Source organism: Corynebacterium ulcerans (assembly GCF_000767685.1).
In the GTDB taxonomy this organism is placed as follows: Bacteria; Actinomycetota; Actinomycetes; order Mycobacteriales; family Mycobacteriaceae; genus Corynebacterium; species Corynebacterium ulcerans.
Genome location: NZ_CP009622.1, coordinates 1 through 115343 on the forward strand (window position 1 = coordinate 1; position 115343 = coordinate 115343).

The 115343-nt window shown below is 53.0% G+C and carries 105 protein-coding genes, 4 tRNA genes, 2 pseudogenes and 2 CRISPR repeat arrays (1 of these 113 running past the window's edge); of the genes and pseudogenes, 42 read left to right on the top strand and 69 right to left on the bottom strand.

The window, feature by feature from the left end; all coding sequences use genetic code 11:
• Position 1: 1 nt before the first annotated feature.
• The 5 genes from dnaA (at position 2) to gyrB (ending at position 7642) form a co-directional block, all read left to right on the top strand.
• Entirely contained in the window at positions 2 to 1828 is a 1827-nt protein-coding gene (dnaA, locus tag CULFRC11_RS10935; protein WP_023634770.1) for a chromosomal replication initiator protein DnaA, read from the top strand.
• 587 nt (positions 1829 to 2415) lie between these two features.
• Positions 2416 to 3603 (top strand): DNA polymerase III subunit beta, encoded by a 1188-nt coding sequence (dnaN, locus tag CULFRC11_RS00010; RefSeq protein ID WP_038620236.1) that lies wholly within the window; start codon positions 2416 to 2418, stop codon positions 3601 to 3603.
• A 65-nt stretch (positions 3604 to 3668) separates the two neighbouring features.
• A complete protein-coding gene (recF, locus tag CULFRC11_RS00015; RefSeq protein WP_023634771.1) occupies positions 3669 to 4904 on the top strand; it encodes a DNA replication/repair protein RecF in 1236 nt (411 codons plus the stop codon).
• A complete protein-coding gene (locus tag CULFRC11_RS00020; protein ID WP_023634772.1) occupies positions 4885 to 5457 on the top strand; it encodes a DciA family protein in 573 nt (190 codons plus the stop codon). Before recF ends, CULFRC11_RS00020 begins: the two co-directional genes overlap by 20 nt.
• Positions 5458 to 5596: 139 nt before the next feature.
• Positions 5597 to 7642, top strand: a complete 2046-nt coding sequence (gene gyrB / locus CULFRC11_RS00025; RefSeq protein WP_023634773.1) for a DNA topoisomerase (ATP-hydrolyzing) subunit B — start codon at positions 5597 to 5599, stop codon at positions 7640 to 7642.
• Positions 7643 to 7725: 83 nt separating this feature from the next.
• On the opposite strand, the gene CULFRC11_RS00030 is transcribed toward gyrB, so the two are convergent.
• The 3 genes from CULFRC11_RS00030 to CULFRC11_RS00035 form a co-directional block, all read right to left on the bottom strand.
• Positions 7726 to 8160 carry a DUF6918 family protein gene (locus CULFRC11_RS00030; protein ID WP_023634774.1) on the bottom strand — a complete coding sequence of 145 codons (435 nt, stop codon included), beginning with the start codon at positions 8158 to 8160 and terminating at the stop codon, positions 7726 to 7728.
• A gap of 344 nt (positions 8161 to 8504) precedes the next feature.
• Positions 8505 to 8768 carry a hypothetical protein gene (locus tag CULFRC11_RS10940; protein ID WP_023634775.1) on the bottom strand — a complete coding sequence of 88 codons (264 nt, stop codon included), beginning with the start codon at positions 8766 to 8768 and terminating at the stop codon, positions 8505 to 8507.
• A complete protein-coding gene (locus CULFRC11_RS00035; RefSeq protein WP_023634776.1) occupies positions 8768 to 8977 on the bottom strand; it encodes a hypothetical protein in 210 nt (69 codons plus the stop codon). Before CULFRC11_RS00035 ends, CULFRC11_RS10940 begins: the two co-directional genes overlap by 1 nt.
• A gap of 167 nt (positions 8978 to 9144) precedes the next feature.
• Between CULFRC11_RS00035 and gyrA the strand changes: the two genes are divergently transcribed.
• The 10 genes from gyrA (at position 9145) to CULFRC11_RS00085 (ending at position 17602) form a co-directional block, all read left to right on the top strand.
• Positions 9145 to 11709: a DNA gyrase subunit A gene (gyrA, locus tag CULFRC11_RS00040; RefSeq protein ID WP_023634777.1), complete on the top strand. Its 2565-nt coding sequence runs from the start codon at positions 9145 to 9147 to the stop codon at positions 11707 to 11709.
• Positions 11709 to 12053, top strand: a complete 345-nt coding sequence (locus tag CULFRC11_RS00045) for a DUF3566 domain-containing protein (protein WP_014525073.1) — start codon at positions 11709 to 11711, stop codon at positions 12051 to 12053. Before gyrA ends, CULFRC11_RS00045 begins: the two co-directional genes overlap by 1 nt.
• A gap of 169 nt (positions 12054 to 12222) precedes the next feature.
• Positions 12223 to 12299 (top strand) — tRNA-Ile (locus CULFRC11_RS00050).
• Between the two features lie 8 nt (positions 12300 to 12307).
• Positions 12308 to 12380, top strand: a tRNA-Ala gene (locus tag CULFRC11_RS00055).
• Between the two features lie 101 nt (positions 12381 to 12481).
• Positions 12482 to 13261 (top strand): YwiC-like family protein, encoded by a 780-nt coding sequence (locus CULFRC11_RS00060; protein ID WP_023634778.1) that lies wholly within the window; start codon positions 12482 to 12484, stop codon positions 13259 to 13261.
• A 325-nt stretch (positions 13262 to 13586) separates the two neighbouring features.
• Complete coding sequence (locus CULFRC11_RS00065) at positions 13587 to 14114, top strand: YPDG domain-containing protein (RefSeq protein ID WP_031269807.1); 528 nt, start codon at positions 13587 to 13589, stop codon at positions 14112 to 14114.
• A gap of 218 nt (positions 14115 to 14332) precedes the next feature.
• Positions 14333 to 14405, top strand: a tRNA-Ala gene (locus CULFRC11_RS00070).
• Positions 14406 to 14747: 342 nt separating this feature from the next.
• Positions 14748 to 15749, top strand: coding sequence for a substrate-binding domain-containing protein (locus tag CULFRC11_RS00075; RefSeq protein WP_023634780.1), 1002 nt, complete (start codon positions 14748 to 14750; stop codon positions 15747 to 15749).
• A gap of 44 nt (positions 15750 to 15793) precedes the next feature.
• The gene (locus CULFRC11_RS00080) at positions 15794 to 16828 is read left to right on the top strand and encodes an ABC transporter permease (protein WP_080669053.1); all 1035 of its coding nucleotides are present in this window, start codon (positions 15794 to 15796) and stop codon (positions 16826 to 16828) included.
• Positions 16829 to 17602, top strand: a complete 774-nt coding sequence (locus CULFRC11_RS00085) for an ATP-binding cassette domain-containing protein (RefSeq protein ID WP_023634782.1) — start codon at positions 16829 to 16831, stop codon at positions 17600 to 17602.
• Between the two features lie 83 nt (positions 17603 to 17685).
• Here CULFRC11_RS00085 and CULFRC11_RS00090 read toward each other — a convergent pair whose 3' ends face one another.
• Positions 17686 to 18390 (bottom strand): hypothetical protein, encoded by a 705-nt coding sequence (locus CULFRC11_RS00090; protein WP_023634783.1) that lies wholly within the window; start codon positions 18388 to 18390, stop codon positions 17686 to 17688.
• A 76-nt stretch (positions 18391 to 18466) separates the two neighbouring features.
• On the opposite strand from CULFRC11_RS00090, the gene CULFRC11_RS00095 reads away from it, so the two are divergent.
• From CULFRC11_RS00095 to CULFRC11_RS00105, 3 genes are all read left to right on the top strand, one after another.
• The gene (locus tag CULFRC11_RS00095) at positions 18467 to 19003 is read left to right on the top strand and encodes a peptidylprolyl isomerase (RefSeq protein ID WP_023634784.1); all 537 of its coding nucleotides are present in this window, start codon (positions 18467 to 18469) and stop codon (positions 19001 to 19003) included.
• 83 nt (positions 19004 to 19086) lie between these two features.
• Complete coding sequence (locus tag CULFRC11_RS00100) at positions 19087 to 19827, top strand: rhomboid family intramembrane serine protease (RefSeq protein WP_023634785.1); 741 nt, start codon at positions 19087 to 19089, stop codon at positions 19825 to 19827.
• A gap of 1062 nt (positions 19828 to 20889) precedes the next feature.
• Entirely contained in the window at positions 20890 to 22806 is a 1917-nt protein-coding gene (locus tag CULFRC11_RS00105) for a DUF5979 domain-containing protein (RefSeq protein ID WP_230478229.1), read from the top strand.
• Positions 22807 to 22884: 78 nt separating this feature from the next.
• Here the strand turns inward: CULFRC11_RS00105 and CULFRC11_RS00110 are convergent, their stop codons facing one another.
• From CULFRC11_RS00110 to cas6e, 11 genes are all read right to left on the bottom strand, one after another.
• The gene (locus tag CULFRC11_RS00110; RefSeq protein ID WP_023634787.1) at positions 22885 to 23271 is read right to left on the bottom strand and encodes a hypothetical protein; all 387 of its coding nucleotides are present in this window, start codon (positions 23269 to 23271) and stop codon (positions 22885 to 22887) included.
• A gap of 146 nt (positions 23272 to 23417) precedes the next feature.
• Positions 23418 to 23729 carry a hypothetical protein gene (locus tag CULFRC11_RS00115; protein WP_023634788.1) on the bottom strand — a complete coding sequence of 104 codons (312 nt, stop codon included), beginning with the start codon at positions 23727 to 23729 and terminating at the stop codon, positions 23418 to 23420.
• 94 nt (positions 23730 to 23823) lie between these two features.
• Complete coding sequence (locus tag CULFRC11_RS00120; RefSeq protein ID WP_235424593.1) at positions 23824 to 24342, bottom strand: hypothetical protein; 519 nt, start codon at positions 24340 to 24342, stop codon at positions 23824 to 23826.
• Between the two features lie 228 nt (positions 24343 to 24570).
• Complete coding sequence (locus tag CULFRC11_RS11340; protein ID WP_235424594.1) at positions 24571 to 24810, bottom strand: hypothetical protein; 240 nt, start codon at positions 24808 to 24810, stop codon at positions 24571 to 24573.
• Between the two features lie 102 nt (positions 24811 to 24912).
• Positions 24913 to 25269 carry a zeta toxin family protein gene (locus tag CULFRC11_RS11345; RefSeq protein WP_230478231.1) on the bottom strand — a complete coding sequence of 119 codons (357 nt, stop codon included), beginning with the start codon at positions 25267 to 25269 and terminating at the stop codon, positions 24913 to 24915.
• Positions 25251 to 25472, bottom strand: a complete 222-nt coding sequence (locus tag CULFRC11_RS11255; protein WP_147285028.1) for a hypothetical protein — start codon at positions 25470 to 25472, stop codon at positions 25251 to 25253. The genes CULFRC11_RS11345 and CULFRC11_RS11255 overlap by 19 nt, the downstream gene beginning before the upstream one ends.
• 63 nt (positions 25473 to 25535) lie before the next feature.
• Complete coding sequence (locus tag CULFRC11_RS00130) at positions 25536 to 25757, bottom strand: antitoxin VbhA family protein (protein WP_230587519.1); 222 nt, start codon at positions 25755 to 25757, stop codon at positions 25536 to 25538.
• An 812-nt stretch (positions 25758 to 26569) separates the two neighbouring features.
• Positions 26570 to 26965: direct repeats of the CRISPR family, unit length 29 nt; unit sequence GGAACTACCTCCGCATACGCGGAGAAAAG.
• Positions 26966 to 26983: 18 nt separating this feature from the next.
• Complete coding sequence (gene cas2e, locus CULFRC11_RS00135; protein ID WP_038620244.1) at positions 26984 to 27355, bottom strand: type I-E CRISPR-associated endoribonuclease Cas2e; 372 nt, start codon at positions 27353 to 27355, stop codon at positions 26984 to 26986.
• Complete coding sequence (gene cas1e, locus CULFRC11_RS00140) at positions 27356 to 28309, bottom strand: type I-E CRISPR-associated endonuclease Cas1e (protein ID WP_023634792.1); 954 nt, start codon at positions 28307 to 28309, stop codon at positions 27356 to 27358.
• Positions 28306 to 30999 (bottom strand): CRISPR-associated helicase/endonuclease Cas3, encoded by a 2694-nt coding sequence (locus CULFRC11_RS00145; RefSeq protein ID WP_023634793.1) that lies wholly within the window; start codon positions 30997 to 30999, stop codon positions 28306 to 28308. The genes cas1e and CULFRC11_RS00145 overlap by 4 nt, the downstream gene beginning before the upstream one ends.
• A 20-nt stretch (positions 31000 to 31019) precedes the next feature.
• Complete coding sequence (gene cas6e, locus CULFRC11_RS00150; RefSeq protein ID WP_023634794.1) at positions 31020 to 31730, bottom strand: type I-E CRISPR-associated protein Cas6/Cse3/CasE; 711 nt, start codon at positions 31728 to 31730, stop codon at positions 31020 to 31022.
• Between the two features lie 214 nt (positions 31731 to 31944).
• Between cas6e and CULFRC11_RS00155 the strand changes: the two genes are divergently transcribed.
• The 4 genes from CULFRC11_RS00155 to cas5e are packed head-to-tail and all read left to right on the top strand — an operon-like array spanning position 31945 to position 35916.
• Positions 31945 to 33555, top strand: coding sequence for a type I-E CRISPR-associated protein Cse1/CasA (locus tag CULFRC11_RS00155; RefSeq protein ID WP_023634795.1), 1611 nt, complete (start codon positions 31945 to 31947; stop codon positions 33553 to 33555).
• Complete coding sequence (locus CULFRC11_RS00160; RefSeq protein ID WP_023634796.1) at positions 33552 to 34145, top strand: type I-E CRISPR-associated protein Cse2/CasB; 594 nt, start codon at positions 33552 to 33554, stop codon at positions 34143 to 34145. Before CULFRC11_RS00155 ends, CULFRC11_RS00160 begins: the two co-directional genes overlap by 4 nt.
• Positions 34145 to 35212 (top strand): type I-E CRISPR-associated protein Cas7/Cse4/CasC, encoded by a 1068-nt coding sequence (gene cas7e / locus CULFRC11_RS00165; protein WP_023634797.1) that lies wholly within the window; start codon positions 34145 to 34147, stop codon positions 35210 to 35212. Before CULFRC11_RS00160 ends, cas7e begins: the two co-directional genes overlap by 1 nt.
• An 11-nt stretch (positions 35213 to 35223) precedes the next feature.
• Positions 35224 to 35916: a type I-E CRISPR-associated protein Cas5/CasD gene (gene cas5e, locus CULFRC11_RS10945; RefSeq protein ID WP_023634798.1), complete on the top strand. Its 693-nt coding sequence runs from the start codon at positions 35224 to 35226 to the stop codon at positions 35914 to 35916.
• Between the two features lie 75 nt (positions 35917 to 35991).
• Here the strand turns inward: cas5e and CULFRC11_RS00175 are convergent, their stop codons facing one another.
• Entirely contained in the window at positions 35992 to 37026 is a 1035-nt protein-coding gene (locus CULFRC11_RS00175) for an IS1/IS1595 family N-terminal zinc-binding domain-containing protein (RefSeq protein WP_023634799.1), read from the bottom strand.
• Between the two features lie 414 nt (positions 37027 to 37440).
• Between CULFRC11_RS00175 and pld the strand changes: the two genes are divergently transcribed.
• Entirely contained in the window at positions 37441 to 38364 is a 924-nt protein-coding gene (gene pld / locus CULFRC11_RS00180) for a phospholipase D Pld (RefSeq protein ID WP_023634800.1), read from the top strand.
• A gap of 58 nt (positions 38365 to 38422) precedes the next feature.
• On the opposite strand, the gene CULFRC11_RS00185 is transcribed toward pld, so the two are convergent.
• Genes CULFRC11_RS00185 through CULFRC11_RS00195 form a run of 3 tightly spaced genes read right to left on the bottom strand, consistent with a single transcriptional unit; the run spans position 38423 to position 41318 of the window.
• Positions 38423 to 39256, bottom strand: a complete 834-nt coding sequence (locus CULFRC11_RS00185) for an ABC transporter ATP-binding protein (protein ID WP_023634801.1) — start codon at positions 39254 to 39256, stop codon at positions 38423 to 38425.
• 8 nt (positions 39257 to 39264) lie between these two features.
• Positions 39265 to 40251, bottom strand: coding sequence for a FecCD family ABC transporter permease (locus CULFRC11_RS00190; protein WP_023634802.1), 987 nt, complete (start codon positions 40249 to 40251; stop codon positions 39265 to 39267).
• Positions 40251 to 41318 (bottom strand): iron chelate uptake ABC transporter family permease subunit, encoded by a 1068-nt coding sequence (locus CULFRC11_RS00195; protein ID WP_023634803.1) that lies wholly within the window; start codon positions 41316 to 41318, stop codon positions 40251 to 40253. The genes CULFRC11_RS00190 and CULFRC11_RS00195 overlap by 1 nt, the downstream gene beginning before the upstream one ends.
• A 46-nt stretch (positions 41319 to 41364) precedes the next feature.
• Between CULFRC11_RS00195 and CULFRC11_RS00200 the strand changes: the two genes are divergently transcribed.
• Positions 41365 to 42417, top strand: a complete 1053-nt coding sequence (locus CULFRC11_RS00200) for an ABC transporter substrate-binding protein (RefSeq protein ID WP_014525101.1) — start codon at positions 41365 to 41367, stop codon at positions 42415 to 42417.
• Between the two features lie 178 nt (positions 42418 to 42595).
• Here CULFRC11_RS00200 and crgA read toward each other — a convergent pair whose 3' ends face one another.
• The 8 genes from crgA to CULFRC11_RS00240 all read right to left on the bottom strand — a co-directional run bounded on the left by crgA (position 42596) and on the right by CULFRC11_RS00240 (position 52342).
• On the bottom strand, positions 42596 to 42865 hold the full coding sequence (gene crgA / locus CULFRC11_RS00205) for a cell division protein CrgA (protein WP_013910453.1): 270 nt from the start codon (positions 42863 to 42865) through the stop codon (positions 42596 to 42598).
• 112 nt (positions 42866 to 42977) lie between these two features.
• Positions 42978 to 44972 (bottom strand): Stk1 family PASTA domain-containing Ser/Thr kinase, encoded by a 1995-nt coding sequence (pknB, locus tag CULFRC11_RS00210; protein WP_023634804.1) that lies wholly within the window; start codon positions 44970 to 44972, stop codon positions 42978 to 42980.
• Positions 44969 to 46489: a serine/threonine-protein kinase gene (locus CULFRC11_RS00215; RefSeq protein ID WP_013910455.1), complete on the bottom strand. Its 1521-nt coding sequence runs from the start codon at positions 46487 to 46489 to the stop codon at positions 44969 to 44971. The genes pknB and CULFRC11_RS00215 overlap by 4 nt, the downstream gene beginning before the upstream one ends.
• A 7-nt stretch (positions 46490 to 46496) precedes the next feature.
• Positions 46497 to 47957 (bottom strand): penicillin-binding transpeptidase domain-containing protein, encoded by a 1461-nt coding sequence (locus tag CULFRC11_RS00220; RefSeq protein WP_023634805.1) that lies wholly within the window; start codon positions 47955 to 47957, stop codon positions 46497 to 46499.
• Positions 47954 to 49327, bottom strand: coding sequence for an FtsW/RodA/SpoVE family cell cycle protein (locus CULFRC11_RS00225; protein WP_023634806.1), 1374 nt, complete (start codon positions 49325 to 49327; stop codon positions 47954 to 47956). Before CULFRC11_RS00225 ends, CULFRC11_RS00220 begins: the two co-directional genes overlap by 4 nt.
• On the bottom strand, positions 49328 to 50839 hold the full coding sequence (locus tag CULFRC11_RS00230; RefSeq protein ID WP_023634807.1) for a PP2C family protein-serine/threonine phosphatase: 1512 nt from the start codon (positions 50837 to 50839) through the stop codon (positions 49328 to 49330). It lies immediately after the preceding gene.
• The gene (locus CULFRC11_RS00235; protein WP_013910459.1) at positions 50839 to 51318 is read right to left on the bottom strand and encodes an FHA domain-containing protein FhaB/FipA; all 480 of its coding nucleotides are present in this window, start codon (positions 51316 to 51318) and stop codon (positions 50839 to 50841) included. Before CULFRC11_RS00235 ends, CULFRC11_RS00230 begins: the two co-directional genes overlap by 1 nt.
• Before the next feature lie 76 nt (positions 51319 to 51394).
• The gene (locus tag CULFRC11_RS00240; protein WP_023634808.1) at positions 51395 to 52342 is read right to left on the bottom strand and encodes an FHA domain-containing protein; all 948 of its coding nucleotides are present in this window, start codon (positions 52340 to 52342) and stop codon (positions 51395 to 51397) included.
• Positions 52343 to 52697: 355 nt separating this feature from the next.
• On the opposite strand from CULFRC11_RS00240, the gene CULFRC11_RS00245 reads away from it, so the two are divergent.
• A tRNA-Leu gene (locus CULFRC11_RS00245) sits at positions 52698 to 52781 on the top strand.
• 157 nt (positions 52782 to 52938) lie between these two features.
• Complete coding sequence (locus CULFRC11_RS00250) at positions 52939 to 53868, top strand: DUF6414 family protein (protein WP_023634809.1); 930 nt, start codon at positions 52939 to 52941, stop codon at positions 53866 to 53868.
• Positions 53869 to 54137: 269 nt separating this feature from the next.
• Here the strand turns inward: CULFRC11_RS00250 and CULFRC11_RS11260 are convergent, their stop codons facing one another.
• Positions 54138 to 54443, bottom strand: a complete 306-nt coding sequence (locus CULFRC11_RS11260; RefSeq protein WP_155245793.1) for a hypothetical protein — start codon at positions 54441 to 54443, stop codon at positions 54138 to 54140.
• Positions 54444 to 55277: 834 nt separating this feature from the next.
• On the opposite strand from CULFRC11_RS11260, the gene CULFRC11_RS00260 reads away from it, so the two are divergent.
• Positions 55278 to 55460 (top strand): hypothetical protein, encoded by a 183-nt coding sequence (locus CULFRC11_RS00260; RefSeq protein WP_196247638.1) that lies wholly within the window; start codon positions 55278 to 55280, stop codon positions 55458 to 55460.
• A 452-nt stretch (positions 55461 to 55912) separates the two neighbouring features.
• Here the strand turns inward: CULFRC11_RS00260 and CULFRC11_RS00265 are convergent, their stop codons facing one another.
• The 14 genes from CULFRC11_RS00265 to CULFRC11_RS00330 all read right to left on the bottom strand — a co-directional run bounded on the left by CULFRC11_RS00265 (position 55913) and on the right by CULFRC11_RS00330 (position 69560).
• Positions 55913 to 56623, bottom strand: coding sequence for a CPBP family intramembrane glutamic endopeptidase (locus CULFRC11_RS00265; RefSeq protein ID WP_023634811.1), 711 nt, complete (start codon positions 56621 to 56623; stop codon positions 55913 to 55915).
• Positions 56624 to 56650: 27 nt separating this feature from the next.
• Positions 56651 to 57469 carry a sulfurtransferase gene (locus CULFRC11_RS00270; protein ID WP_023634812.1) on the bottom strand — a complete coding sequence of 273 codons (819 nt, stop codon included), beginning with the start codon at positions 57467 to 57469 and terminating at the stop codon, positions 56651 to 56653.
• 93 nt (positions 57470 to 57562) lie between these two features.
• On the bottom strand, positions 57563 to 58093 hold the full coding sequence (locus CULFRC11_RS00275; protein WP_023634813.1) for a DUF2812 domain-containing protein: 531 nt from the start codon (positions 58091 to 58093) through the stop codon (positions 57563 to 57565).
• Positions 58090 to 58413 (bottom strand): PadR family transcriptional regulator, encoded by a 324-nt coding sequence (locus tag CULFRC11_RS00280; RefSeq protein WP_014525113.1) that lies wholly within the window; start codon positions 58411 to 58413, stop codon positions 58090 to 58092. The genes CULFRC11_RS00275 and CULFRC11_RS00280 overlap by 4 nt, the downstream gene beginning before the upstream one ends.
• A gap of 236 nt (positions 58414 to 58649) precedes the next feature.
• A complete protein-coding gene (locus CULFRC11_RS00285; RefSeq protein WP_038620249.1) occupies positions 58650 to 59648 on the bottom strand; it encodes an ABC transporter substrate-binding protein in 999 nt (332 codons plus the stop codon).
• Positions 59649 to 59657: 9 nt separating this feature from the next.
• A complete protein-coding gene (locus CULFRC11_RS00290) occupies positions 59658 to 60428 on the bottom strand; it encodes an ABC transporter ATP-binding protein (protein WP_023634815.1) in 771 nt (256 codons plus the stop codon).
• Positions 60425 to 61549 (bottom strand): FecCD family ABC transporter permease, encoded by a 1125-nt coding sequence (locus CULFRC11_RS00295; RefSeq protein ID WP_031269819.1) that lies wholly within the window; start codon positions 61547 to 61549, stop codon positions 60425 to 60427. The genes CULFRC11_RS00290 and CULFRC11_RS00295 overlap by 4 nt, the downstream gene beginning before the upstream one ends.
• Positions 61550 to 61632: 83 nt before the next feature.
• Positions 61633 to 63015, bottom strand: a complete 1383-nt coding sequence (locus CULFRC11_RS00300; RefSeq protein ID WP_023634817.1) for a magnesium transporter — start codon at positions 63013 to 63015, stop codon at positions 61633 to 61635.
• Between the two features lie 408 nt (positions 63016 to 63423).
• The gene (locus CULFRC11_RS00305; protein WP_023634818.1) at positions 63424 to 65022 is read right to left on the bottom strand and encodes an alpha-amylase family glycosyl hydrolase; all 1599 of its coding nucleotides are present in this window, start codon (positions 65020 to 65022) and stop codon (positions 63424 to 63426) included.
• Positions 65023 to 65069: 47 nt separating this feature from the next.
• On the bottom strand, positions 65070 to 66542 hold the full coding sequence (locus tag CULFRC11_RS00310; protein WP_023634819.1) for a lantibiotic immunity ABC transporter MutE/EpiE family permease subunit: 1473 nt from the start codon (positions 66540 to 66542) through the stop codon (positions 65070 to 65072).
• The gene (locus CULFRC11_RS00315; RefSeq protein WP_031269822.1) at positions 66542 to 67249 is read right to left on the bottom strand and encodes an ABC transporter ATP-binding protein; all 708 of its coding nucleotides are present in this window, start codon (positions 67247 to 67249) and stop codon (positions 66542 to 66544) included. The genes CULFRC11_RS00310 and CULFRC11_RS00315 overlap by 1 nt, the downstream gene beginning before the upstream one ends.
• Positions 67250 to 67356: 107 nt before the next feature.
• On the bottom strand, positions 67357 to 67737 hold the full coding sequence (locus CULFRC11_RS00320) for an SdpI family protein (RefSeq protein ID WP_023634821.1): 381 nt from the start codon (positions 67735 to 67737) through the stop codon (positions 67357 to 67359).
• A 57-nt stretch (positions 67738 to 67794) separates the two neighbouring features.
• On the bottom strand, positions 67795 to 68451 hold the full coding sequence (locus CULFRC11_RS00325) for a response regulator (protein ID WP_023634822.1): 657 nt from the start codon (positions 68449 to 68451) through the stop codon (positions 67795 to 67797).
• A complete protein-coding gene (locus CULFRC11_RS00330; protein WP_038620252.1) occupies positions 68448 to 69560 on the bottom strand; it encodes a sensor histidine kinase in 1113 nt (370 codons plus the stop codon). The genes CULFRC11_RS00325 and CULFRC11_RS00330 overlap by 4 nt, the downstream gene beginning before the upstream one ends.
• Before the next feature lie 212 nt (positions 69561 to 69772).
• Between CULFRC11_RS00330 and CULFRC11_RS10955 the strand changes: the two genes are divergently transcribed.
• Together CULFRC11_RS10955 and CULFRC11_RS11460 are read left to right on the top strand one after the other, a co-directional pair.
• Positions 69773 to 70063: a hypothetical protein gene (locus CULFRC11_RS10955; RefSeq protein ID WP_080669049.1), complete on the top strand. Its 291-nt coding sequence runs from the start codon at positions 69773 to 69775 to the stop codon at positions 70061 to 70063.
• 427 nt (positions 70064 to 70490) lie between these two features.
• The gene (locus CULFRC11_RS11460) at positions 70491 to 70742 is read left to right on the top strand and encodes an SdpI family protein (RefSeq protein WP_390073774.1); all 252 of its coding nucleotides are present in this window, start codon (positions 70491 to 70493) and stop codon (positions 70740 to 70742) included.
• 133 nt (positions 70743 to 70875) lie between these two features.
• On the opposite strand, the gene CULFRC11_RS00345 is transcribed toward CULFRC11_RS11460, so the two are convergent.
• From CULFRC11_RS00345 to CULFRC11_RS00360, 4 genes are all read right to left on the bottom strand, one after another.
• Positions 70876 to 72051 (bottom strand): MFS transporter, encoded by a 1176-nt coding sequence (locus CULFRC11_RS00345; RefSeq protein WP_230478241.1) that lies wholly within the window; start codon positions 72049 to 72051, stop codon positions 70876 to 70878.
• A 327-nt stretch (positions 72052 to 72378) separates the two neighbouring features.
• A complete protein-coding gene (locus CULFRC11_RS00350; RefSeq protein ID WP_023634826.1) occupies positions 72379 to 73023 on the bottom strand; it encodes an anti-sigma factor in 645 nt (214 codons plus the stop codon).
• On the bottom strand, positions 73020 to 73607 hold the full coding sequence (locus CULFRC11_RS00355) for a sigma-70 family RNA polymerase sigma factor (RefSeq protein ID WP_023634827.1): 588 nt from the start codon (positions 73605 to 73607) through the stop codon (positions 73020 to 73022). Before CULFRC11_RS00355 ends, CULFRC11_RS00350 begins: the two co-directional genes overlap by 4 nt.
• A gap of 59 nt (positions 73608 to 73666) precedes the next feature.
• Entirely contained in the window at positions 73667 to 74005 is a 339-nt protein-coding gene (locus CULFRC11_RS00360; protein WP_023634828.1) for a hypothetical protein, read from the bottom strand.
• Positions 74006 to 74352: 347 nt separating this feature from the next.
• Here CULFRC11_RS00360 and CULFRC11_RS00365 point away from each other — a divergent pair, with 347 nt between their 5' ends.
• Together CULFRC11_RS00365 and CULFRC11_RS00370 are read left to right on the top strand one after the other, a co-directional pair.
• Complete coding sequence (locus CULFRC11_RS00365) at positions 74353 to 75990, top strand: cytochrome c biogenesis protein DipZ (protein ID WP_023634829.1); 1638 nt, start codon at positions 74353 to 74355, stop codon at positions 75988 to 75990.
• A 137-nt stretch (positions 75991 to 76127) separates the two neighbouring features.
• Positions 76128 to 76754, top strand: a complete 627-nt coding sequence (locus CULFRC11_RS00370; protein ID WP_023634830.1) for a hypothetical protein — start codon at positions 76128 to 76130, stop codon at positions 76752 to 76754.
• 1 nt (position 76755) lies between these two features.
• On the opposite strand, the gene CULFRC11_RS00375 is transcribed toward CULFRC11_RS00370, so the two are convergent.
• From CULFRC11_RS00375 to CULFRC11_RS00395, 6 genes are all read right to left on the bottom strand, one after another.
• On the bottom strand, positions 76756 to 77415 hold the full coding sequence (locus tag CULFRC11_RS00375; protein ID WP_038620255.1) for an ABC transporter permease: 660 nt from the start codon (positions 77413 to 77415) through the stop codon (positions 76756 to 76758).
• Positions 77412 to 78050, bottom strand: coding sequence for an ABC transporter permease (locus tag CULFRC11_RS00380; RefSeq protein WP_023634832.1), 639 nt, complete (start codon positions 78048 to 78050; stop codon positions 77412 to 77414). The genes CULFRC11_RS00375 and CULFRC11_RS00380 overlap by 4 nt, the downstream gene beginning before the upstream one ends.
• Complete coding sequence (locus tag CULFRC11_RS00385) at positions 78047 to 78934, bottom strand: ABC transporter ATP-binding protein (RefSeq protein ID WP_023634833.1); 888 nt, start codon at positions 78932 to 78934, stop codon at positions 78047 to 78049. The genes CULFRC11_RS00380 and CULFRC11_RS00385 overlap by 4 nt, the downstream gene beginning before the upstream one ends.
• Positions 78935 to 79263: 329 nt before the next feature.
• Positions 79264 to 79833: a GNAT family N-acetyltransferase gene (locus tag CULFRC11_RS00390; protein ID WP_013910494.1), complete on the bottom strand. Its 570-nt coding sequence runs from the start codon at positions 79831 to 79833 to the stop codon at positions 79264 to 79266.
• Positions 79834 to 79987: 154 nt separating this feature from the next.
• The gene (locus CULFRC11_RS10965) at positions 79988 to 80155 is read right to left on the bottom strand and encodes an antitoxin (RefSeq protein WP_013240920.1); all 168 of its coding nucleotides are present in this window, start codon (positions 80153 to 80155) and stop codon (positions 79988 to 79990) included.
• A gap of 82 nt (positions 80156 to 80237) precedes the next feature.
• A complete protein-coding gene (locus CULFRC11_RS00395; protein ID WP_031269827.1) occupies positions 80238 to 81575 on the bottom strand; it encodes a M20/M25/M40 family metallo-hydrolase in 1338 nt (445 codons plus the stop codon).
• Between the two features lie 203 nt (positions 81576 to 81778).
• Between CULFRC11_RS00395 and bioB the strand changes: the two genes are divergently transcribed.
• Positions 81779 to 82774, top strand: coding sequence for a biotin synthase BioB (gene bioB, locus CULFRC11_RS00400; protein ID WP_023634836.1), 996 nt, complete (start codon positions 81779 to 81781; stop codon positions 82772 to 82774).
• A 5-nt stretch (positions 82775 to 82779) separates the two neighbouring features.
• Positions 82780 to 83034 (top strand): biotin synthase auxiliary protein BsaP, encoded by a 255-nt coding sequence (gene bsaP / locus CULFRC11_RS00405; RefSeq protein ID WP_013910497.1) that lies wholly within the window; start codon positions 82780 to 82782, stop codon positions 83032 to 83034.
• Positions 83035 to 83061: 27 nt separating this feature from the next.
• On the opposite strand, the pseudogene CULFRC11_RS11465 reads toward bsaP, so the two are convergent.
• Both CULFRC11_RS11465 and CULFRC11_RS00410 read right to left on the bottom strand, forming a co-directional pair.
• Positions 83062 to 83147 (bottom strand): annotated as a pseudogene (locus CULFRC11_RS11465) (MepB family protein); the annotation flags it as partial.
• A 340-nt stretch (positions 83148 to 83487) separates the two neighbouring features.
• Positions 83488 to 83868, bottom strand: coding sequence for a hypothetical protein (locus tag CULFRC11_RS00410; protein WP_023634837.1), 381 nt, complete (start codon positions 83866 to 83868; stop codon positions 83488 to 83490).
• Positions 83869 to 84484: 616 nt separating this feature from the next.
• Between CULFRC11_RS00410 and CULFRC11_RS00415 the strand changes: the two genes are divergently transcribed.
• Positions 84485 to 84997 (top strand): hypothetical protein, encoded by a 513-nt coding sequence (locus CULFRC11_RS00415; protein ID WP_144245009.1) that lies wholly within the window; start codon positions 84485 to 84487, stop codon positions 84995 to 84997.
• Between the two features lie 1282 nt (positions 84998 to 86279).
• Here the strand turns inward: CULFRC11_RS00415 and CULFRC11_RS00425 are convergent.
• On the bottom strand, positions 86280 to 86693 hold the full coding sequence (locus CULFRC11_RS00425) for a hypothetical protein (protein ID WP_023634841.1): 414 nt from the start codon (positions 86691 to 86693) through the stop codon (positions 86280 to 86282).
• A gap of 35 nt (positions 86694 to 86728) precedes the next feature.
• A pseudogene (locus CULFRC11_RS00430) lies at positions 86729 to 87079 on the bottom strand (MepB family protein); the annotation flags it as partial.
• 132 nt (positions 87080 to 87211) lie between these two features.
• Between CULFRC11_RS00430 and amn the strand changes: the two are divergent.
• The 4 genes from amn to CULFRC11_RS00450 all read left to right on the top strand — a co-directional run bounded on the left by amn (position 87212) and on the right by CULFRC11_RS00450 (position 95556).
• A complete protein-coding gene (amn, locus tag CULFRC11_RS00435; RefSeq protein WP_031269830.1) occupies positions 87212 to 88621 on the top strand; it encodes an AMP nucleosidase in 1410 nt (469 codons plus the stop codon).
• A 91-nt stretch (positions 88622 to 88712) separates the two neighbouring features.
• Entirely contained in the window at positions 88713 to 90122 is a 1410-nt protein-coding gene (locus CULFRC11_RS00440; protein ID WP_023634844.1) for a hypothetical protein, read from the top strand.
• Positions 90123 to 90848: 726 nt separating this feature from the next.
• A complete protein-coding gene (locus CULFRC11_RS00445) occupies positions 90849 to 94142 on the top strand; it encodes an alpha-amylase family glycosyl hydrolase (RefSeq protein ID WP_038620258.1) in 3294 nt (1097 codons plus the stop codon).
• 277 nt (positions 94143 to 94419) lie between these two features.
• Complete coding sequence (locus CULFRC11_RS00450) at positions 94420 to 95556, top strand: glycoside hydrolase family 25 protein (protein ID WP_013910503.1); 1137 nt, start codon at positions 94420 to 94422, stop codon at positions 95554 to 95556.
• A gap of 53 nt (positions 95557 to 95609) precedes the next feature.
• Here CULFRC11_RS00450 and CULFRC11_RS00455 read toward each other — a convergent pair whose 3' ends face one another.
• The 3 genes from CULFRC11_RS00455 to CULFRC11_RS00465 all read right to left on the bottom strand — a co-directional run bounded on the left by CULFRC11_RS00455 (position 95610) and on the right by CULFRC11_RS00465 (position 98406).
• Complete coding sequence (locus tag CULFRC11_RS00455) at positions 95610 to 96695, bottom strand: inositol-3-phosphate synthase (protein WP_023634847.1); 1086 nt, start codon at positions 96693 to 96695, stop codon at positions 95610 to 95612.
• A 231-nt stretch (positions 96696 to 96926) separates the two neighbouring features.
• The gene (locus CULFRC11_RS00460; RefSeq protein ID WP_023634848.1) at positions 96927 to 97682 is read right to left on the bottom strand and encodes a VIT1/CCC1 transporter family protein; all 756 of its coding nucleotides are present in this window, start codon (positions 97680 to 97682) and stop codon (positions 96927 to 96929) included.
• Positions 97683 to 97803: 121 nt separating this feature from the next.
• Positions 97804 to 98406, bottom strand: coding sequence for a TetR/AcrR family transcriptional regulator (locus tag CULFRC11_RS00465; RefSeq protein WP_023634849.1), 603 nt, complete (start codon positions 98404 to 98406; stop codon positions 97804 to 97806).
• A 106-nt stretch (positions 98407 to 98512) separates the two neighbouring features.
• On the opposite strand from CULFRC11_RS00465, the gene CULFRC11_RS00470 reads away from it, so the two are divergent.
• The gene (locus CULFRC11_RS00470; RefSeq protein WP_038620261.1) at positions 98513 to 100021 is read left to right on the top strand and encodes an MFS transporter; all 1509 of its coding nucleotides are present in this window, start codon (positions 98513 to 98515) and stop codon (positions 100019 to 100021) included.
• A gap of 345 nt (positions 100022 to 100366) precedes the next feature.
• On the opposite strand, the gene CULFRC11_RS00475 is transcribed toward CULFRC11_RS00470, so the two are convergent.
• The gene (locus CULFRC11_RS00475) at positions 100367 to 101641 is read right to left on the bottom strand and encodes a Fic family protein (protein ID WP_023634851.1); all 1275 of its coding nucleotides are present in this window, start codon (positions 101639 to 101641) and stop codon (positions 100367 to 100369) included.
• A 215-nt stretch (positions 101642 to 101856) separates the two neighbouring features.
• Here CULFRC11_RS00475 and CULFRC11_RS00480 point away from each other — a divergent pair, with 215 nt between their 5' ends.
• Positions 101857 to 102114 carry a hypothetical protein gene (locus CULFRC11_RS00480; protein ID WP_031269835.1) on the top strand — a complete coding sequence of 86 codons (258 nt, stop codon included), beginning with the start codon at positions 101857 to 101859 and terminating at the stop codon, positions 102112 to 102114.
• Here the strand turns inward: CULFRC11_RS00480 and CULFRC11_RS00485 are convergent.
• From CULFRC11_RS00485 to cas7g, 7 genes are all read right to left on the bottom strand, one after another.
• Positions 102111 to 102410, bottom strand: coding sequence for a hypothetical protein (locus CULFRC11_RS00485; protein WP_023634853.1), 300 nt, complete (start codon positions 102408 to 102410; stop codon positions 102111 to 102113). The genes CULFRC11_RS00480 and CULFRC11_RS00485 overlap by 4 nt on opposite strands.
• Before the next feature lie 297 nt (positions 102411 to 102707).
• Positions 102708 to 103249: direct repeats of the CRISPR family, unit length 36 nt; unit sequence ACCTCAATGAAAGGCTGCGACCGAAGCCGCAGCGAC.
• A 193-nt stretch (positions 103250 to 103442) separates the two neighbouring features.
• A complete protein-coding gene (gene cas2 / locus CULFRC11_RS00490; RefSeq protein WP_023634855.1) occupies positions 103443 to 103742 on the bottom strand; it encodes a CRISPR-associated endonuclease Cas2 in 300 nt (99 codons plus the stop codon).
• On the bottom strand, positions 103739 to 105340 hold the full coding sequence (locus tag CULFRC11_RS00495; protein ID WP_023634856.1) for a CRISPR-associated endonuclease Cas4/Cas1: 1602 nt from the start codon (positions 105338 to 105340) through the stop codon (positions 103739 to 103741). Before CULFRC11_RS00495 ends, cas2 begins: the two co-directional genes overlap by 4 nt.
• A 4-nt stretch (positions 105341 to 105344) precedes the next feature.
• The gene (locus CULFRC11_RS00500; protein ID WP_023634857.1) at positions 105345 to 106376 is read right to left on the bottom strand and encodes a CRISPR-associated protein; all 1032 of its coding nucleotides are present in this window, start codon (positions 106374 to 106376) and stop codon (positions 105345 to 105347) included.
• A gap of 4 nt (positions 106377 to 106380) precedes the next feature.
• The gene (gene cas3g / locus CULFRC11_RS00505) at positions 106381 to 109062 is read right to left on the bottom strand and encodes a type I-G CRISPR-associated helicase/endonuclease Cas3g (RefSeq protein ID WP_023634858.1); all 2682 of its coding nucleotides are present in this window, start codon (positions 109060 to 109062) and stop codon (positions 106381 to 106383) included.
• Positions 109055 to 110632, bottom strand: coding sequence for a type I-G CRISPR-associated protein Csb2 (gene csb2, locus CULFRC11_RS00510; protein ID WP_023634859.1), 1578 nt, complete (start codon positions 110630 to 110632; stop codon positions 109055 to 109057). Before csb2 ends, cas3g begins: the two co-directional genes overlap by 8 nt.
• A gap of 3 nt (positions 110633 to 110635) precedes the next feature.
• The gene (gene cas7g, locus CULFRC11_RS00515; RefSeq protein WP_023634860.1) at positions 110636 to 111841 is read right to left on the bottom strand and encodes a type I-G CRISPR-associated RAMP protein Csb1/Cas7g; all 1206 of its coding nucleotides are present in this window, start codon (positions 111839 to 111841) and stop codon (positions 110636 to 110638) included.
• A 383-nt stretch (positions 111842 to 112224) separates the two neighbouring features.
• Here cas7g and CULFRC11_RS11265 point away from each other — a divergent pair, with 383 nt between their 5' ends.
• The gene (locus tag CULFRC11_RS11265) at positions 112225 to 112476 is read left to right on the top strand and encodes a hypothetical protein (RefSeq protein WP_158407522.1); all 252 of its coding nucleotides are present in this window, start codon (positions 112225 to 112227) and stop codon (positions 112474 to 112476) included.
• Between the two features lie 100 nt (positions 112477 to 112576).
• On the opposite strand, the gene CULFRC11_RS00525 is transcribed toward CULFRC11_RS11265, so the two are convergent.
• Positions 112577 to 113998: an ATP-binding protein gene (locus CULFRC11_RS00525; RefSeq protein ID WP_031269837.1), complete on the bottom strand. Its 1422-nt coding sequence runs from the start codon at positions 113996 to 113998 to the stop codon at positions 112577 to 112579.
• Between the two features lie 86 nt (positions 113999 to 114084).
• Positions 114085 to 114891, bottom strand: coding sequence for an esterase/lipase family protein (locus CULFRC11_RS00530; RefSeq protein ID WP_013910519.1), 807 nt, complete (start codon positions 114889 to 114891; stop codon positions 114085 to 114087).
• 93 nt (positions 114892 to 114984) lie between these two features.
• On the opposite strand from CULFRC11_RS00530, the gene CULFRC11_RS00535 reads away from it, so the two are divergent.
• Positions 114985 to 115343, top strand: partial view of a nitroreductase family protein gene (locus tag CULFRC11_RS00535; protein WP_023634864.1) — the 5' portion only. Its footprint extends 229 nt past the window's final position; 359 of the gene's 588 nt are visible here — the first part of the coding sequence; it begins with the start codon at positions 114985 to 114987; the stop codon falls past the right edge of the window.

Here is a 115343-nt window from a genome sequence, read left to right on the forward strand (position 1 = left end):
TGTGTCGGAGACTCCATCGACATGGAACGAACGGTGGCAGGAAGTTACTAATGAGCTGCTGTCACAGTCTCAGGACCCAGAAAGTGGTATTTCCATTACTCGCCAGCAAAGTGCATACCTGCGATTGGTAAAGCCAGTCGCGTTTGTAGAGGGTATTGCAGTTTTAAGCGTCCCTCACGCCCGAGCGAAAAAAGAGATTGAAACTACGCTGGGCCCTGTTATCACTGAGGTATTGTCTCGTAGATTAGGAAGACAATATAGCCTTGCAGTGAGTGTTCATGCTTCAGAAGAAGAACCAGAAGACTCCTCGATTAGCTCTGATACCGCACCTGCATACCAGGAGCGACCTGCTGTTTCTGGGCATTACAGTGCAGGTTCCGCTAATGCGGCATTCCAGAATCAGCAAAGCGCGGCATACCGACAGTCACAGGACGCACAGCATCCTGTGACTTTTGGTTCTTCTTCATACGGAAATGAAAAATATCCAGAAACCGCCCCGAAACAGGGATTTTCCACTCCTCGCTATGGATTTAACGAACAAAATTTTAATGAGGTTCAACACGCCTCATCGGGGAGTTCTCATACTGCCCCCCAAAGTGGGTCTGCATTACTGCATGATCCACTCCAAACGCGTAGCTCTGAAGCACCCCTAAACCAGGATTATCCGGGAAATACTGGAGGATGGCGTACTGACCATATCCAGGAATCTACTCAGGCAGAGCAGATTCCTTCGGGCACACCACGTACTCGTGAGCAACCATCGTTTAACCCGGATCGTGCTTTAGCCCTTAATCCTCACTACACATTTGATTCTTATGTGGTCAGTGATTCCAACAAATTGCCGTGCTCAGCAGCGATCGCTGTGGCGGAAAAGCCTGCTCGCGCCTACAATCCGCTCTTTATTTGGGGAGACTCAGGCTTAGGCAAAACCCACCTCATGCATGCGGTGGGTAACTATGCTCAATACTTAAATCCGCGTCTTCGTATTAAGTATGTTTCTAGTGAGGAATTCACTAATGAATACATCAATTCGGTGAGGGATGACCGTCAGGAAGCGTTTAAGCGTAAATATCGTGAACTAGATATTTTGATGGTTGATGATATTCAGTTCCTCCAGGGCAAAGAGGGTACTCAGGAAGAGTTCTTCCATACATTTAATGCTTTGTACCAAGCTAATAAGCAGATTGTTTTGTCCTCAGATAGGCCACCAAAACAGCTGACTACCTTGGAAGATCGACTACGCACTCGATTCCAGGCGGGGCTTATTGCAGACATTTATCCGCCAGATTTAGAGACTCGTATCGCGATTTTGATGAAGAAAGCGGCGTCGGAACGCATCGTTGCAGATCGTGAAGCTATCGAGTTGATTGCGAGCCGTTTTAATACGTCGATCCGCGAGCTAGAGGGCGCTTTCATCCGTGTTTCTGCGTATGCCTCACTGATGTCTCCGGATAAGGGCAAGCACCGTATTGATCTGCGGATAGCCGAAAAAGCCCTTGAAGATATGATGCCGGAACAGGCCAATCAAGAAATTACGGCGACAACCATTCTCGCAGCTACTGCTGAGTATTTTGAGATGGATGTCAACGCCCTCAAAGGCAGTGGCAAGACACGTGCGGTGGCGCATGCACGTCAGCTGGCAATGTATCTTTGCCGCGAGCTAACAGATTTGTCACTTCCAAAAATCGGCGAACAATTTGGAGGTAAAGACCACACCACTGTGATGTATGCGGATCGAAAAATCCGTAAAGAGATCACCGAGAAAAAAGAAACGTACGACGAAATCCAACTGCTCACTCAGCAGATCAAGAGTTCATCTCGCGGATAAGACCGTCACCGGCTCTTAATTAAAGGCTGTCTCCCCGAATCACTGGGGAGACAGCCTTTATTTTATGAGTTCATCCAGGTCACAAAGGTTTTAAAAGTAGTCCACAGAGTTATACACAGCTGTGTAATTACAAGCATGTAATTTAGTGATACTCAACACATTTTTGAGGTTTTCGACGCCAGCAAAGGCCTGTGGATAACACCAGCTTTTATGTGTAAGAATTACCTCTGAACTGGGGATAAAATGTGAACAACCCACCACTCCAAAAAGTTATCCACAGCCCCCGCACGTTATCCACTGAAATTCCACAACCGCATTCACACCCGAAAAATCCGCCACAACCGTGGGGTTCACCCCTCATTTCACAGAATGCACAGGACTTACTGTTACTACCAACGATTTACTCTTAATGAAACTAAGTAGAAAGAGGGGCTGGGGAATAACAACTTTTGTGGCTCGGCCTGCGGTCTCATCGGATTCTTGAAATTACAAAAATCTGGGGCTGCGGAGTTTTGCAGTCGCGTCAACCCGGGTACGGTTAGGTCTTGTAATTCCAAGATTCACTCAAGCGAGGAGCCCTCATACGCATGGACGCACAAGCTGTCTCATTCCGGGTCGAGAAGGAAGACCTTTCAGGTGCAGTGAGCTGGGTTGCGCGTAACCTGCCAACAAAGCCCACTCAACCCGTACTGCGAGCCGTGGTCATCACAGCTGATGATGAAGGTCTGGAGTTTGCAGGGTTTGACTATGAGATATCTACAAAAGTGCGTATTTCCGCCGATGTAAGCCAACCAGGACGGATCGCTGTTGCTGGAAAGCTACTTTCAGACATCATCGGCACTTTGCCCGCAAAGCCAGTGGAAATTTTTGTAGAAGGTAGTCAGGCACTCGTTGTCTGTGGTTCCTCTCGCTTTGAGCTTCCACTCATCCCCTTGGACGAATATCCGATTTTGCCTAAGCTGCCTGCAGCAACAGGTGCCATCGACCCTAAACTTTTCGCAGACGCAGTGCTCCAAGTCGCAGCGGCGGCCGGCAAAGATGACACGCTGCCTATGCTCACCGGTATCCACATGGAAATCGACGGGGAAGACGTCACGCTGACTGCCACGGACAGGTTCCGTTTGGCTTTGCGACGTTTCCAATGGACACCCGCTGTCGCCGATGCCAAAGCAGATCTTTTGATCCCCGCGAAGAATCTCTCGGATAATGCACGTAGCCTTGATCTCAACTCAACCGACCCAGTTGAAATCGCTGTAGGCGCTGGTGAGAGCATTGGATCCGAAGGACTTTTTGGTATCCACATCGACAACCGACAGACCACAACGCGCATGCTCGATGCGGATTTCCCCAACGTGAATCCGCTTCTGCCTAAGGTTCATAAGTCGATGGCGAGCGTCGAGATCTCTGCATTAGCAGATGCCATCCGTCGCGTGGCCTTGGTCGCTGAAAGAAATGCCCAGATCAGGCTCCAATTTTCCAAGAACGAAGTGATTTTGTCTGCCGGTGGTTCGGATGCCGGGCATGCAGAAGAATCAGTTCCTTGCGCATACACCGGGGAAGATGATTTCCTGATCGCCTTTAACTCGGGTTACTTGCGTGATGGCCTAGGCGTAATCAAGACAAACCGTGTGGTCTTTGGTTTTACCGAGCCGTCTCGTCCTGCGATCATGATTCCTGAGCCGGAAGAGCTTCCGGAGGCTGATGCCTATGGCACGTTCCCCACACCCGACACTGACTTCACATACCTTTTGATGCCAGTTCGACTTCCAGGCTAAAAGCGAAAACTGCTGGTGAGAAACCCCTTTTTCTCACCAAAAGAAAGCAACCAGAGGTAACTACCGTGTACATTCGTGAGCTATCGCTCCGAGATTTTCGTTCGTGGGCAGACTGCCACGTGAATCTTGAACCGGGTGTCACGGTTTTTGTCGGACGCAATGGTTTTGGAAAAACCAACATCGTTGAGGCCATCGGCTACATTGCGCATTTAGGGTCTCATCGAGTCTCCCAAGATTCTCCGCTTGTCCGCCAGGGGAAGGAGTCTGCTCGGGTATCTGTTACCGCCGTTAACCAGGGGCGTGAGCTTACGGCTCATATGCTGATTAAACATAAAGGTGCCAACCAAGCTCAGATCAATCGGACCCGGCTGAAGTCTGCCAGAGAGCTTTTAGGAGTGGTTCGGACTGTCTTGTTTTCTCCAGAAGACCTGAGTTTAGTCCGCGGAGAACCAGGAGAACGCCGGCGCTATCTAGACCATATCGTCGCTACGAGAAAGCCTAGGCTAGCAGGGGTAAAAGCTGATTATGACAAGGTTTTAAAACAACGAAATTCGCTGTTGAAAACAGCTAGTGCATCGCTGCGTCGGGGTTATGGATCAGACGATGGGACTCTGAGCACTCTGGATGTCTGGGATACCCAACTTGCTCGACTTGGTAGCGAGCTTATTCATACTCGACTGAGCCTCGTCGCCGAGCTCGCTCCGCTCGTCCATTCCGCGTATGCCCGCATCGCTCCGGAATCGCGGCCCGCTCGAATTAGCTACGAATCTACCGTTCCCGTGCCAGCCGCTGTCGTTGATACCGAGGCGGCGTCGATAAGCATCCCCGATGTGGAAGTTCTGGAAGCCGCCATGCTTTCTCAGCTGGGGGTTCAGCGGAAAAAGGAGATTGATCGGGGACTATCCTTGGTGGGGCCACATCGCGACGACCTCGCCGTTTTGTTGGGGGACTATCCGGCTAAAGGATATGCGAGCCATGGGGAAACCTGGTCGATGGCATTAGCCCTGCGATTAGCGGAATTCCGTCTGCTCAGTGCGGACGGGTCGGAACCCATTTTGATCCTTGACGATGTGTTCGCGGAACTCGATTCCAAACGCAGACAAAAACTCGTGGGGATCACCGCAGAGGCAGAGCAAGTACTCATCACAGCGGCGGTAGGAGACGATCTACCAGATAACCTGGCAGAATCGGTGGTGCACCGGCACATGGTGACCATGACTGATACCCCAGAGGGCCGTATTTCTGAGTTGGACAAGGACAACGACACGGAAGGACCAAGCGATGAGCACTCAGCCTGCTGATGCAGGATCAGAGGATCCCGTAGCAGAGGCATTTGCTGCTATTCGCGCTGAAGCGCAGCGACGTACTGGGCGGATTCCAGATCTGTCTGCCCAGAACCCGCGTCCGGGATTCAAGCTTAACGACGCCCCCGCCACCCCTCGCAGACCAAAAACCCCGGGAAAACCGACTGGTCCGGACGGCCGCAGACTACGGCGTTCTTATGACGTCGAGCCTGTCGGTTCTGTGCTGAGCAAAGAAATCCAACGCCGAGGATGGCGTCACGGGATTGCTGGTGGTTGGGTGCATTCGCATTGGGATGAATTAGTAGGAGAAAAAATCGCTGCCCATACCAAAGTGGAAATGCTTAAAGAGAAATCTCTCTTTATATCGTGTAATTCCACTGCATGGGCCACAAATCTACGCATGATGCAGCGCACGATTTTGCAGGCTATTGCGGAAAAAGTAGGCCCTGATGTGGTAGCAGAGCTCAAGATTTTTGGTCCTAAGACGCCCAGCTGGCGCCATGGCCCCTTGCACATAAAAGGTCGCGGTCCGCGCGATACATACGGATAGGGTAGGGAGGACTACCTCAAAATCGTCTAATTCACCCCTATTTTGCCGTTATAAGCGTGTGAATACATTCCTTGTAGGGAGGTAGGCAGTGTAAGATGGAACGGTCTAAGCGTATTTAATAACAAGGAGTGCTCGTTCCGTGGCAACCGCTGAACATGAATATGGCGCCTCATCCATTACGATCCTCGAGGGTCTAGAGGCTGTACGTAAGCGCCCCGGTATGTACATCGGATCGACCGGTGAACGCGGCCTACACCATTTGGTGTGGGAGGTCGTGGATAACTCCGTCGATGAGGCGATGGCTGGTCACGCCACGCATGTCGACGTCACACTGCTGGAAGACGGCGGCGTTGAGGTCGTGGATAACGGCCGTGGCATCCCCGTCGATATGCACGCGTCCGGTGCTCCGACGGTGCAGGTCGTTATGACGCAGCTCCACGCGGGCGGCAAGTTCGACTCTGATTCCTATGCCGTCTCTGGTGGTCTTCACGGCGTGGGCATCTCTGTGGTCAACGCGCTGTCCACTCGCGTTGAAGCCGATATTAAACTTCATGGCAAGCACTGGTATCAGAACTTCTCTCACGCGGTTCCGGACGAGTTGGTCCAGGGTGGAAATGCGCGGGGAACCGGAACTACCATCCGGTTCTGGCCGGATGCTGAGATTTTTGAAACCACCACGTTTAAATTCGACATCATTGCACGCCGCTTGCAGGAAATGGCGTTCCTGAACAAGGGACTCACCCTTTCTCTGACCGATAAGCGCGTGAGCGATGAGGAACTTGAGCTGGAAGCAATCGCCGATGAGGGCGATACCGCAGAGAACGTTTCGCTGGAAAAAATAGATTCCGATGCTGATGGCAACATCGAGGCCCCTGCTGCACCGAAGAAACGCGAGAAGAAAAAGGTCTTTTATTACCCCGAGGGGCTCAAAGACTATGTTGCGCATCTGAATAAGTCTAAGCAGGTCATTCACCCGACCATCGTCGCCTTTGAAGCCAAAGGGGAGGACCACGAGGTTGAGGTGGCTATGCAGTGGAACAATGGTTATGCGCAAAGCGTGCATACTTTTGCTAACACCATCAACACCATTGAGGGCGGTACCCATGAAGAGGGCTTCCGCGCTGCACTCACAACGTTGATGAACCGCTATGCCCGTGAACACCGGTTGCTCAAAGAAAAAGAATCTAACCTTACCGGTGACGATTGCCGTGAGGGACTTTCTGCAGTTATTTCCGTCCGCGTGGGCGATCCTCAATTCGAGGGACAGACTAAGACAAAGCTCGGTAACACTGAGGTCAAGGGCTTTGTCCAGCGCATGGTTAATGAACATGTGGCGGATTGGCTAGATGCGAACCCCGCAGAAGCAAAGACCATCATTAATAAAGCTGTGTCGTCTGCCCATGCTCGTATGGCAGCACGCAAGGCCCGTGACCTGGTGCGTCGCAAGTCTGCAACAGATCTTGGTGGCCTTCCAGGCAAGCTAGCAGATTGCCGTTCTAAAGATCCCGTGAAGTCTGAACTTTATGTGGTGGAGGGCGATTCCGCAGGCGGTTCGGCTAAAGCAGGCCGAGACTCCCTTTACCAGGCAATTCTTCCTCTGCGCGGAAAAATCCTGAATGTGGAAAAGGCTCGACTGGATAAGGTGCTCAAGAACGCCGAGGTTCAAGCGATCATCACTGCTTTGGGCACCGGCATTCACGACGAGTTCGATATCAATAAACTGCGCTACCACAAGATTGTTCTTATGGCCGACGCTGACGTGGACGGCTCCCACATCGCTACGCTGCTGCTTACTCTCTTGTTCCGCTTCATGCCTCAGCTCATCGAGGAAGGCCACGTGTATCTGGCCCAACCACCTCTGTACAAGCTTAAGTGGGGTAAGGGTGACCCAGGCTTTGCGTATTCGGATGCCGAGCGCGACTCACTCTTGGAAGAGGGCTTAGCTCAGGGACGTAAGATCAACAAGGATGACGGAATCCAGCGTTACAAGGGTCTGGGCGAGATGAATGCCAGTGAGCTGTGGGAAACCACGCTTGATCCAGAGTTCCGTGTATTGCGTCGTGTGGACATCAATGACGCACAGCGTGCTGATGAAATTTTCTCTATCTTGATGGGTGATGACGTTGCTGCGCGTCGTAGCTTTATCACGCGTAGGGCAAAGGACGTTCGTTTCCTTGATATCTAGGCTCTTAACCTAAGGCTCAGGCCGCCACCGAGAAACTTTTCGGTGGCGGCCTGAGCCTTTATACAAGGCGTATCTGCCGGCTACTACATGTGGTTTTGCATGATGCGGCCGAGGTCTTCGACGTTAGGCTCGATGAAGCCTGCAGCCTTGCCACGAAGCGAGCTGTAGGCCTTTTTGAGAGCCGGAACATCAATTTTTTCTGCGTTACGGTCTGCCATAACGAGCAATTCGCTGGAGACTTCTTCCTTGCGTTCTGCTAGGAAGACGCCGAAATCAGCGTTTCCTGATTCTTCAAACTGAGTCCAATAAGGATCGAGAACCTCGATGACCTCAGGGAGGAGTCGGTTAGCAGCTTTGGTGACGATGTCGCCGTTGACCGTTTTTGCGGCTCCGATGGCGCCTTTCAAAGCCATACCAGAGATACCTTTTTGCTCAGCAACGGTTGTTTCGATGAAAGCGGAGAGTTCTGCCCCCACGGTGGCGTGCTTGGTTTCGAGGAGGGACTTCAGACTCGACATATATGTATTTGACCTTTCGCAATGATGGCATAGCCGGAAACATTTAGGTTATCGCTTGATTATATATAAAGCGACCTCCATTGTTGGCTACACCAGGTGTTGATGTGTCCAACGACAGAGGTCGCTTGTGTTGTCATTCTTCCGCCACAGGAAAAGCATGTTTTTGAACGCCTAAATCGTTCACTGCTCTTTACTGTAATCACAACAGTCACAAATGTTACATGATTCGGCTCTCCCGCGGCAATAAGAATGACACAACAATGGTGTAGGCCTTGGTGTCGAAAACTGTATTTCTGTACCGATTTGAACTAGGTACAGAGCGGAATATCGTGTGAACCCGAGGGTTAGGAGTTCAGGTCTTTTAGTACTTGGGAAAGAAAAATACCGAAGGAATCGTTCAGTCTGGTGAGTGGAGATACTCGAGGAACAAACGATCGGAGATATTCCGACTGCTGTGCGGGCGAAGAAAAAGGTGACGTACCTTCAAAAGAAGCTGTTGTCACTGCCGCTATTGCTGCTAGTGCGGCAAAGTCGCTGATTGTGGTGTTACAGGCGCTGCAGAAGTCGTCGGCAAGCATAAGTACCTGCTCTGAGGAAAAGCCTCGCATTATCGGTTTCCGCGTATTCGGCGCTCGGTAGCGGTGAAAGTGGGGAGGTGCGTGTGGGCTAGCTCGCGCACCTCGGAATCCGCGACTGTGCGAACTGCCGTGTTTACGATTGCGCGCACGGCCGCCTCGTGTTTGCTGGATCCCTGAATTTCTGCAAGAAGTGTGAGCGCTCGATCCTGTTCAGGGGTTAGTCGTAGAGTCATTGCCATGAGTAAATGGTATCAATCTGGTAGCAAAAATATGGTGAGATGTGCCGTAATTGCGCCTCAGTGGGGTGCTGAGCGGTTTTAGCGGATAGAATCGAAGAGTTAAGTTCTCAGCGACATATTCGGACTGCTTGTGTAAGCCGTTCGGACAACCCTAGAAAAGGTGACATATGAGCGACGATCTCTTAGGCGGCGAGGGATTCGACCGGATTCATCCGATTGACCTCAACGAGGAGATGGAGACCAGCTACATCGATTACGCGATGTCGGTCATCGTCGGACGTGCTTTGCCGGAGGTCCGTGACGGACTTAAGCCGGTGCACCGCCGTATCCTTTACGCGATGTATGACTCGGGTTACCGCCCAGAGCGTGGGTACGTAAAATCTGCCCGCCCGGTCTCAGACACCATGGGTCAATTCCACCCGCACGGCGATTCTGCTATTTATGACACGCTGGTTCGCCTTGCCCAGGACTGGAACATGCGTTATCCGCTTGTCGACGGCCAAGGTAACTTTGGCTCCCGCGGCAACGACGGCCCCGCCGCCATGCGTTACACGGAGTGTCGTCTTACTCCATTGGCCATGGAAATGGTCCGGGATATTCGCGAAAATACCGTCGATTTCTCCCCGAACTACGACGGCAAGACCCAAGAGCCAGATGTTCTTCCGTCTCGCGTTCCTAACCTTTTGATGAACGGCTCAAACGGCATCGCCGTGGGTATGGCAACCAACATCCCTCCTCACAACCTCAACGAGCTTGCCGACGCCATCTTCTGGCTCCTGGAAAACCCGGATGCAGACGAGGCTGCTGCCCTTGAGGCGTGCATGTCCTATGTGAAGGGCCCGGATTTCCCCACGGCAGGTCAAATCGTTGGTTCCCAAGGCATCAACGACGCCTACACAACTGGCCGCGGTTCTATCCGCATGCGGGGTGTGACCTCCATTGAGGAAGAAGGAAGCCGACAGATCATTGTGATCACGGAACTTCCGTACCAGGTGAACCCGGATAACATGATTTCTAACATCGCGGAGCAGGTACGTGATGGAAAACTGGCGGGTATCTCCAAGATTGAGGATGAGTCCTCCGATCGTGTGGGTATGCGCATCGTGGTCACGCTGAAACGCGATGCTGTGCCGCGCGTTGTGCTCAACAACCTGTACAAGCATTCCCAACTGCAGACTAACTTTGGTGCGAACATGCTCTCCATCGTCGATGGGGTACCGCGCACCTTGCGCCTGGATCAGATGCTGCGCTACTACGTTACGCATCAGATCGAAGTCATCGTTCGTCGCACGCAGCACCGCCTTGAGGAAGCCGAGAAGCGTGCTCATATTCTGCGTGGTTTGGTTAAAGCCCTGGATATGCTCGATGAGGTTATCGCTTTGATCCGCCGCTCTGCCACGGTGGACGTCGCTCGCAGCGGCTTGATTGATCTGCTCACCATCGACGAGATTCAAGCCGACGCTATTTTGGCTATGCAATTGCGTCGTCTGGCGGCCCTTGAACGTCAGAAGATCATTGATGAGCTGGCAGAAATCGAAATCGAAATTGCCGATTACAAGGACATTCTTGCTAAGCCGGAGCGTCAGCGCGCCATTGTTCGCGATGAGCTTAAAGAGATCGTGACCAAGTACGGCGATGAGCGTCGTACGCAAATCATTGCAGCCACCGGAGACGTCACAGAGGAAGACCTTATTGCGCGGGAAAACGTGGTCGTGACCATCACTTCTACCGGTTACGCTAAGCGCACCAAGGTTGATGCTTATAAGTCTCAGCGACGCGGCGGCAAGGGCGTGCGTGGTGCGGAACTCAAGCAAGACGACGTGGTCCGCCACTTCTTTGTCTGCTCCACCCACGACTGGATCTTGTTCTTTACTAACTTTGGTCGGGTCTACCGACTCAAAGCCTACGAGCTGCCAGAGGCATCCCGTACGGCCCGCGGCCAGCATGTGGCTAACCTGCTGGAGTTCCAGCCGGAGGAGCGTATCGCTCAGGTCATCCAGCTGCAGTCCTATGAAGATGCGCCATATCTGGTGCTCGCCACTGCCCAGGGACGCGTGAAGAAGTCGCGTCTGTCCGACTACGAGTCCAACCGCTCCGGCGGACTGATCGCCATCAACCTGGCGGAAGACGACAAACTCATTGGCGCTGCTCTATGCTCTAACGACGACGAGCTGCTTTTGGTGTCGGAGGAAGGCCAGTCGATTAGATTCAGTGCTGACGACGATCAGTTGCGTCCTATGGGACGTGCGACAGCCGGCGTGAAGGGCATGCGATTCCGTGGCGACGATCAGCTGCTCGCTATGACCGTAGTACGTTCGGACGCGTGCCTCCTCGTTGCAACGTCGGGTGGCTATGGAAAGCGCACCTCGCTGGAGGAATACTCCCAGCAGGGTCGTGGCGGTCTTGGCGTGGTTACCTTCAAGTACACGCCAAAGCGCGGCAAGCTCATTGCAGCCGTGGTTGTTGATGAAGACGATCAGATCTTTGCCATCACATCCGCGGGCGGGGTTATCCGCACCGAAGTCAACCAGATTCGCCCAAGCTCGCGAGCAACCATGGGTGTACGCTTGGTCAATCTGGAAGACGGCGTGGAATTGCTTGCTATCGACCGCAACGTTGAGGGCGAAGGCGAAGAAACCGCTGAAGCAGTTGCTACGGGAGCCATCGATGGTCCCGCCGATCGCGGCCGCCAGACCGAAGTGACCATTGAGCCCGAAGGAGAAGACCAGTAATGGCAACACGTCATGTTGTTATAACTCGAATTTCACCTGTATCGGCGTTTAAAACCGCCTTGTCCCTGTCTCTCATCGGTCTGGCCGCATGGGTCATTTGTGTGGCTCTTTTGTACCTTGGCATGCAGGTCGTAGGAGTCTGGGATAACGTCAACGAGGTTATCGGTGGCGTCGGTGGCAGCCAAATAGTTACGTTTGGTCTAGTTCTTAGCGTAGCGGCGTTGATGGGTGCTATTACCTCCATCATCGTTACCATCCTGGCGCCTCTCGGCGCGATCATCTACAACTCGATCGTGGACCTTTTCGGTGGTCTTGCCATCACATACCGTGAAGAAAACGATTAGCTAGTCGCTGTGACGTGAACGAGGCCTCTTGTTGGGATCCTGGAGAACGCAGGATTTTGGCAAGAGGCTGTTTTATAAAATCGGAGCGTGTGAAAGCCCTAAAAATAGGTTATAAGCAGGCGATTTGCTAACTTTCATGGTTTCTAGGTAAAGTTCTATCTCGTTCCCAGGGCCTATAGCTCAGTCGGTTAGAGCGCATCGCTGATAACGATGAGGTCGCAAGTTCGATTCTTGCTAGGCCCACCAGGAACAATGGGGCATTAGCTCAATTGGTAGAGCACCTGCTTTGCAAGCAGGAGGTCAGGAGTTCGATTCTCCTATGCTCCACAAACAAAGGATCCAAGCTTAAGGCTTGGGTCCTTTTTTGTTGCAATGATCCTAGACACAACCTGTTAATGCATCTTTGTGTTGTTATTAGGATGGGCTAAATGACTAGCGTTTCGTCCCCTCGGAAGCCTCGTCGCTCACCGGGATGGGTTCCTAATCAGCACGGGGCATGGTTTATGGTGACCGTCCCGGCCCTTATTGGGGTAGCCTTTGCCCCTGCGTGGATTGATATTCCGCTTCTGATGCTGTGGTGGTGCGGATACTTTGCGTTTTTTGCGGGAAGTGTATGGATGCGGGGGAGATACCGAAAGCGCCACCTACCGCCACTTGCTGTTTATGGCGCCATTACTGCGCTTGCGGGTTTCGTGGTCTTGTTCTGCAATTGGCGGCTAGTGGTGTGGATTCCCGCTTTTCTTCCCCTTGTAGGGATCGCCGTATATGAAACGTGGCGGCGCAGGCCGCGTTCACTTCTTTCTGGGCTATCCACCGTATGTGCGGCCTGCCTCATCTTGCCTGTTATCGCCTGGGCTGGTGGCGGCCTCACCGCTCGTGTGTGGGCTGTGTGTGGGGTTTTGCTGTTGTATTTTTCTGGCAGTATCCCGTACGTAAAAACTCTTATCCGGGAACGCGGCTCCCGCCCCTGGCTTATTGGCTCTGTGACTTTCCACCTGGCCTTCCTGATCGCTGCATGTGTGGCCGGTGGGTACCACCTGGTTCACGGTGCGGTGGCAGTGATAGCTGGAATTCTTCTGCTTCGCGCATGGATCATGCCCATCACTGGAGCACGTCGGGAACGCCCGTGGACACCGAAGCAGGTAGGGCTTCTCGATGCGCTCCTAGGGGCGTTGGTCGTTCTGGCCGCAGTACTTCCGCCTCGTTGATACGAAAAGGCCTGACGTCTCAAAAAGCTATTTTCGCTGTTAAAGGGTAATTTTTTCATATCTATACCGCTGTGTGCTGGGAGTTTTCTTGGCATGTGTGAACACTCCGGATTTAGTGTGTGGCATAGAACTCACTTTTTGAAAACAGGTGGTGATAAGGGTGATTTTTTGCCGAATCGTGCCCGAAATGAGATCGCCTATTGATAGAAAAATGATTATCCGTAAGGTGGGGCTCGTCCCAAACACGGGACGACAGGATTGAGCACTCGATCATGCCAACAACAGGCATCATCCTGAACCTTCAATGTGGATTAAGGAGAATTGTTTGTCTTCTAACAAGAACGTTGCTCTCCGCAACCTAGCAGTAGCTGCTGGTGCCACCGCCCTGGGTCTTGGTGCGGTATTTGGAACTGCTGGAGCAGCCATGGCTGCCGATGAGCCAGCAGCACCACCGGCAGTTAACGCAGAAAAGCCGGCCCCCACCATCGAGCAGGACATTCCTGTTGATGTGGAGGAACCAGACGTTCTGGATCTTGACGACGCTCCCGAGGTGGAAACACCAGACGCTGATGATCTAGACGACGTGCTGAAGTACGAGCCGACGACCGTGGCTGCAGGCCACACCGCCTACGCGGACATCAAGGGAGATGTTGATGATGACACCATCTTTGGTTACTCGCAGGAAGGCATTCCAGAAGGCTGGTTTGTCTCCGTGGATGAGGAAACAGGCAAGGTTAGTGTCAGCGCTAGCCCTGATGCGAAACCCGGTGACACATACACAGTAAAAGTCAAGATCATCGATCTTGACGGGAAGGTAACGTGGGCAGAAGCGCCCTTCACCGTGGGTGAGTAACGATGCGTACGCGACGATGCTAACCGCATGACTGAACTTATGTAGTAAAAGCAGTGAGGTTTTCCTCGTGAGAGCCTCACTGCTCTTTTTCTGTTGGCAAGTGTTGCGTTTATAGCCAAGCTAGCAGAGAGGGCCTTAAGTCAAAAATAATCTTGTTTACGCTGTATAAGGCCGTATTAGACGTAGTGGGGATCTAATTGCTACACTGATACCGCACCGGGGCATTAGCTCAATTGGTAGAGCACCTGCTTTGCAAGCAGGAGGTCAGGAGTTCGATTCTCCTATGCTCCACGGTATGAAGAAGGCCACCTCTAATTTTTAGAGGTGGCCTTCTTGCATGAATGGGGTGTTTTGGTGTGAGGTGGGCGTCGATACGCTTAAACGTAGAGACTAAGGATCGTTGTTTCTGTCTGACTGCTCGCAGTACCGTGCGCGCTTAAGAGGAACGATTACCTCACAAAGGCTGCAGATTTTGAGGCGAGGTCGCACATCTCACATGAACGGACATAGGGGCATGCCCCCGTTTGAGGGGTGATGCTTGTGCAGCTCAACGCCTCTGAATCGATAAACTAGCTGGTCAGTACAGTAGTGCTGGGCTTGACCCCCGGTCACATAGTGCGACACTATGCATAGGTGAAAAATCTCCGGTTCCCCCTACGTGCGGCGGTCGTTACGCTCGCCGCGTCCGTCGTGCTCAGCGCTTGCTCTGCAACAGGCGGTGCCCCGCGTTCCTCGAATGCTGCGGGCGGGCAAGCAGGCGGAGTAGACACGCCTCGTTATGTCGTCGCAATGGTGACGCACGGCGCCCCTGGCGATACTTTCTGGGATTTGGTGCGTAAGGGCGCAGAAGACGCAGCTAAAAAGAACAACATGGAGCTGCGCTACTCCTCGGATCCCGAGGCACCGAATCAATCTAATCTGATTCAAAACGCCATCGACTCCAAGGTCGACGGAATCGCGGTGACTATGCCCAACGCAGAGGCAATTGGACCAGCCGCAAAGAAAGCGGTGACCGCCAAGATCCCGACGGTGGCGCTCAACGCCGGAATGGACGCATACCAAAAATATGACATCTCTGCGTTCTTTGGGCAGGAAGAAAAAGTAGCCGGGACCTTAGCCGGTAAGCGTCTTGCCCAAGACGGTGCCAAACACGCGCTCTGCGTTATTCACGAGCAAGGTAATTCCTCGCAGGAGGCTCGCTGCGCGGGCCTTAAGGAGGGGCTTGCCAGTGCTGACATGGAAGTGCTTTATGTCAACGGTAAAGATATGACGAGCGTTCAATCCACTGTTCAAGCAAAGCTCGCACAGGACAAGAGCATTGACTGGGTGATGGGGCTTGTGGCCCCTGTGGCTCTCACCAGCGTTGATGCCGTAAAAAACTCTGGAAGCTCAGCCAAAATCTCAACCTTTGATACCAACGCGCAGCTCGTGACCGCCATCAAGGAAGGTACCGTGCAGTGGGCTGTGGATCAGCAGCCATATCTCCAGGGCTACATGGCCATTGATGCATTGTGGCTTGCACAGCGCAACGGATCCACCGTCGGAGGGAATCGACCGGTCTACACAGGACCGAGCTTTGTCGACGCCACCAACGTAGACAAGATCGCAGATTCCGCAAAGGCAGGCCTACGTTGATCACTCCTCCTACCTCAGAATCCGCAACAGCAGGTACCGCAGACATTGGAACTGCCACACAAGGCGATGATCGGTTGCGTCGGCGAACAGGTTTGTCCGCATTAATCCGGCGCCCAGAGTTTGCCAGCCTGCTAGGTGCGGTCGCCATATTCGTTCTGTTTTTGAGCGTGGCACCGTCGTTTCGCTCCATTGATGCGCTGACTACGGTCCTTTATGCGAGTTCTACTTTAGGAATCGTCGCGGTGGCCGTGGGGCTGCTCATGATCGGCAATGAATTTGATTTGTCCTCGGGCGTGGCCGTGACTACAGCGGCGTTAGCTGCGACGATGCTGAATTACAACTTGCATCTCAATAGCTGGGTCGGCGCATTTATGTCTTTGTTCATTGCATTAGCAATCGGTGCACTGAACGGGTATCTGGTGACTAAGACCGGAATTGACAGCTTCCTGATCACACTAGCGGCGTTTCTCATGCTGCAAGGACTTAACCTAGCCATCACTAAACTGGTGACCAGCCAAGTAGCGACCCCCAGCATCGCCGACATGGAAGGTTTCCCTTCGGCTCAAAAGGTCTTTGCAGGGACCGTACACATCGGTAGTGTCTCCGTGCGCGCAACCGTTTTTTGGTGGATATTCTTTGTAGCAGCGGGCTCATGGTTGCTATTTAAGACGCGATTTGGCAACTGGATTTTTGCAGTCGGTGGGGATGCCGATGCCGCCCGCGCTTCTGGTGTGCCCGTGGCACGCGTCAAAATCATCTTGTTCATGTTCGTTGGTTTTTCCGCCTGGTTTGTGGGCATGCACAACCTCTTCACCTTCGATTCCATTCAAGCCGGTCAAGGCGTAGGCAACGAGTTCTTGTACATCATCGCTGCGGTGATTGGCGGCTGCGCAATGACCGGCGGGCGCGGAACGATCATAGGCACCGCTATCGGTGCTCTTATCTTTGGAATGACAAACCAGGGAATCGTCTATGCCGGATGGAACCCCGATTGGTTTAAGTTCTTCCTCGGCGCCATGTTGCTTTTTGCCGTGCTCACCAACACTTCCTTTGCCACGCTCACCAAGGGGAGGAAATAAATGGATACGTCCACAACTCCGATCATTGAACTACGTGACATCACAAAAAGCTATGGCGCATTCGACGCCCTACGTGGCGTGAACCTAAGCGTCGCGCCGGGTGAGGTGACGTGTGTTCTAGGCGATAACGGCGCAGGAAAATCTACGCTCATCAAGATACTGTCGGGCTTGCATAAACAGACCTCAGGAGAGCTGCTTATCGACGACCAACCAGTAACCTTTAACAGCCCCCGCGAGGCGTTAGACCACGGGATTGCCACCGTTCACCAAAACCTAGCGGTGGTTGGTCAAATGTCGGTGTGGCGGAATTTTTTCCTAGGGCAAGAGCTCACAGGCTTTTTGGGACGGCTCCGTGAAGAGGAAATGCGCTCGATTGCTCAAGAACAGTTGAAGACCATGGGGATCGATCTGCCTGACATAGACGTGGACGTTGAGTCCTTGTCGGGTGGACAGCGCCAAGTGGTAGCCATTGCCCGTGCTGTGTATTTCGGTGCTCGCGTCATCATTCTTGATGAGCCCACTGCGGCTCTCGGAGTGAAGCAGTCTGGCATGGTGCTGCGCTTTGTGGCAGCCGCACGAGACAAGGGGATTGGCGTGGTTCTTATTACTCACAATCCTCACCATGCATACCTGGTGGGCGACCGCTTTACCATCCTCAACCTGGGCAATCAGATACTGAATGCGTCGAGGGATCAGGTAACTCTGGAGCAATTAACGCAGCAGATGGCTGGTGGTGGGGAACTAGAGGCGTTAAGCCACGAGCTATCCCGTTAGGGAGAAGATTGCGGGGTAAGGGAAGGGCGTCGATAAGCAAAAAATACCGCCTCATCCGGGTCTAGCGGAGAGGCGGTGTTGTTTTACTTGTCTTCCTGAGAATCCGTATGCTGCTTGAGCTGATCTTCTAGGGATCCGAGGAGTTCCTCGTCGCGTTCTGTGGCTCCTTCCTCTGGAGAAGCCACGTGCTCGTCCTCGCCATCAACAGGCGTGTGAGTGGAGTACACAAGGCGGGATTCTTCCGTATTCACAGAGTCTGCGCCGAAATCCTCTACGCGTGGTGGCTCAGTAGAGACGACGTCACGCTTGCTTAAGAAGTAATAGACGACGGCACCCACGGCAGCAAGAAGCGTGGTGAAGAGCGAGAAATTGAACAGGCGCTTACCAAAGCTGGGCTGCTTCTTGGGGGTTGCACTCTTCTTAGCGGATTGCGCAGCTTTCCGCGCAGCCTTCTGAGCCTTTTTAGACTGCTTGCTCAAAGACTTAGATGCTTTGGACGCTTTCTTATTGACTGTTTTCACCGTGTCGTCTTTGGCGGCTGCTGCGTCGGCGATCGCGGAATCAAGGCGCTTGCGGGCCTGAGCGGTGAGGCTGCTGACGCGCTCTTGTGACTGATCGTAGAGATCTGTGACGTTGGACTTTACTTCTTTGCGGACGTCATCATAAGAATCGGCAGCATTGAGTAGCGCATCATATGCCTCACGAGTCTTACGATCGCGGTAGTTTGCGTACTTGTCGTATGCCGCCTTGGTTACCAAAACGGCGCCGCGAATAGTGCTGCTATTCATAGGATGCTCCCATCAGAAACTGACAAAATGAGTTCGTTGTTACTTCCAGCGTAGCGAGGTTGACGCATTCGCGCTTATGATGGTGCGTATGACTTTGAAAACCGCTACCGCGATTTTGCACACCAACCGTGGTGATGTTGCAATCGAGCTCTTTGGCAACCATGCTCCAAAGACCGTCGAAAACTTTGTCACCTTGGCAGATGGCTCTGCAGACTACAAGACTGAGAACGCCTCCGGAAACGTTGAAGGACCGTTCTATGATGGTGCCGTTTTCCACCGCGTCATCGATGGCTTCATGATCCAAGGTGGTGACCCCACGGGCACCGGTCGTGGCGGCCCAGGCTACATGTTTGCAGATGAGTTCCACCCGGAGCTTCAGTTCGACCGCCCGTTCCTGCTCGCTATGGCCAATGCAGGTCCAGGCACCAACGGTTCCCAGTTCTTTATCACTGTGGTGCCCACCCCGCACCTCAACAACCACCACACCATTTTCGGTGAGGTCACTGACCCTGCATCGCAGAAGGTTGTTATGGACATTGCTCAGACTGCCACCGACCGCATGGATCGCCCTGTCGAGCCAGTTGTGATCGAGTCTGTAGAGATCACGGAGTAAAACGCTCCACATAGCCCCAAGTACCGCGGCCACCGTGCTTCGGATACTTGGGGTTTTCTTCTACTTTCAACGAAAATGGGGGAATGTCCGCCCAACGAACATTCCGTGCAGCGTATAACCAGGCTCCCGCCACAGTGATACTTAGCTTATCGACGCTCATCATTTTCCTCATCACCGCTGTCCAATCGCGGTCGATAACCGATAACCTCTACGACTCTTGGCTCGGCGATCACTGGATTCTCTACACTCCACAGATGCATGATCCACTAGGAATGTTGCGCGCAATCGGTTCAATGTTCCTGCATATTGGCCCTGCCCACCTTGCTATCAACCTCTTTTTACTTTTCTTTTTAGGCCGTGAGGTTGAGCAATTTACGGGGTCTGCTTTCTTTAGCGCCGCGTATTTTATTAGCGGGTTAGGCGCATCGCTAACAATCATGATTCTGGATCCTCTTTCGCCGACTGCGGGAGCTTCCGGTGCTATCTACGGGTTGATGGCGATCATGGTTGCTATAGCAATAACGCGCAAAACCGATATTCGTGCACCTCTCATTCTCGTTGCCGTGAACGTGGGATACTCATTGATCACCGACAACGTTTCCCTCTGGGGACACATCGGAGGCCTTATCGCTGGAGCTATAGTCGCACTTCCTCTCATGGCTGCACACCGCAGCCACCCTGTTGCCGGAGGATTTTTAGCTTATGCAACGCCGAGAACTCGTCGACATTCTCCACGGGGACAACTAATCACATGGCTTATAGTGGCCGCGATTGCTATGTGCGAGGTCATAGGAATCTGGGTAGCCGGCACTAGATTGTTGTAGTTCACAACTCAGGGGCAGTGTTGTGGAATCGTTGATGCGGTTCCGCAGCACTATTTTTATGCCTTGAGTTTTCTCTTCTGAGGGGCTGTGAGTGCCTGAATATGTTTGATTGCATTTGCATCTGTCTGCTTACGCGTGGACATTGAGACGCACGAGCTTATGTAAATCACAATCATGGGATTTAACCCTGTGCCGATCGAGTTATCCACTGAAATTTCACAGATTTTTGGAATAATTCGTTGTTCTCACAAGGATGTGAATTATCCACAAGAGTTATCCACATTGTGGATAATTACACGAGTGTTGTTCAATAGCAGTTTCTCTAATTTCTGAGTTTTTGCGGGGAACAACCTGGGCTTTTGCGGAAGCTTTCGAACAAAGCCCCAGGTGGGGAAGAAGTGCACAACTTTATCCACAGGGTGTGAAGAAACTCTGGGGATAATCCTCTAGGCGGGTTTTACACATTTTTATACACAGCCTGTGGATAACTTTGTGCACAGTTGTACACATGGGAGTGGAAAGGGGGCTGACACTTCTTTGTGGCTAGCGCTTGATGTGGATATTCGATCCCGCTACGGGAGGATAAAAATACAATCACCGATTGTGTCTGTTTGATTGGCGGGTAACGGTTCTTGTGACTAAAGGGTAAAAAGGCCGCCATGGGCTTATAGCTAAAGACTGGGCGGGTCGTGTTGGTGGGAGCGTAGGGAGTTTGGGGTCCGGAACGGTAGCGTGACGTCACACCTATAGATGGGATTGGTCACTTATTGGGGAGCTTTTTGCGGTGGAAACATGTTGCGAAAAAACCTTATTAGTGCCATAACCTTATATTTTGTGCCTAAAAGCTTTTGGAGGGACACTTACTGCACCTTGAAAGCCTTCTATTTAAAGGTTTTTTAAATGTTTAATTTTGCGTATCTTAAGGAAAGTGGAGCGGTTATCGCTTGATGTGTTGGCATTTATGCAGGTGTAACCCCTGTTAAGAAATTGGGCATCAATCCGGGTTTGCCGATCCTGAGATTTATATAAATTTTATCCAGGAAGTGAAGAACTATGGAAAATATGTCTTTCCCTGCGCGCTCTCAGCGAGCAGGGAAACTTCTATGCGTTGTAGCATGTGCGATCGCACTCGTCTCATCGCTGATGGTGCTTGCCACCGGACAGCCTCTAGCGCGTGCTGAAGCCGTGTGCAGTGGCGGGAATTGGTCCGACCTTGCATGGAAAGACGAGCATTCAAACCCTAGCCTGAGGGATAACACCTATCATGGGCCGGGTTCCCACGCTGAAGTGCAGTTTGAGTGGAAGGCAAAAGCTGACGCTAAGCAGGGAGACAAGATTACTTTTACGCTTCCTCCACAACTACAAGGCGTGGACACCGGATCAATTTTGTTGCAGGACAGCAAGAACGAACTTGTAGCGCGGGGAAGTTGGGACAGCGGGCGTAAATCTTTTGTGATTACGCTTGAACAGTTTGCCAATACTCACTTTAACGTGCAGGGAACAGCCTTTGTCTCGGTGAAATGGAACCGCGACGGGATTAATGGAGACCCTAAGAAATTTGATGGGTCGCTGAGTTTCAATGGGTGCGGTCACGGATCTCTTAACGGAAAATACGAGGAAGGATCGGAAGGTGATTCCCACGAGACCGTCAAGATTGGTGAATATCGGGGATATGATTCCGAGAATAAGGTGCATAAAGTCCAGTGGACAGTAGGACTAAGCGGAAAAACGGGAAACGGGCAGCGAGTCTTAGTCACCGATAATGCTCCCGCTGGATGGCACTTTGCATGCGACGGAAAATACAACGACGGATATGCTCCGGTGTATGTATCAAGCTTTATTAAAGGGGATTCTTCGGGGGAAAGAAGGCATCAGATTTTCAATGCGCAAAACCAGGACACCGGTGGTATACGAGAAGGACTGAGCGGTATTAAAAACCTTGAAAATTTTGTACAAGGGTATAGCTATAGACTCCGTTGTAGCTCTGATCGGGTTGAGGTTGAACTTCCCTACGGAATTTCCCCTGAGTCCAGCCCGCTCATCTCTTTGCTCACTATCTCAACCGAGAAGCCTGCTTTAGGTTCTACCGTCTATAACACTGCAGAAGTAAACGGTAAAAACATTAGCGGTAGCGTTACGTTCCCTAGTGCCGGTGGCCAGGGGAGGGGAAGTAAAGGCGGGTTTACAATTGAAAAAATTGTTTCCGGGGAGCATACCTCGAAGCACTTTTCCTTTGAGTGGTCGTGCACGTCGCAAGGCAAAGAAACAAAGAGCGGCACTATTAAGCTCGCAAACGGGGACGTGCATCATGAGAAACAACTGGATAAAGGCGCATCGTGCGTGATTAAAGAGGAAGACGCTGATGCAGCGTCTGAGAAGAAGCATTCTTTGAAGTGGTCTGTAGACGGTGAGGATAAAGAAGATGAGTCCGTAACTATATCCATCAGGCAGCCTGAAGAACAGGCAGTTCAAGTAGTCGCAACAAATATCTATTATCAGGAAGAACCGGAGATCCCTCCTGCACCTCCCACGACTACCTCGTCCTCTTCGCCGTCGACAACAACGTCAACGGAAACGACCACGAAGACCACAACGACAACCACCACTGCAACGAAGACGACCGAGCCTTCTGCAACGACAACTACGTCGACGCCGCCGTCATCGCCAAGAACTACAGAACCCACGCGGGCACCGCGTAATCCTTTATTGCCGATACCTATTCCCATCCCCATACCGCTTCCGCCTGCGCCGCCGGTGACCACAACGGTGACGCCGCATGCTCCTGCGCCTGTGCCGCCGCCCGCCACACCGTCGATAGCTTCCAATAAGCCTGCGGACGCTGCACCTAAACCGCCCGCGAAGCGCCTTCTAGCTCGTACCGGCGCTTCTGTCGCAGGTCTTGTTATTCCTGCACTGTTCTTGATGATCGGTGGCGTGGGATTGCTCATGATTATTCGCAGAAAACGAAACTCGGAATAATCCACCGAAAATAAAGGAAATCTAGCCCCTTGTACTTCTCTCAAGGGGGGGGCTAGCTTTTCGACGCACACTCGCCGGTTACGTTGTAGCGAGTTTTTGTGCCCTTTGGAAGCTAATCCCCAGCAATGTGCCGATGTCCCTATAAGACAAGCCCTTTTTGGATAGTTCTGCGGCGGCTTGTCGCATGAGCTGGGAGGCTTCTTCTTGGGCTTGTTTTGCCTTTTGATTAGCCTGCACCGCTTGGTTGGCTATATCCGCTATAGATTCGCCTTCACGGAACTCAATGTTCACGATGGCATTTTCCGGATCATCAGTAAGCTCAGGGAAAAGCTCCAATGCATCGCGGACCATATCTGGAATTTGATCCAGGCGACGGGTTTGAGTGAGTAAGCCTGGATCTTCTTTAAGCTGGATTACCCACCAGCCCTCACCTCGTTCCGTGAGCGCTGTAAAAGTGTTGGTCATTTTATTCCTATCTATTTGTTTTCTTGAGACCTAAAAATTTAGGTATAGCGTGGTTTTTTTATTTTATTGTACGCAATGTTTTCTTTATTTTTTGGCTGTTGAAAACTCATTGCCGATGAGTTGGCAGTGGACCGCGTGGTGTTTTCTTAGCTTTTTTCTTTTAGAAAGTGCGACACATCCACGTGAGGTGCCATATCGGCATATTTCAGCAGCATCTTATAGGTCAGATCCTGAACGTAATCGAGTGCTTCCAAGTCTTCATACTCATCATCGGTCAACCACAACTCCAGGAACTCCTGTTTAAGTGAGATGTCCAAGTATCCGTATTCCAGTAGTGCTTCAACATAGCCTGCATCAAGGGCTATATTGTCCTGATTCTCCGGCGAGACGCCTACCCCGTAGAAAACTTTTCCACCCGTTGCTCGTTTGATTCGTTTATAAATACTATCGGAAATCATTCCCCTTTCTGCCGTATTGAATGATCTCTTGGTGATTATTTACCGATCTCTCTTTGAGGGGTAACCTCACTCGGGGTCGGTTTCTATGTCCTGATTAATGCTTTCCCCATTTTTTCTTCTTCTTGCGCGTATCCGGGGCTTTACTACCAGGCCAATCCAAAAGGATAGGCGCGCTCAAAACAATAATAAGGAACAGGAGAATCCCGATTATCAGAACCCTTAGCTCTAAGGCGAGAACCCCGCCTTGTTCCCAACCATTCTCACGCAGTATGTATTCAGAGAGTATGTGAGAGACAAAGAAAATAGCCCCCGATACGATTAACGTCAGCGATGTTATCATCGCCCCTGCAATCGCGACTTCCATCCAGGAGGGCTGCCGTGCCCAGTGTTTGCCGGAGAACTTTCCTTCTATCTCCTTTATCTGCTTCTTGATGCTTTCCTCATCGTCTTTTCCCCACTCTCTTTCGAGAGCTTCGTCTAGGAATTTAAGGTGCTCCAGCCTTTTTCTTTGACGGTAGCTGGAAGAAAAAACTACGTTTTCTTTCGATAGGAAAGAAAAGATCACGTTCTCAGCTGTTAGGAAAGAAAAAATAAGCCTAAAAAACTCCGCCACGCCCCAGACCGTACGCATGGGGATAAGACATGTAAAATCTTTACACCCATCCAACCGGTACTGCTACCTCCGTATAGATGAAGAAACTAGCTGGTATGGCGTCATTGTTTTTTACTGCGTCGTGTAGTGCTGCTTGTGCCCCTGTGGTGACGTTGAGGAAGTTTTTGCCTTTGTAGTGTCCTGTTATAGGGACAACTGGTGAGGTTTGTGCCGCTAGTGGTGTTTGGTTTAGGTGTTCATTGCCAGTATGTGGTCGTACATTTCTTCGGCGTCCTTTTCCGTGATTTTCCCGAACATTTCCGCTGCCTGAATCTTGATCAGTAGATCGTCCGGAAAGGGAACGTCCTCGGTCACTGGGATCGCGGCGTAGTTTATTGTCGGTCCCTTCGGTTCGTTGTCGAGTGCTCGTTTCACGTCGTCCATCGTCGCTTCCCCTGCTGCGAACTGCTGGATGATGTTCTTTCTCATTAGTGGTTGTCCTTTCGATAAGGGCGGCTGGTTGGCGGTTGCCGTTTTCGTCTTGGCGGTTGTTGTCCCAGATTTCTGTTGCTGTGAACACCTTGGATGCGGTTAGTTCTTCGAATACCTGGCGGTTTCGTGTTTTGTCCGATCCTGGTACTTGTGCTCGCATGATTGCGGCTTCCGGGACGTAGCGCCCACCGTAGCCGACACCTCAGTATACTCTTGTGCTCCGCGTATGTAGCGTTCTTGCGCGGATTTAAGCGATACCTCTAGTGGGACGTCGACGTATACGCCAGTGAACTCGTCATAGCCGTGTGCTTTTGCCTTTTTTATGCGTCCAGTGACACTTCCGCTGGTTGTCATGGTGATGTCGAAGATGACGTTTTTGCCGTCAGCAAGCGCCATTTTTGTCACAACATCGGCGATGTCGCCGGATTCTGCGTGTATTAGTCCTGCGGCTTCCATGGGTGACATGCCTTCTGGGGTGTCGACCATGCCCATTTCTGCATCAGTTCTTTCACACCAGAACTACCTCCGGATACGCAGAGAAAAGGCTCTTCAGAAAATGTTGCTTTGCTAAAACCTGTTGAAGGAATATTTTTGCGTGCAGTAAGCGCTGCAGCGCGAACAACTTTTTCTGCTAAGACTTCATCACGGATACCATACAAATTTTCGAGACTTGCATCCCCAGGATAAGGCAGCTCATCCCAGCGACGTTTTCCAAATCACGATTAATCGAGGTCATGATTTATTGATGGGTAAGGTGGGTGGACTCCTGCAGCTTTCAAAAGCGATTCAAAAGATTCTTGTTCGCTAATTTCACCAAGATAATAAGCGGCAAGGATTTTTTCATCTTCTGGAGTTCTTGGTTGCCCTTCGATTTCTGCGCTTGCTAGATCATTGCGAATCTGTCGTAATTGGTCTTCGCTAATGCGTTCAGTGGGATTCATCATGTCCATCAGTGCTCGTTTCTGGTTGTTCAAATCCGTTTTGTTCAGAGTTCTTGGAAGCCGCCAATATAGCAGGAACTCCTTTGGTGCTTAAGGAAAAAGAAGATGTGAGGAAGGACTGAGACTTTCCCAAATCAAGGATCTTTTGCATGGTAGCCCCAGCACGGAACTACCTCCGCGTACGCGGAGAAAAGAATCACTATCAGAGCGAGCAGAGGCCGCTCCGGTCTCCTAAATACATAGGAATTAAGCCTTTTGTGTCATTTCTAATCCTTAGTTAGGCGCGTGTGCCGTCCTTTTCAAGATATTCATCTACGCATAGGCTGGGAAACAAGCAGTCGATAAACGCTCAAAACTAAAAGAATGTTGGATGGCATCTACCGAAATAGCGCTGACCAACATTCAAAACGGAGAAGGTTTACTTCTTTTTCTTGAGTGACAGAACAAAAAGCACGATTATGATCACAAGTAAGGTAGGGATCAGAAAAGCGATACTAAAGCTGCCAATTATAGTCAGAAATTCTACCATCTACCCTCCTAGGCTTAATCGTAATGCAAGCCCAGTTTCCTGGACCCGCACCTTGCACGTGCGCTCGTCCACAGACCCGTGAATTAGGGTCAAAATTCCTATTTACCTGAAAAGTATGGGTGGTACGGTACAGCGCGCAATTATGTCCCGAGGTCATGGCCTTGCTTTGGCCATTCTCCCGATATGTGACCTCAAATTTATCGACACAGGCATTCGTCAACTGCCCTCCCACATTATAAGCCATAGCGATGGAATTAACGTGCGTCCCCTTCCCGTTTACATATAGGGGACTACCTCCGCATACGCGGAGAAAAAGGGAAGCTGAAACCGAATTTGGCGATGTAGTCGGGAACTACCTCCGCATACGCGGAGAAAAGTCAAAATCGGCACCCGGGACCGCGCCATACTCGGAACTACCTCCGCATACGCGGAGAAAAGGTGGTTAGTTGGTGGGAAGTAAGTGGCTGAGGGGAACTACCTCCGCATACGCGGAGAAAAGCGTGGGTCGGTGGGGATACCCCCTTAACGCGCGGAACTACCTCCGCATACGCGGAGAAAAGCGCGGAGGTATAGATTAATGGCAGGGCTAAAAGGAACTACCTCCGCATACGCGGAGAAAAGGGTTGGACAGCCGAAGGACTCTCCCATCGGCTGGAACTACCTCCGCATACGCGGAGAAAAGACTAAATAACCTGCGCGTTTACTCACTCTCCGGGCAAAAATCCTCCAAAACTTCGTCTGGAATAATTGCATCGGCTTCATCCAGGGGGTCAGCAAAACGCACGTCTTCTATTAGACCACGAGCAGAGAGGAAAAGGCCATCAATATCAACGACGGGGCGCCGTTGTTTTCCTGTTGTGCGGATTCTGAACCCTTGCTCAGCATCATATTGCGGGTGAATCAGAGTAAGGGATCCTGCTAGGTCTATGGATTGGCATTTTTCCCAAAGGTTTTCCATAACGGCTCTGGATAGAACTCCTACATAAAGACCTGCGTCTACTTCTGAAAAGAAGCGACTGAGGTAGCCGTTGAGGTGGTTCGGAAGGTTATGTCCTTGGATGACCGCAAACATTTATTTACCACCATATTGTGTGTGCCCTGGGACTTCGTGGTTTCTTCCGCCGATGAGGCGGTCGTCGGTACGCTCGGGGAGATGCGGAGTGAGGATCTCCATCATAATGTGGATCATGTTTTTGAGGAGGTCCTGATTCACGATTTCGCTTCGCACGAGTCTTCTAAACTCGGAACCATCGTCATCGTTGTTAGCGCATTTGAAAGCAGCGGGGATTGTGAGAGTTGGTTTATAGAGGTCGGCGAGGTCAAAGAGGAGGGAACGGATATCTCCACGATGAATGATCCCTAGAGCTGGGTTAATTCCTAGCGCTGCGCATGCCGAGGCGGCGCATCCGTAAAGGATGGAATTTCCCAGTTTAAGGTTGGTGTTCACGGGATCAGTGGCGTTAGTATCGCGCTTAAAATTTTTGATCTTATGTTGAGCACTGAGCCTTTTGTATAGGTTTCTGATGGTCCGGCCTTCAATGCCACGCATAACTGCGATGGAGTCTGCTTCTATTTCTTCTATGCCCAGTTGTCGTTTGTATAGGATTCGAGCAGCTGTCCGTTGTTTGGCTTCGTTTGATGCAAGACGTGCTTGCGCGATGGCCCATCGTGCAGAGGACGTAAGTGGGGTGGACAAACTATATGCTTGAACACCACCGCCACCGGTAAATAAGACGGAGACACCTGCTCGCGCACAAGAGGTAGCGGCAGGCTGACTTATGCTAGTTCCTGGCCCCAGCATGAGCACCGCAAGTCCTCCTACAGGGAGTTGGATCCGAGCTTTGATCGGGAGATCTTTCAGCTCGGCAGGGGCTTTTTCGTCGCCACGGCTTACAGCGATAACCCCCGTTCTGTCTTGTCTGATTAGGCAATATTCGAGATACAGAAAAGATACTCTGTCTTCGAGCCTGATTTGTTCAGAAGCTGGGATAGTAGAAAATGCGAGGGCTTCATTGGAATAACTCACTTTTGTGGGCCTTTCAAACCGCTCTGGAGGTCATATTCGTCAGGCTGGATATGTACGGCTGAATAGCCGGAGAGCAGGGTTTTTGCCTCTGATAGCGGGATCTCCCTGCTGGTGATCGGGAGAAATTTCTTTGAGTGCGGTATCGAGATAGACGCACGGAGTGCTCTACGGAGAGACTCGCTGTCTTTAGCGGAAATTGCTATAAGCTTTTCCACGCTATCCGTCCACGCGCCAGGAATCGTCCCCGTAGGATCGCAAAGAATCGCCGAGATAGTCGGATAGTCGATGAGTCGAGTAGCTCTTTCTTCTAGATCCTTTGCAGAAGTGATCTGAAGAAAATCCTCTACTACGCAATCAGAGGCTAAAACCTGTCGTGGTTTCCCATGCTTTGCAAAATCAATACGTGACGTACCTGCTTGGCGCTGTTTGGTGACCCAAGAGGCAACCTCGTTGAGATAATCATCGGCGAGAGCCTCGCGTTCTTCAGCAGAGCCACAATCTTCCGGTAATGACACTTTTTGGAAGAGTTCTTGCAACCCAGGCGTGGTCGCATCAATAAAATCCTGAATATCAGCAGGGAACTCAATCCGGTCTCTTTGTTTGAGCCATGATTCCACCCTGTACAACTGCGAGCGTAGATAGGGGAGCGTCTGGCCTGTACTAGGCGAATCCACTACTGCAATGGTGAGCTTTTTCCCCACCATCCCTGGGACACGTACCTCCCTTTGTGGATCGAGACGTCGCCACAATCTTCCTGCGCGTTGAATAAGAGAGGGAGCCGGGCATAGCTCGGTTCGGAGCAGATCGAGGTCAATATCAAGGGATGCCTCGATTGCCTGTGTACCAATAACAAGGGTGGCGGTTGCTGTTCCTTTTTTGCCGATTGCTTGTTCTAACTTTGTTGCTGCTTCTTTGCGATGCCCCGCGGTCATACGAGAATGCAAGACAATCGGTGACTCATGGGCTAGAGCTTCTGCAATGGATTGTGCGCGACCAACCGTATTGCAGATAATGCCAATCCGTGCTTGTGGAAAAAGTTTCCTTTGCTCGATAACCCACTGCACGTGAGAATCCACAATCTCATTGTGTGCAATTTTGTCTATGCGGATTGGGATGGTGAAAGCCTCAGTGGGGATGTTCTCCTGGGTGGTTTCTGTGTTCTTACTAGGTGTAGACCAGTCTTCTAGAGAAGGAAAGACTCCTTTAAAGTGTGGGTCTTTTCCAGTGTAAGAGAGATGGAATTTTTCTCTTTGCCATGCAGGCATTGTTGCGGTGAGGAGAGTGACCGGAGTGTCGGTAGCAGACCACCATTCTAAAAGACCAGACATAAGTTCTGACTGGTACTGATCCATCGTATGAACTTCATCGACCACCACATGTGCGTTGGCGAGGGCTAACAAACGGAGGTGGTTAAACTTTGACGGAAGGGCACCCATCAATGCTTGATCGATGGTTCCAACGCAGACAGGGGCTAGGAGTCGAGGTGTGCCAGCGGAGCGAACAAACTCTGTGGGGTAGAGTCCGCCGTTATCTTTGTAATTAGCGTCGTCTGAAGAACCTTGTACTGGGACGATGGGATGGGCATAAAAATCTTCGGTGACGGCAAGTCCGTGAGCAAGCGAAGCGACGTTAGGCGTGCCGTCGAAAATTTTCCCAATACGCTCCATGATCGCGTTGGTTGTGGCTTGCGTGGGGAGAAAGAATAACAGCCTTTCTTTACGCTTAACATGGCGCAATAAAGCGGCTTCCGTTTTTCCTGCTCCCGTAGTCTCCATGACGTTGAAGAGACCATCACCGGCGTTGAGCGCTGCTTTCTGTGTAAAGCGTGGTTCATAATCGCCAAGAACTGCGCGTATTCCAGCTGCTTCTGATTCCCAAGGGTGATATGTTCCCACCGTGTTTTCTATGATCTCGCAACAGAATGCCTTTCTGTTAGCGATCCACTTTTCCGGTTGGTGGAAAAATAGCTCTTCCTTTTGCAGCGCTTGCAAACCATTATCTGCCATCTCTGATTGCGATGCGATTCGGTCCGCCAAAACTACTAAGCCGCTGATCAGAATCGCAGAAGCTGGGCTAATGTGCTTAATCTCGGGCTGTTTTTCCAGTCCGACAGCTTGGAGCAAGGAAGACACCAAGAGCTCATGCGTTGGGCTCCAGCCGTTGTCGTCGAAGATATCCTCTATATCTTCTAAATCATCCTCATCGCTGAGGAACCCCGGAGCGGAAAAATTGCCGTGGTGTCCGATAATGGCAAGCTGGGGCCATACATCTTTGACCTGTAAGAACTTAGTGATTTCCCAGCCCAGAATGGAAAGCGTTATGTTCTCATGCCGACGTTTTTCTTTAGTTTCTTCAAAAAGAGCAGAGGTACCGTTGCTGAGAGGGAAACCTGCTTTTTGAATAGCGTCGCGCAGCGTTATCCATTCCTCTTTTTTATTTCTTCTTTGGGCCTGAAAGTAGGGATTAGCTTTTCCTAGATCATGGATTCCAGCCACAAAACCAAGGATTTTTTCCACGTCTGGACCGAGCTCTGTAGAAAGTCGGTCCCGTAGTCCCTTCCGCAGCCAATGATTAAAAAGGCACGTGGCTGCGGTAGCGGTATCCAAAAGGTGCGCGAGAAGCGGATAAGGCTCCGACACATTATCAAACTTAGCCCACAAGACATGGTGGTTGGTGCCTGCGTTTGTCATTGTTTGCTCTTATCGCTTTTCTATATCGGACGGAAAGTGAGCATCCCACAGCCATAAGACTTTGCACGACCTATGCCGTGCATAAGTATCTTTTGCAGTTCCGCCGGATCTTTTACATGGGCGAATCCATCAATCGTGTCCACCTGAACTGTTCTATTACTAGTCTTTTCTCCGTGCCTGTTTGCCCCTAAGACCTGCCTGCCATGGCGAACGATGTCGATATTTTCTAAAGCAGGAGAGAGTTTTTCTTTCACCCATTGTCCGGCCGCTGTTTCAGTTGGGTCTGAGTCGAGTGCCTTTAATGACAAACACGTGGTCTCTGTTTTTCTCTTTGTGTTTTCTGTGGCATCGATGGTTTTGCGCCGTACTGCGTTAATGGAGAGCCTGAACTCTATGGGGGTTCCGGCTTCTGGAGACACCAGATCAACCTGACGAATTTTAATATGGTTATCAAGATTGTGATTAGAGGGCTCAATTGACGACTGCACGAAAAAATATGGTGGTTGTCCGGGCAGTGCCTCCAGTCGGAAGAGGATATTGGCATCAGCTCGAGCGTTGTCTGATTGATGTTCCGGGAAAAGGGCCATGACGGCTCTGTGTCGGAAGACTGGATCGTCTACGTCCCAGCGGGGCTTGTTTTCTGAATCTTTTGTAGCGGAATCGCCCAAAACGAGTGACTTATTGAGTGCGATATGTGCTGGGAAACTCGTCCAATAAATAGTGTTTGGCATGGTAGACCTCTTTCTGTATAGCATCGATGGGGAAGAAGCACCTTGGCCAATGATTCCTCGCGTTCTGCGGGGGTAGTTCCTGTTATATTTTCGGGTTTGGCTTTTCCTCGCGTTCTGCGGGGGTAGGGTGCTTCTTCTCCCTTGTTTCAACTTTATCAGACTGTTAAATTTTAGGTAATAAGTTTTAAGAAATTAAAGTTGAAGGAAGGGGACCATGAAAAGCAATGTTTTTAAAGACTTTCCATTCGTAAAAACTAATAAGGGGCCCATGACTGTGGAAGAGTTTTTTCATTCCAGTCATGAAGAATCTCTCCATTTAGATCTTTCCATTCCTGGATATGAATATGGGGCGATTTGGCGATTACTTGCCTCACTCACTGCGGTGATAGTGCAACGCGATCCTTCACTTCTAGAGAGGGGGGAAAGTGGCTCTGAACTGAGGATTGATCCAGAATTTATATCTCAAATACTTGATGATTTAGGATCAAAAATAAGTTTGACTGAGGGGAAAAATCTTTTTTTCCAACGCCCTCTTTTGGAGGGGGAAAACCCGAAGGATACCGCTCGGTATGTGGGACCGGGGAAAGATCCTGCTTGGAAATTATCGCCAACTGCCCCCAGTGAAAAATCCCAGATTTATTGGAACTTAGAGAAATTAAAGCCCGAATCCCTGGAAGCTGTAGACGCGATTGTTGCGTTGATGGTTTTCTCTATGTATTCGTTTACCGGAAACTCGAAATACGATGGCGCAAAGTGTCTCAACGGATCACCAGGTATCAGGTTCCTTGGCGGTGGAAACACGGCCACGGAATTCATCATTGAATCTAAAACGCCACTGCTATCTTTACTTAAATCCACTCCACTGGAATGGTGCGAACCAAGCGGATTGCCTGCTTGGCTAGATCGAACAGGCGCTGAATCTCGAAAACCCAATGGGGAAATGCATCCTTTATGGCGTGCAACGTGGAGTTCTAATACTGCAGCATGTTGTTGGGACGGAGAAACTCTAATCGGTGTGGGCATAGGCGGAATTCCTCCAGAATGGTATGCCCTTGAGATGGGAAGCAAACCCGAGGCTAGGAAAGAATGGTGGGATCAAAGAAATACCGAGGATCCTTTCTACTTCTATCAACCTGATAAGGGCGGAGCTTTAAAAGCAAAACGCCTTGATTTAAGCCGTGACCTCACAGAACTAGCTGTGGAGTGGGTTGCAGAAGACTTGTCCACAGCATTAGCTGAGAGAGTGCGCGGTCGCGCATTAAGAGTCGATTTTAAAGAAGACTCGTTATTGTTTATCAGGCACCAGATAGGTGGCAATGCTTCCTCTGCGATGATCCGTGAGTCGGTGGTTTCTCAAGCTCGAAAGCAGCAGTGGGTCTTTGACCCCACCGGAGCTCTGCAGAAACAAGTGCGGGGCAAGGCAGACTTTATTCTCTCACTGAGAAATATCGTGTTGAGTCCGTTTAGGCGAGAGAACAAGAGCGACCGCGATAGAGGGCGAAGAGTATTAGATAATTTGGCCAGCGAGAGGCCAAAGATGAACGAGACTTTTTGGCGGGAAATCGCACCGATATATGAGGAATTTATCCTTTATTTCACAGAACAAGTGTCTGGAGATGAGACAAGGAAAGAAGTTCGCGCTCAAGCGAAAAAGACTCTCAAGGAATTGGAAAAAGACGCCGTTAGGACTGCTCAAAAAGCATTCGATATGGTCCTTGAACCCTATCTGCTACAGAATCCCAGCCAGGCCTATGAAGTGCGTCGACGCATCCATTCTTATTTGGCAAGCAAGATTGCAGAGGCAAATGAAGGTGATCAGAAGTGACAACTAATAGACCTAAGCAACCATGGACGCCTTTGGTAGCCGAGTTTGCACAGAGAAAGAAGGATAAGGAGTTTCGGGCCAAACGATCGGCACTTCGTGCCGGATCTGGAATCTATACGGAGTTCCGTGCTTACTCGTATGTTCTGCCGTTTCTAGGGGAAAAAGCCTCAGAAGCGCAAAGGACCGCTTTGCTGCGTTGCATGGCAGCGTTGGCTGAGTATCCGGATATTGTTTCCAGCGGTGAAAAAGCTACAGCTTCATCGGTAGGTCAATGGGTGAACCGTGTTGCCTTTGACGGTAAACAAGGGCAGTCAGAACCCGACTCTATGGTGGCGTCTCGAATCAAATACCTGCATACGCAGGATCTGGAAGAAGCAATTTCTTCTTTGCGTCGCATCATGGCATTTGCCGACAGAAAAAACATGGCTATCAAGTTGAATCCCTACCAATTTGTCGAGCTTTTCTGGTATTGGGGAAATGGGTTTACAGACGCGTCGACAAAGCATCGACTTAGCGTTCTGCGCGATTTTTACAGCACCAAGCAAGAAGAAAACACTGATCCACAAATCTCTTCCGAAGGAGAAAAGTAATGTCTCGTCATCTCACTATTCACGTTGTTGCTTCTGTTCCTTACTCCAACCTCAACCGTGACGATTCTGGTACACCGAAGAATGTTCGTCGAGGCGGAGTGACATGTGCACTATTAAGCTCCCAGTCCATTAAAAAGGGAATTCGCACTAAGTACGAGGATGCGTCTTTGGACACCTCGGTGCGTTCAGGTCGTATCGCGGACGACGTGCTTGAAAGGGCGAAAGTACTTGCTCCGGAGGCAGACACTAAAGCGCTAGAAAAAGCAGTAAAGAAGATCATTGGTACTTTGACAAAGGTTGCCGAGGCTAATGAATCTGAAGGTGAATCGGATCGTTCGATTTGGTTAAGTGCCGAGGAACTAGAAGCCGCCGCTGTGAGCGTGGTTGAGCAAGCAGAGAAGAAAGACTTTATCGAGGACGGCCGGACAGGTTCGCTGGCTATCGCTGCCTTTGGCCGCATGTTCGCGGCTGCTCCGCAGAAGGGAACCGAGGCTGCTCTGAGCGTGTCACCTGCGGTAACTACCCACGGCGTGACGATTGCTACGGATTATTTCTCTACGGTCGATGATATTCGTGAACGAAACCGCGATACGGGAGCAACCTATCTTGGCGTGTCACAGTACACCACCGGCGTTTTCTATCGGACAGTGACAATTGATAAAGAACAATTGCGCGAAAGCTGGACTGGTTTGGATCGCGAAGACGCAAAAGAAAACCTTGCTGCGCTAGTAAACGCGATCATTTATGGACTTCCGCGCGGAAAACAACACTCAACGGCGCCTTTTGTCCAACCTGCTCTGATCTTGGCGGAAGAACAATCCTATCGCTGTGCTTATGATTTTGAGTCACCGGTACAAGCGGATACTCGTAAAGGCGGCTACCTCAAGCCGACCTTGGAAGAGCTGAAACGCCAGTATGACTCTGCCAGGGCTTTCGACGCAGATAACTTTGGGGAAACCCAGGTAGTTTCCGGAACCTACCCTGAGGTATCTGAATTCTTTGCTGGTGCTAAGTATGCTGACAAGAATGGTTTTATCGACGAAGTTGTTGCCTGGATTCAGCGTTAACTGGTGATCGTATGACAACTACCTCGGTATATCTACGATTAGCTGGACCATTGCAGTCATGGGCAGGGCCCGCTGTAACGGGAAACTTTGTACGAACGGGGCCGATCCCCACGCATTCTGCATTAGTTGGTCTCATCGCGGGTGCTTGTGGCTATCGACGTGACGAGTGGCCCGATTGGCTTAATCACCTTAGCTTTCGGGTTCGTGTGGATCATCCTGGAAAATTCGTGGAAGATTTCCAAACGGTGTCAGCCCATGAAGAGGAGATGCTGTTCCGTGAGCGTCTGATCTTGGCGACGGGAAAACGACCCAGCGCTAAGACAACGCGTTTAACTCCTGATGGGCGCGGAATGACAAGCATTATCCAGCGGACCTACCTGGCAGAAGCCGAATTTATCGTTGAAGTCGCATCGGATACGCATGGTGAGCTACTACGCGATGCGTTACGCGCGCCGAAGTTCAGCACTTATTTAGGACGTAAGGCTTTCGCGCCGGCATTCCCGTTCTATTTAGGAGCTACTACGGACGTCGATGTGCTTCATCGCATCCCTGCGTGTGATCTTTCTGGCGCTAAACGCGATACCGCGCGTGTTCAGATCCATCACTGCAGCGCTGAGCTGCACACCTCGGCGGAGCATATTAACGTACCTGCGGTGCAAGAGCGCTCGGATTGGTTAGAAAAGACCAAAGCGCTGTTTGCATAAGCTCCTAAGACGTGGCCTCTTACACTTCTGTGAAGAGGCCACGTCTCTGTATGTGCTGACAGGGCGAAATATCGATCATTCCCAGTGGTCGTGTTTGATAATGCGCTCGGGTATAAAAGGAGACTCAGTTTTACTATTCAGATACCACTCCACCATGCGTCGGGCATGTTCGTGGTTGATGCCGCGATGGGTGTGGAAGAGTTTTTTAATGTCTGCGCTGAGGTCGTCTCCCAGAAACGAAGTTTGGCAGGGCAAAGCTGCATCACTGAGAGGGATAGCGGATTCTGTGAGCTGAAAGAAGAGCTCTTCTTTTTTGATCAAAGTCCTATACATTAAGCGGATCGACCGCAATTCTTTATATGTCCACTGCCAGTTACAACTGTTTTCATTGTGATTAGCGTTGGGAGAATCGGTGCGGTGTTTCAGCAGTTCTTTCCAGGTAGTTTCCCACGTGTTGTAGCGATCAAGCCACAGTTGTGCCTGCTCGGAGGTGTAAACGTAACTAAGGGAGTCGGTCAGGTTTTTGATCTCTATCGCAGGCTGTGTGTGAGGTGTGTGTGAAATCTTCTGATCAACGCTTTCTTTGATACTGGATAAGCATCGACGCATCGGTATCCCCGGCCATAGAGATTGAATCGCCTGAGCCGTGGATTCATCTCCACTGATAACCGCAGCACTTGGCCGCGGAAAATAGGTATATACCTGCGCGCAAGTGGTTTTATCGTCTTTGCGTACCCACTGCCATCCCAGTACATGAGTGCTGTTATAGGCCACGACGAGACACCATGACTGAAAAAACGTGCCTTCATTCATTACTAAAATGCACGCTTTGTCTTCCATAGACGGCTGTGGGACAGGAACTTGCCAGCACCACGACATTAAACGGCGTTGGGTTCGTGAAACATCGCTTTTATCACGTGGTTTGCCCCCTAAGATCCACGATATAAACGCTTTCATCTGTCTTTGATGCAGCGTTCCGGACCGCATTGCTGTCGACGACGCTCCGCATCCTGTACATCGGTACCGGGTTTTCCCTGCGGATGTCTTGCCGTTCTTTTTGACAACACTGCCGCATATATCGCAGTGATGTCCGTATGGATGTGAGGCCATAATTTATAATTAGCAGCTTTAAATCTGCTACACATAGCCTAAAAACGGCAATATTGGACACACTTTTTGGCCTTTAAGGCTAAATCTTTGGTCAGTTTGACTCATTTTTACGCGTTTATTGTCTGCGCATAGTGCCTGATTGATAGCACTAACCTTTTGTCGCGCATCCTGGCTTCTGTTATTAGAAGTCAATTCTCTCCCGCTTTCTGTCAATTTACTAAAAATTATATGAGCCATAGTTACAGGCAATAACCATTGATTTTATTTTGGCTTAAGTTTCACAATGGAGGTATGGAGCAAGTTGTTCATACTGGTCAGAGGATATTTTTGAACATCTCTCCGTGAAAAATCTATCCGCAAACGATGGTGCGATGTCCTCTTGGTTGTCACGCACCGAATGTAGAGGGATGAACGATGAAGAAAAAAGTTGTTTTATTCTTATCTATAATTATGGGAATCTTATTTCCTGTAGGAAATGCGGTAGCAACGCCTGTTTCACATGACGCAGCTTCCACAGGAAACCGACCCGTTTATGCGATTGCTCACCGGGTACTTACTACCCAAGGCGTAGACGATGCAGTCGCAATTGGCGCGAATGCACTCGAAATTGACTTCACGGCATGGCGTGGCGGCTGGTGGGCGGACCATGATGGTATCCCCACCAGCGCGGGAGCTACCGCAGAGGCGATTTTTAAACATATCGCCGAAAAGCGGAATCAGGGAGCAAATATCACTTTTACCTGGCTCGATATTAAGAATCCTGACTACTGCACAGACCCTCATAGCGTGTGTTCCATTAACGCGCTGCGCGACTTAGCACGCAAATACCTTGAACCGGCAGGCGTTCGAGTGCTGTATGGGTTCTATAAGACGGTTGGTGGCCCAGGGTGGAAGACAATCACTTCTGACCTGCGCGATAACGAGGCGGTAGCGCTCAGTGGTCCGACGCGCGACGTGCTGAATGATTTTGCAAAAGCGGGAGATAAGATCCTGACCAAGCAAAAAATCGCCGACTATGGGTATTACGACATCAACCAAGGGTTTGGTGATTGCTATGGCGACGGAAACAAGACATGCGATCAACTGCGTAAATCCAGTGAAGCTCGCGACCAGGGAAAACTCGGTAAAACTTTTGGGTGGACAATCACTACGGGTCAGGATGATCGCGTCAATGACCTCCTAGGGAAAGCTCATGTAGACGGAATGATCTTTGGTTTTAAAGTGACCCACTTCTACCGCCATGCAGACACTGAAAACTCTTTCAAAGCCATCAAGACGTGGGTAGATAAGCACTCCGATACCCATCACTTGGCCACTGCCGCAGATAATCCGTGGTGAGTTTAGACACCACCAAGTAGGCATCGCATTCTAGGGTCTCCCGTAGCGTTGGGAGGCCCTAGTCCTGCATCATTGCGACGTTTGGCACTGGCAATTCGGTTGGGATGACGATGAGTTGGTCGTCGATAAGCGTGGTACGAACGGTGATGTTAAAGACCTCGGATATGAGCTCTGCGCTGATCACGTCTTTGGGGGATCCTGTGGCTACGACGCTTCCATTTTTCATAACAATCAGATGGTCGGCGTAGCGGACGGCTTGCTGGAGATCGTGGAGTACCGCGACGACAGTGCGATTGAGCTGGGTTGTCAGGGAACGCGCTAGCTCAAGGAGCTGGTACTGGTGGGCGATGTCTAGGAAGGTGGTGGGTTCGTCGAGAAGCACCGTAGGGGTGTTCTGGGCGAGAACCATGGCAAGCCACACGCGCTGGCGCTGACCGCCAGATAAATCGGTGACGCGCTTGTGTGCGAATTCTTTAACGCTGGCGGCACTGAGCGCGGCATCGACGGCCCGAGTGTCTTCCTTGGTCCACTGATGCAACCAATTGTGGTGGGGGAACCGCCCGCGGCGGACGAGCTCTTCTACGGTGATGTCGGCGGGGGTGATGGTGCTCTGGGGGAGAAGCGCGAGTTGCTTGGCTATCTCCTTGGTGTGCAGGTGGGTGAGGTCGTGCCCGTGGAGATAGATAGAGCCAGTATCTGGGGCAAGAATGCGGGCGCAGCTTTTAAGCAATGTTGATTTTCCGCATCCGTTAGGGCCGATGATTGCCGTGAACTTTCCGGCGGGGATATCGACGCTCAGGTCGGTGCTCACTACGTGTTTATCCCAGCTGAGGGTGACATTTTCTGTGTGAAGCGCGGAGCTAGTGGCTGCGGAAGTGTTGGGTGTATGCATGGGAATCCTTAGGTGCGTCGAGAAGCTGAGGCGATGAGCGTGAGTAGATAAATGCCGCCGATAACCACGGTGACTAGTCCCACGGGAAGCTGAACGGGGGAGAATGCCCGCTGGGCGATGATGTCTGCAACAAGGAGCAGCGTTGCTCCGGTGAGTGCAGAGACTAATAAAGGAGTGCGGGGGCTGGCAGTAATGCGTTGTGCGATATGTGGAGCGGCCAGCGCGATAAAAGAAATAGGCCCGGCGATGGCGGTCGTGATCGCGACGAGGAGGACTCCGACGACCAACAACACGAGCTTGCTGCGGTTGACCGGGAGCCCCAGTGCCGTGGCGGTATCGTCGCCGAGATTGAGGATGTCAATGCGCGATCCTAGGAGTAGAGCAAGTGTCACGATAACGGCCAGCGCTATGACAGCAGGGGTGGCCGCGGACCAACGGATTCCGTTGAGGGTTCCGGCGCCCCAACTGGCGGCGGACATTGCGGTGTTGAGGTCGCCACGGGTGATAAGCCAGCGGTTGAACGCCGAGAGCATTGCAGAAATGCCAAGGCCGACCAGGATGATGCGGAGGCCGTCGATACGCACGCGGACGGAGAACGCCATGACCGCGAGGGCCGTGGCTAAGCCGCCGACGAGAGCGCCGAAAGCGACAGAAGCGAAACCGGTCATGCCTGCCATCATGGTGAGAATGACCCCGGTGTAGGCGCCGGTATTAAAACCAATAATGTCGGGAGAACCCAGCGGATTTCGGGTTAAAGCCTGGAAGAGTGATCCCGCGATGCCTAGAGCGGCGCCGACAAGGAGGGCTGTGACGATTCGCGGGGCTCGCCAAGAAAAGACGATGGTATGAGCAAGGCCAGATTCATTGCCTTGGAAAACAGACCAGACTTTGGCGGTGGTGATGCCCGCGCCAGGCAGAGAAACAGCCACTGCTGCAGAGAGGACCAGCAGCAACACCAGAATGAGCACGGTATAGAGGGAACGGCGGTGGATCATCACATTTCCCCCTTCCTGCTTTGGGCATATGCAATAAGGAACGGCGCACCAATAAAGGACACAACCACTCCCGCGGGAAACTCACCGGGAACGATCAGGCGACCAACAATATCCGCTACAACAAGAACAAGCGGACCGAGAAGAAGGGACGTGGTGAGCACCCGGGGGAGGTCTGGTCCCACGATCCATCGCGCAACGTGGGGAACCATAAGTCCAAGGAAGATAATGACTCCGGCTGCGGCAGTAGCGCTGGCCGCGAGGATCACTACAGCGATAAAGGAAATAAAACGGATGCGTGCGGTGGATGCGCCGATGGATGTAGCCATGGCGTCGCCCAAAGCCAGCGCATTAAGCCCATGAGCGCACGTGAGAGTGAGGACAATACCGCACGCAAGACCAGCGCCAGCGATGCCTAAAGGTGTAAGCGTGCCGACGTCCACGCTTCCCACCATCCAGCTCTTCAACCGGTCAAAGGCCTGGGGATTAACCAGAGAGAGTCCCTCGCCGATTCCGGAAAGAATCGCACTCAGGGCAACACCGGCTAGAACCAACCGGACCGGGTCTGCCGTTGCTGAGCGATGAGTGCCCACCGAGTACACCACCGCCGCGGCGGCACACGCTCCCGCGAGAGCTAGCGCTAAGAACACCCACGAGGAAGACGCACCAAACAGAGCGATGCCTACCACGATGGCAAAAGCGGCACCCGAGTTAATGCCCAATGCTCCGGTGTCTGCCAGCGGATTGCGGGTGAGTGCTTGCGAGAGCGTTCCAGCCAGGCCAAGAGACATGCCGGCGACAATAGCAAGGAGGGTACGGGGAATTCTCCTATCCCACACAATCGTGGAAGACACATTAGTGGGATCCGGGTGGAGGATGGCGTTAATGATCTCGGGGAGAGGGATGAGCCTCGCGCCGACCATGACGCTTACGACGCTTACCGCTACGAGTAATACTGCAAGTAGCGCTGCTACGGCGATTAACGGTCGGCGCGTTCGTTGTGTGTTGCGTGGATGCTTCACAAAGAAACTGCGGTGCGGGTTAGAACTGGATGTGGCGGTCGAAACCATTGTTCTATGTTAACTACAACAATTAGTTTAGGCTAAACTGCTCATTGTGAAAGATACTCAATCTCTGAACCTATGGAGCCGTCGCATCGCTGTGATGTTGGCTCTTCTTGTCTCTATTTCCCTCGTTTTTGCACTGGCAGCCTGCTCATCTGAGGAAAAACAATCCAAGGACAGCGGGCAAGGAAGCTCTGACGTGGCCACCGGTGGCGCACACTTTTCCACGGCTGACGCGGAAACGGCAAAACTTGGTAGCGACGCAGCCCCAGGTGAATTCCCTCGTACTGTTAAGCACGCGCTGGGCGAGACCGAGATCAAGGAACAACCCAAACGCGTGGTCGTTCTAGACACTGGTGAGCTAGATAGCGTTCTTTCCTTGGGAATCACTCCTGTGGGAATGGTGACCACGAAGGGTGCAAACCCCGTCCCAAGCTATCTTGCGGACAAAGTAAAAGACGTGAAGAGCGTGGGCACGATCAATGAGATCAACGTAGAAGAGATCGCTGCTTTGCAGCCTGATCTGATCGTGGGCAGCAAGCTGCGCGCAGAGAAAATCTACTCCCAGCTTTCTGAGGTCGCACCGACCGTCTTCTCCATCCGTCCTGGCTTCCCATGGAAAGAAAACTTCCTCCTCGTCGGCGAGGCTCTAGGCAAAGAAAAAGAAGCAGAAGCAAAGCTGAACGAGTACGCCGCAAAGGTTGAGGGCATCAAGAACTCCGTTCCGGCGGATACTACGGTCTCTCTTGTTCGCTTCATGCCTAAGCGCATCCGCCTCTACGCCAACAAGTCTCTTATCGGCGTGATTCTCAAAGACGCAGGACTTGCTCGTCCAGAGAACCAGAACGTTGACGAGCTGGCTACTGAAATCTCCCCTGAGACCATTGACCAGGCAGAGGGAAGCGTGATCTTCTACAGCAGCTATGGCAAGACCGATGCGACTGGTCAAGACGCCATTGTTAATGGTGCTGCGTGGAAGAATCTCAGTGCAGTAAAGAATGGCCAGGCACACGAGGTCAACGATGACGTATGGTTCCTAGGTCTTGGGCCCACTGGTGCTATGCAGATCGTGGAAGATCTCAAAGAGCTGCTTCCCAAGAAGTAGAGTTTCTGGGTATTAATACCTGATCAATGAGAGCCACAGAGAAAAACTCTGTGGCTCTTCTCTTTTTCACCCATTATTGTGCCGCTGATTCAACGAGGTGTGAAAGAGGGCCGTGAAAAAGAGAAAAGGCATATCGCGTAATCGGTCACGCGATATGCCTAAAGACTAAGCGGGGAGACTAGCGCCAGCCCATAGTCATGAGTAGTCCCACGATAAACAGGCCAAAGCCGATGCCGTAGTTCCATGCGCCAAGAGACATCATGAAGGCAATGTCTTCACCTGCGAGGTAGTTGACAATAAGCCACAGCAGACCGGCCAAGATAAGGCCGAACATGATGGTTTTGTACCACACGGGGGTTCCAGTGGAGTTGATCTTCACCGGGGTGCGGTTGGCAGTAGAGCTCGACGCAAAAGGAGCGGAGCTCTGGGTGATCTTTGACTTTGGCATAATGCACCTTTGTATGTCTGTATATCGTTGATGCGGCCCACAGGCCACGTAATGGAACTAATCTATCAGCTTTGGGTGGACTTACCAGTCCCGCGCGTGGGTATCAGAGATACTAGCGCGGGTTGGTAAGAGCCGAGAGGCTGAATTCATAGAGATGAATTTCTATCGGGGCATCTTTGCGTAGCGGTGTGCCGGCAGTCGGCACCTGGGACGCGATCAAATTCTGATCAGACAAAGACACCGTAGGCACTCGTTCACCTTGCGTGAGCTTAGATGCAGTTCCTGTCCATCCTGCAGCGTTGAGTGCTCTCACAGCATCAGCGACGGTGAGACGAGTGATGTTGGGGACATTAAACATCTGGCCGTTGGACACCTTGACTGTGACCGTTGATCCTTTAGGTATCTCAGTGCCTTCGTCTGAGACACCAACAACGGTACCGGCTGGCTCGGGAGCGTCGACAGTGCGTACATCAGGAACAAATCCCAAGGATGTGAGGTTGCCTTCTGCCTGATCCCACTTCATACCCGTCACTACTGGGACGCGGACGTTTTGCACTCCGGTAGACACAGTGATGACCACTTTTGAGCCTCGGGAAACCTGTGAGCCCGCACTTGGTGTCTGCTCTATGATTTCCCCGTTGGGAACACTATCTGAGCTTTCCTCGCGCACAGTCGAATCCAGCTGAAGGCCGGCTTCTTCAAGAATCTTCGCGGCATCCGCGGTGTTCTTGCGTGCAAGATCAGGGACTTCCGTAACTTCCTTGCCAGAAGAGACGACTACCGTGACAGTGGTGTTCTTTTGCACTGAGGATCCGCTGGTGGGGTTTGTCCTAATGACTTTTCCTCGCGGAACATCTGGGTTTGCCTCTTCGATCACATTGACCTGTAGCCCAAGCTGTTCTAGCTGGCTCACAGCGTCTTGTTGAGAAGACTTTTCCAGCTTAGGAATGTTCACAAGAGATCTATTCTTGCTGCTATTGCTCACAAAATCATAGGCAAAAGCACCACCTACACCAAGAACTAGCACGGCAAGAACCGCGAGAACGGCCTTCATCGCCTTGCTCATGCCGGAGCGCTCTTCTTCCGCAGCATGAGCTGGGCCAGTAAAAGCAGAGTGCTCATATCCGTTGACCTCTGTGAGAGGCGCTGCGGATGCGGAACCCGGCTGATCAAGCTGAGTAACCGGGACGATGGTGGTGGGATTGGGTTCCTGGCTGATTAGACTCGCAGGCGAAACATAGTGGCGAGCAGCTTCTGTTACTGCATGGCGAGCCAAGCGCTCGAGATCCGCACCCATGTCCATAGCCGTTTGATAACGATCACCGGGGTGTTTTGCCATCGCCGTAAGGACGACAGCATCGACGTTTACCGCAGCAGTGGGGGTGAGATCAGAAACAAACTCGCTGGGTTTTGCCGGATCCTCTTGAACATGCTGATATGCGACGGCGAAAGGCGTTTCTCCTTCAAAAGGAGGGCGTCCCGTAAGCGTCTCATAAAGCACGCAGCCCAGTGCGTAGACATCGGAGCGGGCGTCGGCAAGCTTGCCACGGGCTTGCTCCGGGGACAGATACTGGGCGGTGCCGATCACTGCGGAGGTCTGGGTCATGGCGCTGGTGGCGTCGTCAAGCGCACGGGCGATGCCGAAGTCCATGATTTTTACAGTGCCCGTATTGGTGATCATCACGTTCGCGGGTTTAATGTCGCGGTGGATAATCCCAGAGTCATGGCTGAATTGCAGCGCCTGGCATACCGGAAGCAACGTTTGGGCGGCTTCCGTCGGAGAAAGCGGCCCGTCTTCCCTCACGATGTCGCGGAGAGTCCGGCCATGCACGCGTTCCATCACGATATAAGGCGTACTAATACCAGCGCGTTCGGTCTCACCAGTGTCATACACCGCAACGATTGCGGGGTGATTCAACTTGCCGGAGTTTTGGGCTTCTCGACGGAACCGTTCGCGGAAGTTTACATCGCGCGCAAGGTCCGCGCGCAGCATCTTTATCGCGACTTCGCGGCCAAGGAGGGTATCGGTGGCAGAGTACACCTCTGACATTCCACCCGTGCCGATGACCTCACCAAGCTCATAGCGGCCAGCAATCACATCGTTCATGGGGCACCTCCTTGTTCTGGGGCATTAAAACTGTTCAGTAGATCGGTGATGGGGTCGGAACCGTTTCCGCGCGTTGGAGTGGGAGCCGGATTGCGATGAGTAGAAGGAATTTGGGATCCCTCGTTGAGGTCTACAGTCGGCGCCGTCCGAGGGTTATCCGTAGACGGAAGCGGAACAACAGACTCCGAGGCATCAGGAAACTCCGATGGCTCGCTGGTCGGCGTAGGAGTCTCCTGCGGGCGCTGGATTGGCCGTGGTTCTTCCCGAATCGTAGGCGTTTCCGTTACCGTTGCGGTAATCGTCTCAGGGTTAACCGAACTACTGGGTTGGTCGCTTCCGCCCATCACATCACCAAAAAGACCCTGGCTAGCAGCCCATATGCCGGCTCCAAACAATGCTGCGAGGAGAACCCCCACAGCAAGGCCAGTGCCCACCCCGCTGGAACTCTTTTTATTTTCTTCCGGTGGGATCGTGGCTGGGGCCGCATTATAACCAGTGCGCGGTCCCGCTACCTGGCCGGCGGCAACAGTCTGTGGAACCTCCCCGGTCGCTGGGATGACAGTGGTGGGCTGTGCCGTTTGACCTAACGCGTGCGTTGACGCGGTAGGCGTGGGCTCAGGTGCTATCTGCTGAAGCTGTGCTGACTGCGGTTGTGGCGGCCGTTGCCCCATGCGGGTTGCGGATACTGCCAGTGCAAGCTCATTGCCATCGGCATATCGATGCGCTGGGTCTTTACGCAAAGCGATACCGATGAGTTCGCGCGCCGGGGCTGAAACCGTAGTGGGCAGAGCCGGTGGCGCCTGATTGATGTGGGCGATAGCCACTGAGACAGAAGAATCACCAGTGAAAGGACGCGCGCCAGCGAGCATTTCATACCCGACAACACCCAGGGAATATACATCAGAGGCTTCGGTGACGTCTTTGCCTTGGGCTTGTTCAGGCGAGACGTACTGCGCAGTTCCCACCACCATGCCCGTGCGGGTCAGGGGGACAGCCGCCGCGGCCTTAGCTATACCAAAATCGGTGATTTTTACTTGGCCATTCTGAGTAATCAGGAGGTTTCCGGGCTTAATATCCCGGTGAACCATGCCCATCCTATGGATGATGGACAAGCCATGAGCTGCCTGTTCAAGGACATCGAGGGCAAGGTGCTCGTCGAGGCTGCCTTTGCGCGCCAGCATGTCTGCGAGGGATTCACCACGCACATACTCCATGACGATGAAGCACAGCGTCCGGCCAGAGGGGTCGGTGAGTTCGCGGTAATCAAAAGTTTGTACAACGTTTTCTGAGAGGATGTTCTCGCTGGCTAGCGCCTCATTACGGAAGCGGGAGAGGAACTCGTTGTTGTCAGAAAACTCGGGGCGCAGAACTTTGACAGCCACCTCGCGCTGGTTACGGGTGTCGTCGGCAAGCCATACCGTAGACATGCCGCCGGTACCCACGACCCACTGGAGACGATAATCGTCGCCGATGAGGGCCTGGAGCGCGGGATCTGGAGAATTGTAATCTGTGCTCATGTTCGTCCTATCTCTGCGCACCACGCGCTGCTTGAGCCGCTGCGATCACTGCCCGGCCAATCGGGGCAGCCACTGAGCCACCAGTTGCTGCTTGACCAGCCGAACCACCATTTTTTACCACCACGGCCACGGCAACATCGGCGTTAACAGAGGGGCCAAAAGCGATATACCAGGCGTGTGGGTTGGAGTTTCGGGAATCCTCACCGTGTTCGGCAGTACCCGTCTTAGAGGCGATGTCCGCGCCTGTGTATCCCGCTGTATGACGCTCTGAAAGCCTCATGAGTTCGGTGAGCGTTGTGCTTACTTGAGGCGTTATCGCTTGATTGAGCTCGCGGGGTTTGGTCTCAGAAATCGTCTTCAAATCGTGGCCGACGATCTTGGATACCAGGTGTGGCTCCATACGCTTGCCTCCATTGGCCACTGTCGCAGCGACGACTGCATTTTGCAGAACAGACATCGCTACGTCTTTTTGTCCGATCGCGGACTGTCCACGAGCCGCGGCGGAGGAAATATCTCCAATCGTTCCGCGTGCCATACCGATGCCGAGGTCGTAGGAATCTCCGACGCCAAAAGCGTTGGCTGCTTCCTGCAGCTTCTCAGCTCCTGTATCGATGCCCATCTGGACAAAGGCCGTGTTACAGGACAGCTGGAAGGCCGTAGCCAGGGTGACTTCATTGGAACCGGCGCACGTTTGACCAGCGTAGTTCTCCAATGTTGCCGTGGTTCCCGGAAGCGTGATCTGAGACTGGCCAGTGAGTTTGGAGTCTGGGCCATATCCGGCGTTGAGACCCGCAGCGGCCGTGATCACTTTGAACGTGGAGCCAGGTGGCAGGATCTCCTGGGTCGCATGGTTGAGAAGTGGGTTTCCCGGATCAGCATTGAGCGCTGCCCATGTAGATTCTGCAGTCGCGGGATCGACGATTGCCTCAGAGTTGAAACTTGGGGTGGACGCCATGGCTAGGACCTCGCCAGTAGAGGGGCGCAGCGCTACCACGGCACCCTCATAGCCAGCGTTAGCCAACTGACTGTATGCCACCTCTTGAACACTAGGAATCAGCGTGAGCTCTACGTTAGCGCCCTTATGCTCTTTGCCTAGGATATCGTCCCACCACCGCGAGAATCCCAGAGAATCATCCGTTCCGTTGAGGATCCCGTTGTAGCTCGACTCCAAGCCCGCAGCTCCATAGATATCGGATAGATATCCCTGCACAGGGCCGTAGGCGATGGGATTGGTGACGTAACGACGCTGGTAGTAGCCATTTTCATCTTTATAGGACTCGGCTAGTACTTGGCCTCCGGCGGAAATTTGGCCGCGGGCCTGCGACTTTGCCTCTATGAAGGCGCGCCGGTTGTAAGGACTCTGCGCATACTTTTCTTGGCTAAAGCCTTGGATCCTGGTCAGATTCACCAGGAGAACCAGAATAAGAAGAAGAGCGAAGACGCTGGTAAAACGGATTGATCGGTTCATCGTTGAGCCTCCTCGCTAACAACTGACCTACGCCCAGCAGAAGACCCATCCTGAGCAGCAGCTCCCACAGCACCAGACTGTGCGGAGTGCGCCGAATGAGAGATCCGCAGGATCAGCCCAAGGAGGATGTAGTTAGCCATGAGGCTGGAACCGCCTTGGGACATAAACGGTGTGGTCAAACCGGTCATCGGCATCAGAGCTGTGATACCGGCGGTCACCACGAATACCTGAATAGCGATGGTGAGGGAGAGTCCAGAGGCAACGAGTTTTCCGTAAGAATCGCGGGCACGCAATGCCGTGCGGAAACCACGGGTAACAAAGATTGCAAAGAGAACCAGAATGGCTGCCAGCCCTACGAGTCCGATCTCCTCGCCAATAGCGGCAAGGATGAAGTCAGACTCTGCGACTGGGATGAGATTTGGATGGCCTTGTCCAAGACCTGAACCGGCGACCCCGCCGGAGGAAAGCCCGAACAAAGACTGCGAGAGCTGATATCCCGTGCCATTGAAGTTGGCCAGGGGGTCCCTAAAGTTGGTGACGCGGGATTGGATCTTGGAAGAGATCTGGTACAGCGCGGTTCCGCCGATACCCACGAGCATGGCGCCGATCAGGAGCCATGAGACGCGGTTGGTGGCCAGGTAGAGCATGCCCAATACTGTGCTGAACAGCAGGAGCGCTGGGCCAAAGTCATTTTCTCCGGCCATCACCAGGATGGCAAAGAACCATACGGCCAAGATAGGTCCGAGGTCGCGCAGTCGAGGGAACTCGAGACCAAAGAGTCGGTAGCCCGCCACGTTGAACAGTGCTCGTTTGTTCACTAATAGTTGTGCGAAGAAGAGCAGCAGCAGAATCTTGGAAAACTCGCCAGGTTGGACGGAGAAAGGCCCGATAGAGATCCAGATATTCGCGTCGGCGTTCATCTTGGTGGGCCATACGAGTGGCAGTGCAAGAAGCACAAGTCCAAGAAGCCCCAGGATGTAGGAGTAACGGGAGAGTATTCGATGATCGCGGATCACGACGAGCACCACGATCATCAAAATGATGGCCACGAGTGTCCATATAACCTGCCGGCTAGCCAACGATTTTCCGCTGGCTAGGTCGAGCCTGTAAACGGTGACGAGCCCGAGTCCATTAAGCACACTGGCCACGGGGAGCATGAGCTGGTCTGCATGGGGAGCCGTGAAACAAATGGCGAGGTGCGCAATGGTGAAGACCCCGATGAATCCACCGATCACCCACAACGTTTCCGTGGTTACTTTGAGGCCTTGCGCCATGTTCAGATTGATCAGGGTGACCCCGATCAAGACGGTGGCCAGGACAAGCAGCCCGAACTCGATGCGTCGTGAGGCAAGACGTTGAGCAAAAGACATCTACTTCACCTCTCTACAGGTCACTCCGGGAGTGGAGAGATCACCCGGCTCTGGCATTGTGCTTGGCACTGCCCCCTGTTGCTCCTGGGGAGCGGCAGGATTGGCCTCCGCATTCGGCGGTGTGCCATCAATGACCTGGTCTTCGGGTTTTTTCTCCTCCGGTTTAACTACTGCCTCGCGGGTGATGCACACAGGCAACAGCTGTTTTGCTAGCTGCTGCACCTGTTGTTGCACATCGTTGTAGTTGCCCTCCGGCAGGCTAGCGACAGAACTGCGCGCGGACTCGGTGAGATCTTTGAGCCGGAAGCGCTGGCAGGCGTCATGAGAATCTGCGGGGATGAGGGTGAGATCTCCGCTGGAATTGAGACAGGCGTATTGGTAGGTGGAATGTAATGGTTTGCCAAAGAGATCAAGATTGACGCCTCGTTCAATCACGATGGCGTTTTCTAGACCCTCTTCATTAGCCGTGGTCACGTAATAGTTGTTATCTATCGTGGTCTTTGCCCACCAGCCACCGGCTATAACTGCGCCAATCACAAGAAGTGCGATGATAGCTGCCCAAAATTTACCGCGCCCGCTTTTCTTTTCGCCATTGGTGGGCGCCTCGTTAGGGGCTGCGGCATCGGTCTGATGCGCGGTAGGCGCGTGTGCATCGCGCGCCGGGATGGTTTGAGGTTGGCGTGCCGCGATTGCCATGGCAGCCCGCCCCGCGGACGTATCCGGCCGGGGGTCTTCTGGCTGTTCTCCATTCAAAGCCCCTGCCGTCATAGGAACTACGGGAAGGTCTTGGTCGTCGCCGGGACCTTCCACAATGTCTGCAACCACCACGGTGACGTTATCCGGGCCGCCGGAACGCAGCGCTAGGTCCACGAGCTTGCGTGCGACTTCAGCGGGTGTTCCCTGGGTAATGGCGGTTTCTATGGTCGAGTGAGTGACAGGATCGGAGAGGCCGTCGGAGCACAGCAAGAGGCGGTCGCCGGCGCGCGCCTCCAGCATGGTGAGCGTGGGCTCGACGGGACGTCCCGTGTAGGCCTTGAGGATCATGGAACGCTGTGGGTGCGTGGAGACGTCCTCGGGGGAGAGTTCGCCTTTGTCCACGAGAGACTGCACATACGTGTCATCCACAGTGATTTGCTCGAGTTTTCCGTCACGATAGCGGTAGCCGCGCGAGTCGCCGACGTGGCACATGGCCAGGTCGGTGCCGTTGAACATGATCGCGGTGAGCGTGGTGCCCATGCCGTTGGTGGCCGGTTCATCCCGCACACCTTGTGCGATTGCCCGGTTAGCGTCGTCGGCGCCCGATGCAAGCAGCGCGAGCATATCGTTGTCGTCGGGGCTGGCGTCGAGTGGCATGAGGTGCTTGATCATCAGCTGCGATGCCACCTCGCCGGCTGCGTGGCCGCCCATGCCGTCGGCAAGCGCAATGAGGTGAGGACCCGCATACGCCGAGTCCTCGTTGTTACCTCGTACGAGGCCTCGGTCGGAGGCCACCGCATAATTAAGTCTGAGCATTAAGCAACCAACCTCACCGTTGTACGCCCGATTTTAATGTCACTACCAGTGCTAATCTTCTCCGGTTGGTCAATGCGATAACCGCCTACAAATGTGCCGTTGCGGGAATCCAAGTCCTCCGCAAACCACTCGTTGCCGCGCTTGATCAAGCGGGCATGGCGTGCCGACGCATAATCGTCGCCCACAACAAACGTGCACTCCTTGGCCCGGCCCAACGTAATTTCATCCAGCGAACCCAAATCCAGGCGCGAGCCCATCAGCGGTCCCTCAACGATCACGATCTGACGCGGCGTGCCACCTCGCTTTGTAGGCTTGCCGACGCTCACCGCGCCAGGAATAGCGGGCGCAGCTACGGGGGCACCACTCGACTGCGAGGCCACCTTGGCGTCTTTACGTTGGATCCACAGCGCAAGCAGGATCAGCAGCCATAAGAGCACCAGTAGAGCGATGCGCAAGCTGAAAACAATAACGGATTCCACGAGGAGCTCCTTATAAAACTAGCTTTTGTCCTGTGAGCAATGCGCCGGCCGCCGGAAACGACCGGAGTGGGGGAGGTTAATAGTACGTGGGATGAACAATACGGACTTCAATGTGGGAATGTCCTACGGTGATCACGTCGCCGTCTTCCAACAACCAATTGTCGATGGGAGTGTCGTTGACAGTCGTGCCGTTTGTGGACTGTAGATCCGTAAGGATGGCATCGTGCCCATTCCACGTAATCTCTGCGTGCTGTCGGGAGACACCGGTATCAGGAAGACGGAAATCAGCGTCGTTGCTACGGCCAATAATGTTGGACCCCTCATGGACTAAGTAGGTCCGAGAAGAACCATCCTGCAACAACAAGCTCACCGTTGGAGTAGCCGGTGCTGCCGGAGGAACTGGAACCTCCGTATGGATAGCCTCGGGGGCCTGCGCCGTAAGGTACTCGGTGCGGGGCTCCTGGGGGAACTGCGGCGACTGATAGTGCTGCACGACGTCCTCGCTTTCATCGTCCGGGAAAGAATAGGAATCCCACTGTGATTCCTCGGAGTCCGTATTATCTGCTTCCTCTATATCGTCTGCATCAACGGAATCGGGCGCGGCATAAGAATCAACTCCTTGGAAGCCGCTATAACCCGTGGGAGTTGGGTCAACACTTGAAAAGGCACGTAATTGGCCTGTCCGTAAACCTGACTCAACGGCAATGGTTACCACAACAGGGCCCACGCACGTCCAGCCTTTATTACGGGTGTAACGGCTCATCTGATCTGCGAAATCATCAGCCAGCGAAGGATAACGCTGCGAAAGATTGGCCAGATCTTTGGGGCTTACACCAATGTGAAAAACATTGGGCGCCTCGACGTCACCCTCATACGTACGGACTAGATTGTCCTCGGCCTCCTGTTTGAGCAGCTCCTCGATCTCCGCAGGAACCACCTTGCCGCCAAAGACGAAGGCGAAGCCATTGTCCAAGCCACGCTGCATAGCGCTATCCAGCCTGGCCACCTTGTCCATCAAAGACATTGAGTCATCGCCTCCTTAAAAATGCATAGTCCTTACGTACTTACTCGCTACCCGTGATTTCACCATCCACATTGCCTTAGCTCCAGGACTAGAGCCTGGGGCGCAGTTGCCGTACTGACGACAGAAGAGATGACTTCTGAGCGTAGCCTTGGCATTTGCATGTGAAAAGCTGAGATCACGTGCCCACGGGCACACGATGCAACCAAGTATAGGGGGCAAAGGGGTGCTTACCCTAGCCGTGTGCCAAGGAAATGCCCATGTGTGACATACAAAATGCACTAAAGACGTGCTTGTTTGCTACTGACGGGTAATTTTGTGATACGTTTGACCGGTCGCAATTATTGCTTCACCACCTGCCCAGGTGGCGGAATTGGCAGACGCGCTGGCTTCAGGTGCCAGTGTTCGCAAGGACGTGGGGGTTCAAGTCCCCCCCTGGGCACAAAGAGCGGTTTTGAACCGCTGAGACCGGAGGTCGCACACTCTTGTGGGGTGTGGGGGCTCCGGTTTTTGGTTTTGAGTGGGGGGGGGCTTGGTTGGATTGAGTGCGGGGCTAAGAGTTGAGGGTGTGAGTCTTTGTGGCGGGATAATCTGCTTTTATGGCGAACAATTTACCGAACTCCGAAAATCTTGATCTCCGGGATTACCTGTTTGTGGATCGTCAACGAGTTGGAAGCTTGTTGGCGCAATTTGCAGAGGGACTTCCATGTGAGCGTACTTCTGGTTCAAGCCGTGCCCGCCGTGTCCAAACGGGGTTAGACAAGTTCTTTTCTTATGAGCGGGAAGCATCTCGCTTGGATTCACAGACGCTAGCTTTGGCAGATCTGCATGTGTCCCAACTTGAGGAAAACGCAGAGGCGCTAGGCATGCTGGCCGATGTTTCTGATTTAGCAGCGGGGAAGCGAAAGAATTGGCTGCGGGGCAAAGTGCGGTCACGAATTGAGCCTGGAATGTTGCTACGTGTAACTGCACCCACTCAACTCAGTGATGTTTCTACAATCATCGAATCTTTTCGGTCGTTGCTGACGGCATTTGAGGAGACAGGCAGGACTGACGCAAACATGCTGCTAGAAGGTGTGCACCAGATTGAAGCCCTCTATGGAAAGTCGATTTCCGTGTCTATCCGTACCGCAGGTGAAGATAATTACGAGGTGGGTTTTGTCGGAGAGATCCCACATGATCATGAGTTTGGTCCGATGAAGAAGGAACTGCTTCTTTCGCAGGTTGGCCCTGCCACAACCCTTTTGACAACGTTAATGCAGGTAGCAGCGGTTCCGTCTGAACGAGAGCCCAACATGAGTATTCAGGGTTTATTCCGGACGTTAACTCCAAACCTGGAGAAGATGGCTAAGAATGAGACTCTGGATCGACGGATCTTGGATGAATTCATGACTGCTTTGGGTGGGATACTTGCAGAGACTGGTTTCGTGGCAGCGCCGAAGTGGCCAGCAATCAGTGTTATTCCTCTGGCGATTTATAGGAATGTAAGCCCTGTTAAGGAGCTACTCGAAGAGATCGACGTCGATTAGATCAAGAGTGACGCTCCTCGTTGTTGTGCCTGGCTAATTCGTTTTCAAGGTAGTCGTTACGAATTCGTAGGGTCCTTGCGTACTTTTGGGGTTTCCGACAGTTTCCAGTCTTTACGCGCCATCAAACCGGTCACGGTCGCAGCGATACCGCCGGCAATTAAGAGGAATCATTGGATTGCCTTTTGTAAATGCGTTGGTGTCATTTTAATGTAACGGCACCTGTAGCAAAGTTCATGTTCGTATGACTTGGCACTGAAGCGTCCTGGGCTTTATTCCGCTTCCGCGGCACCCAATGTGCGGGCTGGGTTGGTGTAGATGCGCTGAACCGAAGCTTGGAACTGGTGCTGCTGTGGCTGGAGCGGTAGCGGGTGTTCACGGCGGTGGATAATGAGTATCCCGCTGTCGATCCCCGACCGATTGATCGCGCGACCGATGGTGAGTTCCTCGATCGTGGCCGCCGGTGCAGCCTCCGCAGCAGCCATATCACCCTTCTGAGTCCTAGTTCCGCCACCTTTTGGAGAAGCGCTGGGAACCTGGTGGGCCAACAATTCGACCAATGTTACGATCTGGGCCACTGCAGCAGTTGCACAAAATAAGTGTCTCGCACTGAAAGTTGGAGCTACGGGGCAAGTGACCCTGCCTTCACCGGGAATCAGCTCCGAGCACTACACGGACGGCTGTGCCTAAAAAGTCTACTGGAGATGAGTACTAAAATGTTGACTAACAGGGAAAAAGGGCTGAACTTAGCTTGGCTGATTCTCATTACACTGCCTTCAGTGGGACTTTGTTACTCCTGCGTTCTTCATTCCCACTCCGTTATGCAGACATCTCTAGGAATACTCTCTGCCGTGTTGATTTTCGGAGCCTTACTCCTCTTCGTTCCAAGATTTAACACAGTTCTCCCAGAAAGACTCATGAAGAGATCTTTCCCCTTCTTCCTAGTCAGTTACCTTCCCAGTGCAGTTGGAAATTGGCAACTTCCAACAACGCTTTCTACGCTTATCTGGCCAGTTATTCTCTTCCTTTTCTTTGCTTGTAGTGGTCGCCTGCATAAATGGGCACGTCAGGACAACCGGTGAAAGCTGATTCGCGGCCCTGTTACCTTGCGACTATCCCCGATGATGGGGATAGTCGCTGGCCCCGGTATGGCTTATCTGCCTGTAGTTTCCATGATCCAGGGGGTGTTACCACCGGGAGCCAGGACGTTCGATGACAACTGATAGGGACGCGGCCGGAAATTGTTTCCAGGTCTCTTTGTAGGCGTGGGTGCTCGCAACGAATGTCATGACACCAGCAACTAGAACACACATACTCAAACGTTTCTAGGAGCCCCACCATGTCGCAGGATTTCTCCATCGACATCTTCCTCGGGCTGGATGTTGGCAAGTCCAAACGCCATGCTTGTTCACTTGAGAAGAGAAGGAAACAAACTCTTCGACAAACCACTGCCGCAGTTGGAATCAGATCTAGCCAAGCTGTTTGAGGACCTCAAACAATACGGACACGTAATGGCCGCCGATCTCTACCTGGGACGTGCGAAAACAGACAGACAAGATGCGTTTATCATCGCTGATACAGCACGGCTCTTATGAAGTTGCATCTGCGGGTGATGTAGCGGGATGAAGGCTGGGTCGGTAGCTACTGAAGCTCCAAGCTCACTGCATTGGTTATATCTCCACTTTCGAGGCCAGGGGAGTGCATGTCGAGAGTAGTTTGTAACCCGACAAGAGGCTCGAAATCGTCGGAGAGGTCGCAGCGACGTACCCTCGCTGAAAACAGGGGTCGGAGTTCTGTGGTTTTCCGGGGAAAGTCTAGTGTCCCGGAGTCCCTATCTGATTGTCGTTTTTGAGAACGCTAGCCTGCACACATCTGATAAAACTGCAGGTCGTAATGTTTAGTGTTCTCAGACAATGCTAAGACGCATTAGCTGATTTGTAGCGTTGTCACATAGATTATGCATGCGAGTTTTCAGGGTGCATCACATCAGTGAGATCGCGTAGAAAACTCCCCACAAGACAACCGCGAATCGCTATCCCGCTCTGGTTCACACGCTTAGCGCAATGATCGTCACCAGGGCATTGTTGGCTGCGTGGACGATAAACGGTGCCCACATCGTAGAAAACCACAGTCTGGCGAGCACCAGCGAGATCCCTAAGAAGAGTACGTACACCATTATCGCGGGTGAGATGTGGATCAGAGTGAATGCCAGCACCACGAGAAGGGACGCAAGTTGTATCGGAATTTTAGTGGCTAGCCAGTCGAGGAGGATGCGTCGGAAGATCACTTCTTCAAAGAAAGGGACAATGAGAACGGTTCCTGCGAGTAAGACGATGGCTGCAATGAGGCCAAGGTGGAACCCTGTTGCGGTGCCGCCAGCTTCTTTGGGCGATAGTCCTAGTAACGTTCCGATGATCGCTGCGTTGACGCCGCCGATCATGACGGTCAAAGGGAACCACCATATAAGGTGCCAGAGCGATCTGGCTGGAGGTATAAATCCGAGTTCTCGTCGTCCCCAGTTGCATCGTCGAATGAAGCCCAGGTAGAAGATCGCAATCCCTAGCAACAATGCCCCGAGCATGCCGCCGACAATAAAGTCAGCTACCGGCGCCTGGATGCGCTTAGCTGCAAAACCGGCGGAAAATCCTCCGGCTGCAGCACCTGCCACGATGCCGATCAACAGGGCTATTGCCCATAACGCATGCACTGCGTGGGGAGCTGGCGAGATCCCTGCGTATCGGGCGTGGGCTTGGCTCATGTGAGTTTCCCTTCCATTCATAAGGCTTTACGCTGTTACGGGCAGGTCGCCGGGGCGTCCCCATTCGCTCCATGAGCCGTCGTATACTGCGAGGTCCTCGTATCCGGCGAGCGTGGCGGCGAGGGTGATGACGCAAGCGGTGACGCCTGATCCGCAGGACGCGATGATTCTTTGTTTGTTGCCCAAGGCTTCGGAGAAGATCTCGCGAAGCTGCTGTGGAGGAAGCATCAGGTTGTTGTTTTGGACAGTCGTAAAAGGGATATTGATGGCGCCGGGCATGTGTCCGGGGCGGAGCCCTTTGCGGGGTTCAGGTGCAAGCCCGAGGAATCGTTCGTGGGAGCGTGCGTCGATGACGGCGGTGGGGGCGTCGTCAAGCAAGGAAAGCACGTGTTGTGCCGTGACAAAGTAGTCGGGCTGAAAGCGCGTGGTCACTGTTCCGGGTTCGGCCGGGGCACTGGGGTGCGCCTCTGTGGGGAATCCGTGCGTTTGCCAGGCGGGGAGTCCGCCGTCGAGTACTGCGACATTGGGCAGCCCCATGGACTTCAGCATCCACCAGCCTCGGGGTGCGGAATAGATGCCTTGGTTGTCGTAGATGATGACGATGGAATCATCGTTGATCCCCAGCGCCCGCAGCTGCCGTTCGCACTCCGCTTCTGAGATCATGGTGTGCGGAACATCGCTGGTGAGGTCGGAAAATGCGCCGTCGATATCCATAATCTTTGCCCCGGGTATGTACTCGGAGTGGGAGGCGGGAGTAGGGGCGAGGCTGATGCTGGCATCAAGGATCACTACATCTGTGCGTCCTAGGTGCTGGTTGAGCCATTCTGCGGTGACAAGGGGGTACATGTGTTCTCCTGCCGAGGGGGTGCCGTTCGCTTGCATGACACTGACTAAGATACGCCCCGCTAGGCTTGCCCACGCTTGTCGACGCCGCCCGCCTCAAGCAAACGACTGCGGTGTGGGGAGCCTGAATCGGTGCCAGCAGAAACCCAGAAGCGGCATCACGGTGTACACCACAGGGACGAGCGTTAGCGCCATTATCAGGGGATTAGCCCAGGAGGGTAGCTGCACGTGCGTGATGAGGAAAACAGCGGCAATAAAGACTGCCAGGGTTAGTGCGCTGTAGCGGGAGAAAATCTTTATTTGACGGGTGAGTTCCTCACGCTTGGATTCGAGGCTGGTGTGGGCCGGGGTGGTGCCAGGTGGCGCTTTGAAAATATGAATGTCACTTGCGCTGAGGACGTGCGTCCAGCCGGCTGCGGTGAAAATATCGTAGAAATCTTTGTGGGGATTGCGCTCGTAGACGAGGTCAAAAGTGGCCTGCTCGGGTTCTCCGTTAGTAAAGGTCCATCCGTGTCCAGCAAGCCCAACTCCGGCGAGGTGCTTTCCTTTGGCCGCCATGCGGGAGAACATTTCTAGATCCTTGTTGGGGGAGAAGGCGAGTCCGCTTCCTAGTCGGGTGGTGTTCATGATGTCTCCAAGATTGAGTCGGCCATAGCGATGAGTTGGCGGCGGCGTTCGAGATTGGCGGTGAGAACCTCGTGTCCGTGGGGGGTGATGTGGTAGATGCGGCGGTTCTCGTCGGTGTCTACTTCAGTGATAAGGCTGGCTGCGGTGAGTTTTTTCAGTGTGGTGTACAGGGAAGCGGGGCCGATGTCGATGTGGCCGTGGCTTGCGTCGTGAAGAAACTGCATTACCGCGTAGCCGTGGCGGGGCTTTGTGAGGGCTAAGAGGATGTGAACGGCGGCGTCGCTGAGGTTGCCGCTATCAAACCCGGAGCTGCGGGCCACGATGCTCTCCTTTCGTTATGTTTCACTGTGTTGAATGTATCGTTAAATAATATATATCATTAAATGATATCGCTGTCTATGGAAAAGCTCCCCCGAGAAGTTCGAGGGAGCTGACGTGCCCCCGGAAAATTGTCGTTTTTGAGAACGGTAGAAAACGCGTCCTGGGGGTTTAGAGATCCGATAGGCGCTAGCGTTCTCAAAAACGACACAGTAGGGGGGCTATTGTGCGTGATGGCCTATTTAAACGCGCCGGGGTAGAGCTGGCCGGCGATGTGCTTCACAGCTTTAACGTTTCCTTGTGTTCCGGGGAACATATCGGACGTGGACACTGAGATGATGCGGTTGTCGCGGACTGCCGGCATGTCCGGGAACGTCTTGGCCAGGTAGTCGCGCGTGGATTTTTCATGGTCTGCGTCATAAGCCGCAAAGACGATGGCCTCGGGGTTCTCGGCCGCAAGTGCCTCGGGGGTTAACGTTGAGGCAAAGAAATCGGAGAAGTTCTTCTGGTCTGGAGTGAAGACGTTGTCTGCTCCGGCGCGCTTGAGGATGTCATATTCAATGCCAGCGCCGATGGCTTGGAGAGTGTTGCCTTCCATGTAGATCTGCGCGACGCGTAGTTTCTTTTGGCCTTTCAGCGCCTTTTCTACGCCTTCGAGCTCGGCTTTGTCTTTATCAATCATCTTCTGAGCCTCTTCTTGCACCCCAAAGATGGTTCCCAGGTTGGTGAGGTCAGTGAAGAGGTCAGAAACCTCGCCTGTCATGCGTCGGTCCTCGCAGCCACCAGTGGCAACATAGGCGGCGGCGCCAGCTTCTTTGAGCTGCTCTATGCTGGCAAACCCCTGTTTGGCTGAGAATTCATAGGTGGTGGGCGAGTAAACAAAGTCCGGTGTAACCGCAAGGAGTTCCTCGCGGCTCGGGGGCATTACACCGCCAATGGTGGGGATGCTTTTTGCCTTATCCACGACATCATCAGGCAAGGCCTGCGCTTTCGCCTGAGCTTGTCCAACGATCTTTTCCGTCAGTCCTAGGCGGATCAGCAGCTCTGTCTGTGCTGGATGCATACCCACGAGGGTCTCGGGGGCTTTATCAAAGCTCAGTTCCCGACCGCAGTTGGATATGGTCACGGCCTTGGCCGCTGAGCTGGTGGACGTTTCTGGCGCTGTTACGGAAGAGCCACACGCTGTGAGCAGCAGCGCTGTGGAAGTTACAACGATGAGGGAGCGAGAGATACGCATTAAATATCCTTAAAGGCTGGAGGAAAGGGGAGTAAACGCGAGAACGGGATCTACTGGCCCTGGGAGTAGGTGGGCGTTGATGGCAAAGGTCTCGCGGATGAGTTCTGGTGTGAGAACGTGTGAAGGGGTGCCCATAGCCACCACTGATCCCTGTTTGAGAAGGAGCACTTGGTCGCAATAGTGCATTGCAAGATTCAGGTCGTGCAGTGCTGCGATGACTGTGCCACCGCGAGAAGCCACGGTGGACATGAGCTCATGTTGGTGGCTGATGTCGAGGTGGTTGCTGGGTTCGTCGAGAAGCAAAGCCGGGGTGCGCTGGGCAAGCGCGCGGGCGAGGAGCACCCGTTGTCGCTGGCCGCCGGACAGCGTAGAGACCATGCGGTCCGCGAGCTTTGCGACGTCGGTGGCGTGCATCGCCTCCTCCACGATGTGGACGTCCTCACCGGTATCTCGGCCCAGAATCGAATGATGCGGGGCGCGCCCCAACATCACTGTCTCCTCAACGGTTAAATCGAAATCGGTGGGAGAATCCTGCAACATGACCGCCACGCGCCGGGCAACCTCGCGATGAGAAAGCGCGCGAACATCCTCACCTCCTAGTCGTACGGTTCCTGACGCGGGATTAAGGCCGCGGTACACGGTGCGAAGAAGTGTGGACTTGCCTGAACCGTTTGGCCCCACCAGCCCGAGGATCTGGCCAGATTCCACTGAAGCGCTGACTTGATCAACGACAGTCCGGCCGGATAATTCCACGCTCACGTAATCAAATTCGATGTTCATTGGCCATACCCCGCCTTCTCTGCGCCGCCTTGTCGCATAAGCCACAGGAAGAAGGGTGCACCCACAAAAGCGGTGAGGATGCCCAGCGGAACCTCCGTGGGGTGCGCGATTGTGCGAGCTAGTAGATCTGCTGCCATAAGAAATGCCATGCCGCCCAGTACCGTTACCGGAATCATTCGGCGGTGATCCGCGCCCACCGCGATGCGCGCGATATGAGGGACAACAAGGCCCACAAATCCGATGCCACCGGCAACAGCCACCACCGTCCCCGTGAGGACCGATGCTATGACCAAAAGAAGTGCGCGAAGTTTCATCGCATTCACTCCTAAGGACATGGCGGATTCGTCGCCGGTCATAAGTACATTGAGATGCCTTGCCAGCACGTAGGTCACCACGAGTGAAACAAGAAGCGCGACCAACGGTGCCACCACGCTGCTTAACGACGCCGCCGACACCGATCCCAACAGGAAGAACATCACGCTCACCACATTCTGCGCGCTGGTGGAAATGGTGAGATAGCTTGTTATGGCACTCAATAGTGTGCCTAAAGCGACGCCCGCCAGAATCATGCGCGTGGGAGAAAGTGAGCCATCTTTCCTTGCCAGGAGCGAGACTGCGATGCATGCGCATAGCGCACCCAGGAAGGCGGCGATGTGTAAGGGGAGGCCGCCAAGAGCTGCTGAACCAAAAACGATCACCAGCACGGCCCCCACGCTTGCGCCGGAGGAGACACCGAGGATATAGGGCTCTGCAAGGGGATTACGCACGGTAACCTGCATCAATGCTCCCGCTAGAGCTAGGCCGGCACCCGCAACCCCTGCCAGCAAGGTGCGAGGCAAACGGAATTGCCACACCGCCTGATCTTGCAGGGTGCTAAGGCTGCCATCGCTCATCCACGGCATGTTGGGAACGAGGTGTCCTGTCACTATTTGTGCAGCCTCTAAAAAGCTGACATCAACGGTCCCGGTTGCTCCGGAAAGGATGAGGAGAATGAGGATTGCACACGTTAGTGCAGCGCAGAGGGCTCGTGTTTTAGCTGCTTGACGTTGGCGGGTGGTTCGTTGATTGCTGGTACCCGCCGGTCTGTTGTTGAGGTGTTTCATCGTGTTTTGGTGGGGCACCTGGACAATATTAAACAGAAATGAATGTCATTTCTAATACTTTTTGGTGTGCCGTGCTGATGATCGTGCTGGTGATTGTGGGGTTAGCCTCCCAGAATGACAAGTCGGGCGACGGTGAAATAGATGACAAGCCCCGTGCCGTCGACGATTGTGGAAATCATGGGGCCGGATACCACTGCGGGGTCTGCGCCAAGCTTTTTAAGTATGAGCGGAAGAATGGATGCGATCAGCGATGACCACAAGCAAATGCACACCAAAGCAATGGCAACCGTGAAGATGACCGGTTGGATTACGCCTAGGCTCCAAGCGCGAAGCGCCCCTAATGCGCCCATGGCTAGTCCCAGCAGCAGGCCTGTTCCCAATTCTTTAGTCAGCACTCGGCCGATGTCGTGGAGTCGCACATTCTCGGTACTCATTGCCCGAATGAGAGTGGTGGTGATTTGGGTACCGATGTTCCCGCCGGTGCCAATCAGTAAGGGAATGAAAAACGCCAGAGCGACCACTGCTTCTAACTCATCGTGGAAATAGCGCAGGACGGTTCCCGTATACATCTCGGCCAAGAACAATAGCGCCAGCCAGACTATCCGGACCCGCCAAAGCTCTTTTACTGAAGCCTGCCGGTAGGAGACGTCGAGAGGCGAAGCGCCGCCTTGAAGAGCGTTGTCCTCCCGCAATTCCGACTCGCGAATGCGCGTGATGGAGTGTCGGGTGATCACCCCAAGGACATGGTCGGCATCTAGAACGGGGACTGAGCCAGTGGGAGAGCGCCGGGCCACTTTTACCGCCTGTTCCTGGTCGCTGAGCGGACCGGTTGACCAGGTCCTTAGCGTGGCGGCATCGATCATGACGTCCTCAATAGGCGTCTCGTCCGGAGATGTGATGAGCGCTGCCGGGGCAAGCCATCCCACCACGTGCATGTCGGAATCCACGATAAAGATGCCTTCATTTAAAGCTGCAGGGGCTTGTCGACATGCCTCCGCAGCTGCCCCCACATCTGAGTGCACGGGAACGTGGATTGCTTCCGGGCGCATCCAGGCACCCGCACATTCTGTGGGCCAGGCAAGTATTTGCGAGAGCACCGCCGATGTGGACACAGGCAAGGCTGATAGGAGGTCGTCGACAAGCTCGTCGGAACTAATGCCTAGCTGCCGTAGCGTTTGTGCGGCGACATCGGTATCGAGCGTAACGACGAGCTCCGCGCACTCCCGTGGCGGTAAAGCTTGCAGGATGCGGGCGGCTGCCTCGGGGCCAAGGGTTGTGAGTAAAACTCTGGCATTCTCTGGGGTTAGTGCTGTGGCCAGCAAGTATAGGTCATCTGTGGAAAGTTCTGCGATAAGCGTGGTTACCGTGCTGTGCGGCATGGCCGCAAACCACTGGGCGGCAGCTTCCGGTGTGTGGGAACGCAGAATGTCCACCATTGAGGCATCTGCTGGTGGTGTAGTTGGTGAAAGATTGACCTGATGCATCGTGATCTCCCTTGTGTGGGTAGAGCAGATTCATCGATGGCGTAAAGCGCGGGTTTATTCCTGCGTGCAAGGCGAATCGATGGACGCATGGGATTGTCCAGGTGTCGTCTGTTGCGCAGGAAGATGACTCGCACTGGTGTCCATCGATGTCACCTCCTCGGATAGCTGATGGCTTAGATTAAGATCTTTAAAGACCTTTTAATAAAAATAAATATTTCTCAGCCTGTCAATGTTCGATGCATTACATTCAGCAGGTTGCTGGGGGTCGTGCTACCAAGGCAATGCCTTGCTGCCTTGGTGTCTCGTGTGGTTGGCCCTCGCACTAAGAAAGGTACGACGGCTGAGGGGATGACCAGCCGGATCTGCGACTATGCCCCGCACTGACATGCCCCTGCACCGCGTATATTTTTACGCCAATTCCACCACTGCTCCCGAGGAAGGCCCTAAGTGCACGGTATTCCCCTCCACTCGGGCGTTGCCGGAGCTCACGATGATGGTCGCCGGGGATTCCAGAGTGATGCTATCTGCGGTGTCGCCAGCATTAAGTGCTACTGCACAGCGGTTTCCACCTGAGGATTCTCTGCGATATGCGAGGATTCGGGAGTTATCGTGTGCCCACAGGAAAGAGAAGTCGCTGTCTGCGTGCAGCTCGGGGTGTTCCGATCGCAGCCCGATGAGCTTTTGCACGAAGGGGCGTAACGCCGCGGGGTCCAACATTTGCGAGGCTGCATCCGGAGCATCAGCGGCTGTGTCTTGTGGAAGATACAGCTCCTCTGTCGGTGCGCTGGAGAAACCGCAGTTTTTCTTTGTCGCATCCCACTGCATTGGTGTGCGGGTACCAGTACGTTGGTATCCGCCCTCTTTGGTCGGAATGTCGAGGTAGCGCATGCCAATTTCATCGCCGTAGTAGATGAAGGGGACGCCGGGCATGGTCAGCAGAAATATGAAGAAAAGACGACGCTCGGCATCGTTGAGTCGAGGCGCAAGACGTGGGGTGTCATGATTACAAGAGATCAGGCTGAAGTATCCGAGATCGCGGATCTGCTCATATTGTGGCCAGTATTGGTCGATGAATTCCTGCGGCGAGGTTCCGGATGACTGCTTGAAAAAGCTGAGGTCTTCGCTGCGCCCTAGCGGATCGTCTGTGTTGCGAGCCAAGACGTTGTAGCCGTTGTTGCGCCAATCTAGGTAAAAGTCCATGTCAAAGCCGGCCTTAAGCGCCTGAATAGGTTTACCCCATTCTGAAACAAATGCCGCCTCTGGGTAGTCATTGCGGAATCTCGCAAAGATTTTCTGCCACACCTTGATGGTTTCTTGTTTATCTTCACCATCAAATTTGACCAAGGAATCGGCCATGTCTACTCGGAAACCGTCCGCGCCTTTGTCCAACCAGTAGCGCATGATGTTGGCCATCTCTTCTTGGTTGGCTACCGGACCAGGGGCATCAACGCTTTGCTGCCAGGGGCGTGTTTTCTTGTTAAAGCCATAGTTGAGTGCCGGCTGGCTCTTGAAAAAGTTGAGGATATAGGTGCCATTGCGAGGCGCCTCGCCTCCGATAAAGGGGAGGCCGTCGCCGTTATCAAAGGCGTGAGATGTCCAGATGTAGCGATCCGAATACTGGTTGGGCTCCGTTTTACAGGAATACTGGAACCAGTCGTTCTGCTCACTGGTGTGCCCGGGGACAAGGTCGAGTAGAACCTTAATCCCTCTGTTGTGGGCTTCAGTGAACAGCTTTTCTAGATCAGCATTGGTGCCGTAGCGAGGTGCGACTGTGTAGTAATCGCGGACGTCGTATCCTGCGTCTTTAAAGGGGGAGTCGAAGCAAGGGTTGATCCATAACGCGTTTGCGCCAAGGTCAGCTATGTAATCAAGCTTATCGACGATCCCCTGCACGTCGCCGATTCCATCACCGTTAGAGTCGTAGAAAGTTTGCGGATAGATCTCATAAAAGATCGCCGTTTCTAGCCATGCGGGAGGAACTGGGAGTCCATTTCGAGGGTTAAACATGCTTCTCCATTCTACCGACGGTTGTGCTTATGGAAATGGACAATGGGCTAAATATGGTGCTTTTTGCTTGCGCTGTGAAAGGCCCACCACGAGCAGCCGCAGAGCAGTACGCTCAATGCGAAAGCCGTGGTAAAACGCATGGGATCCGCTGAAGCAAGTAATGGCCAGCCGGCTATTCCGATCACCCAGAGTTTGGTGTGCGCAAGAACGTCTCCGCCGATTGTGATGGAAAAAACGCACACGATGAGGCTAAGCACTATAGGGGCTGCATTCCCAAACCTCATTACAGCTGCACAGCAACCTGTGGCCAGTGCGCTGCCGATTAAGAGCAACAGCACAATACTGGGGAAAGGAGCCCTCGTGATAGCCGCCACCACGAGCGTAATCACAGACACGATGGCGGTATGCGTAAGCGCGAAGCCGGTATGAGCACGGGGATTGTCCAGTGCGCTTTGGGAATAGACAGAACGCGTGGCGTACCAGCTCAGTACAGATAGAAATCCGGTGCCCAGTGGCACAAGGAAATAAGAATAGAGCTGTATAGCGGTGGTCTCTGAGTAGATGAAGACCGTCAGGGTAATAAGCATCACCGTGAGAATGGATAAGGGGTAAATGCCAGTTCGGCGCAAGGAGCGAGCAAAAGCGCCGATTGTTCTGAGGTAGCCGACTGGTTTCCGGCCTATTCCTTGAGCTATATGTGCAAGGTCGAATGCAGTGTGGTCTTTATCTGTTGTAGTGCGGGTTCGGTCCCGATATTGCCGGTGTTGCGTGAAAAAGCAACGGTGTTTTTCCGCTGTTGGAGAAGCTGGAGAAACCGAGTACGTAAGAACACCGGCTAACACGGCCAAAAGTAGGCAGAGCATGAGGCCGAGGGCGGGGGACTCTGTACGCAGGGGAGAGTCTGGTTCCAATGGGACAGCGTTGATGTGGATATTCATGGGACGCAGCATGATGCGTAGCGCCCACGCTGGTGGGGAAAAGTACCAGAATTCCTTCTCCGTAGAAATAACCCCTACGATCTGCCATAGCACTGCTACCAGCAAGGTGGGGATAAGTCCTATGACTCTACCGAGAGCACTAAAAAGCCCGAGGAGTCCGAGAGATCCGATCCACGCAAAGAAAATGGCGAGGAATGCTGCGAGCGGTGGTGCCCCAACCGGAATCATGGGGACAAAAAGCAGGAGCTGTAAAGCTAACGAGGAGATGCATACGAGGAGGAAGCGAGCCAGGCGTAACCGTTGCATCGAGACTGCATGGGTAGGAATTCCGCCTTCCTGAGCAAGTACCTCTCGTCGCTCTGGCAGGGTGGCAATAAGAGCCAGAATGGGCGCCGAAATACCGGTGATATAGAGCGATTGCCAGGCGAACGGTGTGCTTTGAAACCCTTGTCCGCTGGCTAACTGCGAAAGGGTGATATTCATCAGTGCAAGGAAAAGACCGACAAAAGGAAGATAAATCAAAGATGTTCGTCGGGCCTTGATCGCTTCCGTTTTTATATATGCGTTCCACGGTAGCTGCATCAGTGTTCTCCCTTTTCCCCGGTGAGCTGGAAGAATGCTTTCTCAAGGTCGCCGTGGTTAGCGAGCGTTGCCGCAGGTCCAGAGAAGAGGGTTGTTCCATGCTTGATCACTGTGATGTCGTGTGCCAGGCGTGCGATCTCCCCGAGTTGGTGAGAGCTGACTATAACGGTGTTTCCCTCAGCAGCCCATCGTTGTAAAAAGGCACGCAGATCTGCGATGCCTTGTGGGTCGAGGCCGTTCTGGGGCTCGTCGAGAAGCAAAATGCGGGGGTTGCCAAGTAACGCAATAGCCAGCGCTAGACGGGCCTTCATGCCGGTAGAGAATGCGCGGGTTTTCTTCCTTCCAGTATCCGATAATCCGACTATGGAGAGCACTCGATCTATTTCTGAAGAGGGTAGGCCAAGCAAAGAGCTGTGAACCTGAAGATTTTCACGGGCAGTGAGGTGGCTATAAAGTGCTGGCCCGTTAATACTGGCTCCGATGCTGGCCAGGTGTTCTTTACGCAAAGGCTCCCCGAAGATGCGGACGCTACCAGTGCTTATTGGGATAAGACCTAAAAGTGCTTTAAATGTGGTGGATTTTCCGGCACCATTGGGGCCCAGGACGGCGTGAACACGTCCAGGGCTGGCGCTAAAACTTACTGATGAGAGGATGCGAGTACCGTGTATATCTACTGCAACGTCTGAGAGTTCCACCGAAGATTCCATACTGTTTATCGTCGGTTATCAAAGAGTGTAAAGCGCCCTCCTGTGGAACCAAATGCGTCTCCTACTGCAGTAGGAGACGTGTACGCATGGCGTGGTTCGGCGAGCTGTTATTCCTGGACTGTTTGAGCAGCGGCATTAGCCTTTACCGAGGCAACTATGAGCAGGAGCAGTTGGGCAATGAAAAACGTGATGGGAAGTGCGTATACAGCGTTGTGAGAGATGGTGCCGTCGCGGGTAACAAGGTACAGTGCCACGAGCGAAGTCATGGCTCCCAGGATGCCGACATACGCGCTGTATCGGACATACGGCATGGCTGCTTTATGGCCGGTAATCCATGCGGCATCGGAGGATAGCGTGGCGTATGTTCTGATTCCGATGAGATTATTGCGAACAAGAGATCCGGACGTGGTGGCTTTGTTGAGCCCATAATTCAGCCCAGCAATAAGTAAGAGACCTACCACGAGAATGAAATATGAAACCACGGACATCTCTCCTAACAATGAAGGGGGGACAAGCGTGCTCGCAGGGTTTTACTGGGAGTCTTTTTACATTCTACCTGCAAGTACAACCAAGCCCACCCGATCGCGGCAGTGCAGCTTGGCAAGGAGCGAAGAAACGTGACTTTTGATTGTTGTTTCTGAGACCACAAGCGCGCTGGCTATCTCTGAGTTGTTCATTCCCTGCGCTACCAGCTGAAAGACTTCATGTTCTCTGGGAGTGAGAAGGCTCAGGCCTTGCTTTTGTTCGGCTGGGATGGCCGGCGAAAGACCATTCAGTTGGGATCGCCACATGTCGAGCACATGGCCTGTGACGCCGGCGCTGAGAATGGATTCTCCACGCGCGACGGTGCGGATTGCCCTGATCAGTTCGTCGGGTTCGGCGTCCTTTAAAAGGAAACCATGGGCGCCGGCAAATAAAGCTCGGTCTACGTAATCTCCAACGTTAAAGGTCGTCAGCATGATGACGCGCGCCTCAGGGGCAACCTGGCGGATCTGTGTAAGAGCCTCGATTCCATCCATGACCGGCATGCGAATATCCATGATGACGATGTCTATGGTGGGGTCTGAACGCAGTGCCGTCACGGCTTGAGCTCCATCGCTGCAGGTGGCTACCACACAAAAATCTTCTTGTGCGTCGATGATTGTTTGAAGAGCGCTGAGGAGGAGAGGTTGGTCGTCGGCAAGCACAATGCGTGTGGTCATGGTTGTTCCTTGGGGAGCCATGCGGTTATCGTCGCATGCTTGTGAGCAAAGTTGTGTGTGAGTGTGCCCCCGAGGGCTGCGCAGCGTTCGCTCAGTCCGACGAGTCCAAAGCCCCCGTGAGTAGGCGTGGATGCGGAGTCACCGTGGGTGGTGCATGTGATGCTGATGCCGCGTGGGTCGGTGTTCGCGGTGACATCGGCGCTGATAGGGGGACGTTGATGTTTGAGTGCATTGGTGAGCGACTCTGTGATAATTCGATAAGCAGCAAGCTGGGTGATGGGAGAGGCGTTGGAGAGATCGGCAACAGATGCCGTGATCTCTAGGCCCTGTTCCCGAAACCGCTGAAAAAGATCGTCGAGGTTGGCGGATTCCGGGGCGGAGATGCCGTTACTGCCGAGCGCGTGGATGATGGAACGAACCTCAGCGATGCCCTCGCCGGCTACGGAATGGATCGTGGTGAGTGCGTCGTTAGCCGTGCTGGGAACGGCTATACCTGCAGCAGCTTGCATGCGGATGAGCGTGAGCGAGTGGGCGAGAACATCGTGAATCTCGGCAGCGATAAGGGTTCGCTCCCGTTCTCGCTCTCGCATAACCAGCGCAAGCTGGGCTTCTTTACGGCTTTTGACTGCCCGTCCAAGAAGCAACGCGGTGAGAGCAATAAGCCAATGAACAAGCAGCATCAGTGGCGCATCTATCAGGCCTCGATATTCGACCCTGCCGATATCTGCGACTTTCCACATGGCGGGTGACAGTAGCGATCCTGCCAAGCACGCAATGAATACATTGCGAACTACAAGAGAAGACTCGGTGCGAGCTGCGGAAAATATCACCCAAGGAGCAACAATCAACTGAGGCGGAACCCCGAGATTGGCGGGGAAAGCTATGAGACACACCAGTGCCCACACACCTAGGATTCCGAGGTTGAGCGCTGCCATCCAGGGGACATTGCGGTGCAAAAAGAGCAGAGCCGGGATAAATGCCAGGGCGCAGGCCATAAGAACAGCGGAAAGTGGTGTTGGTGTTGTAATGAAATCCACCACATATACGCTGCTCAGTAGCGCGGCGAGGGCTGCAGCTAGCTTGTCGACGTTCCCAATCTTCTGGTGCACAACTCACCAGTGTAGGTGCGGTGGTGCTTGTTGAACAGGAAAAAGAGGTGCTGGCACCTAATGGCTAAGCGATGCCATTTCCATTAATGAAACGTGTTGAAAATCTTTGAGATCGGTGTTATTTTCAGTTTGTAGATCTTGTTGAAAATAACGGAGCGGGGCTGAAACTCCAACAGTTTCGGGTGCCGCTTGTTGGAGAAAAGGAGTTCACCATGTCCTGTGCAACCCACGCAGAGCACACCCACGCTCACGGCCCTGAGTGTGGACACGTAGCTGTTCCTCACGGCGACCACGTTGATTACGTCCATGACGGCCACCTCCACCGCGAGCACGAGGGTCACTGGGATGAGTGCGAGACTGCCGAGCACCATGTTCACGAGAACCACGATCACCAGCATGGCCCTGAGTGTGGACACGTAGCTGTTCCTCACGGCGACCACGTTGACTACATCCACGATGGACACCGCCACGCCCTTCACGAGGGTCACTGGGACGATCACTAAATAGGTCGTATCCTCACTAAATCCCCCCCTGTTTGTTGGACTGAGAAATCAGGAACCAACTGGCAGGGGGATTTTTGTGGGTTGGGGCGAGATGGTTTGAAAACTATTAATGATTGCCATGGCCTGTTTGCTACATGGGGTTACGTTAACTACGGGGCACCCGAGTTTCTTGGTAATTATGGAAGGGGTGCTAGGTCTATATCTTGAAATGGTGAAATTATGACCACCTTAGGATAGTTTCAATTCTATAAAATTATCTGTTGGGAAAATGATTTAAGTAATAATTAATTGAAAATATCCTAGGAGTGAAAGTTTGATTACTTCAGCTCTATTTACAATTTTTACCTTCTCCTTGTTGAGTGTTTTTACATTCTTTATTGCAAAAGAATCTCCGAAGGGAAGCTATAAGCGTTGGGAATATACGTCTTTGCCTGGGATTCTTACTCCTAATGTGCTGAAATCGAAGGAGACGTGGATCGTGGCACACGAAGCTATGTCCCCATACTTTACCCTTCTGGCAATTTATTTCAGTTTGGCCGGCGTTTTCAATGTGGTTCTAATTTTTATGGGAAACGAAAAGGTTGAGACCATTTTGACAGTTAGTTTCTTATTGGGGATTGTGGCTTTTTCGATAATAGTATTTGTGGGAGATCGAATTGTGTCCAAGCGGGAGGGGTAGAGAACTATAAATTGAACATTCTTTTTAGCGTGTTCGTATCAGGGGCTATTTTTGAAGCCGCTTATTGTACTTATTCTGCTCGAGGTAGGTTGCGGCTCTTACTTTGTTTGTGAAGGAGGCAGTGTTTCTTTACCTAAGGTGAGGAAGTAACCGTTTTCCCGCGAGTAGCGATGCGCAGCGCTCGCCACGTTGGCGGTAGCACTGTAAAAAGCATTGTGCCGAGGCCGGCGACAACAAGTGCCAAGCTGGGGCCGATGCTAGCGACGACCGGGGCGCCAACGATATAGCCAACGAGCATTGCTGAGTTATTAACCGTGCCCATCGTCGATAATGCTTTGGGCTTGATCGCTGGTTGGACACTGCCGACAATGACCATTCTGAGCGCGGCAACCTGGAGAGCGTTACAGATTCCGGCCAGCGCAAAGAATGGGATACATACAAGAAGTGACGGCACGAACCCCGGAATGGCGATGCACAAACCCATGGCGGCGCCAGCCTTAACCAGGGTAGGCAGCGCGTTGGCCTCGGTGAGGCGTGCGGAAATGCGTGCGCCAAAAATGCGCCCCACGATGAAGCCTTGGGCCACGATTGCGTACATAAGTCCGCCCACCTGGAGCGTCTCCGTGGCGTAGAAGACGAGAGCCACGTTGTAGATGGACGTAAAAATGATGGCGGCCCAGATGCTTGTCAGTGCTTGGCGCGTGTGAGGTTGAGTAAGGAGCAGCGCGGGGGCCTCAAGGATGCTGCGGAAGATTTTAAGCGGTTTCCGGCCGGTATTGGTGCTATTAGTCTGTGCAAAGTTTTTGCGGAGGCGAAAACCTAGTATGCATAACACAAGGAACGAGCCTGCAATAGCTGCAGCTTCGTAGGCCAGTGCAGTGCTCAGGGCTCCAAAATCTAAAAGAAGGCCACCCAGCGCAGGTCCTGCGAAGCTTCCACTGAGCCGTGCGGTGTCAAGGAGGGAAAATACGCGCGCCTGATTGTGTGATGGTGCACATTCTTCCGCGATCGCAAAATAGGCTGGGACAGACAAGCCACTTAATGTAGCCACCACAACGTTTCCGGCAATGAGGAACACTGGTTCGGGGAAGAGGCACAAAAGTACCAGAACGACACATTCTATGAATGCGGCAGTCTGTGTGACGGTAAGTGGGCTAATCCTGTCAAAAAAAGGCGTGAGGAGCGGTGATAAAAATACCTGTGCACAAGCCCCTGAGATGAGAACTGCGGCCACCAGTGCCTCGCCACTTTCACGCGAAGCAAAGTGAAGTGAAATAGCAAGCGACGTCATTGCCCCGCAGGTGGCCACGAAAAAGTAGGTAACGGCAAGAGCGTAGACGGAACGTAGTTCCTTGTCGTCGCCTGGAAAAATCGTGGGCACGTTATGCAGTCCCTGGCTGATGGCGTACCGAAACGTTTCTTTCAACTACGGCTTCTCGGACTTGGATGCGCGAAGGCGTGAATCCCTCTAGAGCTTTGATTGTTGGGGATTGTTTGAAAGTGAACATTGCGTTCCTTTTAATGTGAGTCAGGACACGATTAAAAGTAAGTGTTGCAAATCATATCTGTCAATGGGGTGAGGGGCTAACCGGCACTGCTGCACCAGTTAGCCCCTCACACTGCACACGGCAGTCACTTACACATCGACTACGGCAAGGACTGTGCCCTGCGGCTGAGAGCTGCCCTTGAGGGGTTCCTCAGTAATCATCACCTTTGAGGTTTCCCCTGGTAAAGGCATCCATACTCCATCGTGATCTTCGGGCCCGATAACGCCGGCAGATTTTGTGGAGCCGTCTGCCATTACTGCCCATACCTGTGCGCCCATGCCTTCGCTAAGTTTGGGCGCACCATCAACAAGGGCGCCGCCCTCATTCATTGACGAGGACACAACAATATCCAGGGATGCACCCATGGCATGAGTGCTGGCCTGACGCACGTCGGAAGCCGCGAGGATACTGTGCATTTCTGCATGTGGATCTACTTGTGGCCAGAATGTAAAGCCACCAGCTATTACGGCTATCGACGCCGCCACGGCAAGAAACCCGCGCGTCAACTTACGGCGCGAAGATAGCTGAATAACATCCGCAATAGGCTCAGCTGGGGCACCGACCTGCGGTGTATGCGTTGCCTCTGGTTCCTCTTGAGGAGTAGCGGCAATGGCATCGAGGATGTTGTCTCGTAACTGGGCCGAGGGGGTTAGCGGTGCAGGTGCCTGCGCCAACAGGTCTTCGACATCGTGTGGGAAGTCGTCGAAAGGCTCGTTGTGACCTGTGGTGGTCATTGTGCACCTCCTTGCATGAAGCTCATCGCTGAGCGAAGTTTTTTAAGTCCATCTCTGACCCGGGTTTTGGCGGTCCCAAGGGGAACGCCGGTGGCCTGGGCGATCTCGGGGTGAGTGAGACCGGAGAAATAAGCCAGCATGACGGCGGTGCGGTGTGGTTCGCCGATGGCGTCGACAAGCTTGCGAACTCGCTGTGATTCCAGCGATTCCACTGCTTCTTCCTCGGCTGCGTGCCACGTTGTGGTCTGCTCTAGGAAGTCTTTGTTGTCGCGCTGTTTGGTGGCTACGTCGGTACGCAAGCGATCGATTGCGCGCAAGCGCGTGAGTCGTAGCGCCCAGGAACGGGCACCGCCTTTGGCTGGGTCGTAACTTTTAGCGCTGCGCCACAGCTCAATGAATACCTCTTGGATGACTTCCTCTGCCTGCGCGCGGTCATGAATGATCTGCGCGGCTAAACCCAACATTTGTGGGGCCAGTAGGTCATACAGGGCGGCGAATGCCCGCTGGTCGCCGTGGGCGCTGGCAACAAGCAGGTTATCGGGGTCCATGACCGGTAACTCTACAACGGAAAGGGTGGAAATCATGAACTATTAGTGAGGTGTTAAGGCTGTGGTCACAAGGTAAGCATAAGAAAAGGCAGGATTTAGTGCTTCATAGCGCCACTGGGCTCCGTATGTTCCATGCGATCCATATGGTCTTTACCGTCCATTCCTTCTTTATGTTCCATGCGATCCATGTGGTCTTTGCCATCCATTCCCTCTTTGTGCTCCATGCGGTCCATCGCATCCTTGGGCATGGCGTCTTTGGTCATGGCATCCTTAGTCATCGCGTCCTTAGACATTGCGTCGGAGGGCTGGGAAGACTCGCTTGTGGACGTCTGGCTGGTTGGGGCTGGTTCGTCATCTCCGCAGGCTGTGAGACCGAGGGCGGCTACAGAGAATGCGCCGACGATAAGTGCTTTGCGAAGTGCGGTGTTCTTCATGGGACAGTGCTCCTTATATAAGACTGAGTTCCGATGTGGTGCGCGGCTTATCTCCCGCGCTTATTGAATACTTCGGAGCCGCTGCGTGCGATGGATTGGAAAAAATAAAAATAACTGTGAGTCGCATTGGGGCGGTGGCGTTTTCAGTGTTCCTACCTGCGAAATTACTTTTATCCAATCTGAAAGTTTCTTATGTTCCGTACTTCTTAATGACGGCTCGCGCACCGCGCCATCGTTGTTGCGTCGTGAGTGTGCAGGGAGCCGCCGCGCATGGTTGCATCCAGAAAGCGCCGTGCTCCCACAAGATTGTTAAAGCTGAAACATAAAAGCACATAAAAGGAACGCACATGCTTGAACTTGTTTTGATCGGGCTTATCGGTGGCATTGTCACCGGTATATCTCCGTGTATTCTCCCGGTTCTTCCGGTCGTTTTGGCGGTTTCCGTAGACCGTAAACCCACCCATGTGATCTCCGGCCTTGCGCTTAGCTTTGCCACTATTACATTGGTGGGCACTTTGATCCTTGGTGCGCTGGGACTGCCTAAGGACGTGCTGCGATGGGGCGGTATCGCATTGCTAGTCCTGGTGGGCGTAGGCATGATTGTGCCTAAGCTTGGCGAGTGGATTGAAGCACCATTTAACCGCATTCCACGCCCAACATCGCTGCAGGTCAAAGCGCGTAATAAAGGTGGCTTTGCCATCGGCCTAGCGCTGGGAGCTGTATATGTTCCGTGCGCGGGACCGATCCTTGCCGCTATTACGGTTGCTGGCGCAACTGGCGATATTGGACTTTCTACGGTGATCCTGACCGTCGCGTTTGCCATCGGCGCGAGCCTTCCGCTGCTCATCTTCGCTCTCGCCGGCAACAAGATGGGTGAGCGTATCGACGCCGTCCGGAAGCATCGCGGCATCGTCGGCGCGATTATCTTGGCGTTGGCTCTGGCACTGGCCTTGAACGTTCCTGAGAAGCTGCAGCGCAGTCTTCCTGACTGGACTGCCGGTGTGCAGGAACGGCTGAGCGATAATGAGGCTGTTCAGAACGCTCTTAGTAGCGGAAATGGCAACCTAGATTCCTGCCGTAGGGCTGATAAAGGCACTCTGCATGACTGTGGCTCGGCACCGGAATTTGAGGGCCTGACTGGGTGGTTTAATACGGACAAGCCGGTGGGAACGCACGAAGGTAAAGTGACGTTGGTCGATTTCTGGGCCTATGCCTGCATTAACTGCCAACGCGCCGGTGAGCACATCACCAAGCTGTACGACGCATATAAGGATGCGGGACTACAGGTAGTAGGCGTGCACGCACCCGAGTACGGCTTTGAGCATGAGGCCGCCAATGTGCGCGCAGCGGCAAAGCGCGAGGGAATCAACTATCCAGTGGCACAGGACAATGACTTTGTTACCTGGAAGAAGTTCAACAACCGCTACTGGCCAGCGCGGTATTTGATTGATACTGAGGGCAATGTGCGCCATATCCATGAGGGAGAAGGCGCTTATGCGGAGACCGAGCAGCTTGTGCGTCAGCTGCTCAAGCAGGCCAACCCCAATGTTCAGCTACCTGACCCGATTGAAACTGGTGGCGGAACCGATTCTAAGCTCACGGAGCAGCGCAATCCGGAGACCTACCTGGGTGCTGAGCGGGCTCGTTTCTTTAACAACAATAATTACGGCCTAGGAGAACGTGGCTTTACGTATAAAGATCCTAAGATGGGGCAATATTCGCTCAGCGGTAAGTGGGATGTGAAAAGCGATCACATCGTTCCTGTGAAGGATGCAAAACTGTCCATCAATGTGCATGCGGCTAAGGTTCAGCTCGTGGTATCGGGGCAAGGAAAAGTGAAAGCTACTTTCCCTGATGGCAGCAGCAAAACTTTCGACGTATCCGATGGCACGATAGACATCTATGACGCTGATAAGCCTCTCGACGGCATCATCACCCTGGAACTTGAACCGAGCGTGACGGCATACTCGCTCACCTTTGGGTAACGCTGAGATTTAAAACCGGGAGAGCGTGTTCATTACGTATGGACGCTCTCCCGGTTTATTCATATCCGTGTGCGTTTTCTACCTTTTTTGACGTGTTTGTGGGAGAGTCAAAAAGAACTAAAGGAGTGGAAAGCGTTATGGAGTTTCTGCCTTACGAGGCGTTCGAGGGAGAAGTGGCGTCCGTCGCGTCTGGCAGTGATGAGGACATCATTGCTGGTGTGAAAGCGATCATCAACGTCGAGGGACCGGTATTGGGTTCTCGACTTTTTGTAGCGTACTGCCGTGCCTCGAACCAAAAACTAGGCCGACGAATCCGTGAACGCCTGATGCTCGCAGTAGAACAAGCACTCAACTCTGGTGAAGTGGTAGCTGATCGGCCCTTTACTCGCGTAAATGCTGAGGCGATGGTGCTTCGTCCACGCGATAAGGCTGAGGTAGTGGTGCGCTCACTAGGGCCTCGTACCCTCGAACAAATCCCGTTGGTAGAGCTCCAGACCGTTATGTGTGGCATTGAGTCAGAAAACCCAGATATAGGAAAAGGGGATTTGTACAAGCAAACCCTGATTTTCTATGACCGTTGGGGAAAACTGAGCAATAAAGTACGCCTGCTTTTAGACCCAGCTTATGATGCTGGCGGTCTTGGCGGCGAGGGGTCACGTCCCGCCGTTAACCGTAAATACTCCTTAGGTCAGGTGCCGGGCCGTCCTGCGCAACGGCGAGGCACATACCGAACTACGGTTCGGCGGGCCATGCGCGATTGGTAACTTATGAAGTCGCGCTGTGCGCCCCAGTAATTCGCTGAACGGTGGAAAGTATCTGGTCAAGAATTAGGGCCAATACGATAACTAAAACGGAACCGGCAAGCATTTCTATGTAATCGCGCGCTTTGAGTCCGTGGAAGATGAATCGTCCGAGCCCTATGTCTGACGTATAAGCCGCGAGAGTGGCTGTAGCTGTGACCTGCAAGGTTGCTGATCGTATGCCACCCACGAGCACGGAAGCGCCTAACGGGAGTTCCACGTTTTTAATAATCTGCCACTCGGTATAACCCATGGCTCGGGCGGCATCCACAGTGTCTCGGTCTACGCTGGCCACTCCCGCATAAGCGCCGGCCAGCAATGAGGGGATAGCGAGTATCACGAGAGCTATGAGCGGTGCACTTAGCCCGATGCCCAAGGCAAGGCCAAAGATCGTGAGCAGGCCAAGAGTGGGCAGCGCGCGCGCAGCGCCACTGATCGCGCCGATAACTGCAGAACCGTGCCCGGTATGGCCGATAGCTACACCGGCTGGGATAGCAAAAATAGCAGCAATGGCTACGGCAGCCAGGCTGATACCCACGTGCTCGCCAATTCGGATGAGATAACCGGTGGGGCACCACTGGGAAGCGGTAGTGAGCAGGATGAAGAGATCGGAAAACCAACTCATTTCTTTATCACCGACCAAGGTGCGAGTACTCGTTGAAGGAGGAGGCAGAGGACGTCGAAAAGCACAGCCAGGATGACTACAGCACCGATGCCAGTGAGTACCTCAGCAGTGATGTTTCGTTGAAAGCCGTCGGTAAACAGCGTTCCTAGGCTTGATACGCCTATCAATGCGCCGATGGTTACGAGGCCGATAGTGGAGACGCCAAGCACACGGATTCCGGAAATTAATACCGGAATAGCAAGCGGCAGATCCACTTTTACGGCGATTTGAGGTGCGCTCATTCCCTGGGCTGATGCGGACATGCGCACGTCCTCAGGGATGGAACGGAAGGCATCTGTTGCAGTACGCGCAAGGAGTGCCACCCCATAAATGCATAGGGCGATAATGACGTTGGTATCTGACCGCAGCGGAACTCCCACGATGAAAGGAACCAAGATCAGCATGGGAAGAGCCGGGATTGTATAGGCCAAGGATGCTGCGGATACCACTAGGTTGCCTACGCGCGGGCTGCGGGCAGCGAACATGCCGATAGGGATGGAGACCGCAATGCTAATCAGGATTGCCGGAATACTGAGCAGGAGATGGGCGGCCGCCATATCCAGCACATATGGCCACGCGTGACGCAGCCACCTCATGAGTCTGCACCTAAGCGACCGACTGGGCGACCTTGCTTATCCACCACAACCCGGGAACCGCCGATAACCGCGGTGTGCAAGTCTCTATCTGCTCGATTTGTGCCCATGAACTGGGCGACAAAGTCATTGGCTGGCTGTGCGAAAATTTCCGTAGGCGTGCCAGCTTGGGCAATTTTTCCGCCTTTTTCCAACACCACGATGTTATCGCCTAGGAGAAAGGCCTCATCGACGTCATGAGTCACCACCACCACGGTTTTATGCAGACGGGCCTGTAAGTCAATGAGCTGTTGCTGTAGCGCTCGCCGCACGATCGGGTCGACCGCGCCAAAAGGCTCGTCCATCAACAAAATGTCCGGGTCTGCGGCAAGCGCGCGTGCAACACCAACGCGCTGCTGTTGCCCGCCGGAAAGCTCACCTGGATAACGATTTTCAAAACTGGGGTCGAGCTCTACCGTTTCTAAGGCCAGCCGGGCGCGTCGAATAGCTTCTTCTTTGGGTTCACGGTTAAGCAAAGGAACCGTTGCCACATTATCCAGCACCTTGCGGTGGGGGAGGAGCCCACCGCTTTGAATGACGTATCCGATGGATCTACGTAGTTCCACGGGATTGACATCGGCCACGTTGCGGCCGCGCACGCGAACCTCACCGGACGTGGGCTCAACCATGCGGTTAATCATCCTCAGGAGAGTGGTCTTTCCACAGCCGGAGGAACCAACAAAAACGGTGGTTTGATTTTCAGGAATGACAAGGTTGAAGTTGTTCACAGCATTTTCTGTTGGTGCTTGCTTTTTGGATGCTGCGCTTACTTGTGTCTTATTTTTCTTGTCACCTTTTTCTTTGCGGGGGTTAGCGTAGCTCTTGCTGACGTCGATAAATTCGATCATAGTTGCTGCTTCCGTTGGCACTCTGCCGCTTGGGTGACGTGAAATGGATAATGTTGGCTTAAGGATTATATAAGCATTTGCTGTGTTATATACTAATTTCCTGTTCCTGCTATTAAAAAGTGGACTGCGGAGTTTTGCTGTTTGGCTATAAGTGCGACCTATAGCGGGCTCTGTGGGCCATCATACTGATTTAGCTCCGAGGAGTCCGGGAGTAACCGAACTTTAGTTGGCTAAGTGCTTAGATGTGCTCGGTGATTTTTAGGCGTAACGACAGCTCTACCACCTATAACCTTCCATAGGGGATGGCAGTTATGTTGTTGTGGTTTTGTCTATGTATTGGTGTCGCTTCTTTCGCGCAACATGGAATAGACGGTCGGGCCATGAGGTATTTGTGTTAGGGAGGTCACGTTAAAATCATAACGAGAATAGAGGGTGACATTCCGGGAGTCTGATGTTTCCAAAGAAACCTTTGCTTGGATTGCATCTAAACGCTGTAGTCCATCTGCAAGGAGGGCTGAAGCTATGCCTTGTCCCCAGTTATCGGGATGGACCCCGATGGTGGCTAGATTCCAAGAGTCCTTAGGATGTTGAGGGATTTTTGTATTTAGCATGGCTTGAATACGGTCTCCCAATAACTCTGCAATTCTTGTTTGGGTAGCAGTGTTAGGTTCGGGGACATTGGGAGGGAGAAAAGCTGCGACTCCCTGGTGTTTATCGTTTATCAGTACAATTCCGTGTTCGAGGGCGTAATAAAGATAGAGTCCTTGTAACTCCTCAAGACGTTCTTGGTAATGGGCTGCAGGAATTGACCAACGTGTCCACGGATAATCTTGAAAAGCAGCAGCAAGGATAGCTGCAGCATATGGAATATCGGCAGCAGTTGCATTACGTATATCCATTCGCCAAGGCTATCAAAATACTATCGTGGCGTTAGAGGTTTTCTGATGCGGTTTCTGACTGTTTCCTCTATACGGCTCACCCTCGTGCCAGCGTAAAAGTAAACCCCCTGCCGAGCTGCGCAGTGTCGCAGGCGGGGCAGGGGGAGAGAAGAAATTACTTTTCGTCCAATTTCTTCTTGACGGCCTCTTGGACCTGGTCGACTTTGTCTGCAAACTTGCCGTCGGTTTTCTCGTCGACAAGATCGCCAACTTTTTCTACTGCGTCCTTTACCTTGTCGGCGTTTTGATCCAGCAGTTCTTTAGCCTTGTTGAGGATGTCCATGAGATTCTCCTTGTGTTGAGGGGCAGTTATCACATTTAAGGGTAATACAACCTGCGGGCTTGGGGGCGGGATCGGCTCGGGGTCAGGGGTGTTCTAGAAAGCGGGTTACGAGTCGCTGATAGCCGGCAACCGTGAGTTCCAGATCCTCTAGGTAAAGAAACTCGTCATGGGAATGAAGTTGTGCATGCGCATGTCCTAACGTGCGCTGTTTGGCGTGTACGGCAAAGCCGTAGCCGACCCCGCCTGCGCGCCGGGCAAAGCGCAGATCAGAGCCTCCGGGTGCGATCATGGGGACCACGGTGGACTTGGGGAAGAACTCCAGCAGCGTATCGCTCATGGCGTTATAGAGTGGCGAGTCGGTGGGGGAGACGGTGGCCTCCTCGCTGATGAGGCGCTCGATGGTGACCTCGGGCGCTACATCGGCTAAAGCTTGGTTTAGTAGCAGGTCAACGTAGTCGTCCGACTGTCCGGGGAGAGTTCGAATGTCCATTTCTAGCCATGCGTGGCTGGGCAGAACGTTGATGGCTTGGCCGGCGCGGAGGACTGTCTGGGCGATGGTGAGATGGGAGATGGCATCGCCAAAGGCCGCGAGTTCGCCGAGGGATTCGTAGGAATCGGGGTGGCCGTCGAGAAGCTTGCGCTCCGTGTCGGGGTCAAAGCGGAACGCTCGTACAAAGCCGTGCCACGTGTCATCGCTGTGCACTGATGGTTGGATGCTAGCTATACGACGCGCCACCTCGCCGATCTTTGCAATGGCGCTGTCCTTGCGGAACGGCGCCGAACCATGGCCGGCGTCGCCGTGGACATGGAGCCGGCGTTGAGCAGCGCCTTTTTCACCGACATAGATGATCACGGAGTCGGAACCGTCTGCGCCGGGAAGATGGGAGCCGCCGGTCTCCGACACGCAGTTTTTCCAGCTGAACGCGTCTGGGTGGTGTTCGCGGAGCCACTGGGCGCCTAAACCGCCACGAGCCTCTTCATCTGCGATTCCTACAAAGTACAGGGTGCCTCGATTGGATTTTTTCCGCGCTACTTCGCGGGTCACGGCTGCCATTGTGGCGGTAATGAAGAGCATGTCTACGGTGCCGCGGCCGTATATTTTCCCATCTTCTATGAGCGCTTCAAAGGGAGGCTTGGTCCATTTCTTCTCATCCACGGGCACCACGTCTGTGTGCCCTAGCAGGGTGAGCGGCTCAGCGGTGGGGTCGCTGCCGGGGACCGTGACCACAATGGTTACACGGCCTGGATGAGGCTCGTAGCGGTGGATGGTGACGGCCTCGCCGGCAAAGAATTCCTCTAGGGTGTCGGCGTTTCGGACTTCTTGGCCTGAATCGGGGGTGAGGTCGTTGACGCAGGCGTTCTGCACCATGCGGGTAAGCAATGAAAGCGTGTCCGAGTAGAGCGTCATGCGCCCCAGCATAGGCTGATTCGGGGGTGAAAGGGGTGAATTAGGGGTCTTGTGGGTGAAATGTGTGTGGAAATTTAAACAGTGTTCAGGAGATGCGGCTAGGATTCTTGAACGTTGATCAAGTGATGTGTGCTGGCCTTGTGTCACCACATCTTGCACGACGATGAATGTACGTACACAGCGCTCGCGGGTGCTGACGCCTAGGAGGAAACCCCATGACTGACATTCTGGAACTTGCCCGGACCAAGGTTCTTGAGGAAGGCAATGGCCTGAATAAGGAGGAGGTCCTCCAGGTACTCACGCTGGAAGAAGACAGAATCCCCGAGCTCCTTGCCCTCGCGCACGAGGTGCGCCTCAAGTGGTGTGGGGAAGAGGTTGAGGTAGAAGGCATTATCTCTCTCAAGACGGGCGGCTGCCCTGAAGATTGCCACTTCTGCTCCCAGTCGGGCCTTTTTGAGTCCCCCGTTCGCTCTGCCTGGCTCGACATTGCGGGACTCGTGGAAGCCGCAAAGCAAACACAAAAGTCCGGCGCTACCGAATTCTGCATTGTTGCTGCGGTAAAAGGTCCCGACGAGCGCCTCATGAGCCAGCTGGAAGAGGCCGTAGCCGCCATTAAATCTGAGGTGGATATCGAGGTGGCGGCGTCGATAGGCATCCTTACCCAGGAGCAAGTCGACCGGCTCAAAGCAGCAGGCGTGCACCGCTACAACCACAATCTAGAAACTGCGCGCTCGTACTTCCCCAACGTTGTCACCACTCATTCATGGGAATCGCGCCGTGAAACCCTGCGCATGATCGGGGAGGCCGGCATGGAAGTCTGCTCCGGCGGCATCATTGGCATGGGTGAGACGCTAGAACAGCGCGCAGAATTCGCCTGCGACCTGGCTGAGCTCAATCCCACGGAAGTCCCCATGAACTTCCTCGATCCACGCCCGGGGACTCCCTTTGCAGACCTGGACGTTATGGAAACCCCAGACGCATTGCGTGCAATTGGTGCATTCCGCCTTGCGCTGCCCAAGACCATTCTCCGCTTCGCCGGTGGACGCGAACTCACCCTGGGAGACCTGGGTACTGAACAAGGTTTGCTCGGCGGAATCAATGCGGTGATCGTGGGCAACTACCTGACCACGCTGGGCCGTCCGATGGAAGAAGACCTGGATATGCTGGGCAAATTGCGCCTTCCCATCAAAGCCCTGAATGCGAGCGTCTAGCTGGTATGAAAACCACATCAACCGAGCTCATCCAGGTAATGCTTGCCGACGAGCCCCCGCTCTTTCACCCCAACACCGGACAAGAAATCGCTGCGGGAGAAACAATCAGGCTTTCTCCCTCGGCGCGCGCCGGGTTGGAGGCACCGCGCTTCTGCCAGATCTGCGGGCGTCGCATGGTGGTGCAAGTGCGTCCCGACGGCTGGGAAGCAACCTGCTCGCGGCACGGCACGGTGGATTCTGTGTATCTGGGGCGGCGCTGAAAAGATACCGCCTGGCGATAGGGGCGCTCAGTAGAGGCTGAACGCGGGTGCTTGGGCGCGCTGTGTGGCGGCGGCCTGAGGGTTGAAGCCAGTGTGCACCAGCTTGGGTATAGAAGTGCTGGACAGGTCACCCCACAGCAGTACCTAAAGCCGAGTTCCTAGAATTCGAACTCGCGAACAAAGAAGATAACTACCGCACCCACGCAGAAAACAGCCGCTTACCCCTTTCTTTCACGCTTCCTCACAGGTAACCAACTACCAAGTATCCATTTAGTGTTACATTTCTAGAAACCTAGCAATGTAACAAGCTAGAAATATAGAAAGCTATTCTTTCCATGAAGTGATTACTACGATGAGGCAAAGAAACCGGAAAAGTTTCTCGCCTCTACCTGTTGGATCCGGCTTGGCTAATAACCAACAAGCCTATTCCGCAGCGTTGCTGCTTGAGTTTCTTTATGCTGTGGCAAGCTTTTGCGCCCTTTGGTAGGACACTCCAAGAATCTCACCCATGTCACGTACGGTCATACCGGACTTTTTCATTGCGGCAGCCAATTCCCGGGTACTTTCTTGCGCTTCTGTCGTGAGTCGTGCGGCTTCTCTACGCTGTTCGTCGGCACGTGTCTTTAGCTCGGCGATATTAGAGGGAAGGATAACTTCAACAACAATATTGAAGTTATCGGGACTTACTCCTGCTTGGTAGGCCATAGCCTCTCGCATCTCGGCAGCGGCATGCGCTAGCCGTCTGGTCTGTGATACGACCCCCAGGTCCGCGCATTCCAGCACCCATACATCGCTAGTTCCTCGTTCTGCGGTAACTGTGTACGTCTTAGGCATTTATCTCCACCAACCTTTTCCCAATTCTTGTGCATACTGATCAAAAAAACTTTTTCGCTGTCACGTCGTCAATCTCGCGGCGCCTGCCAAGCGTTCGGGTAGTCATAGGGTCAGCACTCCAATTTACCCGCTTATTGTATGGCTGCGATATTTATAAGACGCTCGGATAGAAAATTAGATTGATCACGTTTGTGCCACCGTGATTGAAATTTCCGAGAGATCATAACGCAAACTAATGTCTAAGATCATAATACGTTCTGTTCGCTGCCATTTCGAACGTTCGGAATAAAAATTGACACTTCGCAGACCCATGTTCTCTCAGGTTGTGGGGAGTAAATACCATTAACATTAAAAGTGCCTACTGTATGTAAATTTTAGGATCTTTTGATGTACACGTGATCACTAACTTGATGCGGGGGCACTAGCACTATGTGATATTCAGAGTTTTACTAGAAAATCCCAGAAATTTTTATTTTGCCATGCTAATTTTAAACGCGTCGGAGGGGAACCTTGGAGTAGCAATATCTTTCCATAGTTAGAGGTTTCTACTCACGATTAGTGCAGGAAAATCCTGCGTCTATTTTGCGAAAAAGGAGAATGCCCAGTGGGAAAAAACATGAAACGTTTTGTCATTGCTACTACTATGACTTTCTCTGCTATATGTGGAACCAGTAGCCCAGCTGTTGCATCAGAGCAACCTTCAGTTGCTGAGATAATCAAAGACGTTGAGATGCAACAAGAAGCGACGCAGACGGCAGTTGTACCCCTGTCAGACCAGGATGACGTAATAGTTCCCCGTTCCGCTGGTGGTTTGACGCCTGCTCCGGGTGGAAATGGGGCATACGTGGCTTTAAATGTTAACGGTCACGGCTTACGTGTTGGAAATGTCTACGTAAATTATTTTCCGGGGAGTAAAATTGCAGGTTCAAATGCTACTGCCGAAGCATTTGAACTTTCTTGGTACGAAAGAGGACAACGACGAGCAGAGACTAAAGGACCCGATTCTGGCTTTTTGAGAGCGACTCAAAAATGGAACTTTAATCGGTATATTAGTGCTGGACCCATGTGCGGGCGTGTCAAGATTTCCGGGAATTGGTCCAATTACGCTTGCGTAACCATCAAGCATTAAAATAATTAAAGTGCTGGGAAATAAATTTTCCCAGCACTTTAATTATTTTTCGTTAGAATACACTTTTTGCTACTTAACCCTTTTTTCTCGATTATTTCGTTCGACGATACTATCCATTGTCTCCATAGTTTTCATCACAAATCGGACAATAAAAGCTATGACAGTCACCACTAAAATGACAAAAATTGCAATGATTAGTATTTCTGAAATACCTATGTTAATTTCCATCACCTTCTTCATTCGCTAGGATATGCAACGTAGGAACATACATCCTCTGCTCTTTTCTCCTAATGTAGTAAATTTTAAGCCCCTTCACCAAAGCTTTTCTTCAAGACATTTGATTCTGATGAACTACGGAGCTCCGTCGGGTCTTTCCTGACGGCCAAGTATCCAGTTTCACTAGCGATAATGTAGCAAATTATGCCCACAAGGTAACGGGCGGTAATTCTGTGGCACACACCGTGATCTCGATAAACATAAATTCATCAAGCTGCAGTTTGTATACTTGCGTTCGTAATACTGACGGGAAGGCTCGTAACCGACGTGGATTCCAGCGTGAACATCTAGATGGCCTGTACTATCAAAATATGCGCCATACCCGATCTAAGTAGATACCACGGACGACAACGGCACCGTGCCGTAATTGTATCTGTACACATCTTTGACTGCATACAGATACGATTTGGCTTCCCTATTAGGTGCTCGGCGATATCTATCATTAGGACGCATAGCAGCAAAATCCCGCGCAACAAGACCATCATGGACCAGCGGACCTAGGTGAGAAGCTTTTCCCACGCTACTTTTGTTGAATGGTTGCCATCAGCCCAAACTGTGATGACACAGAATACAATTCGAACCCTAGAGAATATTTTTTTTCAATGCTAGATTGAAAGTGACTCTCATTATCGCCCGATTAAAGGATATTGCATTGTTTAGAAAAATTAGCCGATCACTACTAATTGTTACTGCAGCTTTTTCTCTCACTGTTGCTTCTGCGCCATCTGCATTCGCAGCCACAGTCACAGCTCAATGTCAAGTCATTAAAATTGGCCTAGGCGGAGACGTAGTTGGCCATGTGTATGGAAACGCATCAACCCTAAATGGCGCGAAGAGAGACGCTAATAAGTACGTCCCCCCGGCCATTACAAACGCCATTGTAAAGGAGTCAGTCACCGTATCTCTGGATACTACCCCAAAGGCGGCGGTGGTTTTAGAGGAGGGAGCTTCTAGTAACGCTACTATAGCCCCATTTTTATAACATTCTCTGGTCTACGTAGAGCCTTTAGCTGTTCTCATCGTCGAATGGTTCGACCGCAGAGCGTTTCCAAGATACGAGTTTTCTACAACCGACGCTGCTAGGGAACGCATCTGCTCGAACATACTCTTCGTCCATTAAGAAAAACGACGCTAAGGGTTTGTCTTCACTGGTAGCGGATTCTCCACTAGCGGAAACTATCGCTGTGCACAGATAGAGTCTCAGGTTTTCAAAGTCTTCAGCAGGCCTTTCAATCCTAAACTGAGAAATAAGATCATTCTGCATTTCTTCAGAATCTACGCCGGCTGGCTCAGCACAAATAAAAAGTATATCTATTCCAGATTTTTTTGCTGCGTTATTAACCACCCGGGAATATACTCTATATGCCATTCCCAAATCAGACTCGTTCGCCACAAAATAAGTATCTAAAGCAAAAATCATACAATCTCCATCTACGAAATATTTTCCGTAGATTATACCCGAAAACCGCGTTTTCCTGCGGAGCTTCCCGATGTAATGCCTAAGCGTTCAAGGTGTGGAGCAGTGAATGTGAAGACTCCTCGGTGTTCGTCTTGCTCTACAAACACCAGCAAACCTCCCCGTACGTTGTGCGGGCTAAAAGGCACGGTCTCTCCGGCGTCATTCCGGGTCCAAAAGGCTACAAAAGCACCTTTCTTGGTCGGCGTGGTGCGTGCCGTCCGTATGTGCCAGGTGGCCTCCGAAATTTCTACGATTCCAGATTGATAGTCACTATTTTGTTCCTCGGGAGTGACGTGGCAGTTCAGATCTTTTGCTGCTGCGTACTGTTCAAAGCTTCTGAACCTCATGTATGCCTTCTTTTTTTGTGGACTGGTCTTTCTGGCTGCTCCCTTTTCTACGCCCTGCATCTGGAGACTGGCGCGGCTACTCTAGACACAAAGAATCCTTAGGAAAAATCTAGAAAGTAGGATGCAATGACAATGAAAAAAGGTGTGGGCGCGGACGTAGTACAACAGCTGGAGGACATCTACGCGGCGTCGATAAGCCTTGCCAAGGAGATTCTAGAGACTGGTGAATACGAGCGTTACTGCGATGTAGTTTATCCCAAGCTCATCGTGAAGATCGTTAGCTGGCACCCCGTTGATCGCACCGAGCCATTTGGCTATGTCGACGCTGCAGGATGCTACTCGGCGGTGCTCTCCAAGCCGGAGTTGATTCATGATTACCTCTGTGAGCAGCTAGAACGCCTCTGTGCAAACTACGAGTGCGTGATCACGGTGGAACCTTCTACCGTGCGCATCCCGCCGGAGTATATCGACGGCATAGAAGGCGTGACCGAGGCCCGTCGCGCAGGCGATGTTGCCGCAGAAATCCCGCGCCCCACCTTGGATGACGTTGACGATGCCATTATCGACGGCGAATGGGATGCCTTCCACGGCGAGGAAAAGCCGCTTTTCCATTTCACTCCGCAGCGTTTTGATATTGCTTGTGCTCGCATCCAGCACTACACGGGCATTTCCCCAGCTAGCGTGCAAAAATACATCCTATTTACAAACTACTCTATGCACGCCCGGGAATTTGTGAACTTTGGGCTATGCGAGCTGTCGCGGGAAGGCTCGCGCTACAGCGCATTGTTGCTTCCCGACGGTCACAAGATCACGCGCGACCAAGCAGAAAACATCGATCGTGAAAGCCTGAGCCTAGAATCTCGGTTCCAGATGCCGCGCTATGACCTAGTAGCGGAAGACGGAATGGGCATCACCATGATCAATATTGGTGTGGGGCCGTCCAACGCCAAGACGATTACCGACTGCCTCGCTGTCCTCCGGCCGGAAGCATGGGTGATGATCGGACATTGCGCCGGGCTCGACGGGCGCATGAGACTCGGCGACCTCATCCTGGGAAACGCCTACCAGCGTGACGACCACCTTCTCGATGACCATATTCCGCTCGACCTGCCCATTCCTGCAGTTCCTGAAGTGCAGCGTGCCCTAGAGACGAGTGTTCGTGACGTATATGGCGAGGATCTTTCCATGATGCGTATCGGCACGGTCCTCTCCACCGACGACCGCAACTGGGAATGGCACACCCCACAAAAACTATGGAAGCTGCTCCGGGGTTCCACCGCTGCTGCCTGTGACATGGAATCGGCGACGCTTGCGGCGAACGGGTACCGCTACCGCATTCCTTATGGCACCTTGCTTTCCGTCTCCGATCTTCCGCTCCATGCCGTGCCTAAGCTGCCAGCTGCAGCACAAACCTTCTATGCAAATTCCAAACAGGCGCACGTGATGTGCGCGGTGCACGCCGTGGAACTTCTTGCTCTTACCCCAGAAAAACTGCGGACGAGGAAGTTACGCCGTACCATCGGAGAGGTGCCATTTAGATAACCTATTGAGTCAATAGGAATAGAGATGGCCTGACGTAATTTGGCTCTGCAATCTGGCTCGAAGGAGCGTGTGATTCTTGCGAAAGCTAACAATGGCCATACTTTGCAGTACTGCATTGGTTCTGGGTGCATGCGGAAGCACGGGGAAAGCGGGCGCCCCGAGCAATGCGCTGTCCATAGAACAAACAACGCAGATAGACAGCGCAGACGGGATTGATGCCTCCAAGCTGCTCTTTTCCTCTTCCACATCCGTTGTTATCGCCGGTGGTTCTGTGGGGCAGAAATGGGAAGGTGCAAAAGAGGCGGTGAAGCGGGGCGCGCCGCTGCTGGTGCGCACTGCCGATAACGCGTCGGCCATTGATTCGGAGATAAAGCGCCTCGGGGCTCAAGACGTTATCACGATCGACGAGCCCCAGACCCCGGACCCAGAGATTTCTGAAGCCAACATCGCCGACAAAATCTCGCAGCTCACGCCCGAATCACCGCTTTTCGACGGCGGCGCGTCCATCCTGGTCTCCGGGCGCACCACGGCCGCTGATGTAGCTACCGCACGCGCGTCGGGAGCTAAGGTGGAATACCTGTCTTCGGGCGACGCGCGTGAAAGCTCCACGCTATCCGCTGATCCCGACGCTCATGTGGTTGCCCTGGGCCCAAGCTTTGCCAACAAAGAGCGGTTTAATCGCCAGGTAGAGATGATTAATTATGGTGAGGTCCCCGGTGGCGGGCACCTCATTTTCCCCTCGCATCGCGTGGTAGCTCTCTACGGTCATCCTTCCGGTGGGGCGCTGGGAGTGCTTGGCGAGCAACCTGCTGAGAAAGCCGTGAACAGGGTGAATGACCTGGTAGGTAAGTATCAGGCCATTGACCCGGAAGAAAGCGTGATCCCCGCCTTTGAGATCATTGCTACCGTGGCGAGCTCGTCGGCAGGGCCGGATGGCAATTATTCCAATGAGGGGAACGTCGATGAGCTGCGCCCCTGGGTCAAAGCGATCGGTGACGCTGGCGGCATAGCGATTCTTGACCTGCAACCTGGCAGCGCGAGCTTCCTTGAGCAGGCGCAACAATTTGAGGAGCTGCTCAAGCTACCGCACGTCGGACTGGCGATAGATCCCGAGTGGCGGCTGAAGCCGGGGGAGAAGCCCATGGAACGGGTCGGCAGTGTTGGGGCAGGGGAAGTGAACCAGACTGCGGCGTGGCTGCGGGACCTGGTAAAGGATAATGAGCTCCCACAAAAAGTCTTTGTTGTGCACCAATTCCAGCATCAGATGGTGCAGGACAGGGAAACGTTGGACACCACGGCACCGGAGCTTTCGTGGGTTCTTCACGCAGATGGTCACGGAACTGCGGGCGATAAGTTTGCCACGTGGGATATGGTGCGAAAGAATCTGCAGCCCGAGTTCTACCTTGCGTGGAAGAACTTTATCGATGAGGATCAACCGATGTTCACTCCCGAACAGACGTTTAAGATCGAGCCTCGGCCTTGGTTTGTGTCCTATCAATAAAGGCACGCGCTTGATGAGAAAGACCCCTAGTGATGAATGAACTAGCTCCCGAGAATTTTCCCCATAAGAACAGCTGAAAATGATTCGTTCATGGCAAGTGACCTACTTGGTTCAACCTTTAGTAGCGATAGGATAACCAGTAAGCTATAACGTTGATAATATTTTTCAATAGCGTGAATTAGCTTTGGCTTCGTTTGCTAACTATCGGAAGGGGTTTCAGAAGTGTCAAACTTTCATAAGTCTCAAACGATTGTCCGGTCTATGGCGGCAGTCATTGTCGGGTGCTGGGCTTACTGCTTAGTTGTAGCACCGCTCCTTTCCGGAACGAAGCTACGGTGAAGTTATGGCAGAAAAGTCTAAAGATATAGGTCTAGGGTTTACTCTTGCTGCGTTATTGATCGGAGTGATGTGGCTCTTTGTTGTTAGGCGAAAATCGGCCGAATGACCTTCATTTTAAACTACTCCCCAGTGATTGGACTGAGAAATCGGGTACCGATCGCTGGGGAGTATCTTATTCGGACTAGGGGTCTTTCTCTGGTGTGGTGAGAATCGCGGAGATTACTGAAACTAATTTTAAAAAATTTACGTTTCAAACCAGCAAAGAATGTTAGCCTACCTATAACGGTGACTGCTGGCACAAATAATCAAAAATTATATGCCAGTCACACTTTGTAAAAGAATGCTCGTGTTTTATTCCCTCATCACTGAAGTAAGGCTTTCAAAGACGTGAAAACTTATCGTTGTCATGCGCGAAGAATATTTACCGCGCTCACCACACTCACACTCATCACTGCTGGTGGTGCCCTATCCAGGCCCCCAGCCCAGGCTGCCGACCCGAGTTCTGTTGTGATCGCGGCGGATTTCCAAACCAAAGCTGGATGTACAAAGGACTGGGATCCTGCCTGCTCTCAGACCCAGATGGAGAAGCAGGGCAAGTTCTACAGCAAGAAGATTAAGGTCCCCCAAGGCGATTGGAATTTTAAGGTCGTTCTGGATAAAAACTGGGACACGAGTTATGGCGCTCCCGGAAAGGGCTATGAGCGTGACAATGTCCCGCTGAAGCTGGCGGCAGACGCAGAACTTGAGTTCATATTCGATCCGGAGAGCCACCATATTGGGCTCAGGCCCACCCAGATCACTACCGGTGATCACGAGGTCAAGCCGGAGGATCGGGAGTTGATCAAGGCTCCTTACCGCCAGAACGCTGCGCAGAATAACTTCTATTTTGTGCTCACAGATCGCTTTAATAACGGCGATACTCAGAATGATCGAGGGGACGCATCGGCTGAGCAGGGGGATAGGGCTCAGCATGGATTCGATCCAACGTCGAAAGCCTTCTATCACGGCGGTGACATCAAAGGCATCATCCAGAAACTGGATTACATCCAGGGCTTGGGCACCACTGCAATCTGGTTGACACCCTCCTTTAAAAATAAAGCAGTGCAGGGAACGGGTAATGATGCCTCGGCTGGCTATCACGGGTATTGGATCACGGACTTCACTCAGATCGACCCGCACCTGGGCACCAACCAGGACATGAAGGACCTGATCAAGGCTGCGCATGAGAAGGGAATGAAGGTCTACTTTGACATCGTGACCAACCATACGGCCGACCTGATTCAGCTGGCCGGCGGCAACGGTTCCAACGGCAGCAAGTATGTCTCACAGCAGGAACAGCCCTATAAGGATGTCAACGGAAAAGAATTCCGGCTAGAAGACTACGCGGGTAAGGACGCGAGCGAGTTTCCTAAGCTCAACGAGAAATCGTTCCCTTATACCCCTCAGCGTACGAATCCGGCTGAAAAAATGACCCCTGATTGGCTTAACGACGTCACCCTCTACCACAACCGCGGTAACAGCATGTTCGACGATGGTGGCGAATCCGTGATCATGGGTGACTTCTTTGGTCTCGACGACCTCATGACAGAACACCCCACCGTTGTCGACGGCATGACCAAGATCTACAACGAGTGGGTTGACTACGGGTTGGATGGCTTCCGCATCGACACCGTTAAGCATGTTGACCTTGCTTTTTGGAAGCAATGGACGGAGAGGGTGCACCAGCATGCCGTGGAAAAGGGCATGGGCGACTTCTTCATGTTCGGTGAGGCCTACAACTTTAGCCCGGAGGCTCTGAGCCCCTTTGTTCGCGAGACACATATGGATGCTGTTCTCGATTTTGCGTTCCAAAATAACGCCGTTGACTTTGCTAAAGGCGGGGACACCAACAAGCTGAAGTCCCTGTTCTATGGCGATGACTGGTACACCACAACGCGTTCCGACGCCGCCGTGCTGCCGACCTTCCTGGGGAACCATGACATGGGTCGTATCGGAAGCCTGTTGCAGAATAGTGGCGACGGTGCCGAGCGGCTCCGACGTGACCAGCTCGCGCACGCCCTGCTGTACCTCACTCGCGGTCAGCCAGTTGTTTACTATGGCGATGAGCAGGGGTTTGCCGGAAAGGGTGCCGATAAAGATGCTCGTCAGGATATGTTTGCCACGAAGGTCACGGATGTGCACAACGAGCAGCTGGTCAATGGCGATCAGTTTGGAACGGGCGACCACTTTAACTCTGAGGCCCCGGTGGCAAAGACGATTACCGAGTTAGCAAAACTGCGCAAAGAGAATAAAGCCCTGGTAGAAGGTGCGCAGATTGAGCGCTATGCAACTCAGGGTGCGGGTATCTATGCATTTTCTCGTGTGAATCGTGAGGAAAAGCAGGAGTACTTGGTGGCCTTGAATAACGCCACCACCACGCGCGAGGTGGACCTTAACGCTTTGACTCCTAACGCTGAATTCGAGCGGGTCTATATAAGCAGTATCTACGGCAATGAAGCTCCTACATCCCTGACCACTGACAACGAGGCAAAAACCCATGTCACCGTTCCGGGCTTAACTGCTGTGGTGTACAAGGTGAAAAACGGAAAGCAGGTCACGGGGTCTGTGTCCGGCGGCCTGAACATCGTGGGCCAAGAGCTCAAAGGCGATGCGCCGATCATGACAACAGTCGGCGGAAACGCTTGGTCAGAAACCAACTTTGGATGGCGCAAGCTTGGTGAAAAAGAGTGGAACTACCTTGGGACCGACACCGGCCAAGACGCTCGTATTTTCCATAACGTGCGCGACCTTGAGCCGGGTACCGTGGTGGAGTATCGGACCGTCACCGTCGACGGCGACAATAAAGAAACAGCTTCCCATGGTTGGGGTGTTGTTGGCGTAGACCTGGCTGTTGATTCCCGAGCCTTAAGCGTTTCTGCGACCACGGCTTCCGCCACTGTTCCCGCTGCCGTTGTGGCGGGGAACTTTACCAAAGACCTCGGATGTACGGGAGGTCAAGAAGGTAATTGGGACCCTACGTGTGCGGCTGCTGAACTGCGCGATGATTCTTCCGGATGGAAGACCGCAGAGCTGACCCTTAAGCCAGGCGAGTACGAATACAAGATTGCTACTGGCGGCTCTTGGGATCAGAGCTACGGGGCGCTAAGCGGGGGAACGCGTGAGAGTGACGAGGGTATTCCAGATGGTAAAAACGTGAAGTTCCAGGTGACCCAGGACAAGCAAAAAGTAACGTTCTTCTATCACCCGGAAACTCATGAGTTCTTTAATACCGCAGAGCATCGCGTGATCACGCTGCCAGGAACGATGGGCGGTGCGTTGGAGTGCCCGGCGAACGTCGAGAAGAGCGATGCATATGGCAACTGGGGTCCGGCATGTCTAGCAACCATGCTGACGCGCACGGGCGCGCACACCTATGGAACGCGCCTTCCTAAGGTACCTACGCCGGGGAATTATGAGGTCAAGGTTGCGTATGACCGTGATTGGCAAGAAAGCTATGGGCCTGATGGAAGAAGCGACAGTAACTATCTTGTCACTGTCGCCGAGAGCGGAAAGGTTCTTAGCTATAAGTGGGATGAACAAACCAAGAAGCTCACGTGGACTACTTCTGATCAGGGTGCATCGCTGGTAGGGGATGCGGCTATGCCAACAGGCCTGGAAGAGAGCGTGACGCTGGAGAATTAGGCGCATGAGCGCGTTATCCGCAGATCGTTGGCAGATGCTCATGGCAGATATGGCCGCGATCTGCGGATGCGGGTGGGGTAATAGGGGAGGTGAATCGCTAAAAATTTTTGGGGCCTTGACCGGCCCCTTTTATTGTTCAAAGGGTTGGAAATATGTGTTCTGTGCAGCGATTTTCTGACTTGGTTTAAAATTTTTTAGTGTTATAAGGTGCGAGAAAGCAATAATTGTTACGAATGTTACTTATGTGACTAGTGGGATTATTGGTAGGGTGGCGATCATGATGAAAACCCGTCGTCTGAAGACTGCCCTTTGTACAGTTCTTGCCTCGTCCACGTTTGCCGTCGCCTCGGTCCAAGCAATTCCGCTTCCCTTCCCGATCGGCGCGTCCTCAGGCATAGACGTTTCGGGTCACCAACACCCCAACGGCAGCAGCATCAATTGGCAGGACGTCAAGTCCCACGGTCAGTCCTTCGCTTTTGTTAAAGCGACAGAGGGACTGGGCTGGACCAATGACTTTTACGCTAGTGACATCACCCAAGCTGCGGCTCAGGGGCTCAAAGTTGGGTCGTATCACTACGCTCGTCCGGGCGCTGACGCACGGCAGCAGGCGCGTCACTATGCCAAGGTCATCTCTCATACGCCGAACCATTCCTTGCCGCCTGTTCTGGACCTTGAGGTAGCTGAGGGGAAAACTCCGCAGGAGCTGGTCAACTGGACACGAGACTTTGTTCAAGAGCTGGAAAAGCAGACTGGCCGCGTCCCCATGATCTACACCTACCGGTACTTCTGGATTGAGCAGATGGCTAACACCACTGAGTTCTCGCAGTACCCACTCTGGCTTGCGGCGTATCAGGCACAGGTGCCCGGGACCGTGGGCGGCTGGGATCAAATTGATTTCTGGCAGCGCTCTAGCTCCGGACGCATTAACGGCATTGTCGGCGACGTAGATATGAACCTGTTTAACGGTGACGACGGCGAACTCGCCGCTTTTGCTGCAGGTAATCTCCACGCTGCGGGCAACAAATTCGCCTCGATCAACCTCCCCGAGCTGGCAGACCTGGGCAAGAGTGCAGGTGGGGTAGTGGCAGTCATTCTGGCTTTGAGCGCCGGGGCAGCTGCCGCGCCACAACTGATTCAAGCCGCCGAAGCCGCAGGTCTGAGCTCCGAAGGTGCGCAGGACCTCACCGCGGTGGTGCAGGCTCTGGCTAAGGCTGGCAAGCTCCCGGTCGATCAACTGAACAAGATGGCTAGCGGTAACTACACCGTTGGCGACCTGGTCATCCTGCTGGATAACGCCGCCCACCTTGCGGGCATAGATGCAGGTCAGAGCTCTCAAGCTGTAATGCGTGCAGATGGGCTCAATATCGACGCTAACCAGGTCGCTCGGGTGATCCGCGGCCTCGCCGCCCGCTAGTCGACGGCAACAATTACCCCCTGAGATGTCTCATTCTCAGGGGGTGTTGCGTTTTAGCTAGGGTCGCCGGCGATAAATGATTCCAGTTCCGCGCGGGCGTGTTCGTCGCGAAGCTGCTGTGGCGGGGACTTCATCAAATACGAGGACGCTGCGAATACTGGGCCGCCGAGTCGACGATCTTTAGCGATCTTGGCGGCACGGATAGCGTCGATGATAATGCCGGCAGAATTAGGCGAATCCCATACTTCCAGCTTGTACTCAAGATTAAGCGGCACATCCCCAAACGCGGTTCCCTCTAGGCGAACATAAGCCCACTTACGATCATCCAGCCAGCCGACGTAATCCGATGGGCCAATATGGACGTCGTGTGCCTCGATGTGTTGATCCAAGTTAGAGGTGACAGCCTGCGTCTTGGAGATTTTCTTGGACTCTAGGCGCTCGCGTTCAAGCATATTTTTAAAGTCCATATTGCCGCCCACGTTCAGCTGCATCGTGCGATCAAGATGCACGCCGCGATCCTCAAATAATTTTGCTAGCACGCGGTGAGTGATCGTGGCTCCTACCTGCGATTTGATGTCATCGCCCACGATGGGAACCCCGGCTTTCTCAAATTTCTCCGCCCACTCGGGATCGGAGGCAATGAACACGGGAAGGGCGTTGACAAAGGCCACATTGGCGTCGATAGCACACTGCGCGTAGAACTTATCCGCTTCCTCGGAACCGACTGGAAGATAGGAAACCAGGACATCCGCGCGGACGTCTTTGAGCGTGCCGACAACGTCGACGGGTTCAGCATCGGATTCTGTGATGGTTTGGCGGTAATACTTCCCCAGCCCATCCAGCGTGGGGCCCCGTTGAATGGTGACCCCTTGTTCGGGGACGTCACAGATTTTGATCGTGCAATTTTCTGAGGCATTGATGGCCTGAGACAGGTCTAGGCCAACTTTTTCTTTGTCCACATCAAAGGCGGCAACGAACTCGATGTCGCCCACGTGGTAGTCGCCAAACTGCACATGCATGAGACCGGGGACATTGGTGGCGGGGTCAGCGTCTTTGTAGTACTCCACGCCCTGGATAAGCGAAGAAGCACAGTTGCCAACCCCAGCAATGGCCACGCGGATAGTTCTGTTGTTACTCATGCAGATTCCTCTTTACTCGCAAGCGATGACGGGAAGGAGGCTGCAAAAACGCAACCCCCGTCCCTATGGATGCACGCCACTATATCGGCGCTTTTATGCAGGTGAGGGTGGGAATTGCGTTTGTGTATCGGTTAAGTGAATCGGTTCACTGGCATTGACCAGCAGGGAGGAAAAGTGAAAATTTCCGATTTTTGTAGGGGATGGAAGGGCAAAAAGCCCTCAAGAGGGGGATTAGACGACTCCGCCGAAAAGTGCGCCGGCCACATAAGTGAGCGCCAATCCGAGGGTGCCGCCAAGCACCAGGCGTAGAACGGAACGCATCCGCGATGTGCCGGCGATAGCTGCAGAGAGATAGCCGGTAACCGCGAGCGCGATGATGGTGATTGAGCTGACCGCGATGACTCCTACCGTGCTGTTGCCCTGAGGTGCGATGACCACCATGAGCAGGGGAAGGATAGCTCCCAGGGTGAAGGCGGCTGCGGAGGAAAAAGCAGCGTGCCAGGGGCTGGTCAGGTCTTGGGCGTCGATGCCATATTCGATGCGCAAGTGTGCAGGGAACGGGTCGTTGTGCCCAATTTCGGTGGCGGCGCGCAAAGCGGTTTCCTCTGACATTCCATAGTCCGAGAGGATCTTTGCGATCTCGTGTCGTTCCTCTTCGGGGGTATGAAGCAGCTCAAGGCGCTCGCGCTCCATGACCATCCGCTCCGAGTCGCGTTGCGCGGAGACCGAGACAAACTCACCCAGCGCCATGGAGATAGCGCCAGCCACCGTAGCTGCAATACCGGAGGCCAAGATGGCGCCGTGGCCCACGCCAGTGGCTATCACGCCGAGGATGAGGGCGGATACGGAAACGATTCCGTCGTTGGCTCCGAGCACGCCAGCCCTCAGCCAGTTGAGGCGGGAGTTCAGTCGATTCGACGATTCTTTGTGAGTCTCCGGCTGTGCTTGGCCATCCGGCTGTGCGGCGGTGGAGTCGGGGAACGTCATGATTATCCTGCCTAGGGTAGAAAGCGGCGCTACTCAATAAGTGAGTGTTCTGCCGATTGTGACCTATGAAGTGGTGGATGGCAAGGATTAGAAACCTACCCTTAGCAGGGAAAACCTACCCTTATGAATGGTCGCGTGGATTCCGCGGTTGAATGCGTGCTTCTTGTGGCTTGCCGACGATCCCCAGCGCGCCTTGCACGCATAGTGCGGTCACTTCCTGCACGTCATGCCCGCGTTCCAGTGCGCTGAAACCTGTGCTGAGCAGTCCCTGAATGAGTGCGGCTGCGAGTGCCGGATTGTTCAGATTAAACGGCGCAAGTAGGTTGCCTAGGGGTTCGATGAGCTGGCGGTGGCCATGAGCGATGTTCGCTTCAGCCTCTCCGCCGACACCTTGCGCCAACTCCATGAGCCAGCCGTGGTTTTCCACCGCCACGATCTGCACGTTTGTTGTGATATAGGCACACAGGGCTTCCGTGGGGGTGGTCGCCTCGCGGATAGCTTGGTTGATGGCATCCACGTAGTCGGGAAAGTGGCGCAGGATGACGCGTCCGCGCAGTTCATCCATGGATTCTACGTAGCGATAGAGCGAGTTACGGGCTAGTCCAACGCGCTGTGCGACGGCGCCCGCCGTAAGAGCTTCTACTCCGCCTTCGCGGAGCAGAGCCTCGGCTGCGTCGAGTATCGCTGCCTGCGTTTTTTCCCGATTTTCTTCCCGGCTACCCATGTTTTCCATTAAAGCACTTGCGTGAAGCGTCTCCGAATGTGCTTTAATGGACCCATAGTGCGACACCCTGTCGCAGTTTTGAAAGTGGTTTGAGAGAGGTTCCACCATGACCAAGGCATCCAACCGCTGGGCAGTGCTGACGATCCTGATGATCGGCGTATCGCTCATTGTTCTCGACTCAACAATCGTTTCTGTTTCACTTCCCGTGATCATCACGTCGCTCGATTTGAGCCTCACTGATGCGCAATGGGTCTCTTCTCTGTATTCCGTGGTCTTTGCCGCATTGCTGCTGTTCACGGGAACGCTGGGGGATAAATTCGGTCGCGTCCTCATCTTCCGTATCGGCCTTATCGTCTTTGCGCTTGCCTCACTGCTAGCAGCGGTAGCCGGCTCTGCGGCTCTTTTGATCCTGGCCGAGGGGTTGCAAGGTGTTGGTGGTGCGATGATCCTGCCATCCACATTGGCCACTATCAATACTGTTTTCCGTGACCAGGAACGAGCACGGGCGTTTGGAATTTGGGGCGCCACAATGGCATCGATGGCGGCCATTGGCCCGTTGCTCGGTGGTTGGCTCACGCAGTCGTTTTCGTGGCACTGGATCTTTTTGATCAACATTCCTATCGTCATTGCGCTGCTCATCGCCGGTCACTTTGTCTTCGGGCCGGACCATAAGGGAGCCATTGTTGGTTTTGATGTCCCCGGCACCCTGCTTTCTGCCCTGGCTCTCGGGTTGACGGTCTTCGGGGTCATTGAGGGGACGTCGTTAGGCTGGTGGAACTCCCCGGTGCCGTTCGCGATTGCCTGTGGACTTATCGCTGCCGTGCTTTTTATCGTCCTGGAACGCGCGCGCCAGCGGGCCGGCAAGCCGGTGCTTCTCGACGTCCGCCTCCTTCGCATCGGATCCTTTAGCAACGGCAATATCACCGCGCTGACCGTGGCACTAGGTGAATTCTCCGCATTGTTTGTTCTGCCGCTGTACCTTATTTCGGTACTGCGCCTAGGCACTATTCACGCAGGTTGGGTGCTTGCTACTTTGGCGCTTGGCTCGATCCTGTCCGGTGCGGCTGCTCGCCATCTGGCGGCCACATTTGGACCTGCGATCACTGTGATTATTGGACTCGTGCTGGAGGTGGTCGGTATTGCGGGAGCGGGCCTGCTGATCGGGCCGGCGACGTCGGCACCGCTTATTGCCCTGGTCCTGGCGATCTACGGCGCGGGCGTAGGGCTTGCCTCGGCGCAGCTGGCTTCTGTTGTGCTTGCCGACGTCCCCGTCGAATCCTCCGGCATGGGATCGGCCACGCAGTCGACCTCCCGCCAGCTCGGCTCCGTGCTCGGTGTGGCAATCGCGGGAACTGTCCTAGCAATCGACGTAGTGCGCCGGGTGGTCGAAGGGCTCACGAACCTCGGAATGACGGGGCCACAGGCTGAGCAGTTGGCGCACGCTACCGCCGATTCCGCTGGCGCCGCAATCCCTGCTCTGGCAGAAAAGATGGGGCCTGACGTGGGAAGTGCTCTCAGCGCAGCCTTTGCCGACGCCACCTCTTCGGTGCTGTACGTATCAGCCGGAGTGCTGCTGCTAGGGCTCATTTCTGCCGTGCGGTTGGCAAAGCGGTAGGGGCGGTTGCTGCTAGACCCATGCGGTCCAATGACCTGTGGTTTGGATAGTTTTGTTGGGGGTGGCTGGGCAGTGTGCATCGGCCGCTCCTGGCTTTAACGTTGAAACTGACAATGCATGTTTAATCGCTTTCCGTGCCCGAAAGTGCTTGACATGACTGTTTAGCAATTATCCAAACATTGAACGGGTAGATGGGTGATAGAAAACCACTAAACAAATCTCATCCGCGTCAACGTGGCCTGGGGATTGTGAGAATAGCGGGGTTCTAATCTCACAATGAATCGTGTAATTGCGGAAACCTTGGTGGAATAGCGGGGAAGTGAGCGCTGTGTCCAGTTCAGATAGTTAATGTTGAGGGAGCTCTGGCACTCCACGTCCCAGGGGTGGGGAGAGTCTGGTGTCAAAGCGACTGCTAGCGAGCTGTCGATCTGCGAGCGTAATGAGCTCAAGGATGTCGTCCGCATAATAGCCGGCGGTTCCGCGCACTCCAATAACCTTGACCCGTAGGACTCCCGCTTGCTCTAAGTCCTCTAATGCTCGGCGGGCATTGGATGCCGTAACGCCATACAAGCGTTCTAAGGTTTTGGCAGTAACTATAGGATGAGCTGCCAAGCCGGTAAGTAGCTTGAAGTCAATGGAGTCCTCACGCAATGCGCGGGTTTTACCTTGAGTCTTGCGATAGTCATCCACCATGCTGCGCCATTGCTCTTGAATGGCTTGTAGATCGGTAGCGATCAGCTCGGCTTGATGGACAGCTTGCTGCGTTGCGTCGAGGAACGTTTTCAGCCAAACGTTCAGATCGCCGCGTCGATAAGCGGTCAGTCCAGCGACATAAGCATCAGACCATGTGCCTAGGACAAGGCTGATGGGAAGCATGGTCTGGCGCGTTAGTCCGCGACGTAGCAGAACGCCATGAATGAGTGCCCTGCCGACGCGACCATTGCCATCTGCGAATGGATGAATCGTCTCAAACTGCGCATGGAGAATGGCAGCCTGGATTAAAGCGCCGTGAGCTGCACCGTTGGCATACTCACACAAATCTGTGACAAGAGCAGACACCTCTTCGGGTGGCGGTGGGATGAATTCGGCGCCGATGGGTGTGCGTCCTGATCCGCCGATCCAGTTCTGTATTGTGCGAATCCCGACCGGAACTGTTGGGCGGGGGCCAAGAAGTTCGGTCTGGAGTCTGCTGAGGTACCCCGGTGTAATCACCGGTTCTGTTGCGAAGGATTCTTCAATAGTGCGCAGAACCTGGAGGTTTCGGGCCACAGCTTCGGCACTTTCCTTGAAACCTCGTACTTGTTCGGACTGGGCGAGCTCTGCGAGGACCACTTTGTCCACATTGGGTGCGATGCCCTCGATGCGTGAGGAAGAAATCGCCTCAGATCGCATCAACAATCGGGCGATACTCTCTAAATGTTCGGAACCCTTATGGCTTCCCAGCGCAATAATCGAACGCTCAATCTCCGCAGATTTTTGGGCCAGCTCTGGGTCAATCACCAGGGATTTAGTGGAGAGGGTATCTGGAACATAGGCCTCATAGGCGCCACCGATTTTGTCACGGCGTGGCAGACCAGTTCCATCTGCTGGCAGCCAAAAACGTTGTTCATATCGAGGCATATATAACTCTTTTCCACACCTCAAACGGCTTGAGGTGATTGTTTAAGGGTTATTCAAACATATAGGGGAGGGGTGGGGCAATGGAAAAACATTGGTTAGTTGTGCGTGACCTGGTGATTGTGAGAATAAGAGGGGGTCTAATCTCACAATGAATCGTGTAATTGCGGAAACCTTGGTGGAATAGCAGGCTGCTACTCCGCTAAGCGGTAGTGCCTGTGTGTGCTGGAACTGGGTTCCTTCCGCTAAGCGCAAAGATCCGACTCCAAGAAGAACATTTTGGATTTTTCTATGAGACTGTAGACGAAACCTTTAAGAGCCTTACCGAAGGCGGCTACGGATTTGTCCGTGGAGAAGCAATCTGTGGGCCAACTACTTCCGGTCATGATTACCGAATTTCTGGAGAGATTTTTGCAGGATCGCATCATGGCTTTGGCATCTCTAGAGAAGTCCATCTTCCGTGCAATGTGAACTAGTTAGTGCACATGAGCCAGGCTTTTAGTTCTTTTTCTGCGCGCTCACAACCACCTGGGTAGTTTTTGTTTAGCTCTTCAGCTACAGAATCGAAAACTTTTTTAGCGAGAGCTTCGGCGTGGTCAGGCTGAAGCTGCCCTTTTAACTCGTTTAAGGGGACGGAGAGGGAGGCATAAGGGCTAGGTCGAAAAGAATAAGACCGCATGTCATCAGCGTATATTCGGATGGTTGTCCCCAAAATCTGAGATTCAAGGATAACGTTTCCGAATACTAAGGACGATAGTTTTTTCTCTTTCATATTGGGCAGTCTACGGAAATAAAGCAGTACTAGCTGCTGGCCCTAGGCGATGGACTGGATAGATCGTTCTGTGGCGTTGAACAATGCAAATGCGAGTCGTGTATCCGAAGTGCGTACATGCCCCGTAGGGGTGTGTGGTGACATTGAAAAATGAATGAGCGCCAGGCAGCTCCAACTACCTGACGCTCGCTTATCACCCAGTACCAGCTGGGGAGAAAGCACGGCTATGAGCCCGTGCCATTGCGCAGATCTCGAGCACCAGCGCGTCCGATGAGGACCGCGCAGCCCTACAGCGTCACCTCAATGAAAGGCTGCGACCGAAGCCGCAGCGACTGGGGATTTGACCACCATGTAGGGCCATGGTCACGGACCTCAATGAAAGGCTGCGACCGAAGCCGCAGCGACGTGCCCCGTAAGAAGGGCGATAAGGCGCGCATGTGGACCTCAATGAAAGGCTGCGACCGAAGCCGCAGCGACTCCCATGGCGCGGTTGAAGGCGTTGAAGTCGAATGCACCTCAATGAAAGGCTGCGACCGAAGCCGCAGCGACGAAGCCATAAGAAAGTGGCGAGAGCAAAAAGACGCAACCTCAATGAAAGGCTGCGACCGAAGCCGCAGCGACCTGCCTCGGTGCGGAAGAAATTGCGGTCGAAGTCGCCACCTCAATGAAAGGCTGCGACCGAAGCCGCAGCGACACCCCCGCCTACTGGGTGAGGATGTGGTTCTCGCATGACCTCAATGAAAGGCTGCGACCGAAGCCGCAGCGACACAACGCGGATCGGGCGATTGATGTTCGCCTCGCAAACCTCAATGAAAGGCTGCGACCGAAGCCGCAGCGACAGCCCCCTCATTTTAACTGACTTAACCTCGGTATTTGCCCTTTTATGGCGAAGTTCTCGACTTTTATGAAGTTATTTTCCAAAGGGGTGATTGTTGTTGCTCTATGAAAACCATAATGACAAGGGAAAACGTGACCGCGAAGACCTCCCGGGATTTTTAAAGTCCGCAGGGTCTTCGCGGTAGTTTCTTGCTGCTAGATAATCAGAAATTCATTGTCAGTGATCTCTTGTTTTCTGCCTTCGTAAGTAAACGTGGTGTCTACCTTCGACAGCAGTCCAAGGTCGCAATATAAAACGGAATCTTCCTCAGCGTTAATAATGAGTTTTATTTCATCCTTTAGCCGAAGCAGCTTTGCAGGGCTGCAATCGACAACAAAAACGCTGTATTGGATCCTGTCGCCATATTTTTGCAAGGTCTTCGCTAGCTTATTTCGACGTCTATCGTGGGCAATATCGTAGGCGATAATCGTACGACGAACATCATCCCGCCTCATCGTATCTTCACTCCTTTGTATCGAAGCTGGGTTCCGTCTAATACTCCGAGCATCATCCTGGCTTGAACTTCAATTGCGCGCCGCCAGGAAACGCTGTACCCAAATGTGGGATGTTTGAACTGGGTTTGGATCCTTCGCTCAAAGGCTTTGACTATTTTCTTTCTTCCGTCTGTGGTGAGCGCTTGCCCTTTGTCGCGGATAAAGAAGTCTCGGGAAGAAATCTCGCGTCGGTTGATCAACGTTAGAACAACCGAATCAGCTACCACTGGTCGGAACTCCTCCATCAGGTCGAGAGCAGCTGCTGGTTTGTTTCGATTACTACTGTGCAGAAAACCGGCATGAGGATCTAACCCACAAGCAATGAGCGCTCGTACGCATTCCGCAGTGAGCATTCCGTACGCGTAGTTGAGCAGTACATTGATGTGATCTTGTGCCCCTCGCCCTTTTCTTCCTAGCCACTGGGCTCCCAGGCTATGAAGAGCGGCGTCGTTAAGCATTGATCCAAAAGATTCAAAATATTTGCTAGCAGCCTCGCCCTCAACCCCAAACAAAGACGGGATGTCGTTTACTGTTCGTGCAGTTTCCTGGAGCCTGCGCAGCGATGCAACTGCTTCTTTAGCCGAGCCGTGTCTGCGTAGCATCGTTGCTTGGTTATAGATTTTGGAACTAATAATCTCACTGGCAATAGGAATGAAACCAGTTTCAGCCAGTACATGTTGCCGGACACGTGCTAGTCCATTTGGCCCATCGCCGGGTAGCATCCAGCCATATAGCCGGCCAGTACTTGAGCACCACACCACTGGCCGATGCTGCCACGCCAGCTCCCTGATGAGGGCGCTTGAGAGATCAATGTTGCCGTGGAGCACTACTGCCTGAACGCGCTCAATCGGCACGGAACCGAGAAGTTCTGATTTTCTGTGGACCTCGATTCTTCCGTTTTTCTTTGAAGCACGTGACCCTTGCTCTGTAAGGTGCAGTACTTGGCTGTCAGGGTTTTGAGCCAGGACACGTCGCTGTGGTTGTCTTTGCAAGAGTTCATCGGGAAGACATACAGATAAGTGGGAGCACCACGTGCACTGAGGATCTTCATCCAACGGGACAGGAGAAGTACTCGCTTGAGCTATTTCATGAGTCCGTAGTGCTTGAGTTTTCGCATGCTCAAAATCGGCAGAACTCAACTCCACTTCGATTGTTTTTCGATGATCCGTGAAATACACAGCATATTCGAGCTTTTTATACCCCATTTCTCTGAGGCATATCCCTTGCAAAGCCAGTTGTAGCCTGTTGGCATCAGTGACTATTGGTGCCTTACGGACAGGAGTTGCTTTGAATTCGACTACTCGTATGGTTCCGTCTGGCAAAGACTCGAGACTATCGCAGATGCCTAGGATTCCGAGTTCATCTGACCAGACTTTTACAGATACTTGTCGGTGGGGCGTGGAAGTTTTGAGGTTATCAACATGGACGTGTGAGCTCTTTCCAGCTTGCATCTGATACGTATCGGTCTGCTCACCGTTGAGCTCAAGCCAGGTTCTGCGCTCGCAGTATTCGGTGTGCACAACCAAGCTGATCGGGACCGGGTCGATGAGTGCCTGCATTGTCTTAACCCAACGGAAGCACAGAACCCGGTTGGACTTGCCGTTCCGGTGCGCTCGAACTGCCGGCCTTTTTTATGTCAAACAGTGCTACGGCATTAATCCCATGTTCTAGCAGCCATTTGCTTGCCGACACCACCGCAGTGGTGCCGATATCACCTGTCCGGACAAGCTCTCCTCCAATGCACGCAATAGCCTCTGACCTAAGGACAGAGCGTGCTCGTCCTAAAGAGATTGGGGTGGAAGACATGGGAAGAACCATCAGCACTGGGTGGAGTGCTTGAGGCGGGAATGCACCCGGTGTTACCGATTTTTCCTTGATTTGTGGCGCGAGTTGGAAAGATGCAATGCCCAGTAGACCTACAAATGCAAGGGCTACGTCGGTGGGGCCGGGTGGTGTTAATCCTGTCGAAGTCCTTGAATCGGGAGAATTCTTTCCTAATGGATCATGGACTTGTTTTCCTTGAATTCCCGCAAGTATGTCCTCGTTTGTCCAGGAGGAAAGTTCGTCCACCATCAAGCTGAGCCTGTGTTGAACAAACTCTTCTCCTCGATTGCGGGTTTTCATTTCCCACCGAGATGCCCCATGATCTGGCCGAGGGGCTTTTTTCTCATTATGCCAATAGGACGGTTCCCCTAAAGCTGAGATGAAAGAGAGATCCAGCCAGCGCTTATCCGCAAGAAGCTGATCGACGTGCGACGTGCGAATGTGGTGATGTTCTTCCCAGTCGTGTGGGGATTTTTCTGCATCAATCGCCTTGATCCGCGGAGAAAAAGGAGCGAATCGTTTCCCGGCGTAGTCTTTTCGAGCCTTGACCCAAGAAGAATCCTCCGACCACCGAGTTGCTAATTCCCGGATGCGCTGAGCAATGAGGAGGGGGTCGTAGATACTTCTTAATTGAGCCTTGGGTTCAGAATCTAAAGACCACATCAACCTAACAGAATTATCTCCCATCTCTTCTGCCACAGCTGCTAAGCCCAACAAAGCGAAGTGACTGAGTGCGCTTGAAGCATCGCCTGCGATATTGATCGTAAACACAGAGCTACCTTCCTTCCGATGAAACGTGAGCGTCAGCTGCCCGCTGCAAAGCCTCTAAGTAAGCCATGGCATAAGGGCCGATTGTCCTGTTTGTTCGCTCGATGATGCTGTCCCATTCGCCCTCGGAGAAGAGGTGACGTGCCGCTGCCTGCTCCTGATCAGTGGCGAGCGGGGAAATCATTTCCCAGGAGGAATACGGGAAAGTGGATCTTCCGTGGCCGTGACTGCATCCCACTATCCGCAGGATCAGTTCCGTTTCTGGAGTGTCATACCCGAGCTGAACTGCAACTTTGAGGGCGGAAAGCTGCTCATGGCGCCATTTTGGTGGCACACCAGAGATGTTCTTTGCGCGGCGAATCTCTTGTCGATTCCTCTGCGCACTTTTGGCCCAGGGTTCCTGATCATCCGATGTTTTTCCACCACGCAACCACGTCTGGAATCGTGGCTCTATTTTTCCGTCATCGTGATGCGCTGCTGCTTGGACGACGATCTGGTGGAAGTCATGGTGTAATCCCACACTGGTACACAGGTTGTCTGCTTGTTCAGCAACATCAGCTTGATGCTGTTGAAGTGTTACCGTCTTGGACGTTGGTGACCATTCCTGGAGAGCCTCTTCTTCTGCTCGGATAGCATCGTCGGTTTCAGTGATGTACCACGGCACTACTGCATCAAACCCATGGCGGTGATCGGTTTCAAGCACCATTGTGGAGCACTGAAAGCCCTTTGGCCGTTGACTCTCTGTAGGAGTTTCTTCTGGATCTTCGCTTAGCTCGGCTGCAATCTGTTTAAAGCTTTCGGCCTCTGTTTTGTCCATCGCGGAGTCAAATACATGAACGTCAATTCCAGGAAGTGGAGCTGGGTCGATGAGCTCGGAGGCTTCGGGCGTCGCCGAGGCGACACCTTCCGTGGTAAAAGGCGTGCCGGGTTCGATAATGAGGATATCGGTAGGACGAAGTGGTTTGTTGTGATCGAGTAAAACTACCTCACTGTCTCGATATAAGAATGCGCGGTGTCTAACTGCTGAAGCTTTTTGTTTGAAAGATTCTTCAGTAGGGGCCAATACATCTTTGAGTCTGTTCAACACCGCGATGTTGGCGGGGAAAGTTTCAAAATCCTGGGGTTTTGTGGCATTGAGTAGTTCTACTGCTGCGTTGGAATCTTCCGGCAATGGGGACCGGACAACTACGCCGCCAAGAGCAGGGTCTTTTTCCAACGAGTCTCTTAACCACAGATCCAGGTCTGGTTCAGCAAACAGGGGATCGGTTGTTCTGCATAAATTGTGGAGGTCTGCCCATTCCAGGCGCTGCAATAATACCCGACCAGGTGATTCTTCAGGAGCAGGAAGCTCAAGTAATCTTCTCGGGTTTACCGTTCCGGCCTCTGCTAATTGCTCTAGCCATGCAAGAGAATTGAGGAGATCCTTGCGGGTATAAGGAGGTACATCTGTCTTGATCGCGTCTGCAGTTGACGGGACAAGTACAGAAACCTCGCTCCTTACGCGGTGTCCGAGTCGATTGACCCGGCCAAAGCGCTGTGTCAGAGATGATCCTGGTGCGAGTTCAGTGACTAGGTGAGCAAAATCGACGTCAACGCCAACCTCCATGGTTTGAGTAGCCACCAGCACGTCTACTTCTTGAGAGCCTTGAATGGTGAAAAGCCCTGGTCGCCGAGCCTTCATCTGTGCAACATCATGCGGCCGCATCCTGCCCACTAAGATTTCGCTGCGTAGACCCTTTTTCTTGAGTATCCGGTGGATTTTTGTGGCCGTTTCCACGTGGTTTACGATGCAGCCCACAGTACTGTCTGCATCGGCGCATAATCTGAGGACCTCTTCAACTGCGGTGGCGATGATCTCAGAGTTCTTGGGTCGTCCATTCCATTTTTTGAGCTTTAAGAGCGAAAGATGCTTGGACGAATCGATGCGCTGAGCAATGACTGGATCACGCTCACAATCTTCTTCGAATACACCGATGCTCTGGGCAAGACCTAGGGTCTCAGTGGATGTTGCTGTTGCAGCGACAACTTGCAATCGCGGCACGTGAAGATCTACTTCCAACTCCTGCAATGCAGCTATACGACGCGCAGTCGTCAGGAGCTGACGGTTCAAATGTGACTCGTCGAGAAGCACAACGGCATCCATCGTAAAAAGCGCGGTTTCTCTAGGACGGGCTAGCCTTCCGGAACCATAGCCTCGGAACAAAGCACGTGATCCCCACATGTCCGGTGTAGCCGCGATGATGGCGCAAGCTTCAAGGCTATTTACCGGCAGAGTCTTATTTGTGAGCGCGCCACGTAACCGACTGACGATAAACGGGTCTTGATGTGCATCAGACCTTAAGCTGGTTAGTGCTTGAGATAGTGTTGCCAATACCGAGCCGGCTTTAGCCTCTTGCATTGTGCGCAAGATTGTTTCTGCACGATCAATGTGGCTATCTACTAATGCTCGGCGGTTAACCACAACGCTAAGACGCCTGGGAACTCGGGGGCATTCTCCCAGGGCATATAAGGCGTTGAGATAGAGGTGTACATCGACAACAGACGACTTGCCAGTTCCGGTGGGAGCTACGATCTGTGCTGGCCAGGTGCCTGTTTTTATTACGGCATCGACTAGACGTTGTTGCCACGCGAAAGGACGGTGGCCGTCGTTGAGCTCAGCAAAGAATGCATCGAAAGTAATGCTAGGCATGAGTCATCTCGCTTGTCATCGTTTCGAATTCACTTCTGGGAATATCCACAGGGATTAACAGACCTCCGCCCAGATGGCGTGATTGCCCCAGTGCAATGATCGCTCTATCCTGCTGGAGGCTCCCCAAGTGCACGAGACCTCGCCAAGGTTGGATGGTTAAACTCCTGTTGGTCCTGTGGACAAAGCTACGGGTATTTCTGCTTACGGGGTGATCATGAAAAATCCGTACGTCTGCGTTATAGGCCGCGTCGCGTAGTTCGACATAGCGTGCAGGGCCAGTTTCCTTGGTCGGGAAGTTGTCGCGCCAGACGAAGGCCACTGAGAGTAAGCCTGCATCCGCCAGGCGCCACAGCACACCTTGTTGCTTATTGTGGGGTCGCGATTCTGGGATAAAGACGTTTAATGGCTCCCACATACGGATGGTTCCTGGTTGAGGAGCTGGCCAAAATGCATCGCCTCTGAATACGTGACCGCTGTACTTAAGCTGGCACAAGAATTTTCCACCGCTTCTGAGTGGAAAAGGTCCGGTGAGTGCTTGGTTGAGCTGCTCGTACACAGTGGAATCAGCATCTTGTGGAACAAGAAGTGCGAACGCTGAGGTTTTCAATCCAAGCGCTTCTAAGTGACGATGCGGTATGTATTGGATGGCTAAATTATTTGCTGGTCTTTGTGCCCCAGCTGCATAACGCCCAGTGATAACTGGCGAGACATCCGTTCTAATTCTGGCAATAAGCGCTCGATGGAGGGCAACAGCTGCGCGAACCTGTTCTTTCGCCTCTAGCTGTTTACCGTGTACCTCCAACAAAATGACTTTTGTCCAGGGCGTTGCACATTCCTTATCCGCAGCGTTGACACGTAGATAGCGAGCCGTACCTAAGTGATCTTTGGGGATCGGAGGATCATGGATCGGGTCATCTTTTAAGAACTTGTCCGCTTTTTTGGAAGGAGGCTTCTTTCCATACCTCGCATGGAACACTTCTCTGAGGTGCTGAGTGCGTCCAGGCAGCGCTATTCGGACTTGTACGCGTTCGGTTGAAAAAGCGGTCGCTTGAGGATCAAGAGTAAGCGTGGCTTCGATTTCTTGCTGTTCAAGTACTACGAGAGAAGAAGCTTCTCCTAGGCATGCGACATCGGGGAGCAATGCGGTAATGGCTTCTGCTATATCCACGGGCATCTCGTCCCAGATATACCCATAAGCTCCATTGACGGATACGCCATCGGAGACAGCACGATTCTCAGTAGCACGCGTTACGCCGGTTTTGTCGATCTTCACTGAGCCTACGTTTCGGTACATCATTCGTGATGTATCCGGGGAGAGCCATTGCTGTTCAGGCATCGCTAAACCGGTGGGGGGATGTGCTTCTAACCACTGCAGTGCTTGTAGCGATTGTTGGCTGGGCCTGAGTTGGTGTTCGTTGGGATCTTCTTCTGCATGAACACCTTGAGCTGCCGCATTCATAAGCGCCGCGTGCAACCGAGCCGGATCCGGGTATGCGTCTCGGTTAGCGTCGCCGGTATGCCCCAGGTAGACCCCCAGCGGGAATCTTGCAGTGAGACAATATTTTGGCATTTGTTACTCTGCCTCTGCGTCGTCTTCAGTGGCTCCGCGCAGTACAACTGGATTGCCTGTGACGTGGAGTATTTGCCCCTCCCAGTTCGCGACCCCGCATGCGCTAGCTTTGGCAATTGCTTCCTTGAGTAGCTCGTCCGCTGCTTCCACCGAAATAGGTTCTAGTTCACGCTTTTCTCCGTAGCGTAGATCAAGAGTGACGACCGGCTTTCCCTGTTCTACAAGGTCGCAGTTGGCTCGGATATTTAGCTCTGATTCGGCGCGTGCCATAGCTGCTAGCCCCAGTGCCGCGAGCAGGGCGCGAGCTGCGATATCTTGCTCTGCGGTGCCGCCGAAGCGCAGCTGACGAAGCGCAGCAAAGCTCAATGCCCAGGAGCGAATAATTCTTTGGCACGCCACTCCGCCCAATGAATCAAGCGATGGGGGAAACGCGCCAAGTCCAAGAGGGGAGGCGGAAATAGTCTCGCCCTTCTTGGCTTTTTTCACCTGATCATCCAGTTTTGAACGAGTTTTCTGAGTTAGCTCATGGTTTTGAGCTAAGGCGGCTTCTTTAAGATCAGCTCCAGTCATTTTTACACTCGCGGCCACCGGGTCTACTCGCGCGCCACCGCGCCGTGAATACGATTCCGCGCGGTGCTGGTTGGCCAACACTCCGATGATTTCTCCGACTAAAGCGCTGCGCAGCTTCACTTGGTCGCTCTTGCGGCTAGCATCCCAGCCGCCAAAAATAAGTGCGGACGGAGCCAAATTGAGTAGCGGTTTCATGTTGCGTGGTGTGGAATTCCGGGCGGAAATATAGAGATCATTCTCGGTTGTTGGTTTACCGTCGATTGACCCTGCGCGGATATGTCCATCTGTAAAGCGGTGGGGTAGTTCCAAATCGGAGAAGACTTTGCTGTCGTTGTAAGAAACTTCAATTCTGGGGATTCGGTTGAGGATTTCATTCCCCTCATTGATGGCCTGCATCACTGCTGCTTCCGCGCGATTGAGCTGAGACTGTTTGGAATCAATAAGAACAGTTCGCTTGGACTCACCGTCTATAAAGCGGTCCTCAAAAGCAAAGACAGACTCTGAACGATTGACAAACTTTGCAGGTGTTACTGATCCATGCTGGCCGACTGCGGCCTCGAGTTCCGTTATAGAGGTGAGGACTGAAGATCCTCCTGCGCTGCAGGCCTTAACCAAGTCTGTATAAGAAAGCATTCCCATTGCTTGTGATCCTTTGCCTTATTGGTGGAGGCCGCCTCACTCCATATTTTCTGCGATTCGGCCATTTAGTGACGATTCTAGAAAACTAAAGCAAGGGAGTCAATGGAAAATTCTTTATTAACCTCTTTTCATCTCATGTAGATTTTACTAGGATAGGGAGAGCAAGCGCGGTAATTTTTGTTTTGGGATTGACCTCTTTTCATCGCATCCCTGAATGAAAGACCGCGCTTGCTCACGGCCCATCATACTGAAATAGCGCGGAAGGAGCTGCGGACATGGCAAAGCCATTGATGATCGGGAGTGATGTTTTGATGGACGACTCGTCATTGTCGCTGGAATTAGTTCGCTCGCTGTTCGCTCTGCAGTGTGGGAGGTGATGGCATATGGAAACAAACAGCGTTGATGCTTCTGAGGAAGCTTATTCAGTGCTTTCCCCTGCAGAAACCGTTTATGGCTCAGGTCACATCCTGTGCACAGTAAGCCTGGTTGATCTATGTTCTAGGGTTGTTGGAATTGGTGAGATAGTGCGGGTTCGACTTTCTCGGGCGATGCCCAGGCTTTCCCTGCGAATGCTGCGACAACGATCTGGGCGAAGCCTTCTTCTTCGTCTTGAATTAAGTATGCAGCGCCAGTAGTGTCATGCTGTTTATGCAGGTCAAAATGGAAAAACTGGCAACATAACACTTAACTTCCCACTCAACATAACACCGTGGGAAGTTGGTGGGAAGTTAAGTGTTATGTTCGTGGTCTACGTACTTTGCGATACCTCTGTTTGGGACTGCGGGAAGGTTCTGTTGTTTCTACTCTTCCCTCTTGAATGAGTTGATTTAGCCCCTTTTGGATTGCGGTTCTGCTCAATCCAGTTCGTTTCACCAGCTCGGCGGTGCTTACGCTTTCAACGTCTTCCAATATGTACCAGACGTGATCATGCGCGGAAAGATATGACTCTTGTTGTGCTACCTTTCGACGCCTAAACGTAATGGTAAAACTGCTGAGACTGCTCCGAATTTCCGCTGGGGGCATGAGGGCATCGGCTAAGGATTGTTCGATGACCGCTATGCCGGTGCCTCGGTTTTCGGCGACCAATCCTCCGTCTGGCAACTCGGTATTTTCGAGAAATTGGGAAAGTCGCTGATTGCGGGTGGAAGAATGACCGGCTTCATGGATATTGTGTTCGGTCACCCCACCATACAAACCACCGGGATTGGTTATTTCAAGGCGATCCACAAACATATTGACCTGCACTTGGGATCCTCTGGACCGGGATGAATAGTCCCTATGCATGAGAGCGTTGACGATAGCTTCGCGTACTGCAGTCAGGGGGTAGTCGGGCAGTTCTTGCCTGAAAGTGTCACCGATCAGCGCCCCGGTACGCATGTTTTGGCTCACGAGCTCAATGGTTTGCATAACTAAATCTGGAATAGGTCCGTAGAGGGTTTTGCTATCTAATAAGCGCAGTCCCTTGGCTACGTCACCTTTTGACGTTCCTGGGTAAACGGCAAAAGTAACGGTGAGCCGTGGGAAGAATTCTTGAGGATCAATACCCATTGCAAGAAGGGCAGCAAGCGTTGGATGCTTCGCTTTTAGCACGCGCAGACGGTTTAATGCAGTGTCATTGCCCTGTGCAAAAGTGCGAGGTCGGCGAGTACGTTGAGAACTCAGATAACCTTCTAATATCTGCGGGTCCAGATCATCAACCGCGGCTTCACATACCGGGTCTTCATCCCATTTGGGTTGTGAATGCTCTTCAAGTAAACGTTCTACTTCATATACTTCGAGTCGTACGTCGGATTCGCCCACGCGGCGGTAACTACCGCGCATCTCACCGCGTTCTGTGACGTAGCAGGGTTTATCTCGAGGGAGCATTTCTGGAATTTGCCCCACAACTACGGTGGCACCTTCGAAGGGGACAAGTTCTATTTCGGGGCGAACTGGAGGTGTTAGTTGACTACACCGGGAAACAAGCTGGTCGCGGGCGCTTTCGGCATTGAATTTAGGAACGACCGTAAAACCATCCTGTTCGGAAAGTCCGACGAGCAAGGTGCCGCCGGAAGTGTTGGAAAAGGAGCTCAAGGTGTCGAGTACTTCTTTACCAATGCCACTTTTGACCTCGATGGCTTGTTGGTCGGTCCCAACAAGTCGTAGGTCATTAACCATGGTTATTAGCTCTTTTTCATCCACGTCATCCTCGCTTCCCACTCAACTTCCCACTTAACATAACACCGTGGGAAGTAGGTGGGAAGTTAAGTGTTATGTTCGGTGCGCACGTGCTTTTTAGCGGTAAGACGTTCCACTCGTTCTAGTTCACTGAGCACGATGCGTCGTACGCGGCGATCATGGGGGACGTCTTCGTGGAGAACTATTGCGCGCTTTGACACTGCTTGTACATAAATATTGCGGACGAGGGGGCCGGTGAGAAAACAGGATTCCACTGGCTGAATGATGGTGTCTGATTTTGTGGTGATGCAGGAGTAATAGATGCCGGGCAGTGTATCGCCGTTGGCGTTGAGCTCTTGGATGAGGTCGCTTTCAGCAAGCATCTCAAATCCCGAGGCCCCAAAGAAGTTTGTGATGATGGAATCCACCACGACTGTACCGCGGGCAGTGCGGGTAAGGGGACTGATAACGCCGCCGTGGGAGGTGCCATGATTGGGAACTGCGAGACAGATGAGGTGCGTGACGTAGCGGGCTCCATCTAGGTGATGCATCCAATACCTGGCGAGTATTCCGCCCTGGGAATGCCCGACAAGGATCACTCGCTCAGCGCCGGTGACTTTGAGCACGGCATGGATATATGCGCCGACCTGGTCTGCCGATTCGGCTACCGCGGCGGTTGACCGCATCCCAAAGTCGGGTGCGAAGACCGCGTAGCCTTTCTTGCGCAGATCTGTGCCTAGTTCCATCCAGTCGCCTTTGGTCACCCCGGTGCCGTGGATCAAAATCACTGGATAGGGGTGTCGTGAGGTGGGGCGGGCGCGCCAGTCGTCTTCGAACAGCCCTCGTGCTGGAAGCCGCGCGGAGAGCGGCAGTGGAGCGTCGATAATTGCCATACGGGAGCGCGACCTCCTTTGCGATTGTTTCCTGCTGGGGATACTTTCGTACCATACCTAAGAAATTCAGTGAGCGTTTTTAAGGAGTTTCCCGTGTCCCTTACTGTTGCTGAGGCAATTGCGAACCGCCGTGCCACTCGTAAATACACCGAGCAGGAGGTGAGCGACGCGGTGCTTGACGTCGTCGTTTCGCAAGCCCTTCAGGCACCGAGTGCGTTTAATGCGCAGCGTGCGGATCTCGTAGTGATTCGGGACCAGGCGATCAAGGACAAGATTTTTGCGGCTTCGGGGCAGAAGCAGCTTCGCGACGCCCCGGTGGTCCTGGTCACGGTTGCGCGTGCCGACGTCCCCGAGGATCTTGACGAGGTCCTTGGTGTGGAACGCGCGGCGTTTGTGCGCAATGTTTTAGCTAAAGCCGATGCTGCGCGTCTGCGGGAAACCGCGCTCAAAGA

Bases quoted from the DNA above. Each gene is read 5' to 3' on its own strand.
- CULFRC11_RS00285 (WP_038620249.1), bottom strand. From the start codon at position 59,648: ATGCGTATCTCTCGCTCCCTCATCGTTGTAACTTCCACAGCGCTGCTG.
- cas6e (WP_023634794.1), bottom strand. From the start codon at position 31,730: ATGCCAAACACTATTTATTGGACGAGTTTCCCAGCACATATCGCACTC.
- CULFRC11_RS00375 (WP_038620255.1), bottom strand. From the start codon at position 77,415: ATGAGTTGGTTTTCCGATCTCTTCATCCTGCTCACTACCGCTTCCCAG.
- CULFRC11_RS00290 (WP_023634815.1), bottom strand. From the start codon at position 60,428: ATGAACATCGAATTTGATTACGTGAGCGTGGAATTATCCGGCCGGACT.
- CULFRC11_RS00350 (WP_023634826.1), bottom strand. From the start codon at position 73,023: ATGACCACCACAGGTCACAACGAGCCTTTCGACGACTTCCCACACGAT.
- CULFRC11_RS00485 (WP_023634853.1), bottom strand. From the start codon at position 102,410: ATGAAAGAGAAAAAACTATCGTCCTTAGTATTCGGAAACGTTATCCTT.
- CULFRC11_RS00115 (WP_023634788.1), bottom strand. From the start codon at position 23,729: ATGATTTCCGATAGTATTTATAAACGAATCAAACGAGCAACGGGTGGA.
- CULFRC11_RS00060 (WP_023634778.1), top strand. From the start codon at position 12,482: ATGACTAGCGTTTCGTCCCCTCGGAAGCCTCGTCGCTCACCGGGATGG.
- CULFRC11_RS00095 (WP_023634784.1), top strand. From the start codon at position 18,467: ATGATGGTGCGTATGACTTTGAAAACCGCTACCGCGATTTTGCACACC.
- CULFRC11_RS00455 (WP_023634847.1), bottom strand. From the start codon at position 96,695: ATGAGTAACAACAGAACTATCCGCGTGGCCATTGCTGGGGTTGGCAAC.
- CULFRC11_RS00110 (WP_023634787.1), bottom strand. From the start codon at position 23,271: ATGACCAACACTTTTACAGCGCTCACGGAACGAGGTGAGGGCTGGTGG.
- pknB (WP_023634804.1), bottom strand. From the start codon at position 44,972: ATGAACGATGTGATTGCTGGCCGCTATGAGCTTGGTGAGGTCATCGGC.
- cas2 (WP_023634855.1), bottom strand. From the start codon at position 103,742: ATGAGGCGGGATGATGTTCGTCGTACGATTATCGCCTACGATATTGCC.
- CULFRC11_RS00380 (WP_023634832.1), bottom strand. From the start codon at position 78,050: ATGAGGTGGCTGCGTCACGCGTGGCCATATGTGCTGGATATGGCGGCC.
- CULFRC11_RS00155 (WP_023634795.1), top strand. From the start codon at position 31,945: ATGAAAAGCAATGTTTTTAAAGACTTTCCATTCGTAAAAACTAATAAG.
- CULFRC11_RS00425 (WP_023634841.1), bottom strand. From the start codon at position 86,693: ATGATTTTTGCTTTAGATACTTATTTTGTGGCGAACGAGTCTGATTTG.
- CULFRC11_RS00130 (WP_230587519.1), bottom strand. From the start codon at position 25,757: ATGATGAATCCCACTGAACGCATTAGCGAAGACCAATTACGACAGATT.
- CULFRC11_RS00530 (WP_013910519.1), bottom strand. From the start codon at position 114,891: ATGGCAATTATCGACGCTCCACTGCCGCTCTCCGCGCGGCTTCCAGCA.
- CULFRC11_RS11345 (WP_230478231.1), bottom strand. From the start codon at position 25,269: ATGGAAGCCGCAGGACTAATACACGCAGAATCCGGCGACATCGCCGAT.
- CULFRC11_RS00360 (WP_023634828.1), bottom strand. From the start codon at position 74,005: ATGAAGAACACCGCACTTCGCAAAGCACTTATCGTCGGCGCATTCTCT.
- CULFRC11_RS00305 (WP_023634818.1), bottom strand. From the start codon at position 65,022: ATGTTTAACCCTCGAAATGGACTCCCAGTTCCTCCCGCATGGCTAGAA.
- CULFRC11_RS00325 (WP_023634822.1), bottom strand. From the start codon at position 68,451: ATGACCACACGCATTGTGCTTGCCGACGACCAACCTCTCCTCCTCAGC.
- CULFRC11_RS00230 (WP_023634807.1), bottom strand. From the start codon at position 50,839: ATGCTCAGACTTAATTATGCGGTGGCCTCCGACCGAGGCCTCGTACGA.
- CULFRC11_RS10940 (WP_023634775.1), bottom strand. From the start codon at position 8,768: ATGCGAGGCTTTTCCTCAGAGCAGGTACTTATGCTTGCCGACGACTTC.
- CULFRC11_RS00020 (WP_023634772.1), top strand. From the start codon at position 4,885: ATGAGCACTCAGCCTGCTGATGCAGGATCAGAGGATCCCGTAGCAGAG.
- CULFRC11_RS00470 (WP_038620261.1), top strand. From the start codon at position 98,513: ATGACCAAGGCATCCAACCGCTGGGCAGTGCTGACGATCCTGATGATC.
- CULFRC11_RS00085 (WP_023634782.1), top strand. From the start codon at position 16,829: ATGGATACGTCCACAACTCCGATCATTGAACTACGTGACATCACAAAA.
- cas5e (WP_023634798.1), top strand. From the start codon at position 35,224: ATGACAACTACCTCGGTATATCTACGATTAGCTGGACCATTGCAGTCA.
- pld (WP_023634800.1), top strand. From the start codon at position 37,441: ATGAAGAAAAAAGTTGTTTTATTCTTATCTATAATTATGGGAATCTTA.
- CULFRC11_RS00395 (WP_031269827.1), bottom strand. From the start codon at position 81,575: ATGCTGGGGCGCATGACGCTCTACTCGGACACGCTTTCATTGCTTACC.
- CULFRC11_RS00300 (WP_023634817.1), bottom strand. From the start codon at position 63,015: ATGCATCAGGTCAATCTTTCACCAACTACACCACCAGCAGATGCCTCA.
- CULFRC11_RS00315 (WP_031269822.1), bottom strand. From the start codon at position 67,249: ATGGAATCTTCGGTGGAACTCTCAGACGTTGCAGTAGATATACACGGT.
- CULFRC11_RS00215 (WP_013910455.1), bottom strand. From the start codon at position 46,489: ATGAGCACAGATTACAATTCTCCAGATCCCGCGCTCCAGGCCCTCATC.
- CULFRC11_RS00045 (WP_014525073.1), top strand. From the start codon at position 11,709: ATGGCAACACGTCATGTTGTTATAACTCGAATTTCACCTGTATCGGCG.
- cas2e (WP_038620244.1), bottom strand. From the start codon at position 27,355: ATGTTTGCGGTCATCCAAGGACATAACCTTCCGAACCACCTCAACGGC.
- CULFRC11_RS00220 (WP_023634805.1), bottom strand. From the start codon at position 47,957: ATGAACCGATCAATCCGTTTTACCAGCGTCTTCGCTCTTCTTCTTATT.
- CULFRC11_RS11340 (WP_235424594.1), bottom strand. From the start codon at position 24,810: ATGAGAAAGAACATCATCCAGCAGTTCGCAGCAGGGGAAGCGACGATG.
- CULFRC11_RS00265 (WP_023634811.1), bottom strand. From the start codon at position 56,623: ATGAGCCAAGCCCACGCCCGATACGCAGGGATCTCGCCAGCTCCCCAC.
- cas7e (WP_023634797.1), top strand. From the start codon at position 34,145: ATGTCTCGTCATCTCACTATTCACGTTGTTGCTTCTGTTCCTTACTCC.
- csb2 (WP_023634859.1), bottom strand. From the start codon at position 110,632: ATGCCAAAATATTGTCTCACTGCAAGATTCCCGCTGGGGGTCTACCTG.
- cas7g (WP_023634860.1), bottom strand. From the start codon at position 111,841: ATGGGAATGCTTTCTTATACAGACTTGGTTAAGGCCTGCAGCGCAGGA.
- CULFRC11_RS00275 (WP_023634813.1), bottom strand. From the start codon at position 58,093: ATGAACACCACCCGACTAGGAAGCGGACTCGCCTTCTCCCCCAACAAG.
- CULFRC11_RS00270 (WP_023634812.1), bottom strand. From the start codon at position 57,469: ATGTACCCCCTTGTCACCGCAGAATGGCTCAACCAGCACCTAGGACGC.
- CULFRC11_RS00450 (WP_013910503.1), top strand. From the start codon at position 94,420: ATGATGAAAACCCGTCGTCTGAAGACTGCCCTTTGTACAGTTCTTGCC.
- CULFRC11_RS00440 (WP_023634844.1), top strand. From the start codon at position 88,713: ATGGCCATACTTTGCAGTACTGCATTGGTTCTGGGTGCATGCGGAAGC.
- CULFRC11_RS00175 (WP_023634799.1), bottom strand. From the start codon at position 37,026: ATGGCCTCACATCCATACGGACATCACTGCGATATATGCGGCAGTGTT.
- CULFRC11_RS00390 (WP_013910494.1), bottom strand. From the start codon at position 79,833: ATGGATATACGTAATGCAACTGCTGCCGATATTCCATATGCTGCAGCT.
- CULFRC11_RS00310 (WP_023634819.1), bottom strand. From the start codon at position 66,542: ATGCAGCTACCGTGGAACGCATATATAAAAACGGAAGCGATCAAGGCC.
- dnaN (WP_038620236.1), top strand. From the start codon at position 2,416: ATGGACGCACAAGCTGTCTCATTCCGGGTCGAGAAGGAAGACCTTTCA.
- CULFRC11_RS00410 (WP_023634837.1), bottom strand. From the start codon at position 83,868: ATGCCTAAGACGTACACAGTTACCGCAGAACGAGGAACTAGCGATGTA.
- CULFRC11_RS10955 (WP_080669049.1), top strand. From the start codon at position 69,773: ATGTCCTGTGCAACCCACGCAGAGCACACCCACGCTCACGGCCCTGAG.
- CULFRC11_RS10965 (WP_013240920.1), bottom strand. From the start codon at position 80,155: ATGGACATCCTCAACAAGGCTAAAGAACTGCTGGATCAAAACGCCGAC.
- CULFRC11_RS00035 (WP_023634776.1), bottom strand. From the start codon at position 8,977: ATGGCAATGACTCTACGACTAACCCCTGAACAGGATCGAGCGCTCACA.
- cas3g (WP_023634858.1), bottom strand. From the start codon at position 109,062: ATGCCTAGCATTACTTTCGATGCATTCTTTGCTGAGCTCAACGACGGC.
- CULFRC11_RS00250 (WP_023634809.1), top strand. From the start codon at position 52,939: ATGGCGAACAATTTACCGAACTCCGAAAATCTTGATCTCCGGGATTAC.
- bioB (WP_023634836.1), top strand. From the start codon at position 81,779: ATGACTGACATTCTGGAACTTGCCCGGACCAAGGTTCTTGAGGAAGGC.
- CULFRC11_RS00475 (WP_023634851.1), bottom strand. From the start codon at position 101,641: ATGCCTCGATATGAACAACGTTTTTGGCTGCCAGCAGATGGAACTGGT.
- CULFRC11_RS00195 (WP_023634803.1), bottom strand. From the start codon at position 41,318: ATGGTTTCGACCGCCACATCCAGTTCTAACCCGCACCGCAGTTTCTTT.
- CULFRC11_RS00385 (WP_023634833.1), bottom strand. From the start codon at position 78,934: ATGATCGAATTTATCGACGTCAGCAAGAGCTACGCTAACCCCCGCAAA.
- CULFRC11_RS00320 (WP_023634821.1), bottom strand. From the start codon at position 67,737: ATGTCCGTGGTTTCATATTTCATTCTCGTGGTAGGTCTCTTACTTATT.
- gyrA (WP_023634777.1), top strand. From the start codon at position 9,145: ATGAGCGACGATCTCTTAGGCGGCGAGGGATTCGACCGGATTCATCCG.
- CULFRC11_RS00415 (WP_144245009.1), top strand. From the start codon at position 84,485: ATGAAACGTTTTGTCATTGCTACTACTATGACTTTCTCTGCTATATGT.
- CULFRC11_RS00240 (WP_023634808.1), bottom strand. From the start codon at position 52,342: ATGTCTTTGATGGACAAGGTGGCCAGGCTGGATAGCGCTATGCAGCGT.
- CULFRC11_RS00100 (WP_023634785.1), top strand. From the start codon at position 19,087: ATGTCCGCCCAACGAACATTCCGTGCAGCGTATAACCAGGCTCCCGCC.
- crgA (WP_013910453.1), bottom strand. From the start codon at position 42,865: ATGCCAAAGTCAAAGATCACCCAGAGCTCCGCTCCTTTTGCGTCGAGC.
- CULFRC11_RS11265 (WP_158407522.1), top strand. From the start codon at position 112,225: ATGGAAACAAACAGCGTTGATGCTTCTGAGGAAGCTTATTCAGTGCTT.
- CULFRC11_RS00465 (WP_023634849.1), bottom strand. From the start codon at position 98,406: ATGGGTAGCCGGGAAGAAAATCGGGAAAAAACGCAGGCAGCGATACTC.
- CULFRC11_RS00460 (WP_023634848.1), bottom strand. From the start codon at position 97,682: ATGACGTTCCCCGACTCCACCGCCGCACAGCCGGATGGCCAAGCACAG.
- CULFRC11_RS00355 (WP_023634827.1), bottom strand. From the start codon at position 73,607: ATGATTTCCACCCTTTCCGTTGTAGAGTTACCGGTCATGGACCCCGAT.
- CULFRC11_RS00090 (WP_023634783.1), bottom strand. From the start codon at position 18,390: ATGAATAGCAGCACTATTCGCGGCGCCGTTTTGGTAACCAAGGCGGCA.
- CULFRC11_RS00370 (WP_023634830.1), top strand. From the start codon at position 76,128: ATGGAGTTTCTGCCTTACGAGGCGTTCGAGGGAGAAGTGGCGTCCGTC.
- CULFRC11_RS00495 (WP_023634856.1), bottom strand. From the start codon at position 105,340: ATGCAGGCACTCATCGACCCGGTCCCGATCAGCTTGGTTGTGCACACC.
- CULFRC11_RS00030 (WP_023634774.1), bottom strand. From the start codon at position 8,160: ATGTCGAGTCTGAAGTCCCTCCTCGAAACCAAGCACGCCACCGTGGGG.
- CULFRC11_RS00225 (WP_023634806.1), bottom strand. From the start codon at position 49,327: ATGTCTTTTGCTCAACGTCTTGCCTCACGACGCATCGAGTTCGGGCTG.
- bsaP (WP_013910497.1), top strand. From the start codon at position 82,780: ATGAAAACCACATCAACCGAGCTCATCCAGGTAATGCTTGCCGACGAG.
- CULFRC11_RS00365 (WP_023634829.1), top strand. From the start codon at position 74,353: ATGCTTGAACTTGTTTTGATCGGGCTTATCGGTGGCATTGTCACCGGT.
- CULFRC11_RS00525 (WP_031269837.1), bottom strand. From the start codon at position 113,998: ATGGTTAATGACCTACGACTTGTTGGGACCGACCAACAAGCCATCGAG.
- CULFRC11_RS00185 (WP_023634801.1), bottom strand. From the start codon at position 39,256: ATGCATACACCCAACACTTCCGCAGCCACTAGCTCCGCGCTTCACACA.
- amn (WP_031269830.1), top strand. From the start codon at position 87,212: ATGAAAAAAGGTGTGGGCGCGGACGTAGTACAACAGCTGGAGGACATC.
- CULFRC11_RS00105 (WP_230478229.1), top strand. From the start codon at position 20,890: ATGTCTTTCCCTGCGCGCTCTCAGCGAGCAGGGAAACTTCTATGCGTT.
- CULFRC11_RS00190 (WP_023634802.1), bottom strand. From the start codon at position 40,251: ATGATCCACCGCCGTTCCCTCTATACCGTGCTCATTCTGGTGTTGCTG.
- CULFRC11_RS00145 (WP_023634793.1), bottom strand. From the start codon at position 30,999: ATGACAAACGCAGGCACCAACCACCATGTCTTGTGGGCTAAGTTTGAT.